We start from the raw sequence: 111,906 nt of genomic DNA on the forward strand, positions 1-111,906 counted from the left end.
TGGACTGGTACAACTACCACCGACCCCACACCGGAATCAGCGGCCACACCCCAGCCAGCCGCGTCACCAACCTCCCCGAACAGCACACCTAGCGCGCCCAGCCGCACGACGCCGCCCCCGAGCCCCCACCGGGCCCGGGGGCGGCGCGCGTTCCCGTTCCCGCTTGCGTGTTCTCATCTGCGCCCCCCGTTGCTACGGTGCCCCAGCCCCGGCCATAACTGACGCTTCGTCAGGTGTCGTCGTACTGGAACCACGGGAGGCCCGCATGCGCGCCCTCGTCGCCGCCGCGATCGGACTCGCCGCCGCCCTCGCCCTCGTCTTCACGGTGACGGCCGTCGGCGCCCCCAGCGGCGCCACCTCTCCCGAGCCGCTGCTCACCACCGTCCCCGAGCACCCCTGAGGGAGGGACGCCCCGCCATGCGCCGCAAAGCCAGCCTGGTGCTGCTCGCCTTCGCCGTCTTCTTCGCCGCCCTCGCGCCGCTGGTGCGCTGGTACGCGTTCCCCCGGCTCGCCAAGATCCCGCCCAGCGAGTACCAGACGGCCGTCCTGGAGGCCCGCCCCGCCACCCTGCTCGACTACGCCACGATGAAGCCCCGCACGGTCTCCAAGGTCAGCATCGTGCAGACCCTGCGCGGGAACGTGGGCGCCGCGAAGAAGGTCGGCAAGGAGACCGGGCGCGACGTCGTCGTCTGGGACGCTCTGTCGTACATCGAGGGCCCCGACGGCAAGATGGTCTCCCGCATCCCCGAGCGCTACGTCTTCGACGCCCACTCCCAGGACCCGGTGCACGCGGGCGGCGAGCACGTCGACGGCGACGCCGTGCGCCGCGAGGGCATCGAGTACAAGTGGCCCTTCCTCACCGAGAAGCGCGACTACCGCTACTTCGACGCCCAGACCCGCACCTCCGCCCCCATCCACTACAAGGGGACCCGCACTTTCCGCGGGCTGACGGTCTACTACTTCGAGCAGACCATCCCCTGGACCAAGGTCCCGCTGCCCAAGACGATGCCGGTCGACGGCGTCACCCCCGAGACCGTCCGCAAGGCCGGAACCTCCCGCTGGTACACGACCAAGCGCATGTTCTGGGTCGAGCCCACCACCGGCGCGCCCGTCAACGGGCAGGAGATCCACCGCGAAGAGCTGCGCGGCGGCACCCTGCTGGGCGGCCGGGACCGGGTGACCGTCTTCTCCGGCCATGTGAAGATGCGCGAGGACTACATCGCCCACACGGTGAAGATGGTCGGCTCCCAGCGGCAGCTGGTCCTGGCCTTCACGACGTATCTCCCCTGGGGGCTCGGGGCGCTGGGCACCGGACTGCTCGCGGTCGCGCTGCTGCTGGAGGCGCGCGGCCGCCGTCCGGGGGTGTCCTCGCCGTCCGTACGACCGCCGTCGAGGGGCGTGCGGCGGCGACGGATCGTCAACCTCCGTCCGCGCGTTCCCTCCTGATAGTGACGCCGGTAGTGATCTCGGTAGTCGGCTGGCTAGCATGCGCTCCATGCCGGGTATCACGATCGAGTTCACCGAGCAGGAACTGGCCGAGCTGCGTGCCGAGGCCAAGGAGAAGGGCGTGGCCATCAAGCGCCTCGCCCACGACATACTGACCGAGGACGTCGTGCGGCGCCGCCAGAAGCAGCGCTTCGTCGAGGGCGCCGTGCGCTTCGCCATGGGCTACAAGGACGAGTTCGAGCGGGAGTTCCCAGAAGGGCTCCGCTGATCCCGTGATCCTGTACGTCGACGCGGGCTGGGTGCTCAACGTCCAGGTCGATGTCTCCCCGGTGAACACCCCCGTGCGCGACTGGGGCGCACTGCACTGCATGAGCGAACGGCACCGCTACGAACGGTTCGCGGGCGAGCCGTACTACGAGGAGGCCGCGGCGCGCGCCGCGACCTTCCTCCACACCTCGCTGATCATGGAGCCGTTCTCCGACTACAACGCGGTGATCGGCGCGGCCTGCGCCCAGATGTACCTGGAGGAGTCCGGCGAGGCGATCGCCCCGCCGTCCGGCGGCATGGTGAGCCTCATCCGCGACATACGGGACAACCGGCTCCGCCTGAGCGAGACCGCCCGGCGGCTGCGCGCCTGGGCGGTATGAGCCGGGGGCGCGTCGCTCGGCGGCGGGCGCCGGTTCACCGCCGGTGCCGGTTCACCGGCGGGTGTTGGTGCGCCGCGTCGGCTCGGCCGTCGTCGGGTCCTCCGGCCACGGGTGCTTGGGGTAGCGGCCGCGCAGCTCGGCCCGTACGGAGCGGTAGCCGTCCTGCCAGAACGACGCCAGATCGGCCGTGACCGCGGCCGGACGCCCCGCGGGCGACAGCAGGTGCACCAGCAGCGGCACCCGCCCGCCCGCGATCCGCGGCGACGCGTGCCAGCCGAACAGCTCCTGGAGCTTCACCGCCAGCACCGGCTGCCCGTCCCCGTACTCCACCCGCACCCGTGAACCGCTCGGCACCTCTATCCGCTCCGGCGCCAGCTCCTCGAAGCGTGCCGCCTCGCCGGTCGCCCACGGCAGCAGCCGGGCCAGTGCCTGACCGGCGTCCACCCGCTCCAGATCGGCCCGCCGCCGGGCCCGGCCCAGCTCCACGCCCAGCCATGCGTCCGGATCCGCCAGCAGTGCCGCCTCCGCCACGTCCGGCCAGGGCGCCCCCAGCTCCCGGTGCAGGAACGCCATCCGCTGCCGTACCGCCGTGGCCTGCGCCGACCAGCGCAGCAGCCCCGTCCCCTCGCGGCGCAGCCCCTCCAGCAGCGCCGCGTGCACGAGCGCCGGATCGGGCGCGGCCAGCGGCCGGGCCACCAGTTCGATCGCCCCGAGCCGGGACACCCGCCGGGCGACGACGTCCCCGTCGGCCCAGTGCACCTCCTCGCCGTCCGACCCCAGCGCCGCTGCCGCCGTACGGGCCGTCTCCTCGTCGGTGACGGCGGCGAGCCGCACCCGCGCCGACGCGGCGGCCACCGGCCGGTCCGCGACGGCCACGGCCAGCCATGGCGCCCCGCCCAGCCGCGACCCGCCGCCCACCTCGGCCCCGGTCCCGGCGGCCATGAGATAGGCCCCCTCGCCCCGCCGCCGGGCCACCCGCTCCGGAAACGCCAAGGCCACGACCAGCCCGGCGACGGCGTCATCGCCCAGCCCCGCGCCGCCCTGGCCTCGGCTCGGGGCCGCGTCCCCGCTGACCGCGCGTTCCAGGCGGCGGGCTTCCTGGCGCCAGCGGGTGGCGTACGGGTCGCCGCCGCGCCGGGCGGTTCGCCAGGCGGCGGCCAGGTCGTCGCCGTACTCGCGCGGTGGCTCCTCGCTCAGCAGGGCCACCACCTCGGCCGCCCGGCGGGCGCCGACCTCGGGGGCGGCGTCGAGGAGGGCGCGGGCGAGACGGGGATGGAGGCCGAGCCGGGACATGCGGCGGCCGCGCCCGGTGGCCCGGCCTGCCGCGTCGACGGCGCCGATCGCCGTCAGCACCTCCCGCGCGGCCGTCATGGCCCCGCCCGGCGGCGGGTCCAGCAGGGCGAGGCCGGACGCGTCCGGGTCGCCCCAGCACGCCGCCTGGAGGGCGAAGGCCGTCAGATCGGCCTCGGCGATCTCCGGGGACGGGAAGCGCGGCAGCCGGGCGTCCTCGGCCTCCGGCCAGCAGCGGTAGACCGTCCCCGGGGCCTCGCGCCCGGCCCGGCCCGCGCGCTGCCGGCCCGCGGCCCGGGACGCCCGTACGGTGGTCAGCGCGCTCAGCCCCCGCGCGTGGTCCATGCGCGGCTCGCGGGCGAGGCCGCTGTCGACGACGATCCGTACGCCCGGCACGGTCAGGCTGGACTCGGCGACCGAGGTCGCCAGCACCACCCGCCGCCGACCGCCGTCCGCGCCCGCGAGCACGGTTTCCTGTACGGCCGCGGGGGCCCGCCCGTGGACCTGGAGGACCTCCGCTTCGGCGCCGCCCAGCAGCCCCGCCACCCGGCCGATCTCGCCGACACCGGGGAGGAAGCACAGCACGTCCCCTGACCGCTCCCGCAGCGCGCGCCGCACCACGTCAGCGACGTGTTCGAGCAGGGCCGGGTCCACCCGCATCCCATGCGGCGGGCGTACGGGGCGTACGGGCGGCGTCCACACCACGTCCACGGGGTGTGACACGCCCGGGGCCGAGACGACCGGCGCGGGCTCGCCGCCTGAGCCCTCGCCGAGCAGCCCCGCCCACCCCTCCGCGTCGGTCGTCGCCGACGCGGCGATCAGCCGCAGCTCGGGACGGAGCGTGGCCTGGAGGTCCAGCAGGAAGGCGGCCGCCGTGTCGGCGTCCAGGTGGCGCTCATGGCATTCGTCCAGGACGACGGCGTCGACCCCGGCCAGCTCCTGGTCCCTTTGCAGCCGCTGCACCAGCACACCGGTGGTGACCACCTCGACCACGGTGCGCGGCCCGGCCTGCCGCTCCCCTCGTACGGTGAAGCCGACGCGTTCGCCGGGCCGCTCGCCGAGCAGCCACGCCATGCGCCGCGCGGCCGCCCGCGCCGCGATCCGGCGCGGCTCGGCCACCACGACCCGCCGCACCGGCTGCCCGCCGCCGTCCAGCAGCCCGGCCAGCACCAGCGGCACCAGCGTGGTCTTGCCGGTCCCCGGCGGTGCGCACAGCACCGCCGACCCCCGCTGGTCGAGCGCGCGCAGCAGCTCGGGGACGGCTTCGCGGACGGGCAACTGCTCCAGGACGTCCGTACGCATGGCGGCCCGGCCCCCCGCTCAGTCCCGCTCGCACACGAAGACGGCCGTCCCCGGGATGAGGCTCCCGCGCAGCGGGGACCAGCCGCCCCACTCCTGACGGTTCCAGGCGGGCCATTCCGGTTCCACCAGGTCGATCAGCCGGAAGCCCCCGGCCACGACGTCCCGTACCCGGTCACCAAGGGTCCGGTGGTGCTCCACATAGACGGCGCGGCCCGTGTCGTCCTGTTCCACATAGGGGGTGCGGTCGAAGTACGAGCCGGAGATGCTCAGCCCCTCGGGCCCGGGCTCGTCGGGGAACGCCCACCGCACCGGATGCGTCACCGAGAACACCCACCGGCCGCCCGGCCGCAGCACCCGGTGCACCTCGCGCATCACCCGCACCGGCTCCGCCACGAAGGGCACCGCCCCGTACGCCGAGCAGGCCAGGTCGAACGATCCGTCCCGGAAGGGGAGCGCGGTCGCGTCGGCCTGGACCAGCGCGATACCGGGGGAGCCGATCTCGGGGAAGCCCGCCCCGGCGGCGCCGACCGCCTCCGCGTCGATCCGCCGGGCGTGCCGCAGCTGCCGGTGGGAGATGTCGAGCGCCACGGGGCGCGCGCCGCGCGCCGCGAGCCAGCGCGAGCACTGCGCCGCGCCCGCGCCCACCTCCAGCACCTCGCGCCCCTTCAGCAGGTCCGCGGGCCCGAGCAGCCCGGCGTCCTCCTCGTCCAGCCCCTCCGGACCCCATATGAAGCGGTCGTCGCCGAGGAAGGGGCCGTGCTCCTCCTGGTACTCGTCCGCGTTGCGGTCCCACCAGCCGCGGCTGGCCCGGCTGCTCTCGGTGTCGTCGGCGATCCGGCGGGTGGCCGTGGGTTCGGAGGGCTCGGGGGCCTCGGGGGCACCGGCATGGGCCGCGAGGGCAGCGCTGGGCTCGTGTTCTTGGACCATCGGACGCGTCGTCGTACTCTCTGTATCGACCTGTGGCTGCGGGGCGCGGCAAGGGACCGCGTCGCAGCAGTGACTTGCAAATTGCCGGGTTCGGGGCGTTAGGCCCCACGTGCGCTCTTCGTGCATTGACCATGCCCGGCCGCCCCCGTATGCTACAAGTTGCGCTGCGGGCCTGCGCGACTCAGACGGAGCAGGCCGCGCTCGCATCTGTTGTATGTCCCCTCGGTTGTCGAGGCGTTTTCGGTCTCTCGGAAAGATCCGGAAAGATCCGCGCCTCGCAGGCTGTCCGGCTTCGGCAGTGCGATAAGGGTCCTCGGCGTAGCAGTACCTACGACTCAATGTCCGTACCGGAGCCCTTTCCCACATGACGAGCAGCACCGAGGCAACCCGCACCACCCCGCAGGTGGCGGTAAACGACATCGGTTCCGAGGAAGCCTTCCTCGCCGCGATCGACGAGACGATCAAGTACTTCAACGACGGCGACATCGTCGACGGCGTCATCGTGAAGGTCGACCGGGACGAGGTCCTGCTCGACATTGGTTACAAGACCGAAGGCGTCATCCCTTCCCGCGAGCTTTCGATCAAGCACGACGTCGACCCGAACGAGGTCGTGGCCGTCGGCGATGAGATCGAGGCCCTGGTTCTCCAGAAGGAGGACAAGGAAGGCCGCCTGATCCTCTCGAAGAAGCGTGCCCAGTACGAGCGCGCCTGGGGCACCATCGAGAAGATCAAGGAAGAGGACGGGATCGTCACCGGTACCGTCATCGAGGTCGTCAAGGGTGGTCTCATCCTCGACATCGGCCTCCGCGGCTTCCTCCCCGCCTCCCTGGTGGAGATGCGCCGCGTCCGCGACCTCCAGCCCTACGTGGGCAAGGAGCTCGAGGCGAAGATCATCGAGCTGGACAAGAACCGCAACAACGTGGTCCTGTCCCGCCGCGCCTGGCTGGAGCAGACCCAGAGCGAGGTCCGTCAGACCTTCCTCACCACCCTCCAGAAGGGTCAGGTGCGCTCCGGCGTCGTCTCCTCCATCGTCAACTTCGGTGCCTTCGTGGACCTGGGCGGCGTCGACGGTCTGGTCCACGTCTCCGAGCTGTCCTGGAAGCACATCGACCACCCGTCCGAGGTCGTCGAGGTCGGCCAGGAGGTCACGGTCGAGGTCCTGGACGTCGACATGGACCGCGAGCGCGTCTCCCTGTCGCTCAAGGCGACCCAGGAAGACCCGTGGCAGCAGTTCGCCCGGACCCACCAGATCGGTCAGGTCGTCCCGGGTAAGGTCACCAAGCTCGTTCCGTTCGGTGCGTTCGTCCGCGTGGACGAGGGCATCGAGGGTCTGGTCCACATCTCCGAGCTGGCCGAGCGCCACGTGGAGATCCCGGAGCAGGTCGTCCAGGTCAACGACGAGATCTTCGTCAAGGTCATCGACATCGACCTGGAGCGCCGCCGCATCAGCCTCTCGCTGAAGCAGGCCAACGAGGCCTTCGGCGCCGACCCGTCCGTGGTCGAGTTCGACCCGACCCTGTACGGCATGGCCGCGTCCTACGACGACCAGGGCAACTACATCTACCCCGAGGGCTTCGACCCCGAGGCCAACGACTGGCTCGAGGGGTACGAGAAGCAGCGCGAGGAGTGGGAGCGTCAGTACGCCGACGCGCAGACCCGCTTCGAGCAGCACCAGGCCCAGGTCATCAAGTCGCGCGAGGCCGACGAGCAGGCCGCTGCCGAGGCTGGCAGTGCTGCCCCGGCGCCCGGTGGCCAGGCCGCCGGCGGCGGCGGTTCGTACTCCTCGGAGTCGGCCGACAACTCCGGCGCCCTGGCGTCGGACGAGGCGCTGGCCGCGCTCCGCGAGAAGCTGGCCGGTGGCCAGAGCTGAATCGCCGCGCCGCTGACCTGATGGTCGGCGGCACCGGCTGATCGTGTGTGAGGCCCGTTCCCCTCCGGGGGAGCGGGCCTCACGCGTGTTCCCGCGTGTTCCCGGCCGCGGACGGCCATGATGCGCACAGGAGTTGAGGCCGGGGGCCGGGAATGCGTACGCCCCCGTGTGGTGTTTTCGCGTACGGAACACAAGGAGGAGCGGTCACAGTGCTTGATCCGCAGGATTTGTACGCATGGGAACCGAGCGGACTCGCGGAAGTCGACGCGATAGCCTCCCGGGATTCGGCCGGGCTGGTGCTGCTCTACCACTTCGACGGCTACATCGACGCCGGTGAGACCGGCGACCAGATCGTGGAGCGGCTGCTCGACGGGCTGCCGCGGCAGATCGTCGCCCGCTTCGACCACGACCGGCTCGTCGACTACCGGGCCCGGCGCCCCCTGCTCACCTTCCAGCGCGACCGCTGGACGGATTACGAGACCCCGGCGATCGAACTCCACCTGGTGCGGGACGCCACCGCGGCGCCCTTCCTGCTGCTGTGCGGGCCCGAGCCGGATGTCGAGTGGGAGCGCTTCGCGGCCGCGGTGCGGCAGATCGTGGAGCGGCTCGGGGTGCGGCTCGCCGTGAACTTCCACGGCATCCCGATGGGCGTTCCGCACACCCGGCCGGTGGGCCTCACCCCGCACGGCAACCGCACCGATCTGATGCCCGGCCACCGCGGCCTCTTCGACGAGGCCCAGGTGCCCGGCAGCGCCGAGTCGCTGATCGAGTACCGGCTCGGCGAGGCGGGCCACGACGTGCTCGGGGTCGCCGCCCACGTGCCGCACTACCTGGCCCGGTCCGCCTATCCCGACGCGGCGCTCACCGCGCTGGAGGCGGTCACCGCGGCCACCGGCCTGGTGCTGCCGGGCGCGGCGCACACGCTGCGCAACGAGGCGCTGAAGACGCAGGAGGAGATCGAGCGGCAGGTCTCGGAGGGCGACGACGAGCTGGTCGCGCTCGTACGGGGCCTGGAGCACCAGTACGACGCGGTGGCCGGGGCCGAGAGCCGCGGCAACCTGGTCGCGGAACCGGCCGAGCTGCCGTCGGCGGACGAGCTGGGCGCCGAGTTCGAGCGCTTCCTCGCCGAGCGGGAGGGCGAGAGCGGCACCTGAGCGGCGGGGTCCCGGCGGCTCGCGGGTCCCCGGTGGCGGGCCTTCTGGCGGGACCCCGTGCTCGTACGGCCTCGTATAGCGTGGGCCGCATGCTGAAGCTGGGGCTCACGGGCGGAATCGGCGCGGGCAAGAGCGAAGTCTCGCGGATCTTGGTCTCTTACGGCGCGCTGCTGATCGACTCCGATCGGATCGCCCGTGAGGTGGTCGAGCCGGGAACCCCCGGCCTCGCCGCCGTCGTCGCCGAGTTCGGGCCCGAGGTGCTGACCGCGGACGGTCGGCTCGACCGGCCGAAGCTCGGCGGGATCGTCTTCAGCGACCCCGAGCGGCTGCGCGCCCTCAACGCCATCGTCCACCCCCTGGTCCGCGACCGCTCCGCCGAGCTCCAGGCGGGCGCCGGACCGGAGGCGGTGGTCGTCCACGACGTCCCGCTGCTCGCCGAGAACGGCCTGGGCACCCTGTACGACCTGGTGCTGGTCGTGGACGCCACGCCCGGGACCCAGCTCGACCGGCTGGTCCGGCTGCGCGGCATGACCGAGGACGAGGCACGGGCCCGGATGGCGGCCCAGGCGACCCGCGAGGAGCGGCTGGCCGTCGCCGACATCGTGATCGACAACGACGGCCCGCTGGACGATCTGGAGCCGCGCGTCCGCAAGGTCTGGACCGAGCTGGTGGAGCGGGCGGCCGCCACGGACTGAGCGCGCGGTTCGTGCTCGCGGGGCCTGCCGTGCTTGCGGGGCGGGACGACGGGGAATGTGGCGCCCTGGGTGGTTGTTGTGCTGCCCGTACCGACGATCATCGCTGAGGGATCACCGCACACGAGACCAAGGATCACGCAAGCCCGGGGAAGGAAGCGGCTGTGCCCGAGCCCACGCCCGAGACCCATGTCATCGACTACCGCGCCGCGGAGCAGCTGCTCGCCGCCCGAGATCCGCGAGGCGCCGTCAAGCTGCTCGACTCGGTCATCACCGCCCACCCCGAGAACACCGCGGCCCGGCTGCTGCGGGCCCGCGCGTTCTTCGGAGCGGCCCAGCTCCGCGCCGCGGAACTCGAATTCCACATCGTCCTGGAGCGCGAGCCGGACAACGCGTTCGCCCACTTCGCCCTCGCCCGTACGCTGGAGCGCGCCGACCGCCAGGCCGAGGCGACCCGCCACTTCCGCCTCGCCGCCGCGCTCGATCCGCGCCCGGACTTCGTGGAGGCGGCACGCTTCGGCGAGCAGAGCTGATTGGGTCTGACCGGGGCTGACCTCGGCCCGCACTACCGCCGCCGCCCCCTGACCGGTGCGTACGGCGGCACATCCCGCCCCGGCTGGTAGTGCGGCCCCTGCCGGATGTGCCGGATGATCAGGGCCAGGTCGACCACGGTGACAACGGCGAGCGCGGCGCAGGCGGCCGCCCAGCCGGGCCTGCCCGCCAGTACGAAGGCCACCGTGCCGCCGGCCGTCCACAGCAGCCCCCAGGCGGCGAGCCACAGCCGCATGCGCAGCGGGGTGCGCGCATGCGCCGGCTCATCGCCCGTGCGGATGAATCGCCTGTCCATCGCATCGTCTCCCCCTTCGACGTTACCGCGCTCCCGGGCCCGTCGCCGGACCTCTCGCCGGGCCCGTAGGGGCCCTGTCGGTGGGGCCTGCGATCATGTGCTGAGCACAGGAGTTGTGCCTCCGCCGCGCACGACGAGGAGCCGCGCGTGATCCACCAGTCATGGGACGAATCGGCCGCCCGGCGGTCCCGCATCCGAGGCTGTCTGCTGGGCGGCGCGATCGGTGACGCCCTCGGTAACCCGATCGAGTTCAGCTCCCTGCACGGGATCCGGGCGACCTACGGCCCGGCGGGCGTCACCGGCCTCGTCCCGGACGAGAGCGGCACCGCGGGCCGGATCACCGACGACACCCAGATGACCCTGTTCACGGCCGAGGGGCTGATCCGGGCCGAAGCCCGCTCCGCCGCCGGGGGCACCGGCGCCGAGATCGCCGTCGTCCGCCAGGCGTATCTGCGCTGGCTCGACACCCAGAACTTCCCCGACCCGCCGCCCCAGCGGACCCCCCAGGACGTCGGCCGCTCCGGCTGGCTGCGCACCCACCCGTGGCTGTACGCCCGCCGCGCACCCGGCAACGCCTGCCTCTCCGGCCTCATCGAGGGCCACACCCCCGCCGTGGACCAGCCACTCCACGGCGCCCCGGGCCCGGTGAACTCCGGCTCCAAGGGCTGCGGCACCGTGATGCGGTCGGCCCCGTTCGGCCTCACCGGCCTGCCTGCCCGCGACTCCTTCGAACTCGCCGCCCGCTGCGCCCAGATCACCCACGGCCACCCGACCGGCTACCTCGCGGCGGGCGCCCTGGCCGCGATGGTCGTGTACCTCCTCGAGGGCGACTCCCTGGAGGGCTCCGCCCTGCGCACCCTGGAGATGCTGCGCGGCTACCCGCGCCACGAGGAGACCACCGCCGTCCTGCGCCGCGCGATCGACCTGGCCGCCAAGGGCGACCCGACCAGCGAGAAGGTCGAGTCGCTCGGCGGCGGCTGGATCGCCGAGGAGGCGCTGGCCATCGCGGTCTACGCCGCACTGGCCCACACCTCGGTCCGGGCATCGCTGCTGCTGTCCGTCAACCACTCGGGCGACAGCGACTCGACGGGCTCGATCTGCGGCAACCTCCTGGGCGCCCACCACGGCGACCTGCGCCTCCCGCCGTCCTGGCTGGCCCAGGTGGAGGGCCGCGGCACCATAGCCGAGCTGGCCGACGACTTCGCCTTCGCCTTCCACCCCTCCGCCGAACCGTCCGACGCCCCGCTCTTCCCGCACGACCGCTACCCGCTCAACTGACCACCGCCGATAATCGGTCGAGCGCGCGGATCAGCTCTTGCTAGCGTGCTCGACGTGGCGAAACTCAACCAGATCATCGCCGTGGAGAAGGGCGTCAAGGCCAAGTCCCACCAGGACCTGACGGCTGCCCACCACGGCCTGCAGAAGCCGGCCCTGCTCGCCGGGATATCCCGTACCTATCAGCCGAAGGACGAGGAGGGCGAACAGCTCCCGCCCGAGTCCACCCGCGTCCAGGTCAAGTCCGAGGACGTGTTGAGGGACACGGCGGCCACCCTGACCCGCCTCTTCGACGTCACCGCCACCAAGGACTGGTCGAACTGCGCGGCGAGGGCGGATGTGACGGTCGAGGGCCGCACGCTGCTGCGCGACGTCCCGGTCGCCTACCTCCTCTTCCTGGAGAAGCAGCTGGCCGACCTGGGCGCCTTCGTCCGCAAGCTGCCGGTTCTGGACGCCGCCGAGTCCTGGTCCGTGGACCCGTCCACGGACTCCTGGAAGACCGAGCCGGTGCGTACGGTCCGTACGAAGAAGGTCCCCCGCAACCACGTCAAGGCGGAGGCCACCGACAAGCACCCGGCTCAGGTCGAGGTCTACTACGAGGACATCCCGGTCGGCTACTGGACCACGGTCAAGTTCTCCGGCGCCCTCCCGGCCCGCAGGGTCAACGAGCTGCTCGACCGAGTGGAAAAGCTCCAGCAGGCGGTCAAGTTCGCCCGCGAGGAGGCCAACGGCGTCGAGGCCACCGACCAGAGGGTGGGTGACGTGGTCTTCGGCTACCTGTTCGGGTAGCGTCATGAACTCCCCGTCCGCCCCAGTGCGGACGGGGTGCGCGAGGAGCGCAAGCTGAAGCTGAAGCTTGTCGTGACGGCGCGGTCCGCCCTCAGAGGAGGCCGCGATCAATCTCAGACTCTCGCTCCAGACTCAGCATTCGCCGCCGATCGCCGCATCGACCGGGCTGGGCCCCCGTCGTCGGATGCCGGTTCAAGTCCGGCCCGCGCAGCTACTTCTCTCCGATGCGCGGTAGTTCAAAGGCAGAACACGACGACATGATGACTGACCCATGCCCTTAAACGACGCGGCGTGCGCAGTTGGGTGGCATTTCAAGGACCCGGGGGCAGGCTACGCCCCCGGGTCCGCTCCTCTTCCACGGTGATGTGCCCACAGCATTGCGAGCATGCTGACGGTTACTCATATGATCGGCTTATGGGGATCGGGGACATTACTCGTGATGGCGTACTGAAGACGCTGGAGGAATACGACGACCTGGGCGGGGAGGCCTTCCTCGCGCGTTACGGGTATCAGCGGGCCCGGAGCTATCTGCTCGTGCACAACGGCCGTCGCTACGACTCCAAAGCCATCGTCGGAGTGGCCCACCGGCATGTCAGCGGTCGTGCCTTGGGCTCCGGTGAGTTCTCCGGAGGCGCGGCCACCGTCGTTCCCGTGTTGACGGGCCTCGGATTTCATGTCGAGGGGCCACAGGCCAACGAGGCAGCACACCCGTCTCCCGGCGCCCGTCTACTGGTGTCGCCGGCGTTCGGAAAAGCCGAGTCGCGCCGACACTGGAGGGACACTCTGGACCACACGGTGCCCTTCACCGAGCCCAGGCACGCGGACAAGCTGACAGACGGTGAGTTGCACCGCCTGACCTTGCTGCACCCCGACGGCCATGCCCGCTTCTGGGGCGCCAGGGCGAGCCACGACCGGAAGATGGCGGACGTCGCGACAGGGGACGTCGTCTTGTTCACGGGAAAGAATCAGGTACTGGCGGTCGGTGAGGTCGGCGCGATCTTCCAGAACAGCTCCTTCGCCGACACTATGTGGCCTCCCGAGCCCGGCGGCGAGAGCTGGCACACGGTCTACAGCCTGCGTCAGTTCGCGCTGACAGACGTTCCCTACGAGACGTTGAACGCCCTCCTCGGGTACAAGCCCAGCTTCAAATACCCAGGGCAGATGGTGTTCTCCGGCGATGAGGCGCGGGCGGGGATAGACGGCCTCCTCATCACCACCCGGACAGCCCTCGAGGAGGCAGGAGCTGAGACCCCGTCCGTCTCGGCTCGTGTGATGCCCGTGGAGCAACAGCACACGCGGTCCACGATGGTCGAGCGGGCCGCCCGGCAGGTGCTCTTCAACCGGGATGAGGCGGCGCTGGTCGGCGAGTTCTGCGCCACGCTTCCTGAGGTGAAGCCGAATCGTTTCGCCAGCGCGGCGGGCATCTGCGACATCTATCTGGACGGCCCCGAGGGGCGTGAGCTCATCGAGGCGAAGTCCCGAGTGGAGCGTGGCCACGTCCGCGAAGCGCTGGCCCAACTCCTGGACTATGCGCGCTTCGCCCCCGACATGGTCGATCGACTTTCGGCGCTGTTCCCGGAGCCCCTCGCACCCAAGGAGCGAGCCCTGCTGCACGCCTACGGCGTTGACGTCATCTACCGGTCTGGAACCGGGAGCTTCGAACGCGACCCAGCTCCCGATGACGCGCGCGAGCACATGCGCGGCTTGTGGGATCGGCGCGGGCCGTGACCGACCGCGAACGGGTGATGCGCCCGGTGCGGAAGTGCTTGCGGACCGTAATGACCACACCGTAAGGTCGATGACGCGGCTGAATATGCGGTGCGACATCTCGCAATCAGGCCCGCCTGCGGCGTAAGGCACGACCCGCGCCAGTTCCCGCAACCTCTCCGAGGCCCCGCGTGGACAGAGCCGGGGCCCGCTGAACGCGATGGCGGTTCCTGTGTCTTGCGGGGAGTGAACCCAATGTTCTTCCGTGACGTCTGCCAGTTCGTGCTCGAGCACGTCGAGGGGCTGGCGGTGGAGTTTTCCGCCGCTTACCTCCTTGGCCACTTCCACAAGTGGAAGAGCGAAAAGCACTGACCGGTTTCCTCCCCGTCATCGTTTTGATGGCGGGGAGGGGCGTGTCTGTCGCGTGCACGACGGGGAGGGCTGCTTCGCGGTATGGAAGCGAGAGAGACGACATTCGAGAAGCTGATCCAAGGGGACAATCAGTTTCAGATCCCGCTCTACCAGCGCACATACAGCTGGAAGCGTGACGATCACGAGCGGCTGTGGACCGATCTCGTCGAGCAGGCGGCTGCGCTGGCAGAACCGTCCGGCGGTGCTGACGGTAGGGACGGTGACGACCCGGTCCGGCATTTCCTCGGCTCGGTGGTCCTCGCTCCCCGGCCTCCGCTCCCCGACACCGTGCAGCGTTGGGTCGTCATCGACGGACAGCAGCGTCTGACGACGCTGATGCTCCTCGCCTGCGCGCTGCGCGATCACGTCCGCGCCTTCGACTCCTCGAAGGCGGATCTGATCCATCGGCGCTACCTCATCAACGAAGAGGACTACACGGGACTCGACGCCTACCGGCTCCTGCCGACGCAGGCCGACCGTCCCTCTTTTCTCGCATGTGTCGACGGGCTGCCCTCCGCCGGCGGCGAGGACAGCGTCGGCCGGGCCTACAGCTACTTCCGCGCGTCCCTCACCGAGCTCGACCCGCGAGGTGAATGGGATGCGGTACGCCACATCGACCAAGCCCTCCGCCGCCGCCTCTCACTCGTGACCATTACGGCCGGTCCACGCGACAACGTCTACCGGATCTTCGAGTCACTGAACAACACGGGCGTCCCTCTCACCCAGGCCGACCTGCTGCGCAACTACCTCTTCATGCAGCTGCCCCGCCTCGGCGAGCAGGTGTACGAAAAGCTCTGGCTCCCGATGCAGACCGAACTCGGGCCCGATCGCCTGGTCACGCTGGCCTGGCTCGATCTCGTACTGCACGGACACACGCGGGCCAAGGTCAGTGAGGTGTATCAGGGCCAGCAGCGCAGGCTGGCGGCGATCGCGGCTTCCGGAGGCGAAGAGGGGCTGCGCGAGGACATCGCCAGGCTGCGTCAACTCGGAAGCGTTCTCCTCCGCCTCGTCGAACCCCGCCGAGAGCCGCACCCAGAGGTGCGGGAGGCGTTGATCCGCTTGGAGCAGTGGGGCGGAGAGGTGCACTATCCGCTCGCCCTGCACATCCTCGACCACCTCGACCGGGGATCCGCCACGGCGGAACAGGCGGTCCAGGCGCTGTACTACCTCGAGAGCTTCCTCGTCCGTCGCATGATCGCCTACGTACGGACGAACAACCTCAACCGGGTGCTGTCCGCCGCCCCCTCCGAGCTGGAGCGGGACAGGCCGCTCCCGGAAGCGGTCCACCGGTATCTGTCCGGCCCCCGACGCTACTGGCCCAGTGACGCGCAACTCCGCGAAGCGGTCCGTACGCAGCCGTTCTACTGGCACGGCAAGCACCCGCAACGCGCCTACGTTCTGCGTCGGTTCGAGGAGAGCTACGCCGGGCCCGAGCCGCTGGACTTCTCCCGCGCCTGGGCCACGGTCGAACACATCATGCCGCAGACGCCGACCGATGAATGGCTCAGCGTTCTCGCCGAAGATGCCGACGACGGGAGCAAGCCGGAGGAACTGCACGAGACCCTCGTGCACACCCTCGGCAATCTCACCCTGACCGGGGAGAACACCCGGCTGTCGAACCACCCGTACGAGCGCAAGCAGCAGATCCTCAACGAGAGCGCCCTGCGCATGAACCGCGAGATCGCTGCCACCGAGCGTTGGGGGAAGGCGGAGATCCTCGCACGTGCCGAGCGTCTGGCCGACCGAGCGGTACAGCTCTGGCCCGCCCCGCTGGCAGTGGAGGTCACCGAGACCGACGAGCGGACCGAGTGGATCGTTCTGCGGCAGATCCTTGCCGGGCTTCCGTCCGGCTCGTGGACCACGTACGGCGACCTGGCCGCGGTCATCGGCCTTCACCCACGTCCGCTCGGGACGTACATGGGCGCCCATCGAGGCGTCCCCAACGCCCATCGTGTGCTCATGTCTTCGGGGGCGCCGTCGCCGGACTTCGCCTGGCCCGACGGCCGCGCCGAGTCGCAACGGGAGGCACTGGAGCGCGAGGGGGTCCGCTTCCGCGAGGTGACCGCCGACCCCGAGCAGCGCATGTGGCTTGCCGCGCTGGCCGAACTGGCGGGTATGGAGCCGCCGGCCGACCACGAGGAGACGGCGGCCGGTGACCGAGCGCCGATCGAGGACCGTCCGGCCAACTTCCGTGCCCTGCTCCAGGAGCATCAGCCGTCCGTCGCCGACGGGGTGCTGACACTGCTGGAGAAGTGGGAGGCGACAGGAGGCCGGCTCGGATACGGCTTCGCGGCCGAAACGAGCTGTTCGCCCGTGCTGAGGAAGGGCCATGGTCCCAGGGGATCGATCTGGCCGATCGCGATCTATCCCCGGTCGGGCACGGTGGAGGTGGTGTTCGAATACCTCAGTCGCAGGGAGCCCTTCACCCGGCCGCTCCTTCTCAAGGATCTGCTGACGCGTATGAACGCGATCCCTGGAGTGGACCTCAGCGTCGCTGACGGCGAGCTTCACCGCAGACGGCCGAGCTTTCCCGTCGGGACGTTGGCCGGGCCCGGGCTGGAGCGATTCCAAGAAGCTCTGGAGTGGTTCCGGCAGCAGGTCGCGTAGACCTGTCGTCGGCGGCCCGGGCGGCGCAGGTCACACGGAGCCGCCGCCGTCCCGGCGCCCGCCGCGCAGGCGGCGGCGGAGTTTGTGGAGGGCGGGGAAGCGGTCGCGCTTTTCGCGGGTGCTGCGGTCGAGTTCCTCCATGAGGCGGCGGGAGCGCTGCTCCATGTCCAGTTCGGCGAGGATGCGGTCGACCTCGGCGAGCAGGGCGCCCTGGAGCTGCCACTGGCCCGGGTGGCGCTGGACGCGGCGGAGGAGGAGGTGGGCGGCCTGGTCGCGGCTGGTGTGGGCCCGGGACAGCTCGGTGGCCAGGTGGGATTCGGCCTCCTCGGCGTTGGCGCTGATCGGGCTGGTGACCAGGACGGCGAAGCTTTCGACGGCGGCGGCGGTGTGGCGGAAGAGGTGTTCCAGGGCGTCGGCCACGTCCGGGGGGAAGAGGGGTTCGTCCGTCCGCTTCTTGGCGAGGTCGGTGAGGGTGCGGGTGAGGACGCGCAGGACGACCGTGCAGATCTCCAGGGTGTCCAGGCCGGTGCGCAGCACGACCCGGTGCAGCAGGCCCTCCTTGACCCGGGGGTTGAGGCGGACGCTGTCCTCGGCCTGCCGGAGGGCGGCGTCGACCTGGGAGATGTCGTGGTCGAGGCGGCGGGCCTCGTGGAGGCGGGCGGCGGCGCGTTCGACCGGGGTGTGGCTGCCCAGCTCCTCGCCCATGTGGAGCAGGAGCTGACGCATCCGGCGGGAGAGGTCCACGATGGACTCCCCGGCGGTGCGGACCCAGACGGGCGGCGCGAACAGGAAGTTGAAGCCCAGTCCGACGACGGCCCCGATCAGGGTTTCCAGCACCCGGTCCCAGGCGGTGGTGGTCACCTGGCTCACGCCGAGCACGAGCATGGCGCTGATGGCCACCTCGGGAACGAATTCGCTCACTCGTGCGAAGTGACCGGCCGTCAGCGAGGCAAGAATGATCAGACCCAGGCTCCACCAGGTCAGCCCGACCAGGATGGAGAAGCCGATGGCGAGCAGGACGCCCACCACCACGGCGTTCACCCGGCGGATGCCGGTGGTGAGGGTCGCGAAGAGGGTCACCTGCACCACGAGGAGCGCGGTGAGCGGGGCGGTCAGCGGGGCCGGTTCGGTGCTCAGTTTGAGGGCGACGACGTAGGAGATGGTCGCGGCCGCCGCGGAACGCAGGGTCTGGACGACGATGGGGGCGTTGCGGCGCTTGACGAGGTCCGCCACCGGGTCGAGGACAACAGGCACATGCTTGTCCCTTCCCGCTGCGTCCGCGACGGGTACCGCGCCGCCGCCCGGCCACCTCGGACGGGCTAACGTGTGGGGCGTGATCAGGCCATTCAAGGGGACCGAAGACGACGAGGCGCTGCCCGGCAGCGCCGGACCCACCGCCACCGTCGAAGCCGAGCCGCGCCAGGTCGGGCGGGTACGCACCGAGTACGCACCGGATCCGGACGGGGATCCCGACCCGGGCGAGATCGTCTGGACGTGGGTTCCGTACGAGGAGAACGACGGCCGCGGCAAGGACCGCCCGGTGCTCGTCGTCGCGCGCGAGCGCGGCGGCACGCTGCTGGCCGTACAGCTGTCGAGCAAGCGGCATGACGGCGACCACGAGTGGGTGGCGATCGGCTCCGGGCCGTGGGACCGGGCCGGGCGCGACTCCTGGGTCGACGTGGACCGCGTCCTGCGGGTGCATCCGGACGGCATGCGGCGCGAGGCGTGCGCGCTGGACCGGCCGCGCTTCGACCTGGTCGTGATGCGGCTGCGGCAGCGGTACGGCTGGCGCTGAACCCGGAAGCGGTGGTGGGCGGTCAGGCGTCGGCCAGCGCCAGCAGCTTGGTGACCGTGTTCCAGTTGCGGGCGGTGGCCGTCACCCCGAGCCGGGGGCTGCCGAGCTTCGCGGCCAGCTTGGAGCGGCCGACCCCGTTCGGGGCGTGGAGGTAGATCTCGCGCCCGATGAGCCGGAACTCGTCCGGCGCGTACGCGGCCGGGTCCAGCGCGTCCAGCGCCGAGGTGTCGGTGGGCACGTCCGACAGGAAGACCATGTGCAGGGTCTTGGGCTCGGCCACGGCGGCGGGGTACGGGTTGGCGTCGACGGCGGCGGCCAGCTCGTCGCGGGTCCGCACCATCACGGGTACGGAGAAGCCCAGGTCGGCGGCGAAGGCGTCCTCGAGGGCGCGGGCCGTGCGGCCGGGCGGGGTGCCGGGGTCGGCGAAGACGATGTTGCCGGTCTGGAGATGGACGGTGACGTCCTCGTACCCCAGCTCGGCCATCAGCGCGCGCTGCCGCGCCACCGGGAACGTCTTGTTGCCGCCCACGTTGATGCCGCGCAGCAGCGCTATCTGGGATGTCATGGGCGGTACCTCTGATGATCCGCTGATGTGATGTCTGTGGGGAGCGTACCCGCAGCGCGCCGGGAGGGGCACGGCATCATGGGGGCGTGCGGCTGGAAGCGATCACCTGGGAACGGCTCACCGACGCGACCGCCGACCGCATCGCCGGGATGACGGCGGCGGACGGCGGCCCCTGGATCAGGGTGGCGGTCGACGGCGCGCCCGCGGCGCGCCCCGGGGAGCTGGCCCGGGACCTGGCGGAGGCGCTGCGGATACGCGGGCGCCCGGTGCTCGTCGTCGCGGCGGCGGGCTTCCTGCGGCCCGCGTCGCTGCGCTACGAGTACGGGAAGCGGGACGCCGACGCGTACTACGACCGCTGGCTGGACACCGGAGCCCTGTGGCGAGAGGTCTTCGCTCCGCTGGAGCCGGGCCCTGGCGGCACCGGGCGGGTGCTGCCCGACCTGTGGGACCCGGCGACCGACCGGGCCACCCGCAGCCCCTACGCCGAACTGCCGCCGGGAGGGGTGCTGCTGCTGCACGGCGCGCTGCTGCTCGGGCACTGGTTCCCGTTCGACCTGTCGGTGCATCTGTGGCTGACGTCCGCCGCGCTCGGCCGCCGTACCGAGGAGGACGAGCGCTGGACGCTGCCCGCCTTCGCGCGGTACGAGGACGAGGTGCGGCCCGTCGAGAGCGCGGACGTGGTGGTGCGGGCGGACGATCCCCGGCATCCGGCGTGGCACCGCCCGGAGCCGTAGGACCGCCTGGGGACCGGTCCTGGGGCCCTCCGGTGGGCCGTCCGCCCGTGCCCGCGCGCTACTTCTTCTGCGGGCATTCCTTCCAGGCGAAGTGGTACGTGGTGCTCACGTCGCCGTCCGTCGAGTCCATGGTCATGAAGCTCGTCGTGTCCCTGGTGTTCGACGATCCGGCGTTGACCCGCAGCTCGGTGTTGATGTTGAAGTTCCGCAGCTCACCGCAGGGGGACCAGACCACGGTGGCGATGTCGGCCGTGTCGCGGACCTGCCAGTTCTCGTCGTAGGCGCCGGCGAAGTCATGCGTGTTCGACGTCGTCTGCGACTGGCCCTGGAAGTAGTAGCTCGCTTTCTCGGTGGCGGACGCGCCCTTTTCCAGGTGGGCGTAGCCCCGGTAGTCGACGCTGGCGATGGCGTAGGAGAAGCCCTGGGGCACATGCGTGACCAGACTCAGCTGACAGTTCTTCCTGAAGTCGGTCGGCTTGGCCCCCTTGCCCACCTGGGCCAGGTAGTCGCTGTACGTCACCGTGAACGCGGTGTTGTCGGGAGAGACCGCCACCGCCGCCGTTCCCGCCGGACAGCCCGATCCGTTGACGGTCGCGACGGTGATCACGATCTTGTCGGGTGGCACGGTGTCGAACGGGGGTTGCGCGTATGCCTGGGAAGTGAGCGTCGACGCGAATAACGCCGCGACCACGCCGCCTGCGTAGAGAACACCGGGCATGATTCTCCATTCGATGGTGGATTTCCCCGCGCTGCTGGTGGGGCCCGCCCCGCTGGAAGGGCTACGGGCATTCCTTCCAGGCCAGGTGGTAAATGGTGTTGGCGCCGCCGTCCGTCGAGTCCATGGCCATGAAGCTGGTGGTGCCCGCGGCGGAGGTGCCCGCGCTTACCCGCAGTTCGGTGTTGATGTTGAAGTTGCGGTCCTGGCCGCACGGCGCCCATACGAGAGCGCTGTATTCCGTGGCGTCGGTGGTCTGCCAGTTGTCGTTGTACGGACCGCTGAAGTCATGGGTGCGCGATGCCGTGTCCGACGATCCCTGGAAGTAGTAACTCGCCTTCTCGGTGCCCTTCGCGCCCTTTTGCAGCGAGCCGTAGCCGCGGTAGTCGACCTGGGCGATGGCGTAGGTGAACCCCTGCGGCACGTGAACACCCAGGTTGAGCTGGCAGTTCTTACGGATGTCGGTGGGGTCCGAGGTGGGGCCGACCTGAGCGAGATAGTCGCTGTAGGTCACGGTGAACGCCGTGTTGTCGCTGGCCACGGCCACCGCGGCGGTCCCTTTCGGGCAGCCCGAGCCGTTCACGGTCTTGACGCTCATCTGGATCTTTTCCGGCGGTACATCGGGGGCCGAGGAAACACCTTGGGCGGTAAAGGCAGAGGCGAATAATGCCGCGGCCGCGCCGCCGGCGAGCAGAACACCGGACATGGCTCTCCAATTCGATCATCGGGGACGTGGTTGAGCCGTGAAGGAACGCGTTCGTCTTTCGGGCATGAGCGGGGAAAGCACGCGAGCGGGAAGAGGGAAGAGCGCGAAGAGAGAAGAGCGGGAAGGCGAGAAGAGCGGGCGAGCGGAAGAACGAAAGAGCTTTACCGCGTACCGGAATGTGCGTGCGTTGCATTCTCGCCGAGGTGGGGCCCGCGAGCGCTCCTAAGGTAAGGGTGGAAGGTGGCCATGACAAGATGGCGACGCATTTCCCCGGCAAAATATCTTCCAACCCGGAGGGGCGGGGAGAGATGGGCGGGGGAGAAGGGGCCCGGTCAGAAAAGCGGTTGCGGAAGTACCCCTTCCAGGGCCAGCAGGGTCCGCTTGGTCTCCAGCCCGCCGCCGAAGCCGCCTATGCCGCCGTCGCTCTCCACGACGCGATGGCAGGGAACCACCACCGGCAGCGGATTGCTGCCCATGGCCACCCCGACCGCGCGGGCGGCGTCCGGCTCGCCGACCCGGCGCGCGAGGTCCTGGTAGCCGACGACCGTGCCGTACGGAACGTGGTCGGCCAGCTCGCGCAGCACCCGGCGGTTGAAGCCGGTGGACAGGGACCAGTCGAGCGGCAGGGTGAACGCGCGGGTCTTCCCGGCGAAGTAGCTCTCCACCTGCCCTATCGCATCGGTGAGCCGCGCACCGGGCTCGGGCGCGGGCCCGGTACCGAGGCGCCGGGTGAGCCGGTCGACGGCCCCGGCCGCCGTCCCGCTGTCGGCGTGGAACACCACATGGACCAGCCCCTGGCCGGTGGCCGCGAGCAGCAGGGGACCGATGGGCGTGTCGGACACCGCCCAGGACCACTCGTGGGTCTCCCGCTGCTCGGACTGCCGCTGCTCGTTCGTCACACCTTCAGCGTAGGCGGGGGGTCCGACAACACCCCGCCGTCAGCCGCCGTCAGCGCCGTCCGGCCTCCCTCAGTGGGCGTCGTCCAGCGCGTCCCGCACCACATCGGGCTTGTTGGTGATGATCCCGTCCACCCCCATCCCCGCGACCTTGACCGCGTTCGGGCCGTCGTTCACCGTCCAGGTGTAGACCTCCAGCGGACGGCCGTGCGTGCCGCGCACCGCGTGGATCTCCTTCACGTACGCGGCGTCGATCGTCGTGTAGCTCGGGTTGATCTGGTCGGCGAACTCCGCGTACCGCGGCAGATCGGCGACGGGCGGGGTGCCCAGGAAGCCGGTCTTGACGTCCCGTCGCAGCTTGTGGACCGTCTGGACCGAGTCGGCGCTGAAGCTCTGCACGATCAGCCGCTTGAGGTGCTTGCGGTCCAGCCAGCCCTCCCGGCGCAGCTCGCGCAGGGCCTGCCGCTCGATGCCCGGGTACAGCTCCGGCGCCTTGATCTCCATGAGCAGCTTCTGGTGGTTGTCCGAAACCCGGTCCAGGTACTCCTCCAGGGTCGGCACCGGCTCGCCCGCGAACTTTGTCCCGAACCAGCTCCCGGCGTCGAGTTTCTCGATCTCGTCCAGGGTGAAGTCGGAGATGTTCCAGGGGGCGCGGTCCGGGAAGACCTGCTCGACGTCGGTGGTCCGGGCCAGCGTGGTGTCGTGCATGACGATCAGCTCGCCGTCCCGGGTGCGCTGCACATCGTTCTCCACCCAGTCGAAGCCCAGGTCGTCGGCGGCGTCGACGGCGGCCAGGGTGTTCTCGGGAGCGTAGGCGGAGGCGCCCCGGTGCGCCACCGTGACGGGGTCGCCGTGCGACGTGCCGGAGGCGGCCTGCGCCGCCGTGGGGAGGGGGAGGAAGAGCGCGGAGACACCCAGGAGAGCGCCGGATAACGCGGCGGGGCGGATCTGCATACGGACTCCTCGCGTCGTCTGAGTCTGATGAGTCTGGCTCACGGACGGCCGAAGCGTCCCAGACGCGCCGTACGGAGGACAGTCATAGAAAAGCCGTACATTGATCCATCCCGTACCCCTCCCGGTCCGGGGCGCGCGCAGGCCCGGGGAGCGCCAGGGGAGCGCCCGGGGAGCGGCCGTCCGGCCGTTGTCAGTGGCGAGTCGTACGGTGGGTCTCATGCGGCCCGTGACTCAGATCGAACGCAAGGTGGCGCCCTTCGAGGTCGTCAGCCCGTACCAGCCCAGCGGCGACCAGCCCACGGCCATCGCCGACCTGGAGCGGCGCATCCGCGGCGGTGAGAAGGACGTCGTGCTGCTCGGCGCGACCGGCACCGGCAAGTCCGCGACCACCGCGTGGATGATCGAGAAGCTTCAGCGGCCCACGCTCGTCATGGCGCCCAACAAGACGCTGGCGGCCCAGCTCGCCAACGAGTTCCGTGAGCTGCTGCCGAACAACGCGGTCGAGTACTTCGTCTCGTACTACGACTACTACCAGCCCGAGGCGTACGTACCGCAGTCGGACACCTACATCGAGAAGGACTCCTCGATCAACGAGGAGGTCGAGCGGCTGCGCCACTCCGCGACGAATTCGCTGCTCACCCGGCGCGACGTGGTCGTGGTGGCCTCCGTCTCCTGCATCTACGGCCTGGGCACCCCGCAGGAGTACGTGGACCGCATGGTGCCGCTCAAGGTCGGCGAGGAGATCGACCGCGACCAGCTGCTGCGCCGCTTTGTGGACATCCAGTACGCCCGCAACGACATGGCGTTCACCCGGGGCACCTTCCGGGTCCGCGGCGACACCATCGAGATCTTCCCGGTCTACGAGGAGCTGGCCGTCCGGATCGAGATGTTCGGCGACGAGATCGAGGCGTTGTCGACGCTCCATCCGCTCACCGGCGAGGTGATCACCGACGACCAGGAGCTGTATGTGTTCCCTGCCAGCCACTATGTGGCGGGCCCCGAGCGCATGGAGAAGGCCATCGCCGGGATCGAGTCCGAGCTGGAGGAGACCCTGGCCCGGATGGAGAAGCAGGGCAAGCTGCTGGAGGCCCAGCGGCTGCGGATGCGCACCACGTACGACATCGAGATGATGCGGCAGATCGGCACCTGCTCCGGCATCGAGAACTACTCGCTGCACATCGACGGCCGCGAGTCCGGCTCCCCGCCGCACACCCTGCTCGACTACTTCCCGGACGATTTTCTCCTGGTCATCGACGAGTCGCATGTCACGGTGCCGCAGATCGGCGCGATGTACGAGGGTGACGCGTCCCGGAAGCGCACGCTGATCGAGCACGGCTTCCGGCTGCCCTCCGCGCTCGACAACCGCCCGCTGAAGTGGGAGGAGTTCCTGGGGCGGGTCGGCCAGACCGTGTATCTCTCCGCGACCCCCGGCGCGTACGAGATGTCCCGCGGCGACGGCTTCGTGGAGCAGATCATCCGGCCGACCGGCCTGGTCGACCCGGAGGTCGTGGTCAAGCCCACCGACGGGCAGATCGACGATCTGATCCATGAGATCCGCACCCGCACCGAGAAGGACGAGCGGGTCCTCGTCACCACCCTCACCAAGAAGATGGCCGAGGACCTGACGGACTACATGCTCGAACTGGGCATCCAGGTGCGCTATCTGCACAGCGACGTGGACACCCTGCGCCGGGTGGAGCTGCTGCGCGAGCTGCGCGCGGGCGAGTTCGACGTGCTGGTCGGCATCAACCTCCTGCGGGAGGGCCTCGACCTGCCGGAGGTCTCGCTGGTCGCGATCCTCGACGCGGACAAGGAGGGCTTCCTGCGCTCCGGCACCTCGCTGATCCAGACCATCGGCCGTGCCGCCCGTAACGTCTCGGGCCAGGTGCACATGTACGCCGACAAGGTCACACCGGCGATGGAGAAGGCCATCGACGAGACCAACCGCCGCCGGGAGAAGCAGATCGCGTTCAACGAGAAGAACGGGATCGACCCGCAGCCCCTCCGCAAGAAGATCGGCGACATCGTGGCGACCCTCGCGCGCGAGGAGATCGACACCAAGGAGCTGCTGGAGACCGGCTACCGCAAGCCGTCGGAGCAGGGCAAGGGAGCGGGCAAGGGGCAGGCGAAGGCTCCGGTGCCCGCCCTGGGGTCGCAGAAGGCGGGCGGCAAGGCCGGGAAGGGGGCCGGGGAGGGCACACTGACCGACCGTCCGGCCGCCGAACTGGCCCAGCTGATCGAGGACATGACCGACCGGATGAAGGCCGCCGCGGCGGAGCTCCAGTTCGAGGTCGCGGCCCGGCTGCGGGACGAGGTCGGGGAACTGAAGAAGGAGCTGCGGCAGATGAGGGAGGCCGGGCTGTCCTGACCCCTGGGGCGGTTGGGGTGTCCCAGGGGTCCGCCCTGGTTGCGCCGGGGTTCCGCCGTGGTCCCGCTGTGTTGCAAGACCGACACAAAAGCCCGCTCGCCTGGCCGGAGTCCCGGTGGCCGTGCATAGGGTTTTCGGGAGGGCCGTGCACACGGCGCGGCTGCGGCCGCGCCCGGGCGGCCACGGGGAAACCGAGAGACGAGAGTAGGGACAGCGCGTGACGGTCAACATGTCCAAGGGACAGGCCATCAGCCTGCAGAAGGCCGACGGGGGCACCCTGACCGCGGTGCGGATGGGACTGGGCTGGCAGGCCGCGCCCCGCCGCGGACTGTTCGGTTCCCGTACCCGTGAGATCGACCTCGACGCGTCGGCGGTGCTCTTCGCCGACAAGCAGCCGACCGACGTGGTGTTCTTCCGCCACCTGGTGAGCGACGACGGCTCGGTGCGCCACACCGGCGACAACCTGGTCGGCGGCGCCGGTCAGGGCGGCGACGACGAGGCGGTCCTGGTCGACCTCCAGCGGGTGCCGGTGCACATCGACCAGATCGTCTTCACGGTGAACTCCTTCACCGGCCAGACCTTCGCCGAGGTGCAGAACGCGTTCTGCCGGCTGGTCGACGAGACCAACGGCCAGGAGCTGGCCCGCTACACCCTCACCGGTGGTGGCCAGTACACCGCGCAGATCATGGCCATCGTGCAGCGTGCGGGCGGCGCCTGGCAGATGAAGGCCGTCGGCGAGCCCGCCAACGGCCGTACCTTCCAGGACCTGATGCCGCACATCGTGCCGCACCTGTAAGCGGAGCGGTTGTCCCCGTCGGCCCGGTGGTGCGTCTGCCCGCCGGGCCGACGCGCTCGTACGGCACCGGCCGCACACCACCGCGGCGCCGACCGCGCGGACAGCGGACACCCGCCTCACCACGCACCACCACGCACACAACGGAACACAACGAGGGGACGCACGATGACGGCCGAGCTGGTCCGGGGGCAGAACCACCCGCTGCCCCAGACCCGTTTGGAGATCCGGATCTCGGCGGGCAATCCGATCGTGGCCGGGGTGACACTCGGCGATGAACAGGGCACGGTGCAGGGCGTCGAACGGGTCGCGCACCCGGCCTCGCCCCAGCTGCCCGGCATCGAAGTGCCCAAACAGGCGGCGGCCGCCCATCGGCTCGCCGTCGACCTCGACGCGCTGCCCGACGGCGTCCACCGGGTGCATGTGCTGCTCGCCCTGGTGAGCGGGTCCGGCGGCCCCACCCGGTTCGGCGCCATGCCCGCGCCCTTCGTCGCCGTCACCGGCCTCGACGGCACCGAGGTGGCCGGTTACACCATCACCGACCTGGACGCGGAGTCCGCGGTGGTCGCCCTTGAGCTGTACCGCAGGCAGGGCGCCTGGAAGGTGCGCGCCGTGGGCCAGGGGTACGCGGGCGGGCTGGCCGAGATGCTGCGGGACCAGGGACTGCCCCAGGCCGCCGAGCTTGCGGCCGAGATCAACGACGCGGTGGCGCGCGGCATGGCCCGCTCGGTGGCCCAGCCCCCGCCGCGTGCCGCTGAGGGCGAGGGCCGGGTGCGTACGGCCACGGCGGGCACCGGAGCCGCACCGGACGTCCCCGCCCCGGCCCAGCCGCAGCATCAGCCCCAGGCCGGGACCACGGGCGGGCCCCCGCCCCAGAACCAGCCGGGCGCCACGGCCCCTGGCGGGCCGATCGACTACCAGCACCCCGGGCGCCGCACCGCCGCGCCGCCCACGCCCCCGCCCACCGCGCCGCCCGCCCCGCCCGGACAGCCCGCGCAGCCCGTCGCCGGTGACGCCTCCGGCTGGAGTATGGACGAGCGGCTCTACAACCAGGTCTGGGGCATGTTCGAGGACCTGGCCCGCACCACCGCGGCCTACCGCAGCGCCGTCGACTTCGCCGAATCCCGGATGGAGCAGGAGCTGGACAAGGTGCTCTCCGATCCGCGCACCCGGGTCGGCCCGGCGGCCGACGAGGCCCGCGCGCGGGCCCGCGCCAAGCAGGCCGGTCTGGTCGAGCAGGCCCGCACCGCCCTCGACCGCGATCTGGCCCAGCTGACCGCCGAGGCCGAGGTCGTCGAGCCCGCGCTGCCGCCCGCGTACGCCCGCTGGGACAGCCCGGTCTGGCACGGCTATCAGGTGCCGATGGAGATCCCGATGGCGCTGCGCCTGGGCGACCTGCACCTTCCGGAGCGCACGGGGCTGCGCATCCCCATGCTGGTGCGGCTGCCGCTGGAGCGCGGTCTGTGGATCGACGCGGGGCGCACCGGCTCGGCCCGCGGCGCCCTGCTGGACTCCGCCGAGCTGCGCAGGCTGGCCGCCGAGACGGCGGTGGCGCACGCGGCGCGGCTGCTTGCGGTGTACCCGGTGGACGAGTTCTCGGTGCATGTGATCGACCCGGCGGGCTCGGCCGCGGCGTCACTGGCCCCGCTGCTGTCGACCGGTGCGCTGCCCCAGCCGCCGGCGGCCGGGGCAGCGGGGGTGTCCTCGGTGCTGGCCGCGCTGACCCGGCGCGTCGACCTGGTGCAGATGGCGGTCCGCAGCGGGGCCACCGACGCGCTGCCGCCCGATCTGGACCTCGCCCAGCAGCTGCTGATCGTCCACGACTTCCCGCACGGCTTCGACGACCGGGCCGTCACCCAGCTGCGCTATCTCGCGGACGAGGGGCCCTCGGCCGGGGTGCATCTGATGATGGTCGCCGACCGTGAGGACGCGCAGGCGTACGGGCCCGTGCTGGACCCGCTGTGGCGGTCGCTGCTGCGGATCACCCCGGTCGCCGACGATCACCTCGCGGACCCCTGGGTCGGCCACGCCTGGACGTACGAGCCGTCCCTGGTCCCGGCCGGGAGCCAGGTGCTCCAGCAGGTGCTGGAGCAGGTGGCGCGGGCCCGGGAGGCGTACGGGCGCTGACCCGGAAGATCGTTTACCGTCAACACCCCCACTGAGCAGGGTATTTGGCTTTCTCTTTACTCTTTCATGGGGCTTCCTGTACTCTTCTTTACGCGGAGGGGAGTACTCCTTAGCGGTGTTCCCGTCACCACGGATCGCGCCCGTGCACCTTGAGTCGGGTCGGGCGCGTTCCCGGGGCATCGGTCCGTGGCGCGAGCCCGGGCGGAAGAGACCTCCGGCAGCGACGACGCTGAAATTGCCGTACGAATGCCGGAGGATCCGTGGACGTTTCCGTGGCCATGTGGGGGCTGACGATTGTCGGCCTCTGCGCTCTGATCGCCGTCGACTTCTTCATCGGCGGCCGCAAACCGCATGAGGTCTCCCTCAAGGAGGCCGGAATCTGGACGACCGTCTGGATCGTCCTCGCCGGGCTCTTCGGGCTCGGGCTGCTGGTCTTCGCGGGCGGCCAGCCCTCGGGCGAGTTCTTCGCGGGCTTCATCACCGAGAAGTCGCTGAGCGTCGACAACCTCTTCGTCTTCGTCCTGATCATGGCGAAGTTCTCGGTGCCGACGATCTACCAGCAGCGGGTGCTGATGGTGGGCGTGCTGATCGCCCTCGTGCTGCGCGCGGTCTTCATCGCGGCGGGCGCCGCGATCATCTCGACCTTCGCCTGGGTCTTCTACATCTTCGGTGCCTTCCTCATCTGGACCGCCTGGAAGCTCATCCAGGAGGCGCGCTCGGATGAGGAGGAAGAGGAGTTCGAGGAGAACCGGCTGCTCAAGGCGGTCGAGAAGCGCGTGCCGTCCACCGACCAGTACCACGGCACCAAGCTGTTCATCATGGAGAACGGCAAGCGGCTGATGACGCCGATGCTGATCGTCATGCTGGCGATAGGCACCACCGACGTCCTCTTCGCGCTGGACTCCATCCCCGCGATCTTCGGCCTGACCCAGGACCCGTACATCGTGTTCACCGCCAACGCCTTCGCGCTGATGGGTCTGCGTCAGCTGTACTTCCTGATCGGCGGGCTGCTCAAGAAGCTGGTCCACCTGTCGTACGGGCTGTCGATCATCCTCGGCTTCATCGGCGTCAAGCTGGTGCTGCACGCGCTCCATGAGTCCGGGGTGCACGTCCCGCAGATCTCCATACCGGTGTCGCTGGGCGTGATCTGCGCGGTGCTCGTGGTCACCACGATCACCAGCCTCTATGCCTCGAAGAAGCAGGCCCTGGCGGAGGCGGAGGCCGGCGAGGGCCGGTCCCGGGACAAGGACAGCGCCGACGTCTGACGCCCGTCCACCGGTCCATGACGGCCGACCGTCCGCCTGTCGGACGGTCGGCCGTTACGTGTGTCCGTGACCGGGGCCGTTACCAGCCGCGCTCGCGCCATTCGGCGAGGTGCGGGCGCTCGGCGCCGAGGGTGGTGTCGTCGCCGTGGCCGGGGTAGACCCAGGTCTCGTCGGGGAGCCGGTCGAAGAGCTTGGTCTCGACGTCGTGGAGCAGGCTCTCGAACGCCTCGGGGTCCTTCCAGGTGTTGCCGACGCCGCCCGGGAAGAGGCAGTCGCCGGTGAACACGTGCGGATGGCCGTGCGGGTCGTCGTAGACCAGGGCGATGCTGCCCGGGGTGTGGCCCACCAGATGGCGCGCGGTCAGCTCGACCCGGCCGACCCGCACCGTGTCGCCGTCCTCGACCGGCACATCGGTGGGAACCGGGATGCCCTCGGCGTCGTACCGGCCCGCCAGGGTGCGGGCGCCGGTGGCGTCCACCACCTCGCGCAGCGCGTTCCAGTGGTCCTGGTGGCGGTGGGTGGTGACGACGGACGCGATGCCGCTCGCGCCGATCAGCGACAGCAGGGTCTGCGGCTCGGCGGCCGCGTCGATCAGCAACTGCTCGTCGGTGGCCCGGCAACGCAGCAGATACGCGTTGTTGTTCATGGGGCCGACCGCGGCCTTCGAGATCATCAGATCGGGCAGTTCGTGCACGTCCGCCGGTCCGCCGACCGTCACCACTCCGCTGTAGGTCATGGGCTCAAGCCTAGTCCTGGAGGGCCGGGCGCCGTGGGGCCGGTGGCGAGGTGGCGGCGGGGGAATACCGAGGGCGTGATGTGCCTTTTATCCGGTAGCGCCTGCCACACGATCGGGTGAACCCGGCACGCGGGGCCCGCAAATCGAATGTGCGTGCTATAGGCTCGGTGTGCTGCATCCTTAAGACATCGCCGTGGCGCCCCCATACCCTGGGTCGGGGGCTTCGCTCCGCTCCGTCCTGTCCATCGGGAAGGGGCCTGGGAGCGGGCCCGGCGCACCCACCTCTCCTCAAGAAAGGTGCCGACCGGCGTGGCCGACCGTCTCATCGTCCGTGGCGCTCGCGAGCACAACCTCAAGAACGTCTCGCTCGACCTCCCGCGTGACTCCCTCATCGTCTTCACCGGACTGTCCGGGTCGGGCAAGTCGTCCCTCGCGTTCGACACGATCTTCGCCGAGGGGCAGCGCCGCTACGTCGAGTCGCTCTCCTCCTACGCCCGGCAGTTCCTGGGCCAGATGGACAAGCCCGATGTGGACTTCATCGAGGGCCTGTCCCCGGCGGTGTCGATCGACCAGAAGTCGACCTCCCGCAACCCGCGCTCGACCGTCGGCACCATCACCGAGGTCTACGACTACCTCCGGCTGCTGTTCGCCCGCATCGGCAAGCCGCACTGCCCGGAGTGCGCCCGGCCGATCGCCCGCCAGTCGCCGCAGGCGATCGTGGACCGGGTGCTGGAGCTGCCCGAGGGCAGCCGCTTCCAGGTGCTCTCCCCGCTGGTGCGCGAGCGCAAGGGGGAGTTCGTCGACCTCTTCTCCGACCTCCAGACCAAGGGGTACAGCCGGGCCCGGGTCGACGGCGCGACGGTCCAGCTGTCCGACCCGCCGAAGCTGAAGAAGCAGGAGAAGCACACCATCGAGGTGGTCGTGGACCGCCTCACCGTCAAGGACAGCGCCAAGCGGCGGCTGACCGACTCGGTGGAGACCGCGCTCGGTCTCTCCGGCGGCATGATCATCCTGGACTTCGTGGATCTGGAGGAGGACGATCCGCAGCGCGAGCGGATGTTCTCCGAGCACCTCTACTGCCCGTATGACGACCTGTCCTTCGAGGAGCTGGAGCCGCGCTCCTTCTCCTTCAACTCGCCGTTCGGCGCCTGCCCGGACTGCACCGGGATCGGCACCCGGATGGAGGTCGACCCGGAGCTGATCGTTCCGGACGAGGAGAAGTCGCTGGACGAGGGCGCCATCCACCCCTGGTCCCACGGCCACACCAAGGACTACTTCGGGCGGCTGGTCGGCGCGCTCGCCGACGCCCTCGGCTTCCGTACGGACATCCCCTGGGCCGGGCTTCCGCAGCGGGCCAAGAAGGCCCTGCTGAACGGGCACCGCACCCAGATCGAGGTCCGCTACCGCAATCGGTACGGCCGCCAGCGCGCGTACACCACGGCGTTCGAGGGCGCGGTGCCCTTCGTCAAGCGGCGCCACTCGGAGGCGGAGAGCGACAGCAGCCGGGAGCGGTTCGAGGGCTACATGCGCGAGGTGCCCTGCCCCACCTGTGACGGCACCCGCCTCAAGCCGATCGTCCTCGCGGTCACCGTGCAGGAGCGGTCCATCGCGGACGTCTCCGCGATGTCGATCAGCGAATGCGCCGAGTTCCTGCGGAGCATGGAGCTGACGGACCGCGAGAAGACCATCGCCGAGCGGGTCCTGAAGGAGGTCAACGAGCGGCTGCGGTTCCTGGTCGACGTCGGCCTGGACTATCTCTCGCTCAACCGGGCGGCGGGCACGCTCTCCGGCGGTGAGGCGCAGCGCATCCGGCTGGCCACCCAGATCGGCTCCGGCCTGGTGGGTGTGCTGTACGTGCTGGACGAGCCGTCGATCGGCCTGCACCAGCGCGACAACCACCGGCTGATCGAGACGCTGGTGCGGCTGCGCGACCTCGGCAACACGCTGATCGTCGTGGAGCACGACGAGGACACCATCAAGACCTCGGACTGGGTGGTGGACATCGGCCCGGGCGCGGGCGAGCACGGCGGCAAGGTGGTGCACAGCGGTCCGCTGAGCGAGCTGCTGGTCAACGAGGAGTCGGCGACCGGCCACTATCTGTCGGGCAAGAAGGCCATCCCGCTGCCGGGGACACGGCGTCCGATGGACCCGGAGCGGCGGCTGACGGTGCACGGCGCCCGGGAGAACAACCTCCAGGACATCGATGTGTCCTTCCCGCTCGGCGTGCTCACCGCCGTCACCGGTGTCTCGGGATCCGGGAAGTCCACCCTGGTCAACGACATCCTCTACACCCATCTGGCCCGCGAGCTGAACGGGGCGAAGACCGTCCCCGGGCGGCACACCCGGGTCGCCGGTGACGATCTGGTCGACAAGGTGGTCCATGTCGACCAGTCGCCCATCGGCCGCACGCCGCGGTCCAACCCGGCCACCTACACCGGGGTGTTCGACCACGTGCGCAAGCTGTTCGCCGAGACGATGGAGGCGAAGGTGCGCGGCTATATGCCCGGGCGCTTCTCCTTCAACGTCAAGGGCGGCCGCTGCGAGAACTGCTCCGGTGACGGCACCATCAAGATCGAGATGAACTTCCTGCCGGATGTGTATGTGCCGTGCGAGGTCTGCCACGGCGCGCGCTACAACCGGGAGACCCTGGAGGTGCACTACAAGGGCAAGTCCATCGCCGAGGTGCTGGACATGCCGATCGAGGAGGCGCTGGACTTCTTCGAGGCGGTGCCGACGATCGCCCGCCATCTGCGCACCCTCAACGAGGTCGGTCTGGGGTACGTCCGGCTCGGTCAGCCCGCGCCGACCCTCTCCGGCGGTGAGGCGCAGCGGGTCAAGCTGGCGAGCGAGCTCCAGAAGCGGTCCACCGGGCGCACGGTCTATGTGCTGGACGAGCCGACCACCGGCCTGCACTTCGAGGACATCAACAAGCTGATCAATGTGCTGTCCGGGCTGGTCGACAAGGGCAACTCGGTGATCGTCATCGAGCACAACCTCGATGTGATCAAGACGGCGGACTGGGTCGTCGACATGGGCCCGGAGGGCGGCAGCGGTGGCGGTCTGGTCATCGCCGAGGGCACCCCGGAGGAGGTGGCCTCGGTCCCGGCCAGCCACACCGGCAAGTTCCTGCGGGACATGCTGGGCGACCGGGTGAGCGACGCGACGGTGCCCGCGGCCCGCATGGGCGGCACGACGAAGAAGGCGGCGGCCAAGAAGGCCCCCGCCAAGGCGGCGGTCAAGAAGACCGCGGCGAGCAAGGCCACGGCGAAGAAGACCGTGACCAAGAAGGCGGCTTCGAAGCGGACCACCGCCAAGTAGGCCGCGGCAGAGCCCTCGTGCGGTGCGCCGCGCCCAGACCGGGCGCGGCGCACCGCTTTGGCGTCTACACCAGCTCGGCGGCGTACGGCGGCTCGGCGCCCGCCCGGGAGCAGGTGATCGCGGCGGCCCGGGCGGCGAAGCCCAGGACGTCCCGCCAGGCCGCCTCGCCCAGCTTGGCCAGCGCGGGGGCCGACAGCGCGTCATGCGCCGACAGCCGGTGCAGCAGCGCGGCGTTCACGGTGTCGCCCGCGCCGATGGTGTCCACGATCTCCACCCGCTCCCCGGGCACGGCCCAGCGGGCACCGTCCTGGCACAGCACGCTCAGCCCGTCCCCGCCGTCGGTGCAGACCACGGCCGCCGGTCCGGCTGCCGCCCACTCCCGTATCGCCGCCTCGACGGCCTCGTCGGACTCCGCCGGGGCGTCCCCGGAACCGGCCAGCCAGCGCGCGTCCTCGACCGACAGCTTGAGCAGCCCGACGTGCGGCAGCCAGCCGCGGAAGCGGGCCCGGTAGGCGTCCGCGTCGGGGATGAGCCCGGTGCGGATGTTGGGGTCGAGCGTGGTGAAGACGCCGCGCTCGGCCTCGCGCCGCAGCAGCGCCTCGTACGCGCTCGCGCCCGGCTCCAGCACCAGCGAACAGGTCCCCAGGGACAGTGCGGTGGTCCCCTCGGGCAGGGCCGGGGGCAGTGCGAAGAGCCGGTCAGCGGTGCCCTCGACGTAGAAGCCGAAGCCCGCCGAGCCGTCGGCGCCGATCGACGCGACGGCGAGGGTGGTGGGCTCCGGGCCGCGCTGCACCAGCGCGGTGTCCACTCCGTCCTGCCGCAGCCGGGACAGCAGCGCCTCGCCGAAGCCGTCCGTGGAGACCCGTGAGCAGAACGCGGTCGGTACGCCGAGCCGCCCCAGCGCCATCGCGGTGTTGTAGGGGCCGCCGCCGGGCGCCGGACGCAGCGCGGGCAGCTCGTCGCCCGTCGCGGCGGGGGCCGCGCGATCGGGCACGAGATCGATCAGGGCTTCTCCGGCTACGACGATCACGGGACGGGGTCCTTTCCTGGGGGCGGCGGACGGTCGGCGGGTTCACGAGCGGGTGCGCGGGCGGGTTCCGGTGCGCAGCCGCAGGACGTGCGGTGGACGAAGGCGCAGGGCAGCCGCACCGTACGCGGTGGCCGCTCCGGGTGCTCCAGGCGGTCCAGCAGCAGCCGGACCGCGGTGCTGCCGATCTCCCGGCTGGGCTGGGAGATCGCGGTGAGCCCGGGGGAGAAGACATCGGCCCACGAGAAGTCGTCGAAGCAGACGAGGGCCAGATCGCCCGGTACGGTGCGGCCCGCCGCCCGCAGGGCGCGCAGCGCACCGATCGTCATCGCGTTGTTGGCGGTGACGATCGCGGTGGGCGGCTCGGCGGCGGCCAGCAGCCGCCGGGTGGCGTCCTCCGCGCCGTGCGCCTCGGAGTGGCCGTCCGCCAGCAAGCCGGGGTCGTACGGCAGCCCGCTGTTGTGCAGTCCGGTGCGGTAACCGGCGATCCGTTCGGCGGTGGTGCTCAGCCCCGGCAGGCCCGCGACCAGGCCGACGCGGGTGTGGCCCAGCTCGGCGAGGTGGCGCACCAGCTGTTCCAGATGGAACGCGTTCTCGGCGCCGACCTGGTCGTACGGATGGTCGGATCCGTCGCCGACCATCCGGTCCAGGAAGACGCACGGGACCCCGGCCCGGGTCAGATAGCCGATCAGCGCGGAGGGCTCGGCGGACGGCGCGACGATCACTCCGTCCACCCGCCGCTCATGGAGCAGCTGGACGACCTTCCGCTCATGGGCCGGGTCGTCGTGCGGATCGGCGATCAGCAGGCTGTAGCCGTGTTCGAGGGCGCTGGACTCGACGCCCTGAAGGATCTCGGTGAAGTACGGATTGCTGATCGCCGAGACGGCCAGCCCGATCGAGCGGGTGCGGGCGGTTACCAGGGAGCGGGCGAGGGTGTTGGGGGTGTAGCCGAGGTCGTCGATGGCGTCCAGGACGGCTTGGCGGGTGTCAGGGCGCACCCGGCGGGTCTCGTTGAGCACATGCGAGACGGTGGCCACGGAGACGCCCGCGCGCCGGGCCACGTCGACCATGGTCGCCATCCGCCCGTCCCTCTCCTCGGTGGTGTGTTGGGGGAACGTGGGGGAACGTATCGCATCGGCGACCGCGCGTAAACGCTTGCGCAAACGTTTACGTCTGGCCGGGGCGTCGCCCCGGGGCCGCCGGTGGGCAGTCCGATCCGTGCCGGTATCGTCGTATGCCAGCCCCTCCGTACCGTCCTGCCCGTGGAGGTCCCATGACCAGCCAGCCCGCCTCCCGTCGAACCGTGCTGTGCGGAGCGGCGCTGGCCGGAGCCGCCGGGCTCGGGGCGGCGGCCTGCTCCCCGGGCGGATCGGGCAAGAAGGTGTCCCCGACCCCCACCGCCCCCGTCGACCTCGGCGCGGCCGACGCCGTCCCGGCCGGGGGCACGAAGATCTACCGCGAGGACCGGGTGGTCGTCTCCCGGACCGGCGAGGACCACTACACGGCGTTCAGCGCGGTCTGCACCCACCGGGGCTGTGTCGTGGACGCCGTCGAGAACGGAAAGATCAGCTGCCCCTGCCACGGCAGCGTCTTCGACGCCCGCACCGGCAAGGTCCTCCAGGGGCCCGCCGTCGCCCCGCTGCCGTCCGTGCCGGTGAGGACGAAGGGCGGAAAGCTCATCGCGGGGCCGGACGCCTGAGAGACCGGAACTGTCACCCCCCGCCAGTAGGGTGGTGACCATGGCCGACCCGAGCAGCTACCGCCCCAAGCCGGGACAGATCCCCGAGTCGCCGGGGGTCTACAAGTTCCGTGATGAGCACGGCCGGGTGATCTATGTCGGAAAGGCGAAGAGCCTGCGTTCGCGGCTCTCCTCGTACTTCCAGGACCTGGCGAACCTTCATCCGCGCACCCGGACCATGGTCACCACGGCCTCCGCGGTCGAGTGGACCGTGGTGTCGACCGAGGTCGAGGCGCTACAGCTCGAGTATTCGTGGATCAAGGAGTTCGATCCCCGGTTCAACGTCAAGTACCGCGACGACAAGAGCTATCCGTCGCTCGCGGTGACCCTCAACGAGGAGTTCCCCCGGGTCCAGGTCATGCGCGGCGCCAAGAAGAAGGGCGTGCGCTACTTCGGTCCTTACGCACACGCCTGGGCGATCCGCGAGACCGTCGATCTGATGCTGCGGGTGTTCCCCGTGCGCACCTGCTCGGCCGGGGTGTTCAAGCGCTCCGCCCAGATCGGCCGCCCCTGCCTGCTCGGCTACATCGGCAAGTGCTCGGCGCCCTGCGTCGGCCGGGTCAGTGCCGAGGAGCACCGCGAACTCGCCGAGGAGTTCTGCGACTTCATGGCCGGGCGCACCGGCACCTACATCCGCCGCCTCGAACAGCAGATGCAGGATGCGGCCGAGGAGATGGAGTACGAGAAGGCCGCCCGGCTGCGCGACGACATCGGGGTGCTCAAGCGCGCCATGGAGAAGAACGCGGTCGTCCTCGCCGACGCGACCGACGCCGACCTGATAGCGGTCGCCGAGGACGAGCTGGAGGCCGCCGTCCAGATCTTCCACGTCCGCGGCGGCCGGGTACGCGGCCAGCGCGGCTGGGTCACCGACAAGGTCGAGGCCGTCGACACCGCGGACCTGGTCGAGCACGCCCTCCAGCAGCTGTACGGGGAGGAGCGGGGCGACGCCGTGCCCAAGGAGGTCCTGGTGCCCGCCGTACCGGACCCGGCCGAGCCGGTCACCCAGTGGCTCGAGGAGCGCCGGGGCTCCCGGGTCGATCTGCGCATCCCGCAGCGCGGCGACAAGAAGGACCTGATGACGACGGTCCAGCGCAACGCCCAGCAGGCGCTGGCACTGCACAAGACCAAGCGCGCCTCCGACCTCACCACCCGCTCCCGGGCCCTGGAGGAGATCGCCGAGGCGCTGGGGCTGGACTCGGCGCCGCTGCGCATCGAGTGCTTCGACATCTCCCACCTCCAGGGCGATGACGTGGTGGCGTCCATGGTCGTCTTTGAGGACGGGCTGGCGCGGAAGGGTGAGTACCGCCGCTTCCAGATCAAGAGCTTCGCCGGACAGGACGATGTCCGGTCCATGCACGAGGTTGTCGGCCGCCGCTTCCGCCGCTATCTCCAGGAGAAGCAGAAGTCGGGGGAGTGGGAGGAGGAGAGCGGCGAGCCCGCCCAGGAGCCCCCTGGCGAGCCCGCCGAGCCCGCCCAGACGGCTCCCGCCGAGGGCGCCGAGGCCGCGGAGGACGCCTCCGGCCCGCTCGACGACGAGGGCAGGCCCAAGCGGTTCGCGTATCCGCCGCAGCTCGTCGTGGTGGACGGCGGGCAGCCGCAGGTCGCCGCCGCCAAGCGGGCGCTGGACGAGCTGGGCGTGGACGACGTGGCCGTCTGCGGCCTCGCCAAGCGGCTCGAAGAGGTCTGGCTGCCCGACGAGGAGGACCCGGTGGTGCTGCCCCGCAGCAGCGAGGGGCTGTATCTGCTCCAGCGGGTCCGCGACGAGGCCCACCGGTTCGCCATCACCTACCAGCGCAGCAAGCGCGCCAAGTCGATGAAGGCCGGGCCGCTGGACTCCGTACCCGGCCTCGGTGACAGCCGTAAGCAGGCGCTGCTCAAGCACTTCGGCTCCGTCAAGCGGCTGCGCGCCGCCACGGTCGAGCAGATCTGCGAGGTGCCGGGCGTGGGACGGAAGACGGCCGAGACGGTCGCGGCGGCGCTCACCGGGGCGGCTCCGGCCGCACCCGCCGTGAACACCGCCACAGGAGAGATCATTGAGGACGAGGCCGCATCGTCGGCGCCGTCCGCGAGCCGGGGGACGAGATCATGACCGAGCACGAGATCCACGGAGACGGAGCGCAGGTGAATACGGGCACGACGGGAGAGACCGCCGAGGCGGCAGCCATTCCCGAGCTGGTGATCATCTCTGGCATGTCCGGCGCGGGGCGCAGCACCGCCGCCAAATGTCTGGAGGACCTCGGCTGGTTCGTGGTGGACAACCTGCCGCCCGCGCTGATCCCCACCATGGTGGACCTCGGCGCCCGCTCCCAGGGCAATGTGGCGCGCATCGCCGTGGTGGTGGACGTCCGGGGCCGCCGTTTCTTCGACAACCTCCGCGAATCCCTCGCGGACCTGGCCGCCAAGAACGTCAAGCGGCGGGTGCTGTTCCTGGAGGCGTCCGACGAGGCGCTGGTGCGCCGCTTCGAGTCGGTGCGCCGCCCGCATCCGCTCCAGGGCGACGGGCGGATCGTGGACGGCATCGCGGCCGAGCGCGATCTGCTGCGCGAGCTGCGCGGCGACGCCGATCTGGTGATCGACACCTCCAGCCTCAACGTGCACGAGCTGCGCGCCAAGATGGACGCCCAGTTCGCCGGTGAGGAGGAGCCGGAGCTGCGCGCCACCGTCATGTCGTTCGGCTACAAGTACGGCCTGCCGGTCGACGCCGATCTGGTGGTGGACTGCCGCTTCCTGCCCAATCCGCACTGGGTCCCCGAGCTGCGCCCCTTCACCGGGCTCAACGAGGAGGTGTCCGGCTATGTCTTCAACCAGCCCGGCGCCAAGGAGTTCCTGGACCGGTATGCCGAGCTGCTCCAGCTGATCGCCGCGGGCTACCGCCGCGAGGGCAAGCGCTATGTGACGATCGCGGTCGGCTGTACGGGTGGTAAGCACCGCAGTGTCGCGATGTCCGAGCGGCTGGCCGCCCGGCTGGGCGCCGAAGGGGTCGAGACCGTCATCGTCCACCGTGACATGGGGCGCGAGTGACGATCCGTAACGGGCGGCTGCGGCGGCTCGTCGGGACCCGTACGAGCCGGAGCGCGCAGCCCAAGGTGGTCGCGCTCGGCGGCGGTATGGGCCTGTCCGCGTCGCTCGCCGCGCTGCGCCGGATCACCGGCGATCTGACCGCCGTGGTCACGGTGGCCGACGACGGCGGCTCCAGTGGGCGGCTCCGCGACGAGCTGGGGGTGCTGCCCCCCGGCGATCTGCGCAAGGCGCTGGCGGCCCTCTGCGGGGACGACGACTGGGGCCAGACGTGGGCCCGGGTCATCCAGCACCGCTTCATCAGCGAGGGCGAGCTGCACGGCCACGCGGTCGGCAATGTGCTGATCGTCGCCCTGTGGGAGCAGCTGGGCGACCATGTGGCCGCGCTCGACCTGGTCGGCAAGCTGCTGGGCGCGCACGGCCGGGTGCTGCCGATGTCGGCGGTGCCGCTGGAGCTCCAGGCGTACGTCAAGGGCCATGACCCGGACCGCCCGGACGAGGTGTCGACGGTCGCCGGGCAGGCCACCGTCGCGCTCACGCGCGGTGAGGTGCAGTCGGTCCACCTGGTGCCGAACGACCCGCCGGCCGTCCCCGAGGCGGTCGAGGCGGTGATGGACGCGGACTGGGTGGTGCTGGGCCCCGGCTCCTGGTTCTCCTCCGTGATCCCGCACCTCCTGGTGCCGGATCTGCTGCGGGCCCTCACCGACACCAAGGCCCGGCGGGTGCTCTCGCTGAATCTCGCGCCGCAACCCGGCGAAACCGATGGCTTCTCCCCGCAGCGTCATTTGGAGGTTTTGGCCCGACACGCCCCTAAACTCGCCTTCGACGTGGTGCTGGCCGACGAGGCCGCCGTCCCCGACCAGAGCAGTCTGTGCGATGCCGCGAAGCGACTGGGCGGCACGGTCGAGCTGGCGCCGGTGGCCGCGACCGACGGTGCCCCGAAGCACGACCCGGAGCTTCTGGCGGCCGCGTACGACCGTATTTTTCGGATGCATGGAAGGATCGGCCCATGGCGATGACGGCAGCGGTGAAGGACGAAATCTCCCGGCTCCCCGTCACCCGCACCTGCTGCCGGAAAGCGGAGGTCTCGGCGATCCTGCGGTTCGCGGGCGGCCTGCACTTGGTGAGCGGGCGCATCGTGATCGAGGCGGAGCTGGATACGGGCATCGCGGCCCGCAGAGTCCGCAAGGACATCCTGGAGATCTTCGGGCACTCATCCGATCTGGTGGTGATGGCCCCCGGAGGCCTGCGCCGCGGCAGTCGGTACGTGGTGCGGGTGGTGGCGGGCGGTGATCAGCTGGCCCGCCAGACCGGCCTGGTCGACGGCCGCGGCCGGCCGATCCGCGGGCTGCCGCCGCAGGTCGTCTCCGGCGCCACCTGTGACGCCGAGGCCGCCTGGCGCGGGGCCTTCCTCGCCCACGGCTCGCTCACCGAGCCCGGCCGCTCGTCCTCCCTGGAGGTGACCTGCCCCGGCCCTGAGGCCGCGCTGGCGCTGGTCGGCGCCGCCCGCCGGCTCCAGATCGCCGCGAAGGCGCGCGAGGTGCGCGGGGTGGACCGGGTGGTCGTCCGGGACGGTGACGCCATCGGCGCGCTGTTGACGCGGCTGGGGGCGCACGAGTCGGTGCTCGCCTGGGAGGAGCGGCGGATGCGCCGCGAGGTGCGGGCGACCGCCAACCGGCTGGCCAACTTCGACGACGCGAATCTGCGCCGCTCGGCCCGGGCCGCCGTCGCCGCGGGCGCCCGCGTGCAGCGCGCGCTGGAGATCCTGGGCGAGGAGGTGCCCGAGCACCTGGCCGCGGCCGGGCGGCTGCGCATGGAGCACAAGCAGGCATCCCTGGAGGAGTTGGGGGCGCTCGCCGACCCGCCGCTGACCAAGGACGCCGTCGCGGGCCGTATCCGCAGGCTGCTCGCCATGGCCGACAAGCGGGCCCAGGACCTGGGCATTCCGGGTACGGAGTCGAGCCTGACCGACGAGATGGCCGAGGGCATGGTCGGCTGACCGCCCGTCGCGTCCCGCGCCCCCGGCTTCCCGTGCGGAGCCGGGGGCGCGGTGCGTACAGATCGTCACACCATCGGATCATTGCCGCGAGCCACTGTTGACATGGTCATGGGCCGACATGAGGCTTATGCGTCGGTGCACCCACACGTCGGAACGACAGTCAGGGGGGCTCATGAAGACGCGCAAGCTCATGAAGACGCGCAAGGCCAAACGGAGACGCACGGCGAGATCGGTCCTCGCGGCGACCGCACTGTTGCTCGGAGGACTGGCCGCCACACCCGCGGCCCGCGCACAACCGGCGGCCGACACCGCCGAGGCGCTGACCGTATGGACCGCCCAGGTGACCCGGGCCCAGATCCCGCTGCTGCTGCGCGCGGGCGTGGACGGGACGGAACTCGGCACCCAGGTGCCCGAGAAGGGCGCCGGGGCGGTCGAGCTGTATCTGACCCGCACTCAGGCCGCCGCCCTGCGCGGCAAGGGTGTGGCGCTCACCGAGAAGAAGCTCTCGCAGCGGTCCCTGAGCCGCGTCGAGGCCGCGGGGGACGGCGTCTTCCGCCCGTACAGCGGCGACGGAGGGCTCCAGCAGGAAATCGTCGCGACCGGCCGGGCCCATCCCGGTCTCACCAAGGTGGTCAGCATCGGCAAGACCACCCAGGGCAAGGACATCCTCGCGCTCAAGCTCACCAAGGGCGCGGCGAAGAGCCGCGACGGCAGCAAGCCGTCGGTGCTGTACATGTCCAACCAGCACGCCCGTGAGTGGATCACCCCGGAGATGACCCGGCGGCTGATGCACTACTACCTCGACCGCTACGGCAAGGACGACCGCGTCACCAGGATCGTGGACCGCACCGAGCTGTGGTTCGTGCTCTCCGCCAACCCGGACGGCTACGACTACACGCATCAGAAGCCCGAGAACCGACAGTGGCGCAAGACCTTGCGGGACAACAACGGCGACGGGAAGATCACCCCGGGCGACGGCGTCGACCCCAACCGCAACTTCCCCTACAAGTGGGGGTACGACAACGAGGGCTCGTCCGCCGATCCGGCCGACGAGACCTACCGCGGCCCCGCCCCCGGCTCCGAGCCCGAGACCAGGGCGCTGGACCGGTTCGAGAAGCGCGTCGGCTTCACGTACGCCATCAACTACCACTCGGCCGCCGAACTGCTGCTCTACGGCGTCGGCTGGCAGGTCGCCACCCCGACCCCCGACGACGTGCTCTACAAGGCGCTCGCCGGCACCCCCGAGCACTCCGCGATCCCCGGCTACCACCCGCAGGTGTCCTCGGAGCTGTACACCACCAACGGCGAGGCCGACGGCCATGCGGCCAACGTCAACGGGATGATGATGTTCACCCCGGAGATGTCGACCTGTCAGACGGCCTCCAACGCCGACCCGGACGACGCCTGGCAGGCGCGCGACTGCGCGTCCGTCTTCACCTTCCCGGACGACGAGAAGCTGATCCAGCAGGAGTTCGCCAAGAACATCCCCTTCGCGCTCTCCGTCGCCGAGACCGCCGAGCACCCCGACCGGCCGTCCTCGTCGGTCGGCATGACCGCGCCCGACTTCACCCCGGACGCCTTCACCACCTCCTACGCCCGCGGCGCCGCCCAGGACGTCTCCGTCACCGTTCGCAAGAGCGTCCGCGACAAACGGCTCGCCTACCGGGTGAACGGCGGGCGGACGCACAGCGCGGCCCTGCGGCCCTGGCGGGGCGGCGAGACCTACGGCGGCGAGGACAACATCCGCTTCGACCAGTACCGGGCCGCGGTCCGGGGCGCGGACCCCGGCGACACGGTGAAGGTCTGGTTCACCGGCCGTACGAGGGGCGGAGAGCGGACCGCGAGCGAGCCGTTCACGTACACCGTCGCCGAGCGGCCCCGCGCCGACACCCTGGTGATCGCCGAGGAGGGCGGTGACGCCCCGGCCCGGAACCTCGCCGCGTACACCGGCGCGCTCGCCCGGAACGGCCGCAAGGCGGCCGTCTGGGACGTGGCCGCCCAGGGGGCGCCGTCCGCGCTCGGGGTGCTCGACCACTTCAGGACGGTGCTCTGGTACACCGGCGCGCAGAAGCCCGGCGGCGCCACCCTGCTCGCGGTGCGCGACTACCTCAACGAGGGCGGCAAACTGATCACCACCGGTGAGCAGGCGGGCGGCAGCTCCGTGGTGGGCCCGGCCGACACCGACGACTTCAGCCAGTACTACCTGGGCGCCGACGGCCGCGTCACGGTGCCGTCGCCGCCCGCGTACCAGGGCGGCGGGGCGCTCGACGGCGCCTCAGCGGCGCTCGGCGACGCGCCCGGCAACCCGCTGGACGCGGCGGGCTCGTACACCGTCACCTCCGATGTGCTGCCGCCGAAGGACTTCCCGCAGTTCCGCAGCGCGGGCGCGGGCGCGTACGCCGGAGTGCGCAGCCCGTACCAGCCGTACGAGGGCGAGTGGATGGCCGCCGCCCTCCACCGGAACAACTCCTGGATGCGGCTGTCCCGCACCGTCGACCTGACCGGAGTGGGCGCCGCGGACAAGCCGAGCCTGACCTTCCGGCTCAGCTACGACACCGAGCCCGGCTACGATCATGTGATCGCCGAGGCGCACACCGCCGGCCAGGACGACTGGACCACGCTGCCCGACGCGGGCGGCGCCAGCTCGGACCGGGTCCCGGCCGAATGCGAGGCGGGCTTCCTGCTGACCGCCCACCCGTTTCTGAAGCGCTATCTGACGGCCGCCGACGACGGCTGCCGCGCCCAGGGCACCACGGGCGCCTGGAACAGCTTCACGGGCTCCTCCGGCGGCTGGCGGCCGGTCTCCCTGGACCTGAGCCGGTACGCGGGCAAGAAGGTCGAACTGGCCCTCTCCTACGTCACCGATTCGGGTACCGGCGGCCGCGGCGCCTTCGTCGACAGCACCGCGCTCGTCACCGGCGGCGACACGCGGGACGCCGAGGGCTTCGAGACGGCGCTCGGCCCCTGGACCGTGCCGGGACCGCCGGCGGGCAGCCCCGCGAACGCGGCGGACTGGACGCGCTCCAAGGAGCTGTTCCGCACCGCGGCGGCGGTCACCACCCGGGACACCGTGTTGCTCGGCTTCGGCCTGGAGCACGTCCGGGACGCCGCCCAGCGGGCGTCACTCGTGCGGAGCGCGCTGCGTGCGCTGCACCGTTGACAGACCGTGACGAATCGTGACTGAATCGGCGGCCCGTGCCACTTTCCGGTGGTCATGGGCCGCCGACGCCAATGTCACGCACGTTACGTGATAGCGGTAGGGTCGGAGGCGGTCGGGGATTCCCAAACAGCTCGCCGGCGTCCAGACCGGCACACCAACGAGGAGATCGGTTCGTGACGATCCGCGTAGGCATCAACGGCTTTGGCCGCATCGGTCGCAACTATTTCCGCGCGCTCCTGGAGCAGGGCGCGGACATCGAGATCGTCGGTGTCAACGACCTGACCGACAATGCCACCCTGGTGCACCTGCTGAAGTACGACTCCATCCTCGGACGGCTGAAGCACGAGGTCAGCCACACCGAGGACACCATCACGGTGGGCAACCAGACCTTCAAGACCATGGCCGAGCGTGACCCGGCCGCCCTTCCGTGGGGAGAGCTGGGGGCCGACATCGTCGTCGAGTCCACCGGCATCTTCACCAAGCGTGACGACGCGGCCAAGCACCTGGCCGCGGGCGCCAAGAAGGTCCTGATCTCCGCGCCCGCCAAGGACGAGGACATCACGATCGTGATGGGCGTCAACCAGGACAAGTACGACCCCGCCCAGCACGACGTCATCTCCAACGCGTCCTGCACCACCAACTGTGTGGCGCCGATGGCCAAGGTTCTCGACGAGAGCTTCGGCATCGTCAAGGGCCTGATGACGACGGTCCACGCGTACACCAACGACCAGCGCATCCTGGACTTCCCGCACAAGGACCTGCGCCGCGCCCGCGCCGCCGCGGAGAACATCATCCCGACCTCCACGGGCGCCGCCAAGGCCACCGCCCTGGTCCTGCCGCAGCTCAAGGGCAAGCTGGACGGCATCGCGATGCGCGTCCCGGTCCCGACCGGCTCGGTCACCGACCTGGTCCTGGAGCTGGACCGCGAGGTCACCAAGGACGAGATCAACACCGCCTTCCAGAAGGCCGCCGAGGGCCAGCTGAGCGGCATCCTCGAGTACACCGAGGACCCGATCGTCTCCTCGGACATCGTCAACTGGCCGGCCTCCTGCACCTTCGACTCCTCCCTGACCATGGCCCAGGGCAAGCAGGTCAAGGTCGTCGGCTGGTACGACAACGAGTGGGGCTACTCCAACCGCCTCGTCGACCTGACCGTCTTCGTCGGCGGCCGGCTCTGACCCTGCCGCAATGAGCGAGAACGGGGCCCGCTACGGCACACGTCGTAACGGGCCCCGTGCCATGATCAAGGAGTCACTCTGTGAAGACGATTGACGATCTCCAGGTCGACGGGAAGCGGGTCTTCGTCCGCGCCGACCTCAATGTCCCGCTCGACGGCGAGACGATCACCGACGACGGCCGGATCCGCGCCGCCGTGCCGACCATCGCCACGCTCCTGGAACGGGGCGCCAAGGTGGTGCTCGCCTCGCACCTCGGCCGCCCCAAGGGTGAGCCCGACCCGAAGTTCTCGCTGGCCCCGGTCGCCAAGCGGCTCGGCGAACTCCTCGGCAAGCAGGTCGCGTTCGCGGCCGACACCGTGGACGACAGCGCCCGCGCCACCGTCGACGGGCTCGCCGCGGGCGAGGTCGCGCTGCTGGAGAACCTGCGCTTCAACGCCGGTGAGACGGCCAAGGACGACGCCGAGCGCGGCGCCTTCGCCGACCGGCTCGCCGCCCTCGCCGACCTCTACGTGGGCGACGGCTTCGGCGCGGTGCACCGCAAGCACGCCTCCGTGTACGACCTCCCGGCGCGGCTGCCGCACGCCGCGGGCGGTCTGATCGCCACGGAGGTCGACGTCCTGAAGAAGCTCACCGAGGACGTCCAGCGGCCGTACGCGGTGGTCCTCGGCGGCGCCAAGGTCTCCGACAAGCTCGGCGTCATCGACCACCTGCTGGAGAAGGCCGACCGCATCCTGATCGGCGGCGGCATGGCGTACACCTTCCTCAAGGCCCAGGGCCACGAGGTCGGCAATTCGCTGCTCCAGCAGGACCAGGTCCCGGCCGTCCAGGAGTACCTGCGGCGGGCGGCGGAGCGCGGCGTGGAGTTCGTGCTGCCCGTCGACGTCCTCGCGGCTGACGGGTTCCCGGACCTGAAGACCAAGGCCCCGGCGCATCCGCAGGTCGTCCCCGCGGACGCCATCCCGGCGGACCTGGAGGGGCTGGACATCGGTCCTGACACCCGCAAGCTGTACGCCTCGAAGCTCGCCGACGCGGCCACCGTCTTCTGGAACGGCCCGATGGGCGTCTTCGAGCACCCCGACTACGCCGACGGCACGAAGGCCGTGGCACAGGCGCTCCTCGACAGCTCCGCGTTCACGGTGGTGGGCGGCGGCGACTCCGCCGCTGCCGTCCGGATCCTGGGCTTCGACGAAACCGCTTTCGGCCATATCTCGACCGGCGGCGGAGCGAGCCTCGAATACCTCGAGGGCAAGACGCTCCCCGGCCTCGCCGCACTGGAGGACTGAACACCGTGAGTGACCGCACCCCGCTGATGGCGGGCAACTGGAAGATGAACCTCAACCACCTCGAGGCCATCGCCCACGTCCAGAAGCTCGCCTTCGCGCTCGCCGACAAGGACTACGAGGCCGTCGAGGTCGCGGTTCTGCCGCCCTTCACCGATCTCCGGTCGGTGCAGACCCTGGTCGACGGCGACAGGCTGAAGATCAAGTACGGCGCCCAGGACCTCTCCGCGCACGACTCCGGCGCGTACACCGGCGAGATCTCCGGTCCGATGCTCTCCAAGCTGAAGTGCACCTATGTGGCCATCGGCCACTCGGAGCGCCGCCAGTACCACGCGGAGACCGACGAGATCTGCAACGGCAAGGTCAAGGCGGCCTTCCGCAACGACCTCACGCCCATCCTGTGCGTGGGCGAGGGCCTGGACGTCCGGAAGGCGGGCAACCAGGTCGCGCACACCCTCGCGCAGCTGGACGGCGGCCTCAAGGACGTCCCGGCCGAGCAGGCCGAGACCATCGTGATCGCGTACGAGCCGGTCTGGGCGATCGGTACCGGCGAGGTCGCCACCCCCGAGGACGCCCAGGAGGTCTGCGGGGCGATCCGCGGCCGCCTGGCCGAGCTGTACAGCCAGGAGCTGGCCGACAAGGTCCGCATCCAGTACGGCGGCTCGGTGAAGTCCGGGAACGTCGCGGCGATCATGGCGCAGCCCGATGTGGACGGCGCCCTGATCGGCGGGGCGGCGCTGGACGCCGACGAATTCGTCAAGATCGTTCGTTTCCGCGACCAGTGAGTAGGCCCTGAGCCGAGCTCCGTCGTACTCTGTCGGGGGTCGTGGTGGCGCATTTCGCGCCTCCCCGGCCCCCGTCTCCGTTAAGAAACCGTCCGTAACGTAGCCCGAGAGAGTTGGTCCAGCTGTGATCATGGGGTTTTCGATCGCCCTCATCATCTTGAGCCTTTTGATGATGATGCTGGTGCTCATGCACAAGGGGAAGGGCGGCGGCCTGTCCGACATGTTCGGTGGCGGAATGCAGTCCTCCGTCGGTGGCTCTTCGGTCGCTGAGCGCAATCTGGACCGCATCACCATCGTGGTCGGGTTGCTGTGGTTCGTCGTCATCGTCGTGCTCGGCCTGTTGATGAAGCTCGACTGACGTTCGACCGAAGCGCGGTCGAGGCCCGATTCCGGCCCGATAACTGACGTACCGTCGTCAGTGCGGCCGATTCGCGGCCTATCATGGGGTGGCGTCCTCAAGGGCGGGTGTAACTCCTCTCGATGGACGCGCGTTGGGCCTTTCGTAGTCTGGGGCGCCGGGCAGCGGGGCCGCCATTCGATGCTTCGCGGCACCATCACGCAGGGAGTTACGACCGTGGCAAGTGGCAACGCGATCCGTGGAAGTCGGGTCGGAGCGGGGCCGATGGGAGAAGCCGAGCGAGGCGAATCGGCGCCGCGCCTGCGCATCTCCTTCTGGTGCTCGAACGGGCACGAGACCGTGCCGAGCTTTGCCAGCGACGCGCAGATCCCGGACACGTGGGACTGCCCCCGCTGTGGCTTCCCGGCCGGCAAGGACCGGGACAACCCGCCGGACCCGCCCCGCACCGAGCCTTACAAGACCCACCTCGCCTATGTGCGGGAGCGGCGCAGCGACGCCGACGGCGAGGCGATCCTCGCCGAGGCGCTGGCCAAGCTCCGCGGCGAGATCTGAGCCGAGGGCACCCAGCGACAGCGCGCGGCACAGGCCCGGCCGGGCCCCTGACGGGGCGCCCGGCCGGGCCTTGTCAGTGCCGCTGTCAGTGCCGCGGGCTAAGGTCAATTAGGTTGGTGGACAACGGGGGCCAGGCACCGATGAGAAGTGGGCTGATGTCCGAGATGAACGCAGAAGGCCGCACCAGGCTCGATCAGCTGCCGGAGTGGAGCGCACTGGCCGAGCACCGCAAGACGCTGGGCGACGCGCATCTGCGCGAGCTGTTCGCCGGCGACCCGGAGCGCGCGAGCAGGTTCACGCTCCAGGTCGGCGATCTCCACGTCGACTACTCCAAGAACCTGGTGACGGACGAGACGCTGCGGCTGCTGCGCGAGCTGGCGCAGGCGACCGGAGTGGCCGCCCTGCGGGACGAGATGTTCCGCGGCGAGAAGATCAACACCACCGAGGACCGCGCGGTGCTGCACACCGCGCTGCGCGCCCCCCGCTCGGCGGTCATCACGGTGGACGGCGAGGACGTCGTCCCCGAGGTGCACTCGGTCCTCACCAAGATGAGCGTGTTCGCCGACCGCATCCGGGCCCGGGACTGGCACGGCCACACCGGCAAGCCCATCAAGAACATCGTCAACATCGGTATCGGCGGCTCCGATCTGGGCCCGGCGATGGCGTACGAGGCGCTGCGCGCCTACACCGACCGCGAGCTGGTGTTCCGCTTCGTCTCCAATGTGGACGGCGCCGATCTCCATGAGGCGGTGCGCGACCTGGACCCGGCGGAGACGCTGTTCATCGTCGCCTCCAAGACCTTCACCACCATCGAGACCATCACCAACGCCCGCTCAGCCCGCGAGTGGCTGCTGAGCGGGCTCGGGGCCGGTGAGGAGGCCGTCGCCAAGCACTTCGTGGCGGTGTCGACCGCCGCGGAGAAGGTCGCCGAGTTCGGCATCAACACGGACAACATGTTTGAGTTCTGGGACTGGGTCGGCGGGCGGTATTCCTACGACTCGGCGATCGGCCTCTCCCTGATGGTCGCCATCGGCCCGGACTGCTTCCGCGAGATGCTGGCCGGGTTCCACCTGGTCGACGAGCACTTCACCACCGCCCCGCCCGAGCGGAACGTGCCGCTGCTGCTCGGCCTGCTGGGCGTCTGGTACGGCGACTTCCACGACGCCCAGGCGCACGCCGTCCTGCCCTACAGCCACTATCTGTCGAAGTTCACCGCCTACCTCCAGCAGCTGGACATGGAGTCCAACGGCAAGTCGGTGGACCGGGAGGGCACCCCGGTCGGCTGGCAGACCGGCCCGGTGGTCTGGGGCACCCCCGGCACCAACGGCCAGCACGCCTACTACCAGCTGCTCCACCAGGGCACCAAGCTGATCCCGGCCGATCTGATCGGCTTCGCCAAGCCGGTGGAGGACCTGCGGCCCGGGCTGGTCGCCCAGCATGATCTGCTGATGGCCAACCTCTTCGCGCAAGGCCAGGCGCTGGCGTTCGGCAAGACGTCGGAAGAGGTCGCCGCCGAGGGCGTGCCGTCGGAGCTGGTGCCGCACAAGACGTTCCAGGGCAACCGGCCCACCACCACGATCCTGGCCGCCGAGCTGAGCCCGTCCGTGCTCGGCCAGCTCATCGCGCTCTATGAGCACAAGGTGTTCGTCCAGGGCGCCGTCTGGAACATCGACTCCTTCGACCAGTGGGGCGTCGAGCTGGGCAAGGTGCTCGCCAAGCGGGTCGAGCCCGCGCTGACCGAGGGCGCCGAGGTGCCGGGGCTCGACGCCTCGACGGCCGCTCTCGTCGCCACGTACCGCTCGCTGCGCGGCCGCTGAGCCACACACCCCGTCGCACATACGGCGATCCCCCGTGCGCAGGAAAGCGCACGGGGGATCGCCGTATGAACGAGCCTTACGGCGAGGCCGGTGGGTACAGCTCGCGCGGCAGACCGCTCGCCGCCGCCCGGTCCAGCAGCCACAGGGTGCGGCTGCGGCCGTACGCGCCCGCCGCCGGGGCCTGTATCTCCCCGGCCCCGGACAGGGCGATGGTCACCGCCTTCGCCTTGTCCTCACCGGCGGCCAGCAGCCACACCTCCCGTGCCGCGCGGATCGCGGGCAGGGTCAGCGAGACCCGGGTGGGCGGCGGCTTGGGCGCTCCGCGCACCGCGACCACCGTCCGCTCGGTCTCCCGGACGGCGGGCAGCTCGGGGAAGAGCGAGGCCACATGGGTGTCCGGGCCGACGCCCAGCAACAGAACGTCGAATGACGGTGCCGCGCCGTGGTTCTCCGGCCGCGCGGCGCGGCCCAGCTCGCGCTCGTACGCCTCCGCCGCGGCCTCCACATCGCCGCCGTGCGGCCCGTCGGAGGCGGGCATCGGATGCACCCGCGCCGGGTCGAGATCCACCGCGTCCAGCAGCGCCTCCCGGGCCTGGGTGACGTTACGGTCCGGGTGGCCGTCGGGCAGGAACCGCTCGTCGCCCCACCACAGGTCCAGCCGTGACCAGTCCACCGCGTCGCGCGCGGGGGACGTGGCGAGGGCCGCCAGCAGGCCGTTGCCGTTGCGGCCGCCGGTCAGGACGACGGAGGCGGAGCCCCGGGCGGCCTGGGCGTCCACGACCTTCGTGATCAGCCGGGCCGCGGCCGCCTGGGCCATCAGCTCCTTGTCGCGGTGGACGACCACCTGCGGGGCGGTCACTTGCCGTCTGCCTTTCCGCCGTTCCCGCCGTTCGCCCCGGCCTTTCCCTCCGTCTTGCCGCCCGGCTTGAGGTCCGAGGGCTTCGGAGCCGGAGCGGCCGGGGGCTGGGCAGGGGCCTGCGGCGGGGCGGGGGTGTTCGACGGGGACGGGGCCGTGCCCGGGTCGCGCGTGGGCAGCGGCGGCCGGGGCGGGGCCGGGGGCCCCTGCCGCGCATCGGCGGTCGCGGTGGCCGCGCCGCCGCCGTTGAGCTTGTTCACGCCGAACTTCACCGAGATCGCGTACATCTCGTCCGGGTCCAGCCGCCGCAGCTCCTCGGCGATCAGCTCCGAGACCTCCCGCCGCTGGAGCGCGACGTGCCGGTCCGGCTGGCCCGGCATCGCCAGCTCGGCCAGGGCGCCGTCCGCCCGGTCCAGGCAGATCACGCCGTCGGCCGTCTCCAGCCGCACCGCGGTCAGCCCCGGGCCCTCGGAGACCTCCCGGTCGACCGGGACCCGCAGCCGCTCGGCGAGCCACAGCGCGAGCAGTTCGCTGCTCGGGTTGTACGCCTCGCCCTCGACCACCGCGGAGGTGATCTTCGAGTGCTTCTGGTCCAGCGCGGCCGCCAGCACACTGCGCCACGGGGTGATCCGGGTCCACGCCAGGTCGGTGTCGCCCGGGGTGTAGGTCTCGGCCCGCAGGCCCAGCGTGGCGACCGGGTCCTCGGTGGCCTGGGCGTCGGTGATGCGGCGCTGGGCGAGCTGCCCCAGCAGATCCTTGGCGGGGTTCTCCGGGGCGTCCTCGGGCCACCACACCACGACCGGCGCGTCCGGCAGCAGCAGCGGCAGGACCACCGAGTAGGCGTGGTTGGCGAGTTCGCCGTGGAGCCGCAGCAGAACCGTCTCACCGGTGCCGGTCTCGCCGCCGACCCGGACCTCGGCGTCCATCCGGGCCATCTTGCGGTCGCGCGGCGAGCGGCCCGGCCGCTTGATGACGACCAGGATGCGCGAGGGGTGCTCCTTGGACGCCTCGCTCGCGGCCTTCAGGGCGTCGTAGTGGTTGCCCTCGTCGGTGACGATGACGAGGGTGAGCACCATGCCCACGGCCGGGGTGCCGGTGGCCCGGCGCGCCTGGACCAGAGCGGAGTTGATCCGGCTGGACGTGGTGTCCGTGAGATCGATGTTCATGGCCGCCGCCAGCTCCGTCCGTCTCGTGCGAGCATCTCGTCCGCGGCCTTCGGCCCCCAGGTACCGGACGTGTACTGCTCCGGCTTCCCGTGCTTGTCCCAGTACTCCTCGATCGGGTCGAGGATCCGCCAGGACTCCTCCACCTCCTGGTGGCGCGGGAAGAGGTTCGCGTCGCCCAGCAGGACGTCGAGCAGCAGCCGCTCGTACGCCTCGGGGCTGGACTCGGTGAAGGACTCGCCGTACTGGAAGTCCATCGTCACGTCGCGGATCTCCATGGAGGTGCCGGGCACCTTGGAGCCGAACCGGATCGTGACGCCCTCGTCCGGCTGCACCCGGATGACCAGGGCGTTCTGCCCCAGCTCCTGGGTGTCGGTCGCGTCGAAGGGGGAGTGCGGGGCGCGCTGGAAGACGACGGCGATCTCGGTGACCCGGCGGCCCAGCCGCTTGCCGGTGCGCAGGTAGAACGGGACGCCCGCCCAGCGGCGGTTGTCGATCTCCAGCTTGACCGCGGCGTAGGTGTCGGTCTTGGAGTTCGCGTCGATGCCCTCTTCCTCGAGGTAGCCGCGCACCTCCTCGCCGCCCTGCCAGCCGTGGGCGTACTGGCCGCGCACGGTGTGCTTGCCCAGCTCGCGCGGGAGCTTGACCGCGGTGAGCACCTTCAGCTTCTCGGTGACCAGCGCCTTGGCGTCGAAGGAGGCGGGCTCCTCCATGGCGGTCAGGGCGAGCAGCTGGAGCAGGTGGTTCTGGATGACGTCACGGGCGGCGCCGATGCCGTCGTAGTAGCCCGCGCGGCCGCCGATGCCGATGTCCTCGGCCATGGTGATCTGCACGTGGTCGACGTAACTGCGGTTCCACAGCGGCTCGAACATGGTGTTGGCGAAGCGCAGCGCCAGGATGTTCTGGACCGTCTCCTTGCCCAGGTAGTGGTCGATCCGGAAGACGTCGCTCGGCCGGAAGACCTCGTGGACGACCTGGTTCAGCTCCTGGGCGCTCTTCAGGTCGTGGCCGAAGGGCTTCTCGATGACGGCGCGCCGCCAGGAGTGGTCCTGCCCGTCGGACAGCCCGTGCTTCTTGAGCTGCTGCACCACGTTGGGGAAGAACTTGGGCGGCACGGAGAGGTAGAAGGCGAAGTTGCCGCCGGTGCCGCGGGCCTTGTCCAGCTCTTCTATGGTCGCCTTCAGCTTCTCGAAGGCGTCGTCGTCGGAGAACTCCCCGGGTACGAAGCGGAATCCCTCGGCGAGCTGCTGCCAGACCTCCTCGCGGAACGGCGTCCGCGCGTGTTCCTTCACCGCGTCGTGGACGACCTGGGCGAAGTCCTCGTTCTCCCAGTCACGGCGGGCGAAGCCGACGAGCGAGAAGCCCGGCGGCAGCAGGCCGCGGTTGGCCAGGTCGTAGACGGCGGGCATCAGCTTCTTGCGGGACAAGTCACCGGTGACCCCGAAGATGACCAGGCCGGACGGCCCCGCGATGCGCGGGAGCCGCCGGTCCTTCGGGTCACGCAGCGGATTGCTGCTGATGGTCAAGGTGTTCACGCCTCCGACGGTGCGAGGCGGTTCAGCTCCGCCTCGGTGGACTTCAGCAGGTCGTTCCAGGACGACTCGAACTTCTCGACGCCCTCGTCCTCCAGAAGCTGTACGACCTCGTCGTACGAGATGTTGATCGAGGCCAGCGCGTCGATGTCGGCCTGGGCCTGCGCGTAGCCGCCGGCCACGGTGTTGCCCTTGATCTCGCTGTGGTCGGCGGCCGCTTCGAGGGTGGCCTCCGGCATCGTGTTGACGGTGCCCGGGGCGACCAGCTCGTCGACGTACTGGGTGTCCTTGTAGGCCGGGTCCTTGACGCCGGTCGAGGCCCACAGCGGACGCTGCTTGTTGGCGTTGGCCCGGTCCAGGGCGGCCCAGCGGTCGGAGCCGAAGACCTCCTCGTACGCCTGGAAGGCGAGCCGGGCGTTGGCGATGGCGGCCTTGCCGCGCAGCGCCTTGGCCTCGTCGGTGCCGAGCTTGTCGATGCGCTTGTCGATCTCGGTGTCCACGCGGGACACGAAGAAGGACGCCACCGAGTGGATCTTGGAGATGTCCAGGCCCGCGGCCTTCGCCTTCTCCAGACCGGCCAGGTAGGCGTCCATGACCGCGCGGTAGCGCTCCAGGGAGAAGATCAGCGTGACGTTGACGCTGATGCCCAGGCCGATCACCTCGGTGATCGCCGGGAGGCCCGCCCGGGTGGCCGGGATCTTGATGAAGGTGTTCGGGCGGTCCACCAGCCAGGCCAGCTGCTTGGCCTCGGCGATGGTGGCGGCCGTGTTGTGGGCCAGCCGCGGGTCGACCTCGATGGAGACCCGGCCGTCCTGGCCGCCGGTCGCGTCGTGGACCGGGCGCAGGATGTCGGCGGCGTCCCGGACGTCCGCGGTGGTGATCATCCGTACGGCTTCCTCGACGGTGACCTTGCGGGCCGCGAGGTCGGCGAGCTGCTGCTCGTAGCCGTCGCCGCCGGAGATCGCCTTCTGGAAGATCGACGGGTTGGTGGTGACGCCGACGACATGCTGCTGGTCGATCAGTTCGGCGAGGTTGCCGGAGGTGATCCGCTTCCGGGAGAGATCGTCGAGCCAGATCGCGACGCCTTCGTCGGCCAGCCGCTTGAGTGCGTCTGTCATGGGGTGTGTCTCCTGTTGCTCGTCGCTGTTCAAGTCGGATGCGGGCGTCACTGCCCGGCGGCGTCCAGGGACTCGCGGGCGGCGGTGACCACGGAGTCGGCCGTCAGACCGAATTCCCGGTAGAGCACCTTGTAGTCGGCGGACGCGCCGAAGTGCTCCAGCGAGACGATGCGGCCGGCCTCGCCGACGTAGCGGTACCAGGTCAGGCCGATACCGGCCTCGACGGCCACGCGCGCCTTCACGGACGGCGGCAGCACGCTGTCGCGGTACCCCTTGTCCTGCTCTTCGAACCACTCGATCGAGGGCATCGAGACGACGCGGGTCGGCACCCCGGCGGCCTGGAGCTGCTCGCGCGCCTCGACGGCGAGCTGGACCTCGGAGCCGGTGCCGATCAGGATCACCTGCGGCTGGCCGCCCTCGGCCTCGAACAGCACGTAACCGCCCTTGGCCGCGTTCTCGTCGGCCTCGTACGTCGGCACGTTCTGCCGGGTGAGCGCGAGGCCGTGCGGGGCGGGCTTCTCGCTGTGGCGGCGGGTGATCTCGCGCCAGGCGATGGCCGTCTCGTTGGCGTCGGCCGGGCGCACGATGTTCAGGCCCGGGATGGCGCGCAGCGCGGACAGGTGCTCGACCGGCTGGTGGGTGGGGCCGTCCTCGCCGAGGCCGATGGAGTCGTGCGTCCACACGTAGGTGACCGGCAGCTTCATCAGCGCGGCCAGCCGCACGGCCGGGCGCATGTAGTCGGAGAAGACGAGGAACGTGCCGCCGTAGACACGGGTGTTGCCGTGCAGCGCGATGCCGTTCATTGTCGAGCCCATGGCGTGCTCGCGGATGCCGAAGTGGATCGTCCGCCCGTACGGGTCGGCCTCCGGCAGCGGGTTGCCCTTCGGCAGGAAGGACGACGACGCGTCGATGGTGGTGTTGTTGGACCCGGCGAGGTCGGCCGAGCCGCCCCACAGCTCGGGGAGGATTCCGCCGAGCGCCTTGAGCACCTGTCCTGACGCCTTGCGGGTGGCGACGTCCTTGCCCGCCTCGAAGACCGGCAGCGCGCTCTCCCAGCCCTCCGGCAGCTCACCGGCGGTGACGCGGTCGAACTGGGCGGCGCGCTCGGGGTTGTTGTTGCGCCACTCCTGGAGCGTCTTGTCCCAGGCGGCGTGCGCCTCACGGCCGCGGTCGACCAGCCCGCGGGTGTGGTTGATGATCTCGGTGTCGACGTGGAAGTGCTGCTCGGGGTCGAAGCCGAGGACCCGCTTGGTGGCCGCGACCTCGTCGGCGCCGAGCGCGGAGCCGTGGGACGCCTCGGTGTTCTGCGCGTTCGGCGCGGGCCAGGCGATGATCGTGCGGGCGGCGATGATCGAGGGGCGCTCGGTCTCGGCCTGCGCCGCCTTGAGCGCCGCGTACAGCTCCTGGACGTCGAAGTCGCCGTTGGCCGCCTGCTCGATGCGCTGGACATGCCAGCCGTACGCCTCGTACCGCTTCAGCACGTCCTCGGACAGCGCGGTGGCGGTGTCGCCCTCGATGGAGATGTGGTTGTCGTCGTACAGCGCGACGATGTTGCCCAGCTTCTGGTGACCGGCCAGCGAGGACGCCTCGGCGGAGATGCCCTCCTCCAGGTCGCCGTCGGAGACGATCGCCCAGATGGTGTGGTCGAACGGGGAGGCGCCCTCGGGCGCCTCCGGGTCGAACAGTCCGCGCTCGTAGCGGGCGGCCATGGCCATGCCCACCGCGTTCGCGACGCCCTGGCCGAGCGGGCCGGTGGTGGTCTCCACACCGGTGGTGTGGCCGTACTCCGGGTGGCCCGGGGTGAGGCTGCCCCAGGTGCGGAAGGACTTCAGGTCCTCCAGCTCCAGGCCGAAGCCCGCCAGGTAGAGCTGGACGTAGAGGGTCAGGCTGGTGTGCCCGGGGGAGAGGACGAACCGGTCGCGGCCCGCCCAGTCCGCGTCGGACGGGTCGTGCCGCATCAGCTTCTGGAAGAGCAGGTACGCGGCGGGCGCGAGGCTCATGGCCGTGCCAGGGTGGCCGTTACCGACCTTCTGTACGGAGTCCATGGCCAGGACGCGGGCGGTGTCAACGGCCCGCTGGTCCAGATCGGTCCATTCAAGGTCTGTGGTAGTCGGCTTGTTGCTCACCCTGAGTCAGGGCTCCTCTCCACAATGTCGCTGTCCGGTGACCGTGTGCACACCGGCGAGGTCGAGCCTACCCCTGTAGTAACGGTCATCTTTTCGAGTTCCACTCAACGTCTTACGAAACGAATCTCAAGGTCGCGGCATTCCATCGGAGTTCTCTCCGAGATCCACGGAATACGGCGTTCCGTTGGCTGTACGGGGCGTTCGCGCAGCTCTTCGAGGGGCATCAACACGACCCGACCCCGGCGGCGGGCGGCGTATCCGCTACGTCTAGAGTGGCGTGGTACGCGCAAGTCTTTACCGGGGTTTCATCTCCGGTGCTTGCTGGTTCTTGCTTCCACCAGGGGTGTGCGTGACGGCCGTCGAATCCCGTCCTGCGGGGGTGCTCGAAACGAGCGAATCGAGCCTCGGGCAGCGGCTTCCCGGCCGCCGGCCGCTCGGGGCCCGGGTCAAGGCGTTCGTGATGCTGACCAAGCCGCGTGTCATCGAGCTGCTGCTGATGACCACGGTGCCGGTCATGTTCCTGGCCGCCCAGGGCGTCCCGGACCTGTGGCTGGTCCTCGCGACCTGCGTCGGCGGCTATCTGTCCGCCGGTGGCGCCGCCGCGTTCAACATGTACTACGACCGCGACATCGACGCGATGATGGACCGCACGTCGCAGCGTCCCCTGGTCACCGGCATGGTGTCGCCGCGGGAGTGCCTGGTCTTCGCCTTCTCGCTCGCCATCGCGTCGACGGCCTGGTTCTGGGTTCTCGTCAACCCGCTGTCCTCGATGCTGGCCCTCGGTGCGCTGATCTTCTACGTCGTCGTCTACACGATGTGGCTCAAGCGGCGCACCTCGCAGAACATCGTCTGGGGCGGCATCGCGGGCTGCATGCCGGTGCTCATCGGATGGTCGTCGGTCACCAATGAGGTGTCCTGGGCCGCGGTGATCCTCTTCCTGGTCATCTTCTTCTGGACGCCGCCGCACTACTGGCCGCTGTCGATGAAGGTCAAGGAGGACTACGAGCGGGCGAGCGTGCCGATGCTGCCCGTCATCGCGGGCAACAAGGCCGTCGCCCGGCAGATCGTCCTCTACAGCTGGGCCATGGTCGGCGTCTCGCTGCTGCTGTGGCCGCTCGGCTACACCGGCTGGTTCTACCCGGTGGTGGCGACCGTGCTGGGCGCGTTCTGGCTCAAGGAGGCGCACGGGCTCCAGTCGCGCGCCCGGGCGGAGATCACCGGCGCGAAGCTGAAGGAGATGCGGCTGTTCCACTGGTCCATCACCTATGTCTCGCTGCTGTTCGTCGCCGTGGCGGTGGACCCCTTCCTGCGGTGATCGCCTTCCGTGTGAGATCCCCTTACGGCCGTGATCCTCTTCCGGGCGTGATTACCGGCGGGTAGCATCGGTGGTATGGCAGATACCACGCAGGCGTCCGCGAAGGACCCGAAGGACGAGAAGCGGGCCCAGCGACTCGCCCACCAGATCACGGCCTTCGCCAAGAGCCACGGCGGCAGCGCCGAGGGCCAGCTCGCCCACATCGGCCGCGGCACCGTCCGGATCGCCCTGGTGGGCGCCAACGGCGAATGGGGCGCCCTCGTCGCCCCCACCCGGGAGGCGGCCGCCCGCGCCGCCGAGATCGCCGGGCTCACGCTCCAGGACGACTTCGACGGCGACCTCGCGGCGAAGGTCCGCACGGGCCCGTACGAATGGAAGCGGATGGCCGGAATCCAACTGGGCGGCCCGCGCAACACCTGAACCCCGAACAGTCCGTCCCGCGGACCGGCACAATGAGGCCGCGCCCGCATACGGCCGGTCCGCCGTGCCCCACCCGGCGACACCTCGCGCGGCATCCGGGCGTTAAGCCCTGCGATGCCGGAGGGCGAGGAGGCGGCGGCGATGGACGAGGCGCGGGACGGGCCGGGCGTGGAGCTGCCGCCGCTGGTCGATCAGCACGGCCACGGCATCGTCCACGGTGAGCTGGGCCTCGGCTCGTTCGAGACGCATCTGGCCGCCGCCGCGGGATCGGGTCCGGCCCCGGCCGGGACCACGTACTTCGACAGCTGGACCGGGCTCGCCGTGCGCCGCTGGTGCCCGCCGCTGCTGGGCATGGAGCCGCACTGCGCGCCCGTGCGCTATCTGGCCCGCCGCCGTGAGCTGGGCGCCTACCGCGCCGCCCGGCTGCTGCTGCGCGGCGCGGGCATCGGCACCTTTCTGCTGGAGTCGGGCGCCCCGAGCGACCTCACCTCGGCCGCCGAGCTGGCGGCGGCGGCCGGCGGCCGGGTCCATGAGGTCGTACGGCTCGAACCGCTGGCCGAACAGGTCGCCGATACCTCGGGCACGGTCGACGCGTTCATCGGCAACACCGCCGAGGCCCTGTACGCCGCCGCCCAGCACGCCACCGCCTTCGCTCTGGGCATCACCTACTGCGAGGACAGGCCGCCAGACCCGCGCGAGGTGCGCCGCGCCGCGGCGCGGCGGCTCTCCGTACGCCCCGTACGCAACCGTGCGCCGGACCCGGTGCTCGCCCAGCACCTGATGTGGAGCGCGGTGGCGACCGGGCTTCCGGTGCAGCTGCACTGCGCCGATCCGCAGCCGCTGCTCGGCTTCCTGCGCGCCACCGCCGGGTTCGGCACCGACCTGGTGCTGCTGCCCGACCGGCCGCACCACCGCCGAGCGGCCCAGCTCGCCGCCGTCTTCCCGCACGTCTACGCGGACGCCGGGCCGCGGCCCGCGGAGACGCTGGGCGAGGCGCCTTTCGGCAAGCTGCTGTTCTCCACCGGCGCCCGAGCGCTGCCCGAGCTGTATGTGACCGCGGCCCGGCTGTTCGGCCAGGCCATGGACCGGCTGGCGGCCGAGTGGATCGCGGACGGCATCTGTACGAGGGCGGAGGCCCGGCGGATCGCCGGGCTGGTCGCGGCCGGGACCGCGCGCCGGGTCTACCGGCTGGACGCGGCGGGCTCGGGCGCCGGGTCCGGGTCCACGGGGGTCTGCGGGGCCTCGGGGGTCTCCGGGGTCTTCGGCTGAAGCGACTCGTGGTCGCCCGCCGGTCCGGAGTCCGGGGCGTCGGCGAGCGCGGGGCGCTCGCGCTGCGCGAAGAGCACCCGCAGGACCGCGATCCACACCAGGCAGGACCCGAACATGTGGATGCCGACGACCACCTCGGGCAGGCCCGTGAAGTACTGGACGTACCCGATCACGCCCTGGAGGAGCAGCACGCCTAGCAGTTCGAGCACCGGACGGCGCTGGGCCGCCGGGGCCTTCACGGCACGCAGCGTGAACCACAGGGCGACGGTGAGGCCCAGCACGATGTAGACGAAGTCCACGTGGAGCTGGGCGATCTCCTGCCAGTCCAGCGGGATTCGGTGCACCTCGCGGGCGTCACCGGCGTGCGGACCGGAGCCGGTGACCACCGTGCCGATCAGGATCAGTGCCAGGGTCGAGCCGACCAGCACCCAGGTCAGCTGGCGCACCGGCCGGGCCACCAGGTCGCGCGGGGCGCCGTCGCCCTCGCGGGAGCGCTGCCAGACCGCCATCGCGACCGTGAGGAGCGCGGTGGCCAGCAGGAAGTGCGAGCTGACGATGTACGGGTTCAGGCCGGTGAGGACGATGATGCCGCCGATGACGGCGTTGCTCATGATCAGCCAGAACTGGACCCAGCCCAGCCGGGTGAGGGAGCGGCGCCACGGCTGACGGGCCCGGGCGGCGATGATCAGCAGCCCGGTGAACGCGCACAGCACGTACGTCAGCATGCGGTTGCCGAACTCGATGGCGCCGTGGATGCCCAGCTCGGAGGTGGGCGTGAGGCTCCCGGATGTGCACCGGGGCCAGGTGTCACAGCCCAGCCCGGACTCGGTGAGCCGCACCGCGCCCCCGGTGACGACGATGACCACGGACATCACCACGGTGGCGAGCGCGGCCAGCTCCACGAAGCGCGCGGAGGGCTGCCAGCGCCGGGCGATCAGCTCGAACGGATTCAGCGAATTCGGCACGGAGTCATCGTAGGACGGAGCTTGTGCAGCTTTTCACGAGGGGTCCGGGTTACCGGCGGAAGCGGCCCGGAGCGCCTCTCACTCCCAGCGGAAGAACCGCGCCGCCGCGCCGAGCCCCAGCACCGCCCATACGGCGAGGATGCCGAGGTCCCGCCAGGGCATCCCGGCGCCGTCCTGGAGGACGTCCCGCAGCCCGCCGGAGAGCGCCGAGATCGGCAGCAGCTCCAGCACGGCGCGCGCGCCGCCCGGGAACTTGTCCAGTGAGACGATCACTCCGCCGCCCACGAGCAGCAGCAGGAAGACCAGGTTGGCCGCGGCGAGCGTCGCCTCGGCCTTGAGGGTGCCCGCCATCAGCAGCCCGAGCCCGGAGAACGCGGCGGTGCCGAGGACCAGCAGCAGCACCACGGCGAGCGGGTCGCCGCGCGGCGACCAGTCCAGCGTGAAGGCGATCGCCGTCAGCAGCACGATCTGGAGCACCTCCGTGACCAGCACCGCGCACGTCTTGGCGGCCATCAGCGCCCACCGGGGCAGCGGGGAGACGGCGAGCCGCTTGAGCACGCCGTACCGCCGCTCGAAGCCGGTCGCGATGGCCTGTCCGGTGAACGCCGTGGACAGCACGGCGAGCGCCAGCACACCGGGTGCCAGGAAGTCGACGGCGTTCCCGGGGACGCCGGTGTCCACGATGTCGATGCTGCTGAAGAGCACCAGCACGAGGGACGGGATGACGACGGTCAGCAGCAGCTGTTCGCCGTTGCGCAGCAGCATCCGGGTCTCCAGCGCGGCCTGTGCGCGGATCATCCGGAGCAGCGGGGCCGCCCCCGGCTGGGGGTGGAAAGTGCCTGTGGCGGTCACGCGCGCAGCTCCTTACCGGTCAGCTCCAGGAAGACGTCCTCCATGGTGTGCCGCTCGACCGAGATGCGGTCCGGCATCACGCCGTTCTGCGCGCACCAGGAGGTGACCGTGGCCAGCATCTGCGGGTTGACCTTGCCGGTGACCCGGTAGCCGCCGGGGGTCAGCTCGGCGGCCGTGCTGTCGGCGGGCAGCGCCTTGAGCAGCGAGGCCAGGTCGAGCGCGGGGCGGCCGCTGAAGCGCAGGGTGTTCTCGGCGCCGCCGCGGCACAGCTCCTCGGGGGTGCCGTGGGCGATCACCTTGCCGCCGTCGATGATCGCGACGTGGTCGGCGAGCTGTTCGGCCTCGTCCATGTAGTGCGTGGTCAGCACGACGGTCACGCCGTCGCGGCGCAGATCGCGGACGAGGTCCCAGGTGGCGCGGCGGGCCTGCGGGTCGAGTCCGGCGGTGGGCTCGTCGAGGAAGACCAGTTCGGGGCGGCCGACGACGGCCATGGCGAGCGCGAGCCGCTGCTGCTGGCCGCCGGAGAGCCGCCGGTAGGTCGTACGGCCGCAGGAGCCGAGGCCGAGCCGTTCGATGAGCGCGGGGACGTCCAGGGGGTGGGCGTGGAGGGTGGCGGTGTGGCGCAGCATCTCTTCTGCGCGCGCTCCGGAATAAACCCCTCCGGACTGGAGCATGACGCCGACCCGCGGCCGCAGCGCCGCCGCGTCCGCGACCGGGTCGAGGCCGAATATGCGCACCGTCCCGGCGTCGGGGCGGCGGTATCCCTCGCAGGTCTCGACGGTGGTGGTCTTGCCTGCGCCGTTGGGGCCGAGGACCGCGCTCACGGTGCCGCGGGCGACGGACAGGTCGAGCCCGTCGACGGCGGTCTTCGAGCCGTACCGTTTGACCAGGCCGACGACATCGACCGCGGGCTCTTCTCGCATGCCCGGCAGTCTACGAACGGCCGGGCGGGCCGTGGGCGGCAGGGCCGGAACGCATTCCCTCCGGCGGCCCGCGCGGGCCCCCTCCCACATTGCCCCTGACGAGCGCGGCCGTCGCATCGTCGCAGGTCACACTTAGGTACGCCTAAGTGACGCACCCCACCGGACGCCGCCTCCGCTCTCGCTTGTACCTTGCCGGAGAATTACGCAACAATGGCGTTGTGAAATACGCGAGCGAGGCTCCCGAGGGGCGCGCGGCCGAGTCGGCCGCGCGGTCCGGCATGCCCGCAGCGACCGCCCCCGAGGAGCAGCACGGCACCCGGAACCGGGTCGCCCGCTCCATCCTCGACCACGGCCCGTCCACCGCCGCCGAGCTCGCCCTGCGGCTGGAGCTGACCCAGGCGGCCGTGCGCCGCCACCTCGACACCCTCGTCGCCGACGGCGTCGTCGAGCCCCGCGAGAAGAGGGTGTACGGGGCGCGGCGGCGCGGCCGCCCGGCCAAGGCGTTCGCGCTGACGGACTGCGGCCGTGACGCCTTCGACCAGGCCTATGACGATCTCGCCGTCGACGCCCTGCGCTGGATCGAGCAGACCGCGGGCGGCGGCGAGGCGGGCCGGGCCGCCGTCGCGGCGTTCGCCCGCGCCAGGCTCGCCGCCCAGGCCGAGGGGTACCGCGGCGCCGTCGAGGCCGCCGCCCCCGGGCGGCGTACCGAAGCCCTGGCGGGCGCCCTGTCCGCGGACGGGTACGCTGCTACGGCGCGCAGCGCGCCGGTCGGCGAACAGCTCTGCCAGCACCACTGCCCGGTCGCCCACGCAGCCGAGCGATATCCGCAGCTGTGTGAGGCGGAGACCGAAGTCTTCTCCCAGCTGCTCGGGACGCACGTCCAGCGTCTGGCCACCATCGCCCATGGCGACGGGGTGTGCACGACGTTCATCCCGAAGACCGGACACGAGACCGGACACAAGTCCGGATCCCGGACCGGTGACAAGGCCGGACTGACCGGACGGACCGACACCGCGGTCGAGAAGACCGACCACCGCACCACCAAGACCACCACAGCATCTGCCAGCACGGCCGGGAGGAACCCCGAATGACTCTCCCCACGGAGACCGCTCACCCCGAGCTCGAGGGTCTGGGCAACTACGAGTACGGCTGGGCCGACTCCGACGTGGCCGGCGCCTCTGCCAAGCGCGGGCTCTCCGAGGATGTCGTCCGCGACATCTCGGCGAAGAAGTCCGAGCCGGAGTGGATGCTCAAGCTCCGCCTCAAGGCGCTGAAGCTCTTCGGCAAGAAGCCCATGCCCACCTGGGGCTCGGACCTGTCGGGCATCGACTTCGACAACATCAAGTACTTCGTCCGCTCCACCGAGCAGCAGGCCGCCTCCTGGGAGGACCTGCCCGAGGACATCAAGAACACGTACGACAAGCTGGGCATCCCGGAGGCCGAGAAGCAGCGCCTCGTCGCGGGTGTCGCGGCCCAGTACGAGTCCGAGGTCGTCTACCACCAGATCCGTGAGGACCTGGAGCAGCAGGGCGTCCTGTTCCTGGACACCGACACCGCGCTCAAGGAGCACCCGGAGCTCTTCAAGGAGTACTTCGGCACGGTGATCCCGGCGGGCGACAACAAGTTCGCCTCGCTGAACACCGCGGTGTGGTCCGGCGGCTCGTTCATCTACGTGCCCAAGGGCGTCCACGTGGACATCCCGCTCCAGGCGTACTTCCGGATCAACACCGAGAACATGGGCCAGTTCGAGCGGACGCTGATCATCGTCGACGAGGACGCGTACGTCCACTACGTCGAGGGCTGCACCGCGCCGATCTACAAGTCGGACTCGCTGCACTCCGCGGTCGTCGAGATCATCGTCAAGAAGGGCGCCCGCTGCCGCTACACGACCATCCAGAACTGGTCGAACAACGTGTACAACCTGGTCACCAAGCGCGCCGTGGCGTACGAGGGCGCGACCATGGAGTGGGTCGACGGAAACCTCGGCTCCAAGGTGACCATGAAGTACCCGGCCGTCTACCTGATGGGCGAGCACGCCAAGGGCGAGACGCTGTCCATCGCCTTCGCGGGCGAGGGCCAGCACCAGGACGCCGGTGCCAAGATGGTGCACATGGCGCCCCGCACCTCCTCGAACATCGTCTCCAAGTCGGTGGCCCGGGGCGGTGGCCGCACCTCCTACCGCGGTCTCATCGAGATCGGCGAGGGCGCCGAGGGCTCCAAGTCCAACGTGCTGTGCGACGCCCTGCTGGTCGACACCGTCTCGCGCTCGGACACCTACCCGTACGTGGACGTCCGCGAGGACGACGTGTCCATGGGGCACGAGGCGACCGTCTCCAAGGTCAGCGACGACCAGCTCTTCTACCTGATGAGCCGCGGTCTGTCCGAGGACGAGGCCATGGCGATGATCGTGCGCGGCTTCGTCGAGCCGATCGCGCGCGAGCTGCCCATGGAGTACGCGCTGGAGCTCAACCGGCTGATCGAGCTGCAGATGGAGGGTTCGGTCGGCTGACGCCACCGTCCCTCCCGCCCCGCCACGGGGCACCCCCGTGTAAGCCCCAGAAGGCAGAAAGCGAGCAGTACGACAGCCATGGCTGAAACCATTCCGGCCGGATCCACCACGGACGGCGTCATCCAGGTGGGGCAGCAGCCCATCGACGCGCGGGTGAGCGCCCCCGCGTCGTACGACGTGGCCGACTTCCCCGTGCCGCACGGGCGCGAGGAGGACTGGCGGTTCACGCCGCTGGAGCGGCTGCGCGGCCTCCACGACGGCACCGCCGTCGCCGACGGCGGCGTCAAGGTCGAGGTGTCCGCCCCCGAGGGCGTCACCGTCGAGACCGTGGGCCGTGACGACGCGCGCCTGGGCAAGGCCGGCAAGCCGGTGGACCGGGTGGCGGCCCAGGCGTACAGCTCCTTCGAGAAGGCCTCGGTCGTCTCCGTGCCCAAGGAGAAGGTGCTCTCCGAGCCGGTGCGGATCTCCGTGCACGGCGAGGGCGGCACCGCCTTCGGCCACCAGGTGATCGAGGTCGGCGCCTTCGCCGAGGCCGTCGTCGTCATCGACCACACCGGTGACGCGACGCTCGCCGCCAACGTCGAGTACCTCATCGGCGACGGCGCCAAGCTCACCGTCGTCTCCGTCCAGGACTGGGACGACACGGCCGTCCACGCCGGTCAGCACACCGCGCTGGTCGGCCGGGACGCCACCTTCAAGTCCGTGGTCGTCACCTTCGGCGGCGACCTGGTCCGGCTGCACCCGCGCGTCGTGTACGGCGCCCCGGGCGGTGAGGCCGAGCTGTACGGCCTGTACTTCACCGACAACGGGCAGCACCAGGAGCACCGGCTCTTCATCGACCACGACACCCCGCACTGCCGGAGCAACGTGGCGTACAAGGGCGCGCTCCAGGGCAAGGACGCGCACGCGGTCTGGATCGGCGACGTGCTGATCCGCGCCGCGGCCGAGGGCACGGACACCTACGAGCTCAACCGGAACCTGGTCCTCACCGACGGCGCCCGCGTCGACTCGGTGCCGAACCTGGAGATCGAGACCGGCGAGATCGTCGGCGCCGGTCACGCGAGCGCGACCGGCCGCTTCGAGGACGAGCAGCTGTTCTACCTGATGGCCCGCGGCATCCCGGCCGAGGAGGCCCGCCGCCTCGTCGTCCGCGGCTTCTTCGCCGAGCTGGTCCAGCAGATCGGGCTGCCCGAGCTGGAGGAGCGCCTGATCGCCAAGATCGAGGCCGAGTTGGAGGCGTCCGTAGGATGACCGAAAACTTCGTGCGCGTGTGCGCGCTGACCGAACTCGAAGAGGACGAGCCCAAGCGCGTCGAGCTCGACGGCGTGCCGGTCGCGCTGGTGCGCACCGAGGGCGAGGTGTTCGCGGTCAACGACATCTGCTCGCACGCGAACGTCTCGCTGTCCGAGGGCGAGGTGGAGGACTGCCAGATCGAGTGCTGGCTGCACGGCTCCAGCTTCGACCTGCGCACCGGCAAGCCGTCCGGCCTTCCCGCGACGCGCCCCGTCCCCGTATACCCCGTAAAGATCGAAGGGGACGACGTGCTCGTCTCCGTCACCCAGGAGTCCTGAGGCACCCATGGCAACGCTTGAGATCCACGACCTGCACGTCTCCGTCGAGGCCGAGGGCGGCCCCCGCGAGATTCTGCGCGGCGTCGACCTGACCGTGAAGCAGGGCGAGACGCACGCCATCATGGGCCCCAACGGCTCCGGCAAGTCCACCCTGGCGTACTCCCTCGCCGGTCACCCGAAGTACAAGATCACCGGCGGCACCGTCACCCTCGACGGTGAGGACGTGCTGGAGATGTCCGTCGACGAGCGGGCCCGCGCCGGCGTCTTCCTCGCCATGCAGTACCCGGTCGAGGTGCCCGGCGTCTCCGTCTCCAACTTCCTGCGCACCTCCGCGACCGCGATCCGCGGCGAGGCGCCGAAGCTGCGCACCTGGGTGAAGGAGGTCAAGGAGGCCATGCAGCGCCTCTCGATCGACCCGTCCTTCGCCGAGCGGAACGTCAACGAGGGCTTCTCCGGCGGTGAGAAGAAGCGCCACGAGATCCTTCAGCTGGAGCTGCTGAAGCCCGCCATCGCGATCCTCGACGAGACCGACTCCGGTCTCGACGTCGACGCGCTGCGCGTGGTCTCCGAGGGCGTCAACCGCGTCCGGGAGTCCGGCCAGGTCGGCACCCTGCTGATCACCCACTACACCCGCATCCTGCGGTACATCAAGCCCGACCACGTCCACGTGTTCGCGAACGGCCGGATCGCCGAGTCCGGCGGCCCGGAGCTGGCGGACAAGCTGGAGGACGAGGGCTACGAGGCGTACGTGAAGGGAGGCGTCTCCGAGTGACACAGCTGCCGGGCCTCCTCGACACCGAGGCGATCCGCAAGGACTTCCCGATCCTGGACCGCACGGTCCACGACGGCAAGAAGCTCGTCTATCTGGACAACGCGGCGACCTCGCAGAAGCCGCGCCAGGTCCTGGACGCGCTGAACAGCTATTACGAGCGCTCGAACGCCAATGTGCACCGTGGCGTCCATGTGCTCGCGGAGGAGGCCACGGCGCTGTACGAGGGCGCCCGCGACAAGGTCGCCGCCTTCATCAACGCTCCGAGCCGCGACGAGGTGATCTTCACCAAGAACGCGTCGGAGTCGCTGAACCTGGTCGCCAACATGCTCGGCTGGGCCGATGAGCCCTACCGGGTGGACCAGGACACCGAGATCGTCATCACGGAGATGGAGCACCACTCCAACATCGTTCCGTGGCAGCTGCTCTCGCAGCGCACCGGCGCGAAGCTGAAGTGGTTCGGCCTCACCGAGGACGGCCGTCTCGACCTGTCCGAGATCGAGCAGGTCATCACGGAGAAGACCAAGGTCGTCTCCTTCGTGCTGGTCTCCAACATCCTCGGCACCCACAACCCGGTCGAGGCGATCGTCCGCCGTGCGCAGGACGTCGGCGCGCTCGTCGTGATCGACGCCTCCCAGGCCGCCCCGCACATGGTGCTGGACGTCCAGGCGCTCCAGGCCGACTTCGTGGCCTTCACCGGCCACAAGATGTGCGCGCCGACCGGCATCGGGGTGCTGTGGGGCCGCCAGGAGCTGCTGGAGGATCTGCCTCCGTTCCTCGGCGGCGGCGAGATGATCGAGACCGTCTCGATGAGCTCCTCCACCTACGCCCCGGCGCCGCACAAGTTCGAGGCCGGTACGCCCCCGATCGCCCAGGCCGTCGGCCTCGGCGCGGCCGTGGACTACCTCACCTCGGTCGGCATGGAGAACATCGCCCGCCATGAGCACGCGCTGACCAATTACGCGGTCGGCAGGCTCCTGGAGGTGCCCGACCTGCGCATCATCGGCCCCACCACGGCCGAGGAGCGCGGCGCGACGATCTCCTTCACGCTTGGCGACATCCACCCGCACGACGTGGGCCAGGTCCTCGACGAGCAGGGCATCGCCGTCCGGGTCGGCCACCACTGCGCCCGTCCGGTGTGCCTGCGGTACGGAATTCCTGCGACCACGCGAGCGTCGTTCTATCTGTACTCCACGCCGGCCGAGGTGGATGCCTTGGTCGACGGGTTGGAGCACGTACGGAACTTCTTCGGCTAGGGGATGCCACGTGAAGCTGGATTCGATGTACCAGGACGTCATCCTGGACCACTACAAGCACCCCCACGGGCGGGGGCTCAGGGACGGAGACGCCGAGGTACACCACGTCAATCCGACCTGCGGTGACGAGATCACCCTCCGGGTCCGGCTTGACGGCGAGACGATCGAGGACGTGAGCTACGAAGGCCAGGGCTGTTCCATCAGCCAGGCCAGCGCGTCCGTGCTCAACGACCTGCTGGTGGGCAAGGAACTGAGCGAGGCTCGCAGGATCCAGACGACGTTCCTGGAGCTGATGCAGTCCAAGGGCCAGCTGGAGCCGGACGACGCGATGGAAGAGGTGCTGGAGGACGCGGTCGCGTTCGCCGGTGTCTCCAAGTACCCGGCCCGGGTCAAGTGCGCTCTGCTGAGCTGGATGGCATGGAAGGACGCCACCGCTCAGGCCCTGGGCGACGGCGCTGAAGGGAAGACCGCATGACTGAGAACGTGGAAACCACCACCAAGCCCGCGAGCGAGGAAGAGGTCCGCGAGGCCCTCTACGACGTGGTCGACCCCGAGCTGGGCATCGACGTGGTCAACCTCGGCCTCGTCTACGGCATCCACGTGGACGACAGCAACATCGCCACCATCGACATGACGCTCACCTCCGCGGCCTGTCCGCTGACCGACGTCATCGAGGACCAGGCGAAGTCCGCGGCCGACGGCATCGTCAACGAGCTGCGGATCAACTGGGTCTGGATGCCGCCGTGGGGCCCGGACAAGATCACCGATGATGGCCGTGAGCAGCTGAGGGCGCTCGGCTTCAACGTCTGAGACATCTGGTTTCTCGAAGCGGCCCCCGCGCGATGTGCGCGGGGGCCGCTTTCGTGTGTTCCGTACCACTGTTTGTGTACGCCCGTACGCATCGTTGTGTACGATCGTACGCATGGGATACCTGACGCTCTCCGGTGCGATCCTGGCCGAGGTGCTGGCGACGACCTCGATGAAGTACAGCGACGGCTTCAGCAAGCTCTGGCCCTCGCTGGCCACGGCCCTGGGCTACGGGATCGCCTTCGTGCTGCTCGCCCAGACCCTCAAGACGGTCTCCGTCGGCACCGCGTACGCCATATGGGCCGGGGCCGGGACCGCCGTCATCGCCGCGATCGGGATGGTGTTCCTCGGTGAGGCGGTGACCGCGGCGCGGGTGATCGGGGTGCTGCTCGTGATCGCCGGGGTGGTCGTGCTGAACCTCGGCGGGGCGCACTGATGGGGCGCCGCTACGACCCCGAGCGGCGACAGCGGATCATCGACGCCGCGATCGCGGTGGTGGGGGAGCGGGGCATGGGCGCGCTCAGCCACCGGGCGGTCGCCGCCGCGGCGGACGTGCCGCTCGGCTCGACCACGTACCACTTCGCCACCCTGGACGATCTGCTGGTCGCCGCGCTCGACCAGGTCAACGCCGAATGGCTGGCCGACATGGAGCGCTGGGAGCGCGACGCGCCCCCCGGCGCGCCCCTCGCCGACGGCATGGCGGACCTGATGGGGCAGCTGCTGGCGGGCGACCGCAAGCGGCTGGAGCTGGAGTACGAGCTGTATCTCGCCGCGTTGCGCCGCACCTCGGTGCGGCCGATCGCCGCCGCGTTCCTCGACCGGATGACGGAGCTGCTGGAGCGGCGCACCGCCGACCGGAGCGTCGCCTGTGCCGTGAACGCCCTGTTCGACGGGATGCTGTTGCAGATCCTGCTGACCGGGCGGGAGTTCGACCGGGAGGAGGCGCGGGCGGCGTTCGCCCGTGTGACCGGCTGAGGGGTGTCCGTTGTCGCGTGAACCCGTATCCGTCCACCGGGGAACAGGGGGTGACACCGTTCGCGCACCATGACGCACCGGATACGGAGCCCCTGTGACCGACCCCGATCCACCGCCGCGGCCCGCCCCGCCCTGCCCCACCGCGCCGCCGGACGACGACGCGGCGGACGACGACGCGGCGGTCGTGGCCCGGTCGCTGGACCAGCCCGAGATCTTCGCGACGCTCTACGACCGGTACGCCCCCGACATCCACCGCTACGTGGCCCGCCGCCTCGGCGACGGCGCCGCGGACGACGTCACCGCCGAGACCTTCCTGATCGCCTTCCGCGGCCGGGACCGCTACGACCAGGAGCGGAGCACCGTCCGGCCCTGGCTGTACGGCATCGCCGCCAATCTCATCGGCAAGCACCGGCGGGCCGAGGTCCGGGCGCTGCGGGCGCTGGCCCGCACCGGCGTCGACCCGGTCGCCGAGTCCTGGGTCGAGCGCGCGGACAGCCGGGTCGCGGCGGAGGTCGCGCGTCGCCCGCTGGCCGCGGCGCTGGCCGGGCTGTCCGCTCGCGACCGGCACGTCCTGCTGCTCATCGCCTGGGCGGACCTCAGCTACCAGGAGGTGGCCGAAGCCCTTTCCATCCCGGTCGGGACGGTCCGGTCCCGGCTCAACCGCGCCCGCCGCAAGGTGCGCTCCGCCCTCGGCGCCGATCCCACCGTCGTCAGCGATGCCACGGAGGTGGCCAGCTATGGATGATCCGCAGCAGGAGCTGACCCGGGTGCGCGCACTGCGCGCCGACGCCCCCCGGCCCGACCGGGCCCGGCTCGCCGCCGGGCGGGCGAGGGTCCAGGACGCCGCCGCCGGCGCCTCCCCACGGCGCCGCGTCCGGGCGGCCTGGCGGATCGCGGCCATCGGCGCCGCCGCGACCGTCACCGCCACGGTGGTGGTGGCCGTCGACCTCCTGGGCGGCGGGGCCGCGGGGTCGCGGGTGTCGGACCCCGTGGTGCGGCCCGGCTACACCGCCGGCGCGAAGCTCGGGACCGTCAAGGACGCGAGGCGGCTCGGCGACGCGGCGACTGTACTGCGGGCGGCGGCCGACACGGTCGAACGGACCCCCGTTCCCGCGCCCCGGGACGGTCAGTGGATCTACACCAGGTTCGTGGACGCCGGGTGGGTCGACGGCGGGCCGAAGCCGCGGAAGGCCGAGTCCTGGGAGCCGTACGACGATCCGTCGTACACCGCGCGGAAGGAGTACCGCCTGCTGCGGGCGCTGCCCCCCGGTGACCCGGAGCGGGTCAAGGAGAAGGTCCGGGAGCTGGAACCTGTCCGTCCGGATTCCGAGTCCCCGGCACAGTACGACTTCCGGCTGCTCGGTGAGCTGAGCCAGGCGTTCCCGGCCGACCCCGAGGGGCGGGCCGGGGTCCTCCGGGCGATGGCGACCATTCCGGGAATCACGGCGGCGCGGATCGAGGACAACCTCGGGCGGACGGCCGTCGCGGTCGGGCAGGGCACGGTGGGGAAGCGGGGCTTCTCCGAGTTCCAGCTGCTCTACGACCCGGAGACCTTCGCCCCGCTCGGGGAGCGGAGCATCGCGGGCCGCGACGGCGAACGCGACGACTACGACCGGGACGGCTGGAAGGCGGGCGATGTGCTCACCGTCCACGCGGTGGTCGAACAGGCCCTGGTCGACGGCAAGGGCCGACGCCCCTGACCGCCGGGGCCCCTTCGGCGTCTGCCCGGTGAGACCGGTTAGCCTCCGGGGCCCGCCTCCGGTTAGCGTGCTGACCATGACCGATGCAGCCACCACCACCCGCACCACCGGCGCCGTCGCCGCCGGGCTCGCCACCCTCACCGAGGACGGCACCGTTCTGGACACCTGGTTCCCGGCCCCCGAGCTGGCCGAGGCCCCCGGCCCGGCCGGGACCGAACGGCTCGACGCCGAGCGCACCGCGCAGCTCCTGGGCGAGACCGCCCTCAAGGCGCTCGGCCCGGACCCGCGCCGCGGCGTCGAGGTCGTCGCCGTCCGCACGGTCATCGCCTCGATCGACGACAAGCCGCTGGACGCGCATGACGTGTACCTGCGGCTGCACCTGCTCAGCCACCGGCTGGTCAAGCCGCACGGGCTGAGCCTGGAGGGCCAGTTCGGCCTGCTCGCCAACATCGCCTGGACCTCGCTCGGTCCCGTCGCCGCCGACCAGGTCGAGAAGGCCCGGCTCGCCGCCCGCGCCGAGGGGCTGCACCTGTCGGTGACCAGCGTCGACAAGTTCCCGCGGATGACGGACTACGTCGTTCCGGCCGGTGTCCGCATCGGTGACGCCGACCGCGTACGGCTCGGCGCGCACCTCGCCGCCGGGACGACCGTCATGCACGAGGGCTTCGTCAACTTCAACGCCGGGACGCTGGGCACGTCCATGGTCGAGGGCCGCGTCAGCGCGGGCGTCGTCGTCGGCGACGGCTCGGACATCGGTGGTGGCGCCTCGATCATGGGCACGCTGTCGGGTGGCGGCAAGCAGACGATCACGATCGGCGAGCGCTGCCTGCTGGGTGCCGAGGCGGGCCTCGGCATCTCCCTCGGTGACGACTGCGTCGTCGAGGCGGGCCTGTACGTGACGGCGGGCACCCGGGTGACCCTGCCGGACGGCAAGATCGTCAAGGCGCTGGAGCTGTCCGGTGCGACGAACCTCCTCTTCCGCCGGAACTCCACGACCGGCGCGGTCGAGGTTCTGCCGCGCACGGGCTCGTGGGGCGGGCTCAACGAGGCGCTGCACACCCACAACTGACGCCAACGGGGGGCGGGGGCCTGTACCCCGCCCGCCGGGTTGGTGAGGGCGGGCAGTCGGATGCGCGGTGACGTCGAGAGTGGCGGGATCGCGATATCTGTCGGCGGATTAAGGCGTACCGAACGCTGGTGTGGCCGCTCTAACTTCGGCTCATGGAAGAGATCAGCTACCAGCCGGCCGACGACTGCACCCTGCACGCCACCATCACTGGAGAGGGCCAGGCCCTGGTCCTTATGCATGCCGGTGGCCCTGACCACAAGAGCATGCTTCCTCTGGCCGAACGGCTTGCCGATCGCTCCATGGCCGTACTGCCCGACCTGCGAGGCTACGGCCGGTCGGTCTGCAAGGACCCGGCCCGCTATACCTGGGCCCAGTATGTCGAGGACGTAATGTGGCTCCTGGACCACATCGGTCTCTCCAGTGCCGTACTCGCCGGCGCAGGCTTGGGCTCCACGATCACGCTTAGGACGGCGGCCGCATACCCGGACCGGGTCCGGGCGGCCGTGCTCCTCGGGGTTGAGGACATTGAGGACGACGAGGCCAAGAAGGCCGAGATCCGCTTCCTCGACGCGTTCGCCGCCCGCGTCGAGGCTGATGGCATCGAGGCGGGTTGGGAGCCCATCCTCGCCGGTTTCCCTCCCGTCGTTGGCGCCATGGTGCGCGACGCTATCCCTCGATCGGACCCCGCCAGCATCGTGGCCGCAGCCGCTATCGGCCATGACCGTTCTTTCCGGAGCGTCGACGAACTCGCGACGATCACCGTGCCGACCCTCATCTTCCCTGGCACCGACCCACGACACCCCACCGCTCTTGCCGAAGCGGCCGCCGACACCCTCCCCAACGGACAACTGGCCACGATCCCGATCGGCGACGACCTCCGGACTGCCGTGGACCTCGCCCGCGCCACCGCTCCCGCCATCCGTGAATTCCTGACCAGATCGGTCCCGCCCGTGGTCGGCACGGGGTGATCGTGGCGGTTGGATGTGTGGTGACGTCCGATCTCCGGCCTGGGTGAAGGCCGGGCTGCCGCTCTGTCTCATCGGAGACTCCGGCACGGGCAAGAGCCACCTGATGATCGGGATCGGCACCGCGATCGCCGGGGCGGGCATGCGGGTCCGCTACACCACCACGGCCAACCTCGTGAACGAGCTCGCCGAGGCCGCGGACGAGAAAAAGCTCGGCCGGACCCTCGCCCGCTACGGGCGCGTTGACCACTCTGTCTCGTGCGTGAGTACGCGTCGGTCCCGGGAAACAGGCGCCGGGAGCGGGTTCGTGGGCGACATACCGACCGCTGTGACGTCTTACGAGACCATCGGTGCGACTTACAGCGGTACGAGACGGCCGGATCCTCGGATTGCCGCTCAAATTCATGCGGCCCTTGGCGATATTGCCACGGTGATCAATGTGGGAGCCGGCACCGGCTCCTATGAGCCGCCACAAACGCTACTCGCCGTGGAGCCCGGTGCCACGATGATCGCCCAGCGACCTACCGGTTCAGCGCGGGCATTGCAGGCATCGGCGGAGTCCATACCGATCGCAGACGACTTCGCCGACGCGGCGATGGCCATCCTGACTGTGCACCACTGGACCGACCTTGAGGTGCCGGTATCAGGGAACTACGGCGGATCGCCAGGCAGCGTCTATCGGCTTCTCATAGCCGACCTGTAGCCAATCCGCTCCCGGCCGTTCAACCGACAAGCTCACACACAGAGGCCGCCCGTTCTCCGCCGACCGAGCCCATGCCCGTCCTCGTCGTCCACCATGGATAGGAGAATCCGTCGGTCCCGGATCGAACACGGGTCGAGATCCGCGGAGCCGACGAGCCTGTCGGGGGCCCGTGGTCCGTCTCGGATCCGATGGGCTTCACGCTATCGCTCCGCCCCTGTCCCACCGCCAACCCGTCACAAACAGTCAGGACGTCGTCGCGTAGGTGGCGGTCAGGGTGGCCGTGGCGGTTGCGTTCGCGTCGAAGAGGGGCGGGCGGACCGTGCCGCCGGGGCGGCCCAGGGTGTTCAGGAGGGCCTTCGCGGTGACCGCGCCGGGGAGGTGGGACATCATCGCGTCGATGAGCGGGGTCAGGGCGAGATGGCGGCGGGCCGCCTCCTCGGGGTCGCCCGCGTCGTACGCGTCCAGTACGCCCCGCACCTGACGCGGCGCCACGTTCGCGACCGTGCTGATGCAGCCGACCGCGCCGATCGCCCGGAGCGGCAGGTTCAGCTCGTCGCAGCCGGAGTAGTAGGCGAGCCCGGTGGCGGCCATCGTGCGGGCCGACTTCATCAGGTCGTACGCGCAGTCCTTCACCCCCGTGACGCGCGGGTGCTCCGCGAGGCGGCACAGGGTCTCGTACGAGAGCGCGGTGCCGGTGCGGAAGGGGATGTCATAAAGGGTGACCGGGATGCCGACCGCGTCGGCGACCATACGGAAGTGCGCCTCGACAGCCTCCTGCGGCGGGCGGCTGTAGTACGGGGTGACCACCAGCAGCCCCTGCGCGCCCGCCTCCTCGGCGGACCGTGCGAGCGCCACCGCGTGCCGGGTGTCGTTGCTCCCCACCCCCGCCACGATCCGCGCCCGGTCCCCGACGGCTTCCACTACGGCCCGTACGACCGCCGTCTTCTCGGCGTCGGTCGTGGTCGGCGACTCGCCGCTGGTCCCGCCCAGCACCAGCCCGTCGCAGCCGCCCTCGTCGACGAGGGCGGCCGCGAGGCGCTGGGTGCCGGGGAGGTCGAGGTCGCCGTCCCGGGTGAAGGGGGTGACCATGGCGCAGGCGAGGTGGGATGCGGTCGGCATGACGGAAGTGTCATGGCGGAGGGTGTTGTAGGTCTACTTAAATCTGCTTTGGCTGGCTGTGTAGTGTCACTACGGGGTGATGGCTCCGCTTGACCTTGACACAGTGACAAGGTCTTCACTGTGGGCCATGCCGAAAGAGGACGCGAACACCACGCAGGCGCTGGAGAACAACGACTCGTCGATCCGGCTCCGGGCGGCGCTGGCGATCGGCACGACCCCGGACCCGCGATTCATCGGCAAGCTCATCGAGCGTTGCGCGATCGAACCCGACTTCTCCGTGCGCGAAATGCTGACGTGGGCACTCACCCGTCACCCGGCGCCGATGACGGTCCCGGTGCTGTGCGGCGAGGTCCGCTCGGAGCGTGCGCAGGCACGGAGCCAGGCGTTGCACACGCTGTCCAAGATCGGGGATCGGCAGGCGTGGCCGGAGATCACACCGGCGCTGCTGTCCGACGCCGACGACGAGGTGGCCCGGAGCGCCTGGCGGGCGGCGGTCGTGCTCGTGCCCGAAGGTGAGGAGCACGCGTTGGCCTTGAGCCTGGCGACACAGCTCGGGCGCGGCGAACGCGAGACGCAGCTGAGCCTCAGCCGGGCGCTGATCGCGCTCGGGGAGGCGATGCTGCCGGCGCTGGGCCCCGCGACGACGGATCCCGACCCCCGCGTGCGCGCCCACGCGATCGCCACGGAACGGCTGTGGCGCGACCCGGATGCCGGATTCGAGTTCGCGATCGAGGAGGCGAAGCGCGTCGTAGCCCTCGGCGTGGCCCGCCAGGAGGGGGCGGCAGGCAGTGTTGATCGGTGATGTCGCGCGACGGTCCGGGGTCAGCGCCCGCATGCTCAGGCATTACGAATCGCTCGGCCTGGTGCGGCCGACGGGCCGTACCGACTCCGGCTATCGCGAGTACTCCGGCGAGACAGTCCGGCGAATCTTCCACATCGAGAGCCTGCGGTCATTGGGGCTGTCGCTGCGCGACGTCAGGCGCACGCTCGACGACCCCGGCTTCGCGCCAGCGGAGCTCGTCGACGACCTCATCCGCCGGACGCGGGACCGCATCGCGGCGGAGACGGAGCTGCTCACGCGACTCCGTCGGATCGGTGCCGCGGAACCCGAAGGCTGGGAGGATGTCCTTCAGATCGTCGTGCTCCTCCGGGAATTGGGGTCGAAGAGCGCGGGGGCGCGGCAGCGCGCGGCCCTGTCCGCGGTCGAGGACGTTCCCGTGCCGGTGGAAGCACTGGTCGAGGCCGTGCTGAGCGAGCCGGACCCGAACGTCGCCGGAGCCCTTCGGTGGGCCCTGGCGCAATCGGGCGAGGACGGGCCGGCACTGCTGGCGGAGGGCCTCGCCTCACCCGCGGCCGAGGTGCGGAAACGTGCCGTCCAATCCATCGCCGAGATTCCGCATGGTGAGGCGACCGCACTGCTGCGGGACGCCCTCACACACCCGGACATCGTGGTCCGCGGGTACGCGGCTCTGGCGCTCGGGGCGCGGGGAGGAGCCGACGCGGTCCCGACGCTCATCGACATGATCGTCGAGGAACGGAACGACGTCGACGCGGCCGACGCGCTGAGCGCGCTGGCGAGCGATCCCGCGTCGGCGGACCGGATCGCCACGGGGCTCGTCGGCTGCCTCGCCCATGCCCCCGTTGGATCGTCCGCACGCCGACGGCTGACACAGGCGCTCGCGGACATCCCGGGAATCGCGGCATCACGTGCCCTCGTGGAGCTGTCACACGACGAAGACCGTGCCGTCGCGCTGACCGCGACGTACATTCTCCAGCTGCGTGACGCACGATGACGCGCGACAGAGAACGCTCCATCGCGGGGACGAGGGCGCCTCGGAGGGTGCCGCCTGATGGGGCAAAGGCGGCACCCTCGTCCTCGGCAGCTGGGGCCCGGGGTCAGGGGCGGAGGCGGACGATCTGGGGGTCGTGGTCGCTGGACTGGTCGGCGAACTCGGCGTTGAGGTGGACGATGTCGTAGTCCGGGCCGCGCAGGGCACGGCTGGTCAGGATGTGGTCCAGCACTTGGGAGTTGCCGTTGTAGACGTACCCGTACCGCTCGTCGCGCGGCAGCCGGGTCACCAGGTCCGTCAGGACGCCGCCCTTGGTCAGGGCCGACAGGGCGGGGGAGAACTGGTAGTCGTTGAGGTCGCCCGCGACGACCACCGCCGCCTTCGGGTCGGCGGCCAGCAGGGACTTCACGAAGGCGTTGACGGCCGTGGCCTGCCCCGTGCGCTGGGTCTCCGAGGGCCGCACGGGCGGCTGGACGCGGGCGTCGAGGCCCTGGTCGCCGCCCTTGGAGTTGAAGTGGTTCGCGACCACGAACACCGGGCGTCCCCGGAAGGCGAACTGCCCGACCAGCGGCTTGCGGCTGTCCTTCCACACCGCGCTGCCCGGCTCGATGCGGCCCGGGGAGGCGGACAGGGCGGCCTTGCCGCCGTCCTTCACGACCTTCACCGGCGTCGTCGCGTCCCCGCCCGGGATGTCGGTGAAGGAGACCCGCTTCGGGTTGTAGAGGAAGGCGACCCGGATGTTGCCGCCCGGCTCACCGCCGTCCTGGTCGTCGGACGGGTTGATCTGCCGCCACTCGTACGCCGGGCCACCGGCCGCCGCGATCGCGTCCGTCAGCTTCTTGAGGGTGGCCTCGGCGCTCACGACGCCGTCGTTCGTCGCGCCGTTGTCGTCCTGGACCTCCTCCAGGGCGACGATGTCGGGCGAGGCGAGGTTGTCGACCAGGCCGGAGGCGAGTCGGTCGAACTTCGACTGGGCCGTCTTGGGGGACAGGTTCTCGACGTTGTAGGTCGCGACCGACAGCTCGCCGGACTTCGGCTTGCGCGTGCGCTCCCGCGTCAGCCCGCGGTCGTCCAGTGTCCCGAGGGCGCTGGCCGCGATCGTGTAGCCGCCGAAGTTGTCGTAGTCCAGCGGCCCGGCGGTCGTCCCGGCCAGCTGGTCGCCGACATCGGCCACCGGGAACGGGTGCTCGGCGTAGGGGAGGAGGGAGGTGACCTTGAGCCGCCCGGCGTTCGGGTCGCGGTACGTGTCGTAGAGGGCGCCGCCGCGCGCGGTGCGCTTGTGGCGCGGTTCGGCGGTGACCCACAGCTCCTTGTACGTGTTCGTCGCGCCGACCACGGGCGCGTCCGCGACCGAGACCCGCATGCCCTCCAGCGACTCGTACCGGTCGAGGGCGTACGAACGCGGACGCAGCGCCTGGCCCTCCAGGTCGCCGGTGGGGGCGTACCGGTCGGGGACGGTGGAGGGGTTCAGCCGGTAGGCGGCGGGCAGGTCGTTGCCCTGCGACTGGACGGTCCACGTGGCCTTGGAGATCTCGGTCAGCGACTGGAGACCGGCGGCCGCCCCGCCCGGGTAGTACTCGCTCACCGTCCCGCTGACCAGGACCGCGTCCCCGGCCGCGACGGACGGCGTGGTGGAGCCGGTGAAGACGAAGATCGCCTCGCTGGTGGCCTGGTCGGCGTCCGGCCGGGGGTCCTGGATCCAGAAGCCGCGCGACGACCCGAAGGAGCGCACCGCCGTGACCGTGCCGGGGACGTCGGTCACCTGCTTCCCGGCCAGCGGGGATATCCGGGCGCTGCCCTGGATGTCGTGGACGCGGACCGCGTCGGCGGACGCGTCGGCTGAGGCGGACGCGGACGACGGGCCGACGAGCAGCCCTGCCGCGACGGCGGTGACGGTGACGGCGACGGATGCGCGCCGGGCGCTTGGGGACATGATGGTGGCCTCCGGTGCGGAGTGAAAAGAGGGACAAGTGGCCTCTACGCGCGTCAATCTCCGGTCTCCGCACGACAGTTGTCAAGGGCGATCAGGTGTACGGACCCGGGCGACGGAATGAACAGCCACGTGAACGCGGCGGGCGGCCACATCGGGACGAAACTGCCCCCGCGTTCCGTCTACGCTGGGGGGCCGGGCCGCGCGCCCCGTGCCCCACGTACGACCATCCGCCGAGGAGACGTCCGCTTATGCCAGGAGACCGCCCCACCATGCCGCCCGTGCGGCTCCGCAGCGACGCGGAACTCGCCCGGGACGCGCTCGCCGCGCCGCTCCTCGCCCGCGCGGTACGGCTCGCCCGCTGGGCCGAGCCCGGAAAGCCGGTGGCGGCAGGGGGCGTGCTGTCGGCCGAAGACCTGCGGGAGGCGGTCGAGCTGCTGGGCCTCGCGGCGGACGAGGACGGGGCCGAGCACGTCGCCCAGGCGTGGCAGCTGGCCGTCGACACCGGGCTGGTCGCGATCCAGGAGTCCGACGACGACCTCCAGGATTCCGCGGACGAGGCGGACGAGGCGGACGGTGCAGACGCCGCGGACGACGGCGCGCGCGAGCCCGCCGCCACCGCGACCAGCGGCGAAGAGCTCCAGCTGATCACCGGCGGCAGCCCGCAGGACGTCCTCGACATCTGGCTCGACGGCTTCGAGACCGTCCTCGCCGACGCCGCCGCGCCCGACCTCGGCGACATCGTGGACCAGATCAGCGAGGGCGGCGAGATCGACCTCGACTCGATCGACTGGAACCCCGAGGAGGAGGCCGAGTTCCTGGACGGGATCCTCGGCAACCTCTACCTGCTCACCGCCATGGACGAGGAGGCGGCCGTCGGCTCGGTGCCGCTGCCCGCGCTCGTCGCCTCCATGGTCGTCCCCGACGACATGGACGAGCCCACCGACGACATCCTCGAAGAGGTGTCGGAGGCGATGGTGCGGCTGGACGACCAGTTCCGGCTGCTCGCCCCGACTGGTCTGATCGACTACCAGCCGGTGGACGAGGCGCTGATCGAGGAGGTCGACGGCGAGGTCCGCCTCCACGAGTCCGACGCGGCGCGGGAGCAGGCGGCGGAGCAGGACGAGGAGGAGGACGTCACCCGCTACGGCATGGTCCGCCTCACCCCCCTCGGCGTCTACGCCATCCGCTCCCGCATGCTCGACGCGGGCGTGGACGCCCCGGTCGTCGGGGACCTGGCCGACAAGGGCGCGGACGTCCTGCTGGACACCCTCCCCGGCCACCCCGAGCCCGCCGCCCATGCCGAGGCCGAGCTGTGGCTGGGCCGCCGTACGCCCGAGGAGGCCGCCCGCGAGCTGCTGGCCGCCGCCCGCGGTGACGACGAGGGCGGCCCGCTGCGCCGCCTCACCTGCCAGCAGACGCTGTCGCTGGTCGGCGGCGCGGCCGAGCCCGCCCTGCGGGAGGTGCTGGACGACCGTCACCTCGGCGGACTGGCCCGCGTCTGGCTGGCCGAGCACGGCGCCAAGGACGTTCCGGAGCCGTCGGAGAGCATGGTCTTCTGGCTGACGGTGGACACCCTCGCCGCGCAGCTCGCCACGGAGGACGACTCCGAGGAGTTGCGCGACCTGGTGCGCGGGCTGGTCGACCAGTCCGGCGGCTTCTTCGAGTCGGCCTGGCGGGTGGACCACCCGGCGACGGCCGACGTGCTGGAGGCGATGGGGCGGCTGCACCCGGACAAGAAGGCGGCGAAGGAGGCCCGGAAGGCGGCCTTCAAGGCGCGGTCCAAGGCGTAGAACGCTTCTGCTGGCGGTCAGCGGCGGTCAGCGGCGACGAACAGTGAGACATCGACGGGCCCCTTTGGTCCGTCGATGTCTCATTCCGTTCAACTGCTGTTCGGTCTGGGGCGAAAATCTATGCGCGCAGTCCCCAGCGCAGTTCCCGCATGGCGTCCTCCGCCAGGCCCTCAGGCCCTCGCCGCTCAGGAGAAGAGAAGATGCCCCTCACCCGAAGAGACTTCGCGAAGCGCTCCGCGTACACCGGGGCCGGGTTCGCCGTCGTCGGCAGCGCCGGTGTGCTCGGCACCGCGCCCGGCGCGCTGGCGACGGAAGCGACGGAAGCCACCGGCACCGCCGGAGAGCAGAGCGCCGCGGGCCTCGGTTACGGCCCGCTCGTCGCCGACCCCAAGGGCATCCTCGCCCTGCCCAAGGGCTTCACGTACAAGATCATCACCCGCACCGGTGAGACGAAGCTCGAATCCGGCGAGTCCACCCCGTCCAACCACGACGGCACCGCCACCTTCGAGGGCCCCCGCGGCACGACGCTGCTCGTCAACAACCACGAGCTGAAGGGCCCCCGCGCGGACTGGCCGCACCCGGTTCCGCTGATCGACGGCCTGGTCTACGACCCGGCGGCGTCCGGCGGCTGCACCGTGGTCGAGGTCGCCAAGCACGGCGACCACGTCACCGAGTGGGTCGGCATCGCGGGCACCTCGACCAACTGCGCGGGCGGGCGCACCCCGTGGGGCACCTGGCTGACCTGCGAGGAGAACGAGGACAAGGCCGGTCAGAACGGCATGACCAAGGATCACGGCTACGTGTTCGAGGTCGACCCGCAGGACCGCAAGGCCAACCGCAACCCCAAGCCGATCAAGGCGCTGGGCCGGTACGCGCACGAGGCCGTCGTCGTCGACCCCAAGCGCGGTCACCTCTACCTCACCGAGGACGCCTCGGGCCCGAACGGTCTCCTCTACCGCTGGGTCCCGCCGCACGGCTTCGAGCACGGCCGCGGCCAGCTCCGCACGCTCAAGGACGACGCGGGCGTGCTCCAGGCGCCCAAGTGCTACGACTCCGGCGGCAAGTTCGTGGACGACCTGTCCCGCGCCACCAAGACCGGCACGGTCTACGGCGTGGACTGGGAGCCGGTGCTGGACCGCGACGCGAAGTCCGTGCCCGTCCGCAAGCAGTTCGGGGAAGGCCAGATCACGCGGGCGCGCAAGCTTGAGGGCATGTGGTGGGCCGACGGGGGCGCGTACATCGTCTCCTCGTACGCCCGTGAGGAGAGCCCGGTCCAGCACGACGGCCAGGTCTGGTTCTACGACCCCAAGCGCCGCACCCTCACCCTCAAAGTGCTGCTGGGCGTCAACCCGGACCCGTCGAAGGACGGCGCGTTCGACGGCCCGGACAACATCACCGTCTCGCCGTACGGCGGCCTGGTGATCGCCGAGGACGGCGAGGGCATCCAGCACCTGTTCGGGGCGACGGACGACGGCCGTACGTACCCGATCGCGCGCAACGATCTGAACATCGGCACGGCGGAGGAGCCGGAGTTCAGCGAGTTCACCGGCGTGGTCTTCTCGCCCGACGGGGCGACCCTGTACGCCAACATCCAGGAGCCCGGCATCATGCTGGCGATCACCGGCCCCTGGCGCCGTCAGCGCTGAGCGGCTTCATGGCCGGGGGAATCCTCCCGGCCCGTGGTGCGCTGATACGAGGGTGACCTCACGTCTGCACACCACGCCCTTCTCCATCCTGGACCGCTCCCGCACCCGGCAGGGGCGGGAGCGGTCGCAGGCGCTGCGCGACACGGTGCGCTTCGCGCGGCAGGCCGAGGCTCTGGGCTATCGGCGGTTCTGGGTCTCGGAGCACCACAGCGTGCCCGGCGTCGCCGGATCGGCGCCCACCGTGCTGGCCGCCGCTGTCGCGGCGGCGACGGACCGCATCCGGGTGGGCACTGGCGGCGTGATGCTGCCGAACCACCGGCCGCTGGTGGTGGCCGAGCAGTTCGGGGTGCTGGCCTCCCTCTTCCCGGGCCGCATCGACATGGGGCTCGGCCGCTCGGTCGGCTTCACCGACGGCATCCGCCGCGCCCTGGGCGCCGAGAAGGACGCCGCGGGGGACTTCGGCGCGCAACTGGCCGAGCTGCTGGGCTGGTTCACCGGTGAGCAGCGCGCGTACCCCCAGGTCCACGCCCATCCGGCGGAGGGCCTGACCCTGCCCGCCTTCGTCCTGGCGACGGGCGCGGGCGCCGAGGTGGCGGCCGAGGCGGGACTGGGGCTGGTCATCGGCGACCTCCGCGGCCGGGACCGCATGCTGCGCGCGATCGACCGCTACCGGTCGGCCTTCCGGCCCTCGGCGTGGTCGTCCGTCCCGTACGTCGTCGTCTCGGGCAACGTGGCCGTCGCCGACACGGCGGAGGAGGCCCGCCGCCTCCTCGTCCCCGAAGCCTGGGCCATGGCCCACTCCCGCACCCACGGCAGCTTCCCCCCGCTCACCCCGCCGGAGGAGATCGCCGCCCTCGACATGTCCGACAAGGAGCGCGGCTTCTACGAGGAGGGGCTGCGCGGCCAGCTGTACGGCACGGAGGACGAGGTGGCCGCCGCCCTCGACGAGCTGATCGGGCGCAGCGGCGCGGACGAGGTGCTGGTCACCACCAGCACCTACGACCAGGACGCCCTGCTCGACTCCTACCGCCGCCTCGCCGGGGTGGCGGGCCTGACGCCCCTCACCGCGGTGTGAGGAAGCCTTCGAGGGCCGTCGCGACGGCGGCGGGATCTTCCACGGGCAGCAGGTGCCCGGCGCCGGGGACGGTCGTCAGCGCCGCGTGCGGGATGTGCGGCAGCAGGTGGTCGCGCAGGACGTGCGGCGGCTCGACCGCGTCGCGTTCCCCGGCCAGCACCAGCACCGGGACCTCGATGTCCCGTGCGGCGCGCGTGATGTCCTGCGCGATGCCGCGCAGGGGCCACTCGTGCCGGGCCGCCGCGGTACCGGCGGCGAGGCTGTCGCCCACCGCGGCGGCCCGCGCCCGCTCGGGCAGCGGCGTGGCGGTCAGGACGTGGTCGAGGGCGTGCCGCACCGTCTCGGGCGAGTCGTACGCGTGCGACAGCCCCTGCCGGTACTCCTCGGTCACCGTCTCGGGCGGCCGGGGCGGGGCGGGCGCGACGAGCACCAGGCCGACCAGCCCGGCCGGTCGGCGGGCCGCGACGAGCTGGCTCACCTTGCCGCCCATCGAATGGCCGACGAGGACGAACGGCCCCGATACGCACCCCTCGACCACCCGGACGAGATCGTCGGCGAGCCGGTCGAGGTGGTACGGCCCGGGCAGCGCCCGCGAGGTGCCCCAGCCGCGCTGGTCGAACCGTACCGTCGCCTGCCCGGGCGGCAGCTGGCCGATCACATCGCCCCAGGTGCCGGCGGAGCCGCCCCAGTAGTGGACGAACACCAGCGTCGGCCCGGTGCGGCCGCCCACGTGCACGTCGAGGGACCCGCCCGCCACTGGAACCGGCCTTGTCATTTCCGTCATCATCACGCCTTTCCGTCGTGCCCGAAGGTAGACAAGAGCGTGCTCACCCCTTCATGGAAAGGCCCCTGACTGTTGTGGAAAACGGACACCACGCCGTCCGGCAACTGTGCTACCTCCCCGCTGTCGGAGCGGTGTACGGGGTGGAGGTGCTCGATTTCGCCGCGCTGCGCGCGATGGACCCCCACCACCGTCGCACCCGGCCGCAACGCCCCGACTTCCACGTCTTCGCGCTCGTCGCCTCCGGAACCGGCGCCCACGAAGCGGACTTCCAGGACTACCGGCTGGAGGAAGGCAGCGCCGTATGGATCCGGCCTGGCATGGTCCACCGCTGGAGCGACATCGACGCCTGCGACGGCCCCCTGATCCTCTTCCAGCCCGGCTTCCTCACCACGGTCACCACCGGCGTCACCGCGCCGGAGACCACCACACCGGCCTGCTGGCAACTGGACCCGCAGCGCCTGTCCCTCGCCCTGCTCGCGGCCGACCATCTCGGCCGCGAGCACGGCACGGCGGTGCGCACGCCCCGCCTGGCGTCCCCCGCGCTCCTCTCCCACCTGCTGGCGGCCCTGATCCTGCGCGCCCTCCCCGCCCCATCGGCCACGACCATCCCACCGGCCTCCGGTGGCCGACCCACCGAGGTCTTCCGCGCCTACCGGGCCGCCGTAGAGGAGCACTTCGCCGACCGGCACCAGGTCGCCGACCACGCGCGGGCCCTGGGCTACGACGTACGCACCCTCACCCGCGCCACCCGCGCCGCCACCGGCACCGGCGCCAAGGCATTCCTCGACCAGCGCATCCTGCTCGAAGCCAAGAGACTGCTCGCCCACACCGACCTGCCGGTCAGCGGCTGCGCCCGACGCCTCGGCTTCGCGGACGTCGGCAACTTCACCACGTTCTTCCGCCGCCAGGCCGGAATGCCTCCCGCCGCCTGGCGCGAGGCATACGGCACGTCGGACCGGCTCTGAGGGACGCCGACTTCAGACCTTCTCCCACACCGACACGTGCTGGGCGCTGTCGTTGGTGAACGGCTCCCGCCCCCACCCCTCCCACCGGTCGCGCAGCCGCATCCCGGCGAGCTGGGCCATCAGGTCCAGCTCCGCTGGCCATACGTACCGGAAGGGGATCGGTGTGTAGGTGGCCCGGCCGTCCTCCGCGATCTTCAGGTGGTGCGAACTCATCGACTGGGTCGCGACGTCGTACGTGTCGAACCCCCAGCGCGTGGCGCCCACATGGAACGGCACGATGTGCTGCCCCGGGGGCAGCTTCCGCAGCTCGGGGATCGCGACCTCGATGACGAAGCAGCCGCCGGGCGCCAGGTGTTCCGCGACATTGCGGAAGCAGGCCACCTGGGCTTCCTGAGTCGTCAGATTCATGATCGTGTTGAAGACCAGATACGCCACGGAGAACGTGCCGTCGGCCCGCGCGGTGGCGAAGTCGCCGATCGTCACCCCGATCGCGTCCCCTCCCGGCTTGTCGCGCAGCCGGGCCACCATCGCCCGCGACATGTCGATCCCGTGCACCGGAACCCCGCGCTCCGCGAGCGGCAGCGCGATGCGTCCCGTGCCGACGCCCAGCTCCAGCGCCCGCCCGTCTCCGGCGAGCCCCGCCAGCAGATCGACCACCGGGCCCACGGTGTCCGGCTCGAACATCTCCGCCGCCGACGCGTCGTACGTCGCGGCGACGCGCTCTCCGAAGTGCCCGTCCTCGTCGTCATCGCTCATGGCCGGGACCGTACGCCGGAGCCCCCGCCCACCGCCCTCGATTTTTCCGGCCAGCCGGGCCGAACGGGCCTAACGTTCTGCCATGCGCGACGACACGCCTGACGAAACGCGCCGTGTCCACCTGAGCCGGACCTTCGACGAGGACGCGGAGCTGTACGACCGGGCCAGGCCCGGATATCCGCCGGAGCTGTTCGACGACCTCGCCGAGCTGGCCGGTACCGGCACCGGCTGCCGGGTCCTCGAGGTGGGCGCGGGCACCGGCAAGGCGACCGTGCCGCTCGCCGCGCGCGGTTGCCGGATCACCGCCGTCGAGCTGGGCACGGACATGGCCGCCGTCGCCCGGCGCAACCTGGCCGGGTACGAAGCGGTGGAGATCGTGACGGCGGACTTCGAGACCTGGCCACTGCCGGAGGAGCCGTTCGACGCGGTCGTCTCGGCCACGGCGTTCCACTGGATCGATCCGGCGGTGCGGATGGCGAAGGCCGCCGACGCGCTGCGGCCCGGCGGCGCCCTCGCCGTGGTCGCCACGCAGCATGTGGCGGGCGGCAGCGAAGAGTTCTTCGTCGAGGTCCAGGGCTGCTACGAGCGCTTCGATCCGGCCACCCCGCCGGGGCTGCGGCCTCCTGCCGCGCAGGACGTCGACACCTCGGATCACGCGGACGAGGTCGCCCGCAGCGGCCGGTTCGGCCCGGTCGTCTTCCGGCGCTACGAGTGGGATCTGACGTACACCACGGAGGCGTACCTGGAGGTCCTGCGGACCTACTCCGGCCACCGGGCGCTGCCGCCGACGGCCAGGGAGGGACTGCTGGGGTGCGTCGCCCAACTGGTCGACAAGCGGTACGGGGGCCGGGTCACCAAGCGGTATCTCACGGAGCTGCGGGTGTCGCGGACCGTGCCGCGATGAGTTCCGGCCGGGTCGGGAGTCTGCACCGGTGAGCGTCATAGAACGTGAACGGCGCCCCCGATGACGACACACCACGGAGGACACCATGACGACCACACCGGACGACCCGACCGCCGCGCTGCCGGGCCGCCCGCCCGTCGTCGACCTGGCCACCTGGCAGGCGGCCCGTGACGAGCTGCTGGTCCGCGAGAAGGCCCACACCCGCGAGGGCGACGCGATCGCCGCGGCCCGCCGACGGCTGCCGATGGTGGAGTTCGACGGGACGGTCGAGGTCGTCGGACCCGACGGGCCGGTCCCGTTCCTGGACCTGTTCCAGGGCCGCGACGAGCTCGTGGTCTACAAGCACATGTGGTACGACGGCGCGCCGCACCAGGGGCAGTGCGAGGGCTGCACCACCACGGCCTGGCACCTGGACGACGCCGTCTACCTGAACGCCCGCGGCGTCTCGTACGCCGTCCTGACCACGGGCCGGTGGGACGAGGTGGCCGCCTACGTCGACTTCATGGGCTACACCGAGCCCTGGTACTCGGTGCGGGACCTGGACGAGCCGGTCGGCGGCGACATGGGGTACCTCACCAGCTTCCTGCGCGACGGCGACCGCGCGTTCCTCACCTACTCCACGACGGGCCGCGGCAACGAGCGGGTCAACGGGTCCATGGGCCTGCTCGACATGACGCCCTACGGGCGCGGCGAGGCGTGGGAGGACAACCCCGAGGGCTGGCCCGAGGGACGCGGCGCCTGCTGGTCCTGGCGCACGGACGCGGACGGGAACGCCACGTGGGGGCCGACCAGCCGTCCCGTACCGCAGTGGACCCGCCCCGCCGCGCTCCCGGTGCAGACCCTCGGCCGAACCGGCCCCCACTGCTGACACACCGACGGCGTCGGCCCCGTCGGTGGTCTCCCCTCGCGGCAGCGGCGACCACCGACGGGGCCGGGGGCGGCCGTCTCGGCGTGCGCCCGTGCCCGCGGGCGTGGCCAGCCCTCGGGGCACCGTCCTCGGCCGCGGGCGGGGCCGTGTCCTCGGCCCGCCCGGCTGCCCGTTCGGGCTCGGCCTAACGCGGTGCCGAGCCCGGCGGCCCGGGGGCCGGGGGTGTCCCACGGTTTCGGGAAGGGGCGGGGTGGGGGAAAGGCGGCCCCGCCGGGCCCCGGCCGCTTGGGCGCGGGGCCCGGCGCAATAGCCAGGGCGGGGCAGGGCAGGTACGACGCCGGGGCGTACCTCTACAGGGCCTTGCCCGCGGGCTTCGCCATCCCCCGCACCGTGCGCGAGTCCACGTACTCGCCCATCGCCGTCATCTCCCACTCGCCCGAGAACTGGCGGATCAGCTTGGCCATCATCACGCCCGTCCGCGGCTCCGCATGCGTGATGTCGAAGCGGACCAGCTCCTCGTTCGTCTGGGCGTCGACCAAGCGGCAGTACGCCTTGGCCACGTCCGTGAACTTCTGGCCGGAGAAGGAGTTCACCGTGAAGACCAGGCCCGTGACCTCAGGGGGCAGGCCGCCCAGGTGGACGGTGATCGACTCGTCGTCGCCGCCGCCCTCGCCGGTGAGGTTGTCACCGGAGTGCTGGATGGCGCCGTTCAGGATCGCCAGCTTGCCGAAGAAGCACACGTCGATCTTCTTGCGGTCCACGCCGAAGGCGATCACGGAGGCGTCGAGGTCGATGTCCGCACCGCGGAAGGCGGGCTCCCAGCCGAGGCCCATCTTCACCGAGGTGAGCACCGGGCGGCCGCCCTTGACCAGGGAAACGGTCTGGTTCTTCTGGAGGCTCACCCGGCCCTTGTCCAGGTTGATCTTCCCGGCGGAAGGCGGAGCCGTGGGCATGGGCGGCGGGGGCACCGCGGCGGCCGGGGCGCCGGTGGGCGGGGGCGCCTGGGTGACCGGGGGCGCGGCGGGGGCGGCCGGTGCGGCCGCCGGAGCCGCGGGGGCGGGCTCCTCCACCGTCACGCCGAAGTCCGTCGCGATGCCCGCCAGGCCGTTCGCATAGCCCTGCCCGACCGCCCGCACCTTCCAGCCGCCGCCGCGCCGGTACACCTCCACGGTCACCAGCGCGGTCTCCGCCCCCAGCCGCGGCGGGGTGAACGTGGCGATCACGGCGCCGTCCTCCGCCCCGCGCACGGTGGCGGTCGGCTCGGTGCCCGCGAAGGTCGCGCCGGGGGTGTCCAGGCTGGCGGTCACCACGATCTTGTCGATGTCGGGGGGAACGGCGGCGGTGTCGACGGTGATCGTGTCGGCCCCGCCACCCGCCCCGGCACGGTGGGTCACGCCGGGGCCGTTGGGCTGGTTGTAGAAGACGAAGTCGTCGTCCGAGCGCACCTTGCCGTTGGCGGTGAGCAGCAGGCCCGACACGTCGAGCCGCACGGGCGCGGTGACGTCCACCGCCACGCGCGCGACGGAGAGGGGGAGGTTCGAGCCGGGTGTCATAGCGGTCATGTCCGGGGTAACGAACGTCCCCGCTTTACGGTTCCTTGACCTGGTGCGGATGCCGGGTGCGGGGCCTCCGGCTCAGATCGCCCGTGGTGCGCCGTGGCGCAGGCCGTCGAAGAGGAGGGCGATGATCTGTCGGGCCTCGACCAGCCAGCCCTCCGTGGCGCGCATCGCGCAGATACCGCCCAGGGCGCGCAGCAGGGTGGCGCCGGTGACGTCGTCGCGGACGGCGCCGACCGCGCTGCTCGCGTCGAGGAGTCGGGTGAGCGCGCTCGCAATGCGGGTGCGTGCGTCGTCGAAGACCGGCGAGTCCGTCGCCATGATGCTCTCCAGGGCGACCGACATCCCCTTCCCCACGGCCGCGTGGTCCACGAGCAGCAGCAGGAAGCGCCGCAGGGCCTCGTCCGGGGCGTGCTGGCTCAGGAGCTCGGCGGGCGCGGCGCACAGGTCGTCGACCTCCTTGCGATAGACCTCCTCGACAAGGGCCTCGCGGGTCTCGAAGTGGCGGTAGAGCGTTCCGACGGCGACTCCGGCGCTGCGGGCGATGTCTTCCACGTGCGCCTCGGTGTCGCCGCCGAGGAACGCCTGGCGGGCCGCGGACAGCAGGGCGTCGCGGTTGCGTCGCGCGTCGGCGCGCAGCGGGCGTGATGCCGCCAAGGAAACCTCCCTAAGGTGAGTCCGATTCCGGTTGTGTATGGTTTCCGGAGTCGGGTTCATCTTAGCGAGGGGGATTCTCATGCCCATCACGGACGAGGGGCTGGACGGTCTTCGGGTGCTGGTCACCGGCGGCAGCCGCGGCCTGGGTGAGGCGACCGTCCGCCGCTTCGCCGCCGCGGGCGCGACCGTGCTGACGGCCTCCCGCAGCCGACCCAAGGAGGACACCGGCGCCACGTTCATCGCGGCGGACCTCTCGACGCGGGAGGGCGTGGCGGAACTCGGCCGCCAGGTCATCGACCGGGTGGGCGGAGTGGACGTGCTCGTGAACAACGCGGGCGCGGCAAGCGCCCCGGCGCCGACCCTGAGCCGGTCGGACGAGTCCTGGGCGGCGGATCTGGAGATGAACCTCCTGAGCGCGGTGCGCCTGGACCGGGCCCTGGTGCCGGGGATGGTCGAGCGGGGCTCCGGCGTCGTCGTGCATGTCTCGTCGATCGCCAGCCAACTGCCCCAGCGCACGGAGGCGTCCTACGCCGCCGCCAAGGCGGCGCTCAACACCTACAGCCGCGAACTGGCCACCGAGGTCGGCGAGCACGGGGTGCGCGTGGTGTGCGTCCTGCCCGGCTTCATCGTCACCGACGGCGCAACCGCCCACCTCCAGCACATGGCCGACCAGCAGGGCGTCACCACCGACGAGATCACGCGGCAGCTCGTGGATCACCTGAAGGTCCCCATGGGCCGCCCCGGCGACCCCGAGGACATCGCCGAGATGATCGCCTTCCTCGCCTCCGGCCGCGCGAAGTGGCTCACCGGAGCGCAGTTCCGCGTCGACGGCGGCATCATCCCGACCGTCTGAGGCATCGACCGACGACAAGGACAGGACATCCTCATGCCGATCACCCTGGCTTCCGTGATCATCGACGCCGCCGATGTCGAGGCGGAGAGCGCCTTCTGGCGCCGGTTACTCGACGGCTCGACCACCCGCACACCGACCCACCACTTCATCCAGGTTCCCGGCCTCCCGGTGATCGTCGTCCAGTCGGCGCACGGACATGTCGCCCCGAGCTGGCCGGACGGCGCCTCCCAGCAGATGCACCTCGACTTCGGCGTCGACGACCTCGCGGCCGCCGACCGCACGGCCACCGAGGCCGGCGCCACCCGACTGCGGCCCGCCGACGACGTCACCCTGGAAACCCACACCGGCAGCCGGACCTACGCCAGCCCCGCCGGACACCCCTTCTGCCTGCGTTCGACCTGAGCCCGGCGCCGCGTCCACGACGGCGCGTTCTCCGCGATGGACCTCACCGTCCGCTGCCAGCCGCTCGACGGCGACCAAGGCACCCCGGCGGTCCCGGCCCAGCGCAAGGCCCGTCCTTCCGCGGCTCCCGCTGCAGCCCGAATCGCATGTCGTCAATGGCCAAGGCTGGCCTCATCTTGGAGAGGCAACGCTGACGTTGCTGTTCGGTATGCCTCAGCCATGGCGTGGAAGGAACGCTTCGGCGCCAGGCTGCCGTCGGGCATGACCTTGCACACTCCGTAGGAGGCCATGTCGAGGTCGAAGCGCGGGTCCTCGTGGTGCGGGACATGTGTAGCCGGCGAAGGTGAACCAGAAGGCGGTGTCCACGCCTTCCTCGTTGAAGAGGTCCAATTGCTGGCGCAGGTAGCGGGCCTGTTCGACGACAACGCGGGCTTGCGGACCGTCGTGGCCAGCGCCGCCGCCAACCAGCGGCTCGCCGCCACCGCGCTGCGCGGCGCCGAAGTCTTCGGAGCCCAGACCGCTGCCGGAGCCCGGCTGGCCCTGGCAGGCCGATTTCTCGAACGCCTCGGCGACGACCTCATCCACTCCGCTGAAAAGCACTGGCGTGACATGGTCGGTGACGGGGCCCAGGAGCACACGCCGACGTTCCACGATGATCACCTCGGGCTCCTGGGCTCATCTTGAGTCAGGAGCCGGGGTGATGATGGGGCGCATGACGCACGCCCTGCACGATCTCGCCCGCGCCCACCTGCCCGTCGACCTCGCCGATCGGTGGATCGGGCTGCTGCGGCCCGCCGCGCATCTGCGGAAGGCGGGGGACGGCGAGCAAGTCGTCGGACAGTTCGGGGGGTTGCCGCGGCTGCCCCACGACGTGGCGTGGCCCGTGTGGGAGGGGCACGGGCCACTGGGGTTCGTGGGGGTGGTCGACTGCGGGGCGCTGCCCGCGGGGGAGTTGGACGTACCGTTGCCGGTCGACGGGCGGCTGGCCTTCTTCTACTACGGCGACGAGGACGACGACGCCCTGGTCGACACCGCCGACCCCGACACCTGGGCCGGAGCCCGGGTGCTCCACCTGCCGTCCTCCTCCGCCGACGCGCCCGAGCGGCCCGCCCCCGCCGGGATCACCCCGTACCCGGCGGTGCCCCTGACCGTGCGGGTCGGGCCGAGCGCGCCCGACACCGACTCGCCCGCGCTGGGCGGGATGGAACTCCCGGACGCGTTCGAGCGGGCCCTGTGGGACCACCAGAGCGGCACCGCGCATCAGATCGGCGGCCATCCGCAGTCGGTGCAGGGCGCCGTGGAGGTCGTGGTGGCGCACGGCGCGCTGGGCGGGCACGGCGTGTCGTGGGAGGACCCGCGGCTCGCGGAGGAGGCGCGGCGCTGGGTGCTGCTGGCCCAGTTCGACTCCGACGAGGACGCGGACGTGATGTGGGGCGACTGCGGCGCGCTGTACTGGCTGATCCGCCCCGAGGACCTGGCCGCGGGGCGGTTCGAGCAGGCGGTGTTCACCTGGCAGTGCTGCTGACCCCGGCGGGGGCCGACCGGGCCGTGGGCCGGCAGGCTGTCAGCGTGCTGCCGCCAGTTCGGCGAAGACCTCGACGGCGCGGTCGAGTTCGTCCTCGGTGTTGTAGTAGTGGGGCGAGAGCCGCACCAGCGGGTGGACTCCCCGCTCCTCGGTGTCGAACTGGGTTTGCGCCGGGTCGGTGGTGCTGACGTTGATGCCGTGCGCGGCGAGCGCCGCGGCGGCGTCAGCGGTGGACAGGGCGTCGACCTTGGCGGTGACGATCGCACACCGCTGCCGCCCGAGGTCGTAGGTGGTGACGCCGGGCACGGCGGCCAAGCGGTCGCGCAGGTAGGTGCCGAGCTCGACGGCGCGTCGTCCGATGTGGTCCATACCGGTCTCCAGAGCCTGCTGGACGGCGTCGCTCAGGCCGAGCACATTGGCGTAGGCGGTCTCCCAGGCTTCGAAGCGCCGGGCGCCGTCGTGCCAGGTGAAGCCGCGCTTACCGTCCCAGACGGCCGCGGCGACATCGGTGACGTGCGGCTCCAGGTAGTCCAGCGCTTCGGGGCGCACCCACAGGAAGCCGGTTCCGCGCGGACCGCGCAGGAACTTGCGGCCGGTGGCGGTGAGCATGTCGCAGCCGATGTCCGTGACGTCGACCGGGAACTGGCCGACGGACTGGGTGGCGTCGAGCAGGAAGGGCACGCCCGCGGCCCGCGTGATGCGGCCGATCTCGGCCGCCGGGTTGACCAGACCGCCGCTGGTGGGGACGTGGCTGACGCCGACCAGCCTGGTCCGTTCGTCGATCAGGTCCGCCAGGGCGGCGGTGTCGAGCTGTCCGGACGCGTCGTTCGGGACGACGACGACCTCGACCCCGGTGCGCCGGGCGATCTGCAAGTAGGCGAGGACGTTGCTGCCGTACTCGGCCCGGCCGGTCAGGATGCGGTCGCCAGGCTTGAACGTCATGCCGTAGAACGCGGCGTTCCAGGCGCGGGTGGAATTGTCGAACAGCGCGACCTCGTCGGGGCGGCCGCCGACGAGCCGGGCGATGTGCCCGTAGGTGGCGTCGATCCGCTCCCGCTCCCGGGCCGCGGCCTCATAGCCGCCGATGGCGGCCTCCAGCTCCAGATGGCCGGTCACTGCCTCAATAGTCCGACGGGACAGCAGACCGGCCCCCGCGTTGTTGAGGTGAATCCGGTTCGCGGTACCCGGGGTGTCCCGTCGGAGCGCTTCGATGTCCATGCCGACACGCTCCCAAGCCATCGACGTTCAGTAAAGTGAATGTTTCTGGAGATGATCGGTCACAAAAATCGATGAATGGAGGGGTGGGCGGGGCATGTACAACCTGCGCCGACTGGAGGTGCTGCGGGAGCTGAAGCACCGGGGCACCCTGGCCGCCGTCGCCGCGGCCATGTCGTACAGCCCGTCCGCCGTCTCCCAGCAGCTGACCCTGCTGGAGTCCGAAGTCGGCGCGCCCCTGTTGGAGCGGGACGGCCGCCGGGTGCGGCTCACGCCTCAGGCCGAGATCCTGGTCGCCCACGCCGAACTGGTGCTGCGGCAGCTCGACCGGGCGCAGACGGAGATCGCCGCCTCCCTGCACGAGTTGACCGGCACCCTGCGGGTGGCCGCCTTCCAGACCGCGATGCTCACCCTCGTGCCCGCCGCCTTGACCTGGCTGCGAGAAAGGCACCCGAACGTACGCGTCGAAGCCACCCAGGCCGAACCGGACACCGCGCTGCCCGCCCTGCTCGCCCGCGATGTCGACCTCGTCATCGACGAGACCTTTCCCGGCCACGCCCGCCCGCCCCGGACCACCGAACTGAGCCACCACGCGCTGGGCGAGGACGCGATGCGGCCGGCGGTCCGTGACACCGCCGTGCGCGCGCTGCCCGAACTGGCCCACCACCCCTGGGCCATGGAACCCGTCGGCACCCCGGCCAGACAGTGGACCGTCTCCGTCTGTCACGCGGCCGGTTTCGAGCCCGATGTCGCCTTCGAGTCCGCCGACATGCTGGTCCACGCCCGTCTGGCGGCCCAAGGCCACGCCGTGGCCTTCCTCCCCGACCTCCTGTGGTACGACCGCGCCCCCGACGTCACCCTGCTTGCTCCCGAGCCCACCTACCGGCGCACGATCCGGGCCACGGTGCGCGCCTCCGGAGACGACCATCCGCTGGTTCGCACGGTCCTGTCGAGCCTGCGCCACGCGGTGCACGAAGCGGAATCGGCCGTAGGCCGCCATCTGGGGAACTGACCCGCCGTTGCGGCGGTGCGGGGCAACGGCCCCGCGCGTGAGCCTCATGGGCGTGCCGGCACGGATTCCTCGCGCCGGGCCGGTGCCCCGGCAGGCTGCCCGGTGACCCCGGCGTCCCGCGCCGACCGCCCGGGACGGCGGTTGGCCGCCGCGACACCCAGCACGCACACCGCCATCCCCACCAGCGCCAGCACCCCCGGTGCCTCGCCGAACATCAGATACGCCCACACCGATGTCGTCGGCGGCGTCAGGTAGATCAGCGCGGACGTACGGGTCACCCCGGCGTGCCGCACGCTCAGCCAGTAGAAGCCGTAGCCGCCCACCGTGGAGAGCGCGACGGTCCACGCCACCGCGAACCAGAACCCGCCGCCCGACGGCGGCGCCGCGTGCCCGCCGACGAGCGCGACCCCCGCGAAGAGCACCGCGCTGACGCCGCAGTGCAGCGGTATCGCGTCGACCGGCGCGAGCGGCGCCCGCGCCCGCCGCTCCAGGAAGCTGGCCACCAGCAGCGCCGCCATCGCCGCGAAGGGGAGCCCGTACGCCCACGGCGTCACGGCCGACGTCCCGTACAGGTCGCCCTGTACGACGAGGGCGACCCCGCCCAGCCCGATCGCGAGCCCCGCCCACTGCCGCCGACTCACCGTCTCCCCGAGCAGCCGCCCGGCCAGGGCGCCCGCGGCCAGCGGCTGGAGGGCGGCGATCAGGGCGGCCGTCCCGGACGGTACGCCGAGGCCGACCGCCCACACGATTCCGCCCAGGTAGCCGCCCTGCGACAGCGCGCCGATGGCGGTCTGCTCGGCGACCGCGCGCAGACCGAGCCGTCGTCGCCGGAAGAGCAGCCAGCCGCCGCCCAGCACAACCGCCGCCGCGAGGAAGCGCCACATCAGCAGCGTGTCGGCGGGGGCCTCCCGGGTGCCGAGTTCGGCGCCGATGAAGCCGGAACTCCACATCACGACGAGGCCGACGGACGTGATCGCGGTGATGGGCATGAAGAGCCTCCCCGGGCAGGTAGGTATACCGGTCTGTTTAGCTCGCTCTCCCCTAGACTAAACAGATCGGTATACCCGTCAAGTCGCACGTCGGGAGGGATCACGCCCATGGAAACGCTCACCCCCGCAGCCCGCCGCGTCCTCGACGCCGCCGCCGAGCTGTTCTACGGGCAGGGGATCAACGCGGTCGGGGTGGACCTGATCGCCCGGCACGCCGGGGTCACCAAGAAGACGCTGTACGAACGCTTCGGCAGCAAGGAAACGCTGGTCGCCGCGTACTTGCGCGAGCGTGACGAGCGGTGGCGGGTCTGGCTGACCGCCGAGGTCGACGCGGCCCCGCGGCAGGACCCGCCGCACCGCATCCTCGCCACCTTCGACGCCCTCGGCGTCTGGATGCGCCGCGAGAATCCGCGCGGCTGCGGCTTCGTCAACGCCGCCGCCGAGCTGCCGGACGCGGACCATCCGGCCCGGCGGGCGATCAGCGACCAGAAGCGGTGGCTACGGGACTATCTGCGGGGCCTGGCCGAGGACGCGCGGGTCCCCGAGCCCGACGCCCTCGCCGACGAACTGCTCCTGCTGCACGAGGGCGCCACCGTGCTGTACGGCCTGTCGGCCGTCCCCGACCCGGTCGCCACGGCCCGCCGCATGGCGCGTGCGGCCCTGGAGCGGGCCGGGGTGCACCAAGCCGACACGTAACTCGGCGATCAGTCGCGCCGCTCGGCCGTCGGGGAGGCAGTGGTCGCGGGCCACACCACGGTGTAACCCGACGGAGCACACGACTTGTGTACCCGCCTGGCCGCGCGCTACTGGGACCTCGACGACCCGGCCCGCGCCGACGACCTCGCCGGGATCCTGGCCGCGGACCAGCTTCGTCTCGTCATCCATCCGGAGACCGTAAGCCGCTACATGCATTGACCCCTCACGACCACTTATTCGACCGTGAGCACGATCTTGCCCTGGATGTGCCCCTCGGCGGCGCGTTCGTGCGCCGCCCGGGCCTCCGCGAGCGGGTACGTGCTGTCGATCGCGACGCGCACCGTGCCCGCGTCGAGCAGGCGTCCCAGCTCGGCGAGCTGCGCGCCGTTCGAGCGGACCTGGGTGCCCGAGACCGTGACGCCCAGCTTCGCGGTCTCCTCGTCGTCGTATTCGCCGAAGAACACCGGGAACAGGGCACCGCCGCGCTTGAGCGTGCGCAGGAAGCGACTGCCGTCGCGACCACCGACGGCGTCGAGCACGAGGTCGACGTCGTGCACCAGTTCCTCGGGACGGCTCTTGGTGTAGTCGATGAACCGATCGGCGCCCAGCTCGCGCAGGAACGGCTCATGCGTGCCCGATGCCACCGCGATGACCTGTGCGCCCTGCCTCTTCGCCAGCTGTAGCGCGAAGTGCCCCACGCCGCCCGCGGCGCCGTTGATGAGCACCGTCGTGTCGGCGCCGAGTGCCACCGGGCGATGCCGTGCCTCCTGGAACGGCGAGGGGTGATCGTGGCCGACCTCGATCAGGAACTGCCACGCCGTCAGCCCGGCCATGGGCGCCCCGGCGGCATGTACGTGATCGATCCCGGCCGGTTTGCGTGCGAGGTCCGACGCGGGCGCGGCCACGTACTCGGCGTACGCGCTGCCGTCGAAGCTGGGGAAGCGGAGGAGGCCGAAGACCTCGTCGCCGACGGACAGGCCCTCCACATCCGCGGCGACGGCCTCGACGACACCCGAGATGTCCGTCCCCGGGATCACGGGCAGGTCGAACTTCGGCCGTGTCTCCGGGGGCAGGTTGGTCAGCCCGTCGCGCAGGTACCAGTCCGGAGGGTTGACGCCGACCGCGTGGACGCGCACCAGCACCTCGCCCGGCCCCGGCTCGGGAATCGGCACCTCGTCGTCGCGCAGCACCTCGGGGCCGCCGTGCTCATGCAGCCGGATCGCCCGCATCGTGCGTGTTGGCATCATGTTCTCCTGTCCCCACCGGGGGATACGCTTAACCGGATCAGTGGTCCACATTATTCGGATCACTGGTCCAGATGGTCAAGAGGGGTAGATGAGGGCCGACGCCAGGAAGAACCGTGACCACCTGCTCGCCGTCGCGGGCACCGTCATCACCGAGCAGGGTGTCGACGCCTCGCTGCGCGACATCGCGCGCAAGGCCGAGGTGGGGCTCGCGACGCTGCTCCGCCACTTCCCGACGCGCGAGGCGCTGCTCGACGCGTTGCTCCGTGCGAGCTTCGATGGGTTGGCGGCGCGGGCGGGCGAGCTCGAAACATCCAGCTCGCCCGACGAGGCGCTGGTGTCGTGGCTACGCGACTTCGTCGCCTGCGCGCACGACTACCGCGGCGTCGTGGCGTCGATGGTGGCCGCCATCGAGGACGAGGAGTCCGCGCTGCACGCCTCGTGCGTCGCGATGCGCGCGTCCGGCACGCGGCTCCTCGCCCGCGCCCAGGCCGAGGGCGTGGCGCGGACCGACATCGACGGCACCGACCTGTTCGCGCTGGGCGGGTCGCTCGCGTGGCTCAGCGATCAGCCCTCGCTCGCGCCACGCGCCGACCATCTTTTCGACGTCGTCGCGAGCGCGATCCTGACGAGCGGCCCGTAGCTGACGCTCGGTCGGGTGTCAGCTCGTGCGGGAAGCCGAGTTCGGGCGCGCTGGCCCCGTCGAGGCGGGCCAGTTGGGAGGCGGTGAAGTCGACCTGCGCATCAGTCAACGGCACACCCGGACCAACGACCGACTGATCCATACGAAACTGACTAGGTGTGGAAGACAAGGAGTTGGGCAGGACGCTGAGTCTGCTCCTGATCACAGCCGGAGCAGCGGGGTCCGGTAATCACTACCGCCCTTGGACGACGAGTACGGAGCGGTGAGCAATGAGCATGCCCGGCGGCACCGGCAACACCAGTGGTCGCTACCTCATCCGGGGTGACTACTACGACAAACATCTCGCGGAACGGCAGCTGACCGACACCGTCACGATCGTGTGGGGCTCTGTGGGCCTGGTCTTCGGCGTGTTCATCGGAATGGGGTTGTCGTCGCTCTTCGGGCTGTCGACCGTATTCCGCGCCGTGCTGATCACTGTCGTAGTCCTCGTCGTCGGTGGGGGCACCGCATGGATCGCGCGCCGGATAGCGCGGCGCGGAACGGAGGACAAGCGGGTTGCAGAGTTCCTCGCGGAGCACGGAAGCGCGGAGAGCGACAGCGCCGACAGCACCGACAGCGCCGAAAGCGATACACAACGGGACGCTGAGCGATGAGCAGCCGTGGCGGCCTGCGCTCCTCGGGCCCGGCTTCGTCACTGCACTGAGGCAGACGACGCTTGGCCTCCCGGCGGCGTCATCGGCGCCTGTCCGTTCTCCGGCCCGGCACGCACGGCCGTGGACCGAAGTGGGTCCGTGGCCGGAGACGCCGTTGACTGCGCGTTCCCCGTCGGCGAGGACGCCCCCGCACCAGGCCGGACCTGGTCCTGGCCAGCAAGGCATAATCCTCCCGCCCGATCCGCGAGCACCTACGCAAGCGCAGCATCCGGGCAGTGATCCCCGTCCCTGCCGACCAGCACGGACACCGGCTCCGTCGGGGCAGCCGCGGCGGCAGGCCACCGGCCTTCGACCGCGAGACCTACAAGCAGCGCATCCAAACGAAACCGCCTAGGCCGCTCGGTAGTGGGGAGCAGCGCGATGCCGAGGCGTGGCGACGCCCCGCCCGGTGGTCCTCAGAGGGCCTTACCCGCGGGCTTCGCCATCCCGCGCACCGTACGCGAGTCAACGTACTCGCCACCGCGCCAAGGCGGCCCGGCCGGGGGCCGGGCCACCTTGGACCGATGGGATCAGGCGGGCTGCGGGGCGGGCGCCGCCGGAGCGGCCGCGACCTTGCGGGTCTCGAGCATCATCAGCAGGCCGTTGACCACCATCAGCGTCGCGGTCAGACCGTGGACGCTGAGCGCAGTGACCACGGAGCCGTGGTGGGTCAGCACTGTGGTCATGTCGCCGTAGGCGGCGAGGGCCTCCACCAGCAGCACCCAGCCCAGCGCCCGGCGGTGGCCCGTCACCAGCAGGATGCCCAGGACCAGGGCCAAGACGACGTCGCGGATTCCCTTGATGATCAGGAAGCCGCCGCCGTCGCCGGACGGCCAGCTCGGCAGGCCGAAGCTCGGCGCCGTCGTCTCTGGTCTCAGGATGAACTCCGTCCCGAACCAGAGGATGAAGAGGATGAAGGCGGCGGCCAGGACGGTGTTGATCTTCTTCAGCGACATTGTTCTTCTCCTTGCGAGTCTGCGTAGCGAGGGCGGCCGATGGCGTGCCAGATGTCGCGTACCGGCGCGGGGAGGGCGGACAGGGGCGTGGCGCGCTCGGCCGGGTTCGCGCTGGCGCCTGCGTCCCCCTGCGGATACCAGCGGAGTTCGAGGGTGTTGGCGTCCGGGTCCTGGATGTGGACGGCGGTGGCGGTGCCGCACTTCGGGCGCAGGGCCGAGCGGTTGCGGCTGGCGACCGGGCGGGTGAGCCCGTGGGCTCAGGTGAGGGCGGTGACCAGCAGGGCGAAAGCGGCGATGATGACGGCGACGCGGACGTAGTGCCAGCGCTCCCAGCGGTTCATCTGCTCCTTCCAGTCCTCGGGCCGGTTCTCGGGGGTCCACGTCTTGTTCCGGTTGTTGATCGGGACGAGCAGCAGGAGCGACATGACCACGCTGAGGAGCAGCAGCGCGCCGGCGGTGACGACGAGGCCGGTGCCGTGGTGGTGCCATCCGGCGATGGCCCAGACCGCGACGAGGACGAGCGAGCCGATGTACCAGACCGGCATCACGGCGCCGAGCATCCGGCCCCCGTGGGCGTGGCCGAGTTGGCCGCTGTCCTCGGGCAGTGCGTTGAGGATCGGGCTGATGACGAAGGCGACGGAGAACTCCACCCCCACCATCAGGCCGACGACCACGGTGGTGACGACCTCGAGTGCGTTGAGCATGATGACCCCCTGGCATCTAGTGCTGATAGATGATGAGGCAACGCTAGACTGCTCTCGCTCTATTGTCTAGCGATGCTAGGATCGAATCATGTCGGTACAGGAACGCAAGCAGCGGGAACGGGCGGAGCGCGAGCGCCTCATCGTGGCGACGGCCCGTGAACTCGCCGAGCAGCAGGGCTGGGACGCGGTCACCACCCGTCGGCTCGCCGAGCGCATCGAATACAGCCAGCCCGTCCTCTACAGCCATTTCCGCGGCAAGCGCGAGATCATCGGCGCCGTCGCCCTCCAGGGCGCCACCGAGATGGCCGCGGCAGTGCGGGCCGCGGCCTCCGCCGCGGACGGGCCGCGCGCCCGGGTCACCGCCCTCGCCCGCGCGTACCTCGACTTCGCCGAGTCCAACCCGGCGGTCTACGACGCCATGTTCCTGCTCGACGGGGGGCTGGCGTACGCACAGGAGGACACCCCGGAACCTCTCAAGGACGCCTTCGCCGCCCTGCTGGAGTGCCTCGGCGAGGTCGCCGGGGACGGCGTCGACCCGGGGCTGTTCACCGAGGTGTTCTGGGCGTCCCTGCACGGGGTGGCGACCCTGACCCGGTCGGGACGGCTGCCGCCGGAGTACACCGAGTCGAGGGTGGACCTGCTGGTGGACCGGCTCGCCATGGTCTGACACACCATCCCGGCAGGCACGCAGCCGGGGCCTCGGGCCCCGCCGCTGCCTGCCTGTGGCAGTGGCTCTGACGGTGATCCGCTCCGGCACCGGGCGGGGCGGCGGACGGCCGCGAAGGGGTGAGCGGGTCAGTCGTCCGCGTCCGCCGCCGGGGCGGACGCGGACTCCATCGCCTCCACGAAGCGGCGCACCGTCTCCGCGTCGCACTCCCCGCGCACCGTTATCGAACGGCCGTTGGCGCTGATGACGACCGGTGGCGCGGCCGGGCGCGCGGCGCGCCACGCGGCGTAGGACAGTCCGAGGTTCAGCGAGCCGAGCCCCTGGCTGACCACCAGGTCGATGATCCCCAGCTTCCCGTGCGAGGAGTGCGGGAGCATGTTCAGATCGGCGTGCGCGCGAACGTCCGTGTCCTGCCGCAGCCATCGGTACAGGTCGTGGATCGCGAGATCCCCATCATCCGCCTCGGCGCTGATGTTCACGCGCAGGGCGGCTTGCATCCGCTGTTCCATGGTCGCCAACCATAGGGGTGACGGCCCCGTATTTTGTTGCGATCTCAGCCCAAACGGTCTTCCCGGGCCCGCCGTTGGGCCGTGGCCCAACGGCCCACCGCTCGGCGAACTGCGATACGAGGAAGAGGCCGCGCCCCGTTTCGGCGTCCGGCGTCGCCGTGGTGAGCGCGGGCAGCCGCTCGCCACGGGTGTCGGACACCTCGATACGGATGGGGCCCGTGGCGTTCTGGGGTGCGGTGAGGCGTACGTGGAAGTCCCGGCCGGGGACGCGTCCGTGACGCACCGCATTCGCGCACAGCTCGCTGGCGATCAGCGTGGTGATCTCGTTGGGGCTGGAATCGTACGGGTACCCCCAGGCGGCCAGCCGGTGCGATACGAGCCGCCGCGCGAGCCGCGCACCGCGCGGGGTGGAGGTGAAGCGCATGGCGAACTCGCCGGGTACGGAGGGGAGCTGGCCCTCGGTCGTACCCCGTGAGGGGGGATTTTCGGTCGTCATGGCAACGAGGGTGGTGGTCGTGTGCCTAGCCTCGCCAGTAAGCGCGCCTGTACGGACAGTGTCTGTCGGACACGAGGGTGCGGAAGTAGGGGTGGTGACATGGCGGGTAAGGATGAGTCGTCGGCGTTCCTGAGGGGGTTCGGCAGGCAGCTGAAGCTGTTGAGGGAGGCGGCCGGGCTCACCCAGGCGGAGCTGGGGGCACGCGTCGGGTACAGCGCGGATCAGATCGCCTCGGTGGAGTGCGGGCGCCGCATCCCCAAGCCGGACCTGATCGACAAGCTCGATGAGGTTCTGGCCGCCGGGGGCCTCCTCAAGGCGATGAAGGAGCAGTGCGCGCTGGCGCGGTATCCGGCGTTCTTCCGTGATGCGGCGGAGATCGAGGCGGAGGCGGTTGAGCTACAGATCTACGCTACCCAGGCGGTGCCTGGGCTGCTTCAGACGAAGGACTACGCACACGCGGTGTTCTCGATGCGTCGGCCGCTGCTGAACGAGGAGACCGTCGCGCAGCGCCTCGCTGCACGGCTGGATCGCCAGGAGATCTTCAACGCCCGACCTGCTCCCATCCTGGGCTTCGTCATCGAAGAGGCTGTGCTGCGGAAGCCGTATGGCGGGAAGCAGGTTCTGCGTGGGCAGTTGGAGCATCTGCTCCTCGTCGGGGAGAAGCGCAACGTCGAGATCCAGGTAATGCCCATGGACCGGGAGGACAACGCCGGTGTCGATGGGCCCTTCACCTTGATGGTGCCGAAGGGGGGTCAGCAGATCGCGTATCTCGAAACTCAAGGGTCTGGCACTCTGCTCACTGACCGGGGCGAGGTCCACGCCATCGCTGTGCGGCATGGGATCATCCGGGCCCAGGCTCTCACACCAGGAGAGTCGTCGACCTTCATTGAAAAGGTGCTGGAAGAGCTATGACAAAGGACATAGGCGAGTTGGTCTGGTTCAAGAGCAGCTACAGCGGCGCCGAGGGGGGCGAATGCGTCGAGGTCGCCATGGAGTGGCGTAAGAGCAGCTACAGCGGAGCGCAGGGCGGCCAGTGCGTCGAGGTGGCCTCTTGCCCCGACACCATCCACGTCCGTGACAGCAAGGACACCACCGGCCCGGTGCTGACGTTCCCGGCCACCGCGTGGGACGCGTTCGTGGGGTTCGCCGCGAACAACTGACCCAGGGGTCCAGCCTGTTCAGTCCTCTGGATGGGCTGGACCGTCGTCGTCCAGGAGCGCCGTCGTGATCCGGTCGAGAGATGCCGTCAGGCGGCGGCGGTCGTCGGGGGCCACGGGGGCGACGAAGTAGCGCTCCACGATGCGGGCGTGGACGTCCACCGCGTGGACGAACGTCCGCTCGCCCTCCTCCGTCGGCTCGACCAGCGTCACCCGGCGGTCGTCGGGGGACGGTACCCGGCGTACGAGGCCCGCCGTCTCCATGCGGTCGACCAGTCGCGTGACCCCGCCGCTGGTCAGGATGACGTCCTCGGCCAGGGTGCGCTGGGAGACCTGTTCCTCCGGGTCACGGCACAGCCGCAGCAGCACCTCGAACATGACGTGGCCGATCCCGGCCTCCGCCCGCATGGCGGCGTTGATGCGCCGCTCAAGGTGGGTCGCCGCCTTCAGCAGCAGACCGAACTCGCGGACCAGTGGTCCGCTGGCCGCCTGCGCGGCGGTGCGCTTGTCCGAGTCGGTCCCCATGCCCATGAGGGCAGTCTAGTGTCGAGGGAGTCACTGACTGTTCAATTGCTGAGCAGTCAGCGATATCGGTACGCTGCTGGTCATGGACACCGTTGCCACCGCTCCGATACAGGCCCCGTCCCGCCGTGGGGTGCGGCTGCTCGTCGTCCTGGGGGCGCTGTCCGCGTTCGGGCCGCTGTCGCTGGACATGTACCTGCCCGCGCTGCCCGCCCTCGCGCGGGACTTCGGCGTCCCCGACGCGGGCGTACAGCTGACCCTGACCAGCTGCCTGATCGGGCTCGCCGTGGGGCAGCTGATCGCCGGGCCGCTCAGTGACCGCTGGGGGCGGAGGGTGCCGCTCCTGATCGGGCTCGCCGGGTACATGGCGGCGTCCGTGCTGTGCGCGCTCGCGCCGAACGTCACCGTCCTGACCGGGCTGCGCGCCGTGCAGGGGCTCGCGGGCGCGGCCGGGATCGTGATCAGCCGGGCCATCGTCCGGGACCTCTACGAGGGCGCCGCCGCCGCGCGCTTCTTCTCCCTCCTCATGCTGGTCAACGGGGTGGCGCCGATCCTCGCGCCGGTCGTCGGCGGGCAGCTGATGCGGTTCACGTCCTGGCGCGGGATCTTCCTCGTCCTCGCCGTCACGGGCGCTCTTCTGCTCGCGGCCACCGTGATCGTCGTGGGGGAGACCCTGCCGTCGGAGCGGCGGCACGCGGGCGGGCTCGGGCAGACGTTCCGCAGCTTCGGCGCGCTGCTGCGCGATCCGGACTTCGTGCGGCCCGCGCTGGCGGGCGGTTTCGCGTTCGCGGCGATGTTCTCGTACATCTCGGCGTCGTCGTTCGTGCTCCAGAAGACGTACGGGCTCGACCCGCAGCAGTTCAGCATCGTCTTCGCGTCCAACGCGCTCGGCATCATGCTGCTCGGCCAGGGCAACGCCCGGCTGCTGCGCCGCCACACGCCCCACACCCTGCTCCGGGCCGGGCTCGCGCTGTGCGCGGCCGGGGGCGGTGCGCTGCTGCTGTCCGTACTCGCCGGGCTCGGCGTGGCGGCCGTGCTGGTGTCGCTGTTCGCGCTGGTGGCGAGCATCGGGCTGATCATGCCGAACTCCACGGCGCTGTCCATGGCAGGGCATCCGGAGGCGGCCGGGACGGCGTCCGCGCTGCTGGGGCTGTTGCAGTTCGCGCTGGGCGGCATCGCCGCGCCGCTCGCGGGGCTCGGCGGGAACGGGGCGGCGCTGCCGATGGCGCTGGCGATCGCCGTGTGCGCCGCGGCGGCCGTCGCGGTCGCGGTGGCGGTGAAGCCCCGCAGCTCAGCGCGCACATAATCGGTTGCCCGTGGGCGCGGGCGGTGGATGCAATGTCCGGCATGGTCAACCACTCGCCACGGTCCGTCCGGATCGGCGCTCTCGCTCCGCTCACCCGGCCCGGCTGGGCCGAGGCAGGCCACCACCTGCTCGCCGGGCTCGAACTGGCCGTCCGCGACGTCAATGACGCGGGCGGGATCGGCGGAAGGCCACTTGAACTGGTGGTCCGGGACACCGCCGCCGATCCACGGCGGGCCGTGGCGGCCGTGGACGAGCTGGACGGTCTGGGCGTGGCCGCCGTGGCGGGGGAGTATCACAGCGTCGTCGCTCGCGATGCCGCCACCAGGTCGGATGCCCTCGGGCTGCCGTTCCTCTGCTCGTCGGCGGTGCTCGACTCGCTCACCGAGCAGCCGACGGAATGGGTCGCGCGCCTCGCCCCGGCGCAGTCCCACGGCTGGCGGATCTACGCGGACTTCCTGCTCGGCGCGGGCCACCGCCGTATCGCCGTGGCGGCCCAGCCCAGCGTCTACTGGGCGTCTGGGACCCGCATCCTGCGGGACCACCTCGTGCCACGCGGCGGCACCGTCACCGAACTCGACATCGACCCGACGGCCGTGTGTGACGCCCTCGTCTCGCATCGCGCGACAGCCCTGCTGCTCTTGGTCGGCCACCCGGAACCGGCGGTGCCGATCGTCAGGGCCGTGCGCCGGGACCCGCGTCTCACCGAGGTGATGATCGGCGCTCCGGCCGGGCAGCCGGAGTTCCCCGAATGGGCCGCGCTGCTGGGCGGCGACGGCGCCGCGATCCCGTTCCTGCGCTATCTGCCCGCGCGCCTCGGCCCCCTCGGCGCTCGCGTCGAGGCGGCCCTGCGGGAGCGGCTGGCCGCCACGCCCTCCTTCGCCGCCTTCGAGGGCTACGACACGATCACCGTCCTCGCCGAGGTGCTGCGTACGCACGGCGTGGACCGGGCGCGCGTCGCCGCGTCCTGGTCGCGCGTGGCCGTCGAGGGCACACGCGGGCCCATCCGGTTCTCCCGCACGCCGGGCATCGGCGTCTGGCAATGGGCGTGGCCGCCCGTGCAGGTCGTCGACCGTGATCCGGCGGACCCCGGTCGCTTCCGGGTCCGCCATTCCGGCTGAACAGAACGACAGGCCAGACTGTTCAGTTAAGACTGGACAGTCTGGCCTGATGAATTTTACGGTGGAGGCATGGCAGAGACCTCACCCGGCATGTCCGCGTCCTCCGTGCGCGCCGCGCACGAGATCCGTGTCGTCGTCGGCCGTCTGCGGCGGCGGCTCAGGGAGACGTACGACATGGAAGGGCTCACCCCCACGCAGACGTCCGTGCTCAGCAGGCTCAGCAAGGACGGACCGGCCTCGGCCAGTGGGCTCGCCGCAGCCGAGCGCGTCCGGCCGCAGTCCATCGCGCTGACCCTCGGCGTGCTCGACGAGCGCGGGCTGATCGACCGGCGGCCCGATCCGGACGACGGGCGGCGGCAGGTGATCTCGGTGAGCGAGGCGGGCCACGCCTTCATCGAGGACAACCGGCGGGCGGGCGAGGAGTGGCTGGCCCGGTCGCTGGAGACCGGCTTCACCGAGGACGAGCGACAGGCCATCATCAGTTCGCTGGCCCTGCTCGACCGGCTCAACGACGCATGATCTCGCGGCTGATACAACGCGCCACCAGGACCCAGACGCGCGGCGGCTTCGACCGCAGGCTGCTCGCGCCGATGATGCTGGGGTCGATCCTCAACCCGGTCAACTCCTCCATCGTCTCCGTGTCGTTGGTGCCGATCGGCGCCGCCTTCGGCGCCCCGCCCGCGCAGACGGCCTGGCTGGTGTCGGCGCTCTACCTGGCCACCGCGATAGGCCAGCCGGTCGTGGGCCGGTTGATCGACCTGTACGGGCCGCGCCGCCTGTTCCTCGCCGGTTCGGCGCTGACGGGGCTGTCGGGGCTCATCGGCGTCCTCGCGCCGAACCTGGGCACGCTGATCGTCGCGCGGGTAGTGCTCGGGTTCGGGACCTGCGCGGGCTATCCGGCCTCGATGTACCTCATCCGCAGCGAGGCCCGGCGTACGGGCCAGGAGAGCCCGGCCGGGGTGCTGACCGCGCTGGCCGTGGCCAACCAGACCGTCGCCGTCATCGGGCCGTCCCTGGGCGGGCTGCTGATCGGTCTCGGCGGCTGGCGTACCACCTTCGCCGTCAACCTTCCGCTGGCCGCCGCCGGGCTGATCCTGGGGGCCCGGCGACTGCCCAAGTCGGCACCTTTGCGCGATAAGGAAGAGCGGACCGGGGCCGGGCTGGACCTCGTCGGCATGGTGCTGTTCGCCGGGATGCTCGTCTCGCTGCTGCTGTTCCTGATGGAACCGGGCGCCGACCGCTGGTATCTGCCGGTGCTCATGGTGCTGGCGGGCGCCGGGTGCGCGGTGCGGGAGCTGCGGGTGGCCGAACCGTTCATCGATCTGCGGGTGCTCGGCGGCAACGTACCGCTGCTGCTGACGTACGCCCGGATGCTGCTCGTCGCCATCGTCTCGTACGTGATGCTGTACGGGTACACCCAGTGGCTCCAGGAGGGGCGGGGGCTCACCGCGTCGCAGGCGGGGCTCGCGCAACTGCCGCTGTTCCTGGCCGCGATCGTGGTGTCCACCGCCACCGGGCGCCGCGCCGCCGTGCGCGGCAAGCTCCTCGTCGGCGCGGTCGGGCAGATCGCCGTATGCCTCATGGTGCTCACGCTCGGATCGCACAGCCCGGTGTGGATGCTGATCGCCGTCGCGGTCGTGTGCGGCGTACCGCAGGGGCTGAACAACCTGGCCCTCCAGAACGCCGTCTACCACCAGGCCGACCCCGAGCGGATGGGCTCCTCGGCGGGGCTGCTCCGCACCTTCCTCTACCTCGGCGCGATGGTCGCCTCGGGCGCCAACGGCGTCTTCTTCGGCGCCCGCGCCAACACCGTCGGCCTGCACGGCCTGGCCTGGTTCATGCTCGCCGTCGCCGTGCTGTTCCTGGCGATCACGGTCGCTGACCGGTCGCTGGGCCGGATCGGGGCCGACTCTCCCTCCTCACGCTGAAAGGCTTGATCGTGTCGAACACCGCACTGCTCGTGATGGACATCCAGAACGGCATCGTGAGCCGCATCGCCACCGCCGACTACGTGCCGCGCCTGACCCGCGCGGTGGACGCCGCGCGCGGCGCCGGGATTCCGGTCCTGCACGTCGTGGTCGGCTTCCGGTCCGGGCATCCGGAGGTGTCGGAGCGCAACATGGCGTTCAGCGCGTTGGGCGCGTCCGGCGCTTTCACGCCCGGGGACCCGGGTGCCGCCATCCACCCCGATGTGGCGCCCCGGACCGACGAGACCGTGATCACCAAGAAGCGGATCAGCGCCTTCGCGGGCAGCGATCTGGAGATGGTCCTGCGGGCCCAGGGCATCACCGATCTCGTTCTGACCGGCGTCGCGACCAGCGGCGTCGTGCTGTCCACGCTGCGCCAGGCCGCCGACCTCGACTACCGGCTCACCGTGCTGGCCGACGGCTGCGCCGACGCCGACGAGGAGGTGCACCGGGTGCTCACCGAGAAGGTGTTCCCGCGCCAGGCCGAGGTGACGAGCGTCGAGGAGTGGACGGCAGCGATCGGTTGACCGGGTGGGCGGCTACGCTGCTGTGTCGTGCAGGAGACGCGCCTCGACACTGATCGGATCCGGGCGGCTCGCCGGGTCATCGACCCGATTTTTCTCGATACTCCGCTGTACCGCTGCGAGGCGCTGGAGCCCCGCCTCGGGTGCGCGGTGAGCATCAAGCTCGAAACGGCGAACCCGGTCCGCAGCTTCAAGGCCCGTGGCACCGAGGTCGTCGCGAGCGCGCTCGCCGACGGTGGTGGCTCGCGAGCCGTGGTGTGCGCCAGCGCGGGCAATCTCGGTCAAGCCCTGGCGTGGTCCGGTCGCGACCGGGGGCTCGATGTGACCGTCGTGGCATCCCGCTTCGCGACCGTGGCCAAGCTGGATCGCATCCGCGCGCTGGGCGCCAGGTTGGAACTGGTGGACGGCGACCACGAGATGGCCCGCGAGCGGGCGGCGGCCATCGCGCGACACGACGGCATACGGCTGGTCGAAGACAGCCTGGACATCGAGACCTGCGAGGGCGCGGCGACCATCGGCCTGGAGCTGGTGGCCACCGCGCCGTCGTTCGACACCGTCCTGATCGCCCTCGGCGGCGGGGCGCTGGCCACCGGCGTGGGCCATGTGATGAAGGCTCTGGCCCCCGATGTCGAGGTGATCTGCGTCCAGCCGCTGGGCGCACCGGCGATGACGCGCTCGTGGCGCGGGCGGCGCGTCGTCACCACCGACTCGACCGACACCATCGCCGACGGCGTGGCCGGTCGTCGTCCCATCCCGGCCGTCCTGGACGACCTCCTCGTGGTCGCCGACGACGCCGTTCTGGTCCAGGAGGCGTCGATCATCGCCGGTATGCGGATGCTCCTGGACCAGGCCGGTCTCGTCGTCGAACCGTCGGCCGCGCTCGGCATCGCGGCGATCCTCGAAGACCGCGACCGCTTCGCGGGACGGCACGTCGTCACCATCGTGTGCGGAAGCAACGTCGACGTGGACGCCTACCGCGGCTGGGTCGGCGCGCGGTAGGCGCCACCGGTGCGGTGCCGCCCGCGGGCTCAGGCGAGGGCGGCGACGAGCAGGGTGAAGGCGGCGATGATGACGGCGACGCGGACGTAGTGGAAGCGGTCCCAGCGGTTGGCCTGCTGCTTCCAGTCGGCGGGCCGGTTCTCGGGGGTCCATGTC

The 111,906-nt window shown here is 71.0% G+C and carries 110 protein-coding genes and 1 pseudogene (1 of these 111 only partly in view); 76 read left to right on the top strand and 35 right to left on the bottom strand.

Annotation, left to right across the window (positions count from 1 at the left end; genetic code table 11):
- The first annotated feature begins 265 nt into the window (after window positions 1-265).
- From ACH4TL_RS30190 to ACH4TL_RS30205, 4 genes are read left to right on the top strand one after another with little or no spacing between them, the layout of a single operon-like run.
- Window positions 266-400 carry an SPW_0924 family protein gene (locus ACH4TL_RS30190; RefSeq protein ID WP_398322908.1) on the top strand — a complete coding sequence of 45 codons (135 nt, stop codon included), beginning with the start codon at window positions 266-268 and terminating at the stop codon, window positions 398-400.
- A 17-nt stretch (window positions 401-417) separates the two neighbouring features.
- Window positions 418-1,446: a DUF3068 domain-containing protein gene (locus tag ACH4TL_RS30195; RefSeq protein WP_398322910.1), complete on the top strand. Its 1,029-nt coding sequence runs from the start codon at window positions 418-420 to the stop codon at window positions 1,444-1,446.
- Window positions 1,447-1,495: 49 nt separating this feature from the next.
- A complete protein-coding gene (locus tag ACH4TL_RS30200) occupies window positions 1,496-1,714 on the top strand; it encodes a hypothetical protein (protein WP_398322912.1) in 219 nt (72 codons plus the stop codon).
- 4 nt (window positions 1,715-1,718) lie between these two features.
- Window positions 1,719-2,093, top strand: a complete 375-nt coding sequence (locus ACH4TL_RS30205; protein ID WP_398322914.1) for a hypothetical protein — start codon at window positions 1,719-1,721, stop codon at window positions 2,091-2,093.
- 51 nt (window positions 2,094-2,144) lie between these two features.
- On the opposite strand, the gene hrpB is transcribed toward ACH4TL_RS30205, so the two are convergent.
- Both hrpB and ACH4TL_RS30215 read right to left on the bottom strand, forming a co-directional pair.
- A complete protein-coding gene (gene hrpB / locus ACH4TL_RS30210; RefSeq protein WP_398322916.1) occupies window positions 2,145-4,685 on the bottom strand; it encodes an ATP-dependent helicase HrpB in 2,541 nt (846 codons plus the stop codon).
- Window positions 4,686-4,703: 18 nt separating this feature from the next.
- Window positions 4,704-5,612, bottom strand: coding sequence for a class I SAM-dependent methyltransferase (locus ACH4TL_RS30215; RefSeq protein WP_398322918.1), 909 nt, complete (start codon window positions 5,610-5,612; stop codon window positions 4,704-4,706).
- A 364-nt stretch (window positions 5,613-5,976) separates the two neighbouring features.
- Here ACH4TL_RS30215 and rpsA point away from each other — a divergent pair, with 364 nt between their 5' ends.
- The 4 genes from rpsA (at window position 5,977) to ACH4TL_RS30235 (ending at window position 9,861) form a co-directional block, all read left to right on the top strand.
- On the top strand, window positions 5,977-7,482 hold the full coding sequence (rpsA, locus tag ACH4TL_RS30220; protein ID WP_398322920.1) for a 30S ribosomal protein S1: 1,506 nt from the start codon (window positions 5,977-5,979) through the stop codon (window positions 7,480-7,482).
- Between the two features lie 209 nt (window positions 7,483-7,691).
- The gene (locus tag ACH4TL_RS30225) at window positions 7,692-8,636 is read left to right on the top strand and encodes a PAC2 family protein (protein ID WP_398322922.1); all 945 of its coding nucleotides are present in this window, start codon (window positions 7,692-7,694) and stop codon (window positions 8,634-8,636) included.
- A gap of 89 nt (window positions 8,637-8,725) precedes the next feature.
- The gene (gene coaE, locus ACH4TL_RS30230; protein ID WP_398322924.1) at window positions 8,726-9,331 is read left to right on the top strand and encodes a dephospho-CoA kinase; all 606 of its coding nucleotides are present in this window, start codon (window positions 8,726-8,728) and stop codon (window positions 9,329-9,331) included.
- Window positions 9,332-9,492: 161 nt separating this feature from the next.
- The gene (locus ACH4TL_RS30235) at window positions 9,493-9,861 is read left to right on the top strand and encodes a tetratricopeptide repeat protein (RefSeq protein WP_398322926.1); all 369 of its coding nucleotides are present in this window, start codon (window positions 9,493-9,495) and stop codon (window positions 9,859-9,861) included.
- A 32-nt stretch (window positions 9,862-9,893) separates the two neighbouring features.
- Here ACH4TL_RS30235 and ACH4TL_RS30240 read toward each other — a convergent pair whose 3' ends face one another.
- Window positions 9,894-10,175 (bottom strand): DUF6343 family protein, encoded by a 282-nt coding sequence (locus tag ACH4TL_RS30240; protein ID WP_398322928.1) that lies wholly within the window; start codon window positions 10,173-10,175, stop codon window positions 9,894-9,896.
- A 147-nt stretch (window positions 10,176-10,322) separates the two neighbouring features.
- Between ACH4TL_RS30240 and ACH4TL_RS30245 the strand changes: the two genes are divergently transcribed.
- From ACH4TL_RS30245 to ACH4TL_RS30260, 4 genes are all read left to right on the top strand, one after another.
- Window positions 10,323-11,453, top strand: coding sequence for an ADP-ribosylglycohydrolase family protein (locus ACH4TL_RS30245; RefSeq protein ID WP_398322930.1), 1,131 nt, complete (start codon window positions 10,323-10,325; stop codon window positions 11,451-11,453).
- Between the two features lie 54 nt (window positions 11,454-11,507).
- Window positions 11,508-12,239 carry a hypothetical protein gene (locus ACH4TL_RS30250; protein ID WP_398322932.1) on the top strand — a complete coding sequence of 244 codons (732 nt, stop codon included), beginning with the start codon at window positions 11,508-11,510 and terminating at the stop codon, window positions 12,237-12,239.
- A 414-nt stretch (window positions 12,240-12,653) separates the two neighbouring features.
- The gene (locus ACH4TL_RS30255) at window positions 12,654-13,967 is read left to right on the top strand and encodes a hypothetical protein (RefSeq protein ID WP_398322934.1); all 1,314 of its coding nucleotides are present in this window, start codon (window positions 12,654-12,656) and stop codon (window positions 13,965-13,967) included.
- 432 nt (window positions 13,968-14,399) lie between these two features.
- Window positions 14,400-16,964, top strand: coding sequence for a DUF262 domain-containing protein (locus tag ACH4TL_RS30260; protein WP_398322936.1), 2,565 nt, complete (start codon window positions 14,400-14,402; stop codon window positions 16,962-16,964).
- A gap of 30 nt (window positions 16,965-16,994) precedes the next feature.
- Here ACH4TL_RS30260 and ACH4TL_RS30265 read toward each other — a convergent pair whose 3' ends face one another.
- Window positions 16,995-18,218 (bottom strand): aromatic acid exporter family protein, encoded by a 1,224-nt coding sequence (locus tag ACH4TL_RS30265; protein WP_398322938.1) that lies wholly within the window; start codon window positions 18,216-18,218, stop codon window positions 16,995-16,997.
- Window positions 18,219-18,297: 79 nt separating this feature from the next.
- Here ACH4TL_RS30265 and ACH4TL_RS30270 point away from each other — a divergent pair, with 79 nt between their 5' ends.
- Window positions 18,298-18,759, top strand: coding sequence for a type II toxin-antitoxin system PemK/MazF family toxin (locus ACH4TL_RS30270; RefSeq protein WP_398322940.1), 462 nt, complete (start codon window positions 18,298-18,300; stop codon window positions 18,757-18,759).
- A 22-nt stretch (window positions 18,760-18,781) separates the two neighbouring features.
- On the opposite strand, the gene ACH4TL_RS30275 is transcribed toward ACH4TL_RS30270, so the two are convergent.
- Entirely contained in the window at window positions 18,782-19,324 is a 543-nt protein-coding gene (locus ACH4TL_RS30275) for a DUF1697 domain-containing protein (protein WP_398322942.1), read from the bottom strand.
- 86 nt (window positions 19,325-19,410) lie between these two features.
- Between ACH4TL_RS30275 and ACH4TL_RS30280 the strand changes: the two genes are divergently transcribed.
- Window positions 19,411-20,058 carry a uridine kinase gene (locus ACH4TL_RS30280; RefSeq protein ID WP_398322944.1) on the top strand — a complete coding sequence of 216 codons (648 nt, stop codon included), beginning with the start codon at window positions 19,411-19,413 and terminating at the stop codon, window positions 20,056-20,058.
- A gap of 58 nt (window positions 20,059-20,116) precedes the next feature.
- On the opposite strand, the gene ACH4TL_RS30285 is transcribed toward ACH4TL_RS30280, so the two are convergent.
- From ACH4TL_RS30285 to ACH4TL_RS30300, 4 genes are all read right to left on the bottom strand, one after another.
- A complete protein-coding gene (locus tag ACH4TL_RS30285; protein WP_398322946.1) occupies window positions 20,117-20,776 on the bottom strand; it encodes a DUF4360 domain-containing protein in 660 nt (219 codons plus the stop codon).
- Window positions 20,777-20,837: 61 nt separating this feature from the next.
- Entirely contained in the window at window positions 20,838-21,479 is a 642-nt protein-coding gene (locus tag ACH4TL_RS30290; protein WP_398322948.1) for a DUF4360 domain-containing protein, read from the bottom strand.
- 332 nt (window positions 21,480-21,811) lie between these two features.
- Window positions 21,812-22,378, bottom strand: coding sequence for a methylated-DNA--[protein]-cysteine S-methyltransferase (locus ACH4TL_RS30295; RefSeq protein ID WP_398322950.1), 567 nt, complete (start codon window positions 22,376-22,378; stop codon window positions 21,812-21,814).
- A 69-nt stretch (window positions 22,379-22,447) separates the two neighbouring features.
- Complete coding sequence (locus ACH4TL_RS30300; protein ID WP_398322952.1) at window positions 22,448-23,329, bottom strand: glycerophosphodiester phosphodiesterase; 882 nt, start codon at window positions 23,327-23,329, stop codon at window positions 22,448-22,450.
- A 217-nt stretch (window positions 23,330-23,546) separates the two neighbouring features.
- Here ACH4TL_RS30300 and uvrB point away from each other — a divergent pair, with 217 nt between their 5' ends.
- The 4 genes from uvrB (at window position 23,547) to ACH4TL_RS30320 (ending at window position 29,882) form a co-directional block, all read left to right on the top strand.
- Window positions 23,547-25,697 (top strand): excinuclease ABC subunit UvrB, encoded by a 2,151-nt coding sequence (gene uvrB / locus ACH4TL_RS30305; protein WP_398322954.1) that lies wholly within the window; start codon window positions 23,547-23,549, stop codon window positions 25,695-25,697.
- Between the two features lie 217 nt (window positions 25,698-25,914).
- A complete protein-coding gene (locus ACH4TL_RS30310; protein ID WP_398322956.1) occupies window positions 25,915-26,493 on the top strand; it encodes a TerD family protein in 579 nt (192 codons plus the stop codon).
- 165 nt (window positions 26,494-26,658) lie between these two features.
- Window positions 26,659-28,617: a TerD family protein gene (locus ACH4TL_RS30315; protein ID WP_398322958.1), complete on the top strand. Its 1,959-nt coding sequence runs from the start codon at window positions 26,659-26,661 to the stop codon at window positions 28,615-28,617.
- 260 nt (window positions 28,618-28,877) lie between these two features.
- On the top strand, window positions 28,878-29,882 hold the full coding sequence (locus ACH4TL_RS30320) for a TerC family protein (RefSeq protein WP_398322960.1): 1,005 nt from the start codon (window positions 28,878-28,880) through the stop codon (window positions 29,880-29,882).
- Between the two features lie 79 nt (window positions 29,883-29,961).
- Here ACH4TL_RS30320 and ACH4TL_RS30325 read toward each other — a convergent pair whose 3' ends face one another.
- Window positions 29,962-30,618, bottom strand: coding sequence for an MBL fold metallo-hydrolase (locus ACH4TL_RS30325; protein ID WP_398322962.1), 657 nt, complete (start codon window positions 30,616-30,618; stop codon window positions 29,962-29,964).
- Between the two features lie 309 nt (window positions 30,619-30,927).
- Between ACH4TL_RS30325 and uvrA the strand changes: the two genes are divergently transcribed.
- Complete coding sequence (gene uvrA / locus ACH4TL_RS30330) at window positions 30,928-33,936, top strand: excinuclease ABC subunit UvrA (RefSeq protein WP_398322964.1); 3,009 nt, start codon at window positions 30,928-30,930, stop codon at window positions 33,934-33,936.
- A 64-nt stretch (window positions 33,937-34,000) separates the two neighbouring features.
- Here uvrA and ACH4TL_RS30335 read toward each other — a convergent pair whose 3' ends face one another.
- Window positions 34,001-34,966 carry a carbohydrate kinase gene (locus ACH4TL_RS30335; protein ID WP_398322966.1) on the bottom strand — a complete coding sequence of 322 codons (966 nt, stop codon included), beginning with the start codon at window positions 34,964-34,966 and terminating at the stop codon, window positions 34,001-34,003.
- The gene (locus tag ACH4TL_RS30340; RefSeq protein WP_398322968.1) at window positions 34,963-36,042 is read right to left on the bottom strand and encodes a LacI family DNA-binding transcriptional regulator; all 1,080 of its coding nucleotides are present in this window, start codon (window positions 36,040-36,042) and stop codon (window positions 34,963-34,965) included. Before ACH4TL_RS30340 ends, ACH4TL_RS30335 begins: the two co-directional genes overlap by 4 nt.
- 194 nt (window positions 36,043-36,236) lie before the next feature.
- Here ACH4TL_RS30340 and ACH4TL_RS30345 point away from each other — a divergent pair, with 194 nt between their 5' ends.
- From ACH4TL_RS30345 to pgi, 12 genes are all read left to right on the top strand, one after another.
- Window positions 36,237-36,662 (top strand): Rieske (2Fe-2S) protein, encoded by a 426-nt coding sequence (locus tag ACH4TL_RS30345; RefSeq protein ID WP_398322970.1) that lies wholly within the window; start codon window positions 36,237-36,239, stop codon window positions 36,660-36,662.
- Window positions 36,663-36,702: 40 nt separating this feature from the next.
- Window positions 36,703-38,790, top strand: coding sequence for an excinuclease ABC subunit UvrC (gene uvrC, locus ACH4TL_RS30350; RefSeq protein ID WP_398322972.1), 2,088 nt, complete (start codon window positions 36,703-36,705; stop codon window positions 38,788-38,790).
- Window positions 38,787-39,722 (top strand): RNase adapter RapZ, encoded by a 936-nt coding sequence (rapZ, locus tag ACH4TL_RS30355; protein WP_398322974.1) that lies wholly within the window; start codon window positions 38,787-38,789, stop codon window positions 39,720-39,722. Before uvrC ends, rapZ begins: the two co-directional genes overlap by 4 nt.
- Entirely contained in the window at window positions 39,719-40,738 is a 1,020-nt protein-coding gene (gene yvcK / locus ACH4TL_RS30360) for a uridine diphosphate-N-acetylglucosamine-binding protein YvcK (protein WP_398322976.1), read from the top strand. Before rapZ ends, yvcK begins: the two co-directional genes overlap by 4 nt.
- Window positions 40,729-41,718 carry a DNA-binding protein WhiA gene (whiA, locus tag ACH4TL_RS30365; RefSeq protein ID WP_176183588.1) on the top strand — a complete coding sequence of 330 codons (990 nt, stop codon included), beginning with the start codon at window positions 40,729-40,731 and terminating at the stop codon, window positions 41,716-41,718. The genes yvcK and whiA overlap by 10 nt, the downstream gene beginning before the upstream one ends.
- A 190-nt stretch (window positions 41,719-41,908) precedes the next feature.
- On the top strand, window positions 41,909-44,878 hold the full coding sequence (locus tag ACH4TL_RS30370) for a M14 family zinc carboxypeptidase (RefSeq protein ID WP_398323353.1): 2,970 nt from the start codon (window positions 41,909-41,911) through the stop codon (window positions 44,876-44,878).
- A gap of 173 nt (window positions 44,879-45,051) precedes the next feature.
- Window positions 45,052-46,056: a type I glyceraldehyde-3-phosphate dehydrogenase gene (gene gap / locus ACH4TL_RS30375; protein ID WP_398322978.1), complete on the top strand. Its 1,005-nt coding sequence runs from the start codon at window positions 45,052-45,054 to the stop codon at window positions 46,054-46,056.
- A gap of 80 nt (window positions 46,057-46,136) precedes the next feature.
- On the top strand, window positions 46,137-47,339 hold the full coding sequence (locus tag ACH4TL_RS30380; protein WP_398322980.1) for a phosphoglycerate kinase: 1,203 nt from the start codon (window positions 46,137-46,139) through the stop codon (window positions 47,337-47,339).
- Between the two features lie 5 nt (window positions 47,340-47,344).
- Window positions 47,345-48,121 (top strand): triose-phosphate isomerase, encoded by a 777-nt coding sequence (gene tpiA, locus ACH4TL_RS30385; protein WP_398322982.1) that lies wholly within the window; start codon window positions 47,345-47,347, stop codon window positions 48,119-48,121.
- A gap of 130 nt (window positions 48,122-48,251) precedes the next feature.
- Window positions 48,252-48,479, top strand: coding sequence for a preprotein translocase subunit SecG (gene secG / locus ACH4TL_RS30390; protein WP_039942143.1), 228 nt, complete (start codon window positions 48,252-48,254; stop codon window positions 48,477-48,479).
- A gap of 216 nt (window positions 48,480-48,695) precedes the next feature.
- Entirely contained in the window at window positions 48,696-49,031 is a 336-nt protein-coding gene (locus ACH4TL_RS30395) for an RNA polymerase-binding protein RbpA (protein WP_009718803.1), read from the top strand.
- Between the two features lie 164 nt (window positions 49,032-49,195).
- A complete protein-coding gene (gene pgi, locus ACH4TL_RS30400; RefSeq protein ID WP_398323355.1) occupies window positions 49,196-50,848 on the top strand; it encodes a glucose-6-phosphate isomerase in 1,653 nt (550 codons plus the stop codon).
- 76 nt (window positions 50,849-50,924) lie between these two features.
- Here the strand turns inward: pgi and pgl are convergent, their stop codons facing one another.
- From pgl to tkt, 5 genes are read right to left on the bottom strand one after another with little or no spacing between them, the layout of a single operon-like run.
- On the bottom strand, window positions 50,925-51,707 hold the full coding sequence (pgl, locus tag ACH4TL_RS30405) for a 6-phosphogluconolactonase (protein WP_398322985.1): 783 nt from the start codon (window positions 51,705-51,707) through the stop codon (window positions 50,925-50,927).
- Window positions 51,704-52,870, bottom strand: a complete 1,167-nt coding sequence (gene opcA, locus ACH4TL_RS30410) for a glucose-6-phosphate dehydrogenase assembly protein OpcA (RefSeq protein ID WP_398322987.1) — start codon at window positions 52,868-52,870, stop codon at window positions 51,704-51,706. The genes pgl and opcA overlap by 4 nt, the downstream gene beginning before the upstream one ends.
- Window positions 52,867-54,393 (bottom strand): glucose-6-phosphate dehydrogenase, encoded by a 1,527-nt coding sequence (gene zwf / locus ACH4TL_RS30415; RefSeq protein ID WP_398323357.1) that lies wholly within the window; start codon window positions 54,391-54,393, stop codon window positions 52,867-52,869. The genes opcA and zwf overlap by 4 nt, the downstream gene beginning before the upstream one ends.
- A gap of 5 nt (window positions 54,394-54,398) precedes the next feature.
- Window positions 54,399-55,517, bottom strand: a complete 1,119-nt coding sequence (tal, locus tag ACH4TL_RS30420; RefSeq protein ID WP_398322989.1) for a transaldolase — start codon at window positions 55,515-55,517, stop codon at window positions 54,399-54,401.
- Window positions 55,518-55,564: 47 nt separating this feature from the next.
- A complete protein-coding gene (gene tkt, locus ACH4TL_RS30425) occupies window positions 55,565-57,643 on the bottom strand; it encodes a transketolase (RefSeq protein WP_398322991.1) in 2,079 nt (692 codons plus the stop codon).
- Between the two features lie 349 nt (window positions 57,644-57,992).
- On the opposite strand from tkt, the gene ACH4TL_RS30430 reads away from it, so the two are divergent.
- The 3 genes from ACH4TL_RS30430 to ACH4TL_RS30440 all read left to right on the top strand — a co-directional run bounded on the left by ACH4TL_RS30430 (window position 57,993) and on the right by ACH4TL_RS30440 (window position 60,647).
- The gene (locus ACH4TL_RS30430) at window positions 57,993-58,958 is read left to right on the top strand and encodes a heme o synthase (protein ID WP_398322993.1); all 966 of its coding nucleotides are present in this window, start codon (window positions 57,993-57,995) and stop codon (window positions 58,956-58,958) included.
- 75 nt (window positions 58,959-59,033) lie between these two features.
- A complete protein-coding gene (locus ACH4TL_RS30435) occupies window positions 59,034-59,378 on the top strand; it encodes a hypothetical protein (protein ID WP_398322995.1) in 345 nt (114 codons plus the stop codon).
- A gap of 114 nt (window positions 59,379-59,492) precedes the next feature.
- On the top strand, window positions 59,493-60,647 hold the full coding sequence (locus ACH4TL_RS30440; RefSeq protein ID WP_398322997.1) for an amidohydrolase: 1,155 nt from the start codon (window positions 59,493-59,495) through the stop codon (window positions 60,645-60,647).
- On the opposite strand, the gene ACH4TL_RS30445 is transcribed toward ACH4TL_RS30440, so the two are convergent.
- The 3 genes from ACH4TL_RS30445 to ACH4TL_RS30455 form a co-directional block, all read right to left on the bottom strand.
- On the bottom strand, window positions 60,560-61,612 hold the full coding sequence (locus ACH4TL_RS30445; protein WP_398322999.1) for a heme A synthase: 1,053 nt from the start codon (window positions 61,610-61,612) through the stop codon (window positions 60,560-60,562). The genes ACH4TL_RS30440 and ACH4TL_RS30445 overlap by 88 nt on opposite strands.
- Before the next feature lie 78 nt (window positions 61,613-61,690).
- Window positions 61,691-62,464, bottom strand: a complete 774-nt coding sequence (locus ACH4TL_RS30450; RefSeq protein ID WP_398323001.1) for an ABC transporter permease — start codon at window positions 62,462-62,464, stop codon at window positions 61,691-61,693.
- The gene (locus ACH4TL_RS30455) at window positions 62,461-63,387 is read right to left on the bottom strand and encodes an ABC transporter ATP-binding protein (RefSeq protein ID WP_398323003.1); all 927 of its coding nucleotides are present in this window, start codon (window positions 63,385-63,387) and stop codon (window positions 62,461-62,463) included. Before ACH4TL_RS30455 ends, ACH4TL_RS30450 begins: the two co-directional genes overlap by 4 nt.
- 278 nt (window positions 63,388-63,665) lie before the next feature.
- Here ACH4TL_RS30455 and ACH4TL_RS30460 point away from each other — a divergent pair, with 278 nt between their 5' ends.
- The 15 genes from ACH4TL_RS30460 (at window position 63,666) to ACH4TL_RS30530 (ending at window position 75,711) form a co-directional block, all read left to right on the top strand.
- A complete protein-coding gene (locus tag ACH4TL_RS30460) occupies window positions 63,666-64,478 on the top strand; it encodes a helix-turn-helix transcriptional regulator (protein ID WP_398323359.1) in 813 nt (270 codons plus the stop codon).
- Complete coding sequence (gene sufB / locus ACH4TL_RS30465; protein ID WP_398323005.1) at window positions 64,475-65,896, top strand: Fe-S cluster assembly protein SufB; 1,422 nt, start codon at window positions 64,475-64,477, stop codon at window positions 65,894-65,896. Before ACH4TL_RS30460 ends, sufB begins: the two co-directional genes overlap by 4 nt.
- A 78-nt stretch (window positions 65,897-65,974) precedes the next feature.
- Window positions 65,975-67,147 (top strand): Fe-S cluster assembly protein SufD, encoded by a 1,173-nt coding sequence (gene sufD, locus ACH4TL_RS30470; RefSeq protein ID WP_398323007.1) that lies wholly within the window; start codon window positions 65,975-65,977, stop codon window positions 67,145-67,147.
- Window positions 67,144-67,467, top strand: a complete 324-nt coding sequence (locus ACH4TL_RS30475; protein ID WP_398323009.1) for a bifunctional 3-phenylpropionate/cinnamic acid dioxygenase ferredoxin subunit — start codon at window positions 67,144-67,146, stop codon at window positions 67,465-67,467. Before sufD ends, ACH4TL_RS30475 begins: the two co-directional genes overlap by 4 nt.
- A gap of 7 nt (window positions 67,468-67,474) precedes the next feature.
- Window positions 67,475-68,239, top strand: coding sequence for a Fe-S cluster assembly ATPase SufC (gene sufC, locus ACH4TL_RS30480; RefSeq protein WP_398323011.1), 765 nt, complete (start codon window positions 67,475-67,477; stop codon window positions 68,237-68,239).
- A complete protein-coding gene (locus ACH4TL_RS30485; RefSeq protein WP_398323013.1) occupies window positions 68,236-69,492 on the top strand; it encodes a cysteine desulfurase in 1,257 nt (418 codons plus the stop codon). Before sufC ends, ACH4TL_RS30485 begins: the two co-directional genes overlap by 4 nt.
- A 10-nt stretch (window positions 69,493-69,502) precedes the next feature.
- Window positions 69,503-69,967 carry a Fe-S cluster assembly sulfur transfer protein SufU gene (gene sufU / locus ACH4TL_RS30490; protein WP_009718822.1) on the top strand — a complete coding sequence of 155 codons (465 nt, stop codon included), beginning with the start codon at window positions 69,503-69,505 and terminating at the stop codon, window positions 69,965-69,967.
- The gene (locus ACH4TL_RS30495) at window positions 69,964-70,302 is read left to right on the top strand and encodes a metal-sulfur cluster assembly factor (protein WP_398323015.1); all 339 of its coding nucleotides are present in this window, start codon (window positions 69,964-69,966) and stop codon (window positions 70,300-70,302) included. The genes sufU and ACH4TL_RS30495 overlap by 4 nt, the downstream gene beginning before the upstream one ends.
- A 112-nt stretch (window positions 70,303-70,414) precedes the next feature.
- Complete coding sequence (locus ACH4TL_RS30500; RefSeq protein WP_398323017.1) at window positions 70,415-70,735, top strand: DMT family transporter; 321 nt, start codon at window positions 70,415-70,417, stop codon at window positions 70,733-70,735.
- Complete coding sequence (locus ACH4TL_RS30505) at window positions 70,735-71,274, top strand: TetR/AcrR family transcriptional regulator (protein WP_398323019.1); 540 nt, start codon at window positions 70,735-70,737, stop codon at window positions 71,272-71,274. The genes ACH4TL_RS30500 and ACH4TL_RS30505 overlap by 1 nt, the downstream gene beginning before the upstream one ends.
- 94 nt (window positions 71,275-71,368) lie before the next feature.
- Window positions 71,369-72,019 carry an RNA polymerase sigma factor gene (locus tag ACH4TL_RS30510; protein ID WP_398323022.1) on the top strand — a complete coding sequence of 217 codons (651 nt, stop codon included), beginning with the start codon at window positions 71,369-71,371 and terminating at the stop codon, window positions 72,017-72,019.
- The gene (locus ACH4TL_RS30515; RefSeq protein WP_398323024.1) at window positions 72,012-72,974 is read left to right on the top strand and encodes a hypothetical protein; all 963 of its coding nucleotides are present in this window, start codon (window positions 72,012-72,014) and stop codon (window positions 72,972-72,974) included. The genes ACH4TL_RS30510 and ACH4TL_RS30515 overlap by 8 nt, the downstream gene beginning before the upstream one ends.
- A gap of 76 nt (window positions 72,975-73,050) precedes the next feature.
- Complete coding sequence (gene dapD / locus ACH4TL_RS30520; protein WP_398323026.1) at window positions 73,051-74,043, top strand: 2,3,4,5-tetrahydropyridine-2,6-dicarboxylate N-succinyltransferase; 993 nt, start codon at window positions 73,051-73,053, stop codon at window positions 74,041-74,043.
- Between the two features lie 152 nt (window positions 74,044-74,195).
- On the top strand, window positions 74,196-75,011 hold the full coding sequence (locus ACH4TL_RS30525; RefSeq protein ID WP_398323028.1) for an alpha/beta fold hydrolase: 816 nt from the start codon (window positions 74,196-74,198) through the stop codon (window positions 75,009-75,011).
- Window positions 75,012-75,054: 43 nt separating this feature from the next.
- The gene (locus ACH4TL_RS30530; protein WP_398323030.1) at window positions 75,055-75,711 is read left to right on the top strand and encodes an ATP-binding protein; all 657 of its coding nucleotides are present in this window, start codon (window positions 75,055-75,057) and stop codon (window positions 75,709-75,711) included.
- 243 nt (window positions 75,712-75,954) lie between these two features.
- Here the strand turns inward: ACH4TL_RS30530 and dapA are convergent, their stop codons facing one another.
- Window positions 75,955-76,830, bottom strand: a complete 876-nt coding sequence (dapA, locus tag ACH4TL_RS30535) for a 4-hydroxy-tetrahydrodipicolinate synthase (RefSeq protein ID WP_398323032.1) — start codon at window positions 76,828-76,830, stop codon at window positions 75,955-75,957.
- A 127-nt stretch (window positions 76,831-76,957) separates the two neighbouring features.
- Here dapA and ACH4TL_RS30540 point away from each other — a divergent pair, with 127 nt between their 5' ends.
- Together ACH4TL_RS30540 and ACH4TL_RS30545 are read left to right on the top strand one after the other, a co-directional pair.
- Window positions 76,958-77,632 (top strand): HEAT repeat domain-containing protein, encoded by a 675-nt coding sequence (locus ACH4TL_RS30540; RefSeq protein WP_398323034.1) that lies wholly within the window; start codon window positions 76,958-76,960, stop codon window positions 77,630-77,632.
- Window positions 77,619-78,623: a HEAT repeat domain-containing protein gene (locus ACH4TL_RS30545; RefSeq protein ID WP_398323036.1), complete on the top strand. Its 1,005-nt coding sequence runs from the start codon at window positions 77,619-77,621 to the stop codon at window positions 78,621-78,623. The genes ACH4TL_RS30540 and ACH4TL_RS30545 overlap by 14 nt, the downstream gene beginning before the upstream one ends.
- Window positions 78,624-78,726: 103 nt before the next feature.
- Here ACH4TL_RS30545 and ACH4TL_RS30550 read toward each other — a convergent pair whose 3' ends face one another.
- Complete coding sequence (locus tag ACH4TL_RS30550) at window positions 78,727-80,553, bottom strand: endonuclease/exonuclease/phosphatase family protein (protein ID WP_398323038.1); 1,827 nt, start codon at window positions 80,551-80,553, stop codon at window positions 78,727-78,729.
- 248 nt (window positions 80,554-80,801) lie between these two features.
- Here ACH4TL_RS30550 and ACH4TL_RS30555 point away from each other — a divergent pair, with 248 nt between their 5' ends.
- From ACH4TL_RS30555 to ACH4TL_RS30565, 3 genes are all read left to right on the top strand, one after another.
- Window positions 80,802-82,343 carry a hypothetical protein gene (locus ACH4TL_RS30555; protein WP_398323040.1) on the top strand — a complete coding sequence of 514 codons (1,542 nt, stop codon included), beginning with the start codon at window positions 80,802-80,804 and terminating at the stop codon, window positions 82,341-82,343.
- Window positions 82,344-82,543: 200 nt separating this feature from the next.
- Window positions 82,544-83,989, top strand: coding sequence for an alkaline phosphatase PhoX (locus ACH4TL_RS30560; RefSeq protein ID WP_398323042.1), 1,446 nt, complete (start codon window positions 82,544-82,546; stop codon window positions 83,987-83,989).
- 52 nt (window positions 83,990-84,041) lie between these two features.
- Complete coding sequence (locus ACH4TL_RS30565; RefSeq protein WP_398323044.1) at window positions 84,042-85,064, top strand: MsnO8 family LLM class oxidoreductase; 1,023 nt, start codon at window positions 84,042-84,044, stop codon at window positions 85,062-85,064.
- Here ACH4TL_RS30565 and ACH4TL_RS30570 read toward each other — a convergent pair.
- Entirely contained in the window at window positions 85,051-85,839 is a 789-nt protein-coding gene (locus tag ACH4TL_RS30570) for an alpha/beta fold hydrolase (protein ID WP_398323046.1), read from the bottom strand. The genes ACH4TL_RS30565 and ACH4TL_RS30570 overlap by 14 nt on opposite strands.
- A gap of 83 nt (window positions 85,840-85,922) precedes the next feature.
- Here ACH4TL_RS30570 and ACH4TL_RS30575 point away from each other — a divergent pair, with 83 nt between their 5' ends.
- Complete coding sequence (locus ACH4TL_RS30575) at window positions 85,923-86,813, top strand: AraC family transcriptional regulator (protein WP_398323048.1); 891 nt, start codon at window positions 85,923-85,925, stop codon at window positions 86,811-86,813.
- A 12-nt stretch (window positions 86,814-86,825) separates the two neighbouring features.
- On the opposite strand, the gene ACH4TL_RS30580 is transcribed toward ACH4TL_RS30575, so the two are convergent.
- Complete coding sequence (locus ACH4TL_RS30580; protein ID WP_398323050.1) at window positions 86,826-87,569, bottom strand: class I SAM-dependent DNA methyltransferase; 744 nt, start codon at window positions 87,567-87,569, stop codon at window positions 86,826-86,828.
- Window positions 87,570-87,651: 82 nt separating this feature from the next.
- On the opposite strand from ACH4TL_RS30580, the gene ACH4TL_RS30585 reads away from it, so the two are divergent.
- Both ACH4TL_RS30585 and ACH4TL_RS30590 read left to right on the top strand, forming a co-directional pair.
- The gene (locus tag ACH4TL_RS30585) at window positions 87,652-88,473 is read left to right on the top strand and encodes a class I SAM-dependent methyltransferase (RefSeq protein ID WP_398323052.1); all 822 of its coding nucleotides are present in this window, start codon (window positions 87,652-87,654) and stop codon (window positions 88,471-88,473) included.
- Window positions 88,474-88,558: 85 nt separating this feature from the next.
- Window positions 88,559-89,341, top strand: coding sequence for a DUF899 family protein (locus tag ACH4TL_RS30590; RefSeq protein WP_398323055.1), 783 nt, complete (start codon window positions 88,559-88,561; stop codon window positions 89,339-89,341).
- 350 nt (window positions 89,342-89,691) lie between these two features.
- Here ACH4TL_RS30590 and ACH4TL_RS30595 read toward each other — a convergent pair whose 3' ends face one another.
- Together ACH4TL_RS30595 and ACH4TL_RS30600 are read right to left on the bottom strand one after the other, a co-directional pair.
- Complete coding sequence (locus ACH4TL_RS30595) at window positions 89,692-90,894, bottom strand: TerD family protein (RefSeq protein WP_398323361.1); 1,203 nt, start codon at window positions 90,892-90,894, stop codon at window positions 89,692-89,694.
- A gap of 81 nt (window positions 90,895-90,975) precedes the next feature.
- Window positions 90,976-91,554 carry a TetR/AcrR family transcriptional regulator gene (locus ACH4TL_RS30600; protein ID WP_398323057.1) on the bottom strand — a complete coding sequence of 193 codons (579 nt, stop codon included), beginning with the start codon at window positions 91,552-91,554 and terminating at the stop codon, window positions 90,976-90,978.
- A 79-nt stretch (window positions 91,555-91,633) separates the two neighbouring features.
- Between ACH4TL_RS30600 and ACH4TL_RS30605 the strand changes: the two genes are divergently transcribed.
- From ACH4TL_RS30605 to ACH4TL_RS30620, 4 genes are all read left to right on the top strand, one after another.
- Complete coding sequence (locus tag ACH4TL_RS30605; protein WP_398323059.1) at window positions 91,634-92,407, top strand: oxidoreductase; 774 nt, start codon at window positions 91,634-91,636, stop codon at window positions 92,405-92,407.
- Between the two features lie 33 nt (window positions 92,408-92,440).
- Window positions 92,441-92,809, top strand: a complete 369-nt coding sequence (locus ACH4TL_RS30610) for a VOC family protein (RefSeq protein WP_398323061.1) — start codon at window positions 92,441-92,443, stop codon at window positions 92,807-92,809.
- Window positions 92,810-93,199: 390 nt separating this feature from the next.
- Window positions 93,200-93,493 carry a hypothetical protein gene (locus ACH4TL_RS30615; protein WP_398323063.1) on the top strand — a complete coding sequence of 98 codons (294 nt, stop codon included), beginning with the start codon at window positions 93,200-93,202 and terminating at the stop codon, window positions 93,491-93,493.
- A gap of 28 nt (window positions 93,494-93,521) precedes the next feature.
- Window positions 93,522-94,334, top strand: a complete 813-nt coding sequence (locus ACH4TL_RS30620) for a YwqG family protein (RefSeq protein WP_398323065.1) — start codon at window positions 93,522-93,524, stop codon at window positions 94,332-94,334.
- A 39-nt stretch (window positions 94,335-94,373) separates the two neighbouring features.
- Here the strand turns inward: ACH4TL_RS30620 and ACH4TL_RS30625 are convergent, their stop codons facing one another.
- Window positions 94,374-95,552 (bottom strand): aminotransferase class V-fold PLP-dependent enzyme, encoded by a 1,179-nt coding sequence (locus tag ACH4TL_RS30625; protein ID WP_398323067.1) that lies wholly within the window; start codon window positions 95,550-95,552, stop codon window positions 94,374-94,376.
- 94 nt (window positions 95,553-95,646) lie between these two features.
- Here ACH4TL_RS30625 and ACH4TL_RS30630 point away from each other — a divergent pair, with 94 nt between their 5' ends.
- Window positions 95,647-96,561 carry a LysR family transcriptional regulator gene (locus ACH4TL_RS30630; protein WP_398323069.1) on the top strand — a complete coding sequence of 305 codons (915 nt, stop codon included), beginning with the start codon at window positions 95,647-95,649 and terminating at the stop codon, window positions 96,559-96,561.
- A 44-nt stretch (window positions 96,562-96,605) separates the two neighbouring features.
- Here the strand turns inward: ACH4TL_RS30630 and ACH4TL_RS30635 are convergent, their stop codons facing one another.
- Window positions 96,606-97,550 carry a DMT family transporter gene (locus tag ACH4TL_RS30635; RefSeq protein WP_398323071.1) on the bottom strand — a complete coding sequence of 315 codons (945 nt, stop codon included), beginning with the start codon at window positions 97,548-97,550 and terminating at the stop codon, window positions 96,606-96,608.
- A 108-nt stretch (window positions 97,551-97,658) separates the two neighbouring features.
- Here ACH4TL_RS30635 and ACH4TL_RS30640 point away from each other — a divergent pair, with 108 nt between their 5' ends.
- Both ACH4TL_RS30640 and ACH4TL_RS30645 read left to right on the top strand, forming a co-directional pair.
- Complete coding sequence (locus ACH4TL_RS30640) at window positions 97,659-98,246, top strand: TetR/AcrR family transcriptional regulator (protein ID WP_398323073.1); 588 nt, start codon at window positions 97,659-97,661, stop codon at window positions 98,244-98,246.
- An 84-nt stretch (window positions 98,247-98,330) separates the two neighbouring features.
- On the top strand, window positions 98,331-98,465 hold the full coding sequence (locus ACH4TL_RS30645) for a hypothetical protein (protein ID WP_398323075.1): 135 nt from the start codon (window positions 98,331-98,333) through the stop codon (window positions 98,463-98,465).
- A gap of 14 nt (window positions 98,466-98,479) precedes the next feature.
- On the opposite strand, the gene ACH4TL_RS30650 is transcribed toward ACH4TL_RS30645, so the two are convergent.
- Window positions 98,480-99,490 carry an NADP-dependent oxidoreductase gene (locus tag ACH4TL_RS30650; protein WP_398323363.1) on the bottom strand — a complete coding sequence of 337 codons (1,011 nt, stop codon included), beginning with the start codon at window positions 99,488-99,490 and terminating at the stop codon, window positions 98,480-98,482.
- A gap of 91 nt (window positions 99,491-99,581) precedes the next feature.
- Here ACH4TL_RS30650 and ACH4TL_RS30655 point away from each other — a divergent pair, with 91 nt between their 5' ends.
- The 3 genes and pseudogenes from ACH4TL_RS30655 to ACH4TL_RS30665 all read left to right on the top strand — a co-directional run.
- The gene (locus tag ACH4TL_RS30655; RefSeq protein ID WP_398323077.1) at window positions 99,582-100,133 is read left to right on the top strand and encodes a TetR/AcrR family transcriptional regulator; all 552 of its coding nucleotides are present in this window, start codon (window positions 99,582-99,584) and stop codon (window positions 100,131-100,133) included.
- A gap of 269 nt (window positions 100,134-100,402) precedes the next feature.
- Window positions 100,403-100,786, top strand: coding sequence for a hypothetical protein (locus ACH4TL_RS30660; protein ID WP_398323079.1), 384 nt, complete (start codon window positions 100,403-100,405; stop codon window positions 100,784-100,786).
- Between the two features lie 158 nt (window positions 100,787-100,944).
- Window positions 100,945-101,160, top strand: a pseudogene (locus tag ACH4TL_RS30665) (IS5/IS1182 family transposase); the annotation flags it as partial.
- A gap of 195 nt (window positions 101,161-101,355) precedes the next feature.
- Here ACH4TL_RS30665 and ACH4TL_RS30670 read toward each other — a convergent pair.
- Together ACH4TL_RS30670 and ACH4TL_RS30675 are read right to left on the bottom strand one after the other, a co-directional pair.
- On the bottom strand, window positions 101,356-101,781 hold the full coding sequence (locus ACH4TL_RS30670) for a DUF4267 domain-containing protein (RefSeq protein ID WP_398323081.1): 426 nt from the start codon (window positions 101,779-101,781) through the stop codon (window positions 101,356-101,358).
- Between the two features lie 257 nt (window positions 101,782-102,038).
- Window positions 102,039-102,485, bottom strand: coding sequence for an anthrone oxygenase family protein (locus tag ACH4TL_RS30675; protein ID WP_398323083.1), 447 nt, complete (start codon window positions 102,483-102,485; stop codon window positions 102,039-102,041).
- An 88-nt stretch (window positions 102,486-102,573) separates the two neighbouring features.
- Here ACH4TL_RS30675 and ACH4TL_RS30680 point away from each other — a divergent pair, with 88 nt between their 5' ends.
- Entirely contained in the window at window positions 102,574-103,152 is a 579-nt protein-coding gene (locus tag ACH4TL_RS30680; RefSeq protein ID WP_398323086.1) for a TetR/AcrR family transcriptional regulator, read from the top strand.
- A 128-nt stretch (window positions 103,153-103,280) separates the two neighbouring features.
- Here ACH4TL_RS30680 and ACH4TL_RS30685 read toward each other — a convergent pair whose 3' ends face one another.
- Both ACH4TL_RS30685 and ACH4TL_RS30690 read right to left on the bottom strand, forming a co-directional pair.
- Window positions 103,281-103,661 (bottom strand): hypothetical protein, encoded by a 381-nt coding sequence (locus ACH4TL_RS30685; RefSeq protein ID WP_398323088.1) that lies wholly within the window; start codon window positions 103,659-103,661, stop codon window positions 103,281-103,283.
- Window positions 103,606-104,157, bottom strand: coding sequence for an ATP-binding protein (locus ACH4TL_RS30690; RefSeq protein WP_398323090.1), 552 nt, complete (start codon window positions 104,155-104,157; stop codon window positions 103,606-103,608). The genes ACH4TL_RS30685 and ACH4TL_RS30690 overlap by 56 nt, the downstream gene beginning before the upstream one ends.
- A 99-nt stretch (window positions 104,158-104,256) precedes the next feature.
- Between ACH4TL_RS30690 and ACH4TL_RS30695 the strand changes: the two genes are divergently transcribed.
- The gene (locus ACH4TL_RS30695) at window positions 104,257-105,069 is read left to right on the top strand and encodes a Scr1 family TA system antitoxin-like transcriptional regulator (protein ID WP_398323092.1); all 813 of its coding nucleotides are present in this window, start codon (window positions 104,257-104,259) and stop codon (window positions 105,067-105,069) included.
- Window positions 105,066-105,317 carry a DUF397 domain-containing protein gene (locus tag ACH4TL_RS30700; RefSeq protein WP_398323094.1) on the top strand — a complete coding sequence of 84 codons (252 nt, stop codon included), beginning with the start codon at window positions 105,066-105,068 and terminating at the stop codon, window positions 105,315-105,317. Before ACH4TL_RS30695 ends, ACH4TL_RS30700 begins: the two co-directional genes overlap by 4 nt.
- Window positions 105,318-105,335: 18 nt before the next feature.
- Here ACH4TL_RS30700 and ACH4TL_RS30705 read toward each other — a convergent pair whose 3' ends face one another.
- Window positions 105,336-105,845 (bottom strand): MarR family winged helix-turn-helix transcriptional regulator, encoded by a 510-nt coding sequence (locus ACH4TL_RS30705; protein WP_398323096.1) that lies wholly within the window; start codon window positions 105,843-105,845, stop codon window positions 105,336-105,338.
- Between the two features lie 76 nt (window positions 105,846-105,921).
- Here ACH4TL_RS30705 and ACH4TL_RS30710 point away from each other — a divergent pair, with 76 nt between their 5' ends.
- The 6 genes from ACH4TL_RS30710 to ACH4TL_RS30735 all read left to right on the top strand — a co-directional run bounded on the left by ACH4TL_RS30710 (window position 105,922) and on the right by ACH4TL_RS30735 (window position 111,750).
- Window positions 105,922-107,142 carry a Bcr/CflA family multidrug efflux MFS transporter gene (locus ACH4TL_RS30710; protein ID WP_398323098.1) on the top strand — a complete coding sequence of 407 codons (1,221 nt, stop codon included), beginning with the start codon at window positions 105,922-105,924 and terminating at the stop codon, window positions 107,140-107,142.
- Window positions 107,143-107,174: 32 nt separating this feature from the next.
- Window positions 107,175-108,260: an ABC transporter substrate-binding protein gene (locus ACH4TL_RS30715; RefSeq protein WP_398323100.1), complete on the top strand. Its 1,086-nt coding sequence runs from the start codon at window positions 107,175-107,177 to the stop codon at window positions 108,258-108,260.
- A gap of 69 nt (window positions 108,261-108,329) precedes the next feature.
- Window positions 108,330-108,779, top strand: a complete 450-nt coding sequence (locus tag ACH4TL_RS30720) for a MarR family winged helix-turn-helix transcriptional regulator (protein WP_398323102.1) — start codon at window positions 108,330-108,332, stop codon at window positions 108,777-108,779.
- Window positions 108,776-110,188 carry an MFS transporter gene (locus tag ACH4TL_RS30725; RefSeq protein ID WP_398323104.1) on the top strand — a complete coding sequence of 471 codons (1,413 nt, stop codon included), beginning with the start codon at window positions 108,776-108,778 and terminating at the stop codon, window positions 110,186-110,188. Before ACH4TL_RS30720 ends, ACH4TL_RS30725 begins: the two co-directional genes overlap by 4 nt.
- 11 nt (window positions 110,189-110,199) lie before the next feature.
- The gene (locus ACH4TL_RS30730; protein ID WP_398323365.1) at window positions 110,200-110,754 is read left to right on the top strand and encodes a cysteine hydrolase family protein; all 555 of its coding nucleotides are present in this window, start codon (window positions 110,200-110,202) and stop codon (window positions 110,752-110,754) included.
- 27 nt (window positions 110,755-110,781) lie between these two features.
- Window positions 110,782-111,750 (top strand): threonine/serine dehydratase, encoded by a 969-nt coding sequence (locus ACH4TL_RS30735; protein WP_398323106.1) that lies wholly within the window; start codon window positions 110,782-110,784, stop codon window positions 111,748-111,750.
- Window positions 111,751-111,779: 29 nt separating this feature from the next.
- On the opposite strand, the gene ACH4TL_RS30740 is transcribed toward ACH4TL_RS30735, so the two are convergent.
- Window positions 111,780-111,906: the 3' end of an anthrone oxygenase family protein gene (locus tag ACH4TL_RS30740; RefSeq protein WP_398323108.1), read on the bottom strand. 320 nt of this gene lie beyond the right edge of the window; only the last 127 of its 447 coding nucleotides appear in the window; its start codon lies beyond the right edge, outside the window — the gene reads right to left on this strand; the stop codon is at window positions 111,780-111,782.

The sequence above is a fragment of the Streptomyces sp. NPDC021115 genome, assembly GCF_044333065.1.
Taxonomy (GTDB): Bacteria; Actinomycetota; Actinomycetes; order Streptomycetales; family Streptomycetaceae; genus Streptomyces.

Bases quoted from the DNA above. Each gene is read 5' to 3' on its own strand.
- ACH4TL_RS30190 (WP_398322908.1), top strand. From the start codon at position 266: ATGCGCGCCCTCGTCGCCGCCGCGATCGGACTCGCCGCCGCCCTCGCC.
- ACH4TL_RS30195 (WP_398322910.1), top strand. From the start codon at position 418: ATGCGCCGCAAAGCCAGCCTGGTGCTGCTCGCCTTCGCCGTCTTCTTC.
- ACH4TL_RS30200 (WP_398322912.1), top strand. From the start codon at position 1,496: ATGCCGGGTATCACGATCGAGTTCACCGAGCAGGAACTGGCCGAGCTG.
- hrpB (WP_398322916.1), bottom strand. From the start codon at position 4,685: ATGCGTACGGACGTCCTGGAGCAGTTGCCCGTCCGCGAAGCCGTCCCC.
- ACH4TL_RS30215 (WP_398322918.1), bottom strand. From the start codon at position 5,612: ATGGTCCAAGAACACGAGCCCAGCGCTGCCCTCGCGGCCCATGCCGGT.
- rpsA (WP_398322920.1), top strand. From the start codon at position 5,977: ATGACGAGCAGCACCGAGGCAACCCGCACCACCCCGCAGGTGGCGGTA.
- coaE (WP_398322924.1), top strand. From the start codon at position 8,726: ATGCTGAAGCTGGGGCTCACGGGCGGAATCGGCGCGGGCAAGAGCGAA.
- ACH4TL_RS30240 (WP_398322928.1), bottom strand. From the start codon at position 10,175: ATGGACAGGCGATTCATCCGCACGGGCGATGAGCCGGCGCATGCGCGC.
- ACH4TL_RS30255 (WP_398322934.1), top strand. From the start codon at position 12,654: ATGGGGATCGGGGACATTACTCGTGATGGCGTACTGAAGACGCTGGAG.
- ACH4TL_RS30260 (WP_398322936.1), top strand. From the start codon at position 14,400: ATGGAAGCGAGAGAGACGACATTCGAGAAGCTGATCCAAGGGGACAAT.
- ACH4TL_RS30275 (WP_398322942.1), bottom strand. From the start codon at position 19,324: ATGACATCCCAGATAGCGCTGCTGCGCGGCATCAACGTGGGCGGCAAC.
- ACH4TL_RS30285 (WP_398322946.1), bottom strand. From the start codon at position 20,776: ATGCCCGGTGTTCTCTACGCAGGCGGCGTGGTCGCGGCGTTATTCGCG.
- ACH4TL_RS30290 (WP_398322948.1), bottom strand. From the start codon at position 21,479: ATGTCCGGTGTTCTGCTCGCCGGCGGCGCGGCCGCGGCATTATTCGCC.
- ACH4TL_RS30300 (WP_398322952.1), bottom strand. From the start codon at position 23,329: ATGCAGATCCGCCCCGCCGCGTTATCCGGCGCTCTCCTGGGTGTCTCC.
- uvrB (WP_398322954.1), top strand. From the start codon at position 23,547: ATGCGGCCCGTGACTCAGATCGAACGCAAGGTGGCGCCCTTCGAGGTC.
- ACH4TL_RS30315 (WP_398322958.1), top strand. From the start codon at position 26,659: ATGACGGCCGAGCTGGTCCGGGGGCAGAACCACCCGCTGCCCCAGACC.
- ACH4TL_RS30325 (WP_398322962.1), bottom strand. From the start codon at position 30,618: ATGACCTACAGCGGAGTGGTGACGGTCGGCGGACCGGCGGACGTGCAC.
- ACH4TL_RS30340 (WP_398322968.1), bottom strand. From the start codon at position 36,042: ATGGCGACCATGGTCGACGTGGCCCGGCGCGCGGGCGTCTCCGTGGCC.
- ACH4TL_RS30345 (WP_398322970.1), top strand. From the start codon at position 36,237: ATGACCAGCCAGCCCGCCTCCCGTCGAACCGTGCTGTGCGGAGCGGCG.
- uvrC (WP_398322972.1), top strand. From the start codon at position 36,703: ATGGCCGACCCGAGCAGCTACCGCCCCAAGCCGGGACAGATCCCCGAG.
- rapZ (WP_398322974.1), top strand. From the start codon at position 38,787: ATGACCGAGCACGAGATCCACGGAGACGGAGCGCAGGTGAATACGGGC.
- whiA (WP_176183588.1), top strand. From the start codon at position 40,729: ATGGCGATGACGGCAGCGGTGAAGGACGAAATCTCCCGGCTCCCCGTC.
- ACH4TL_RS30370 (WP_398323353.1), top strand. From the start codon at position 41,909: ATGAAGACGCGCAAGGCCAAACGGAGACGCACGGCGAGATCGGTCCTC.
- secG (WP_039942143.1), top strand. From the start codon at position 48,252: ATGGGGTTTTCGATCGCCCTCATCATCTTGAGCCTTTTGATGATGATG.
- pgi (WP_398323355.1), top strand. From the start codon at position 49,196: ATGAACGCAGAAGGCCGCACCAGGCTCGATCAGCTGCCGGAGTGGAGC.
- opcA (WP_398322987.1), bottom strand. From the start codon at position 52,870: ATGAACATCGATCTCACGGACACCACGTCCAGCCGGATCAACTCCGCT.
- tal (WP_398322989.1), bottom strand. From the start codon at position 55,517: ATGACAGACGCACTCAAGCGGCTGGCCGACGAAGGCGTCGCGATCTGG.
- ACH4TL_RS30435 (WP_398322995.1), top strand. From the start codon at position 59,034: ATGGCAGATACCACGCAGGCGTCCGCGAAGGACCCGAAGGACGAGAAG.
- ACH4TL_RS30440 (WP_398322997.1), top strand. From the start codon at position 59,493: ATGCCGGAGGGCGAGGAGGCGGCGGCGATGGACGAGGCGCGGGACGGG.
- ACH4TL_RS30455 (WP_398323003.1), bottom strand. From the start codon at position 63,387: ATGCGAGAAGAGCCCGCGGTCGATGTCGTCGGCCTGGTCAAACGGTAC.
- ACH4TL_RS30460 (WP_398323359.1), top strand. From the start codon at position 63,666: ATGCCCGCAGCGACCGCCCCCGAGGAGCAGCACGGCACCCGGAACCGG.
- sufB (WP_398323005.1), top strand. From the start codon at position 64,475: ATGACTCTCCCCACGGAGACCGCTCACCCCGAGCTCGAGGGTCTGGGC.
- sufD (WP_398323007.1), top strand. From the start codon at position 65,975: ATGGCTGAAACCATTCCGGCCGGATCCACCACGGACGGCGTCATCCAG.
- ACH4TL_RS30475 (WP_398323009.1), top strand. From the start codon at position 67,144: ATGACCGAAAACTTCGTGCGCGTGTGCGCGCTGACCGAACTCGAAGAG.
- sufC (WP_398323011.1), top strand. From the start codon at position 67,475: ATGGCAACGCTTGAGATCCACGACCTGCACGTCTCCGTCGAGGCCGAG.
- ACH4TL_RS30495 (WP_398323015.1), top strand. From the start codon at position 69,964: ATGACTGAGAACGTGGAAACCACCACCAAGCCCGCGAGCGAGGAAGAG.
- ACH4TL_RS30500 (WP_398323017.1), top strand. From the start codon at position 70,415: ATGGGATACCTGACGCTCTCCGGTGCGATCCTGGCCGAGGTGCTGGCG.
- ACH4TL_RS30505 (WP_398323019.1), top strand. From the start codon at position 70,735: ATGGGGCGCCGCTACGACCCCGAGCGGCGACAGCGGATCATCGACGCC.
- ACH4TL_RS30515 (WP_398323024.1), top strand. From the start codon at position 72,012: ATGGATGATCCGCAGCAGGAGCTGACCCGGGTGCGCGCACTGCGCGCC.
- dapD (WP_398323026.1), top strand. From the start codon at position 73,051: ATGACCGATGCAGCCACCACCACCCGCACCACCGGCGCCGTCGCCGCC.
- ACH4TL_RS30525 (WP_398323028.1), top strand. From the start codon at position 74,196: ATGGAAGAGATCAGCTACCAGCCGGCCGACGACTGCACCCTGCACGCC.
- dapA (WP_398323032.1), bottom strand. From the start codon at position 76,830: ATGCCGACCGCATCCCACCTCGCCTGCGCCATGGTCACCCCCTTCACC.
- ACH4TL_RS30540 (WP_398323034.1), top strand. From the start codon at position 76,958: ATGCCGAAAGAGGACGCGAACACCACGCAGGCGCTGGAGAACAACGAC.
- ACH4TL_RS30550 (WP_398323038.1), bottom strand. From the start codon at position 80,553: ATGTCCCCAAGCGCCCGGCGCGCATCCGTCGCCGTCACCGTCACCGCC.
- ACH4TL_RS30555 (WP_398323040.1), top strand. From the start codon at position 80,802: ATGCCAGGAGACCGCCCCACCATGCCGCCCGTGCGGCTCCGCAGCGAC.
- ACH4TL_RS30560 (WP_398323042.1), top strand. From the start codon at position 82,544: ATGCCCCTCACCCGAAGAGACTTCGCGAAGCGCTCCGCGTACACCGGG.
- ACH4TL_RS30570 (WP_398323046.1), bottom strand. From the start codon at position 85,839: ATGACAAGGCCGGTTCCAGTGGCGGGCGGGTCCCTCGACGTGCACGTG.
- ACH4TL_RS30580 (WP_398323050.1), bottom strand. From the start codon at position 87,569: ATGAGCGATGACGACGAGGACGGGCACTTCGGAGAGCGCGTCGCCGCG.
- ACH4TL_RS30585 (WP_398323052.1), top strand. From the start codon at position 87,652: ATGCGCGACGACACGCCTGACGAAACGCGCCGTGTCCACCTGAGCCGG.
- ACH4TL_RS30590 (WP_398323055.1), top strand. From the start codon at position 88,559: ATGACGACCACACCGGACGACCCGACCGCCGCGCTGCCGGGCCGCCCG.
- ACH4TL_RS30595 (WP_398323361.1), bottom strand. From the start codon at position 90,894: ATGACACCCGGCTCGAACCTCCCCCTCTCCGTCGCGCGCGTGGCGGTG.
- ACH4TL_RS30605 (WP_398323059.1), top strand. From the start codon at position 91,634: ATGCCCATCACGGACGAGGGGCTGGACGGTCTTCGGGTGCTGGTCACC.
- ACH4TL_RS30610 (WP_398323061.1), top strand. From the start codon at position 92,441: ATGCCGATCACCCTGGCTTCCGTGATCATCGACGCCGCCGATGTCGAG.
- ACH4TL_RS30620 (WP_398323065.1), top strand. From the start codon at position 93,522: ATGACGCACGCCCTGCACGATCTCGCCCGCGCCCACCTGCCCGTCGAC.
- ACH4TL_RS30625 (WP_398323067.1), bottom strand. From the start codon at position 95,552: ATGGACATCGAAGCGCTCCGACGGGACACCCCGGGTACCGCGAACCGG.
- ACH4TL_RS30630 (WP_398323069.1), top strand. From the start codon at position 95,647: ATGTACAACCTGCGCCGACTGGAGGTGCTGCGGGAGCTGAAGCACCGG.
- ACH4TL_RS30635 (WP_398323071.1), bottom strand. From the start codon at position 97,550: ATGCCCATCACCGCGATCACGTCCGTCGGCCTCGTCGTGATGTGGAGT.
- ACH4TL_RS30640 (WP_398323073.1), top strand. From the start codon at position 97,659: ATGGAAACGCTCACCCCCGCAGCCCGCCGCGTCCTCGACGCCGCCGCC.
- ACH4TL_RS30650 (WP_398323363.1), bottom strand. From the start codon at position 99,490: ATGCCAACACGCACGATGCGGGCGATCCGGCTGCATGAGCACGGCGGC.
- ACH4TL_RS30655 (WP_398323077.1), top strand. From the start codon at position 99,582: ATGAGGGCCGACGCCAGGAAGAACCGTGACCACCTGCTCGCCGTCGCG.
- ACH4TL_RS30660 (WP_398323079.1), top strand. From the start codon at position 100,403: ATGAGCATGCCCGGCGGCACCGGCAACACCAGTGGTCGCTACCTCATC.
- ACH4TL_RS30670 (WP_398323081.1), bottom strand. From the start codon at position 101,781: ATGTCGCTGAAGAAGATCAACACCGTCCTGGCCGCCGCCTTCATCCTC.
- ACH4TL_RS30675 (WP_398323083.1), bottom strand. From the start codon at position 102,485: ATGCTCAACGCACTCGAGGTCGTCACCACCGTGGTCGTCGGCCTGATG.
- ACH4TL_RS30680 (WP_398323086.1), top strand. From the start codon at position 102,574: ATGTCGGTACAGGAACGCAAGCAGCGGGAACGGGCGGAGCGCGAGCGC.
- ACH4TL_RS30685 (WP_398323088.1), bottom strand. From the start codon at position 103,661: ATGGAACAGCGGATGCAAGCCGCCCTGCGCGTGAACATCAGCGCCGAG.
- ACH4TL_RS30690 (WP_398323090.1), bottom strand. From the start codon at position 104,157: ATGACGACCGAAAATCCCCCCTCACGGGGTACGACCGAGGGCCAGCTC.
- ACH4TL_RS30695 (WP_398323092.1), top strand. From the start codon at position 104,257: ATGGCGGGTAAGGATGAGTCGTCGGCGTTCCTGAGGGGGTTCGGCAGG.
- ACH4TL_RS30700 (WP_398323094.1), top strand. From the start codon at position 105,066: ATGACAAAGGACATAGGCGAGTTGGTCTGGTTCAAGAGCAGCTACAGC.
- ACH4TL_RS30705 (WP_398323096.1), bottom strand. From the start codon at position 105,845: ATGGGCATGGGGACCGACTCGGACAAGCGCACCGCCGCGCAGGCGGCC.
- ACH4TL_RS30710 (WP_398323098.1), top strand. From the start codon at position 105,922: ATGGACACCGTTGCCACCGCTCCGATACAGGCCCCGTCCCGCCGTGGG.
- ACH4TL_RS30715 (WP_398323100.1), top strand. From the start codon at position 107,175: ATGTCCGGCATGGTCAACCACTCGCCACGGTCCGTCCGGATCGGCGCT.
- ACH4TL_RS30720 (WP_398323102.1), top strand. From the start codon at position 108,330: ATGGCAGAGACCTCACCCGGCATGTCCGCGTCCTCCGTGCGCGCCGCG.
- ACH4TL_RS30725 (WP_398323104.1), top strand. From the start codon at position 108,776: ATGATCTCGCGGCTGATACAACGCGCCACCAGGACCCAGACGCGCGGC.